The organism is Legionella moravica DSM 19234 (assembly GCF_000423305.1).
Lineage (GTDB): Bacteria > Pseudomonadota > Gammaproteobacteria > Legionellales > Legionellaceae > Legionella > Legionella moravica.
Genome location: NZ_KE384003.1, coordinates 1 through 101751 on the forward strand (window position 1 = coordinate 1; position 101751 = coordinate 101751).

Consider the following 101751-nt stretch of genomic DNA (forward strand, 5'->3'; position numbering starts at 1 on the left):
GGACGAAGATGGATCCCAACATGAAGATGGATCAAGGGACGAAGATGGATCGCTCTATGACCATGCCAACTGAACCATCTATCATAGGCGATAAGATAGAGTCACTTGATTCGGCAAAGGCCACCACCATAGGAACCAAATATCAAGAGTTAAAAGCCGCAGTAAAAACCAACAATCCTAATAAACCAGTCGATGGGATTATTAAAATGGAATTGTTTGGTTACATGGACCGTTATATTTGGTTTATTAATGGCCTACCTGAATACAAGGCCAAACCGATTCTGATTGAGCCAGGAAAGCGTTATCGGATTATTTTTACCAACAATTCGATGATGCGTCATCCCATGCATATTCATGGTCATTGGTTTATTTTACGCAATGGTCATGGATCTTACGATCCGTTATTGCATACCATTGAGGTGGCTCCAGGTGCTACTGCCGTTGCCGATTTTGATACCGAGGCCAGCGGCCAATGGTTTTTTCATTGCCACCATCTTCTGCACATGACGGCGGGCATGGCGCGCGTATTTCAATACACTACCATCATCGAGATTGCCAACGGCACTCGAAAGCCAGAGAATTACGCTGTTCAGCAAGCCTACATCAATCGACCTATCGTAAGAGAAGACGAAGTCATGCCATTGGATGCTTCACTCATCAAACACCCCGCAGGGCATCATCAAGGCTTTTATCGCTCAAGCTATATCGAGCTGGGTGAAGATCCTTTTCATAATGCTCAGGAAATGTCTTTTAGAGGCCTCTATGGCCCAGATTACAATAAGCTCCAGCTGTATACTGAGGATGCGGAAATTTATAAAGGATCCGTTGAAAATGCGGACATCGATGTGTTCTATTGGCATTTGATTAGTCAATTTTGGGCCATTAAAGGTGGGGTCAATTATTTTTATCGCCCGGGAGGACCTTATTGGCAACCCGGTATTGGGATTGAAGGAGTGATGCCTTATTACATTGATACCAACATTAGAACGTATTACCGGGATGGCAGTGTGAAATTTGACATTCAGTTAGCGCGGGCTACTCAGCTGACCAATAACTTCTTCTTCCTAACAGGACTTCGCAGCATTCTGGCCACTCATACCGTGGTCAAGAATGAGATTGGCAATGGCTTAAACCAAATGCGTTATATCCTTAGACCTTATTATCGTCTTAAGCCAGGGCTTAGTATTTTTACAGAGTACGAACATGATGAAGAGTATGGTGCTCTTAAGCGGATTCTTCGAAGCCAGGGAGAGGCTACCACTCAAAATACACTAACTTTTGGGGTCGCTGTACTTTTTTAAGCAGGCGCTTTCTTGCTTATTGGGTTGAAATTATTTTTGAGTTCAGGCTTGGGATAATGAATGGTTTTTTCTGAAGAAACCTCGTGAATGCACTAATTGGAGGAATGTATGTACTTAGATGCTCTTTCACGGCTTGATAAAGCCGCTTCATTTTGTCGTATTGACCCAGAAGCTTTGGAGAAACTTAAACACCCTAAATCCTGTCTGGAAGTATCTCTCCCGGTTCGGATGGATAATGGTGAATTAAAAATTTTTCCAGCTTATCGAGTCCATCATAATAACAGCCGCGGCCCTATGAAAGGCGGCATACGTTTTCATCCGAAATTGGATTTAGACGAGATGAAAACTCTTGCATTATGGATGACAATAAAATGCGCTGTCGTTGACATCCCCTTTGGTGGCGCAAAAGGCGGGGTAATTGTTGATCCAAAACAGTTATCCCGCATGGAGTTGGAGCGGTTAAGCCGAAGCTACATTGAGTTAATAGCGGATTTTATTGGGCCAGACAAAGACATTCCTGCTCCTGATATGTATACCAATGAGATGATCATGGGCTGGATGATGGATGAGTATGCCACCATTGTTCGGAAAAATAGTCCAGCGGTAATCACAGGCAAGCCTATTCCTTTGGGAGGGAGCTTTGGGCGTGAGGGTGCGACCGGTCTAGGTGCCTACTATTGCATTAAAATTCTTGAAAAAAAGAAAAAATGGCAGTCTTCTAAGCTACGAGTTGCTGTTCAAGGATTTGGTAATGCTGGACAAAGTATCGCTAAGCTGCTTTACGACAATGGCTATAAAATTGTTGCGATAAGTGATTCGAAAGGAGGCATTTATAATACCAAAGGCATCGATATACCTCGCATGATTGAAATAAAAAACAACTCTAAAGAACTGCAGTCTATCTATTGCAAAAAGTCTATTTGTGATCTTGCGAATGAAGCTATAATTACGAATGAAGAATTATTGGAACTCGAGGTCGACTTACTTATCCCAGCTGCTGCACAAAATCAAATTACCCAAGAAAATGCAGCCAGAATTAAGGCTCCTATAGTCATTGAAATTGCAAATGGTCCAATAACCTTAGAGGCCGATGCACTATTGCAGAAAAAGGGACTATTAATTGTACCCGATATATTAGCCAATACAGGTGGGGTAATCGTAAGCTATTTTGAGTGGGTGCAAAATAAATCAGGTTATTATTGGACTATGGAAAAAGTTGAAGAAGAATTACAGACTATCATATCCCGTGAATTCAAGAATATTTGGCAGCTGATGGAACAATATCAAACAGATATGCGGCAAGCGGCTTACATTCATGCCCTGAGTCGATACGACAAAGCAGTTACGGCCCAAGGAACTCGCGGATATTTTTCAAATTTAAGTCCGAGTCTATAAGGAGATTATCCTGTTTGAATTTCATGTTTCTTCTCACTGGGACTCAGTATCTTATTATTAGTAGCTAAAGGCGAATAGCTTATATAATAATAGTGATTACTATACCCGTGATGAAGATCATTATCATATCATTGAGCTGGCTTGTTAATTGGGATATTAGGCTTACTCTTCCCAAAGAATAGAATGGTATTCCTCACGTCTTTATGACGGCGGCTTATTTATCTTGCGGGTTCTATTTGGCACAAAAAAACTGCTTAACAAAATGTTAATATTCTTACACACACATCAAGATTTGGGGATGAATTCCCACTCTTAATGTCCGCCGCCATGTCCACCTTGTCCGCCGTGACCACCTTGCCAGCCGTGACCACCGTGATGCCAATTTTGATGCCAATTTTGGTGATATTGAATCCAATGCCATTTATGTCCATTCCAATGCCACTGGCCATGTCCACCATGAGGTATCCAATGAGGTGCATGAGGTACATTAGTAGCCAATATCATAGAACCTAATGGTGACTCATTTTTGATTGAGGTATCAAAGGCAGCAGCTACAGCAGTTGAACCTATCAAAGCGGCTACAGCAACAAATAGCTTCAACGTTTTTAAAGTCCACATAGTGCCACTCCTTGTAAAGGAAGTGATTGCGTGATTCCAAACTGCTATAAATCCAGTACTTATCGTGTTAAGTATAGACAAGACATGATATTAGATCAATTTTTAAATAGGCATAAGATTCATACTTTACTGGCGCAATCCTTTATAAAGATGGACTATACTAATAAAAATGAATGAGCAAAGGAGTGAACATCGTGTCGTCTGAACCTAAGCATCATCCACAGCCACCAACGCCACAAAAACAGAAGGGCTTTTGGAGTTCTCCTTCTGGCATGGTTGCCATCATCATTATTGGGATTATTGGCTATTTCTTGATTGTAGAGCATGGTGCTCACATTGCTAGTTTTCTTGGGGCTTCGCCTTTTTTGCTGTTAGTCTTACTCTGTCCACTAATGCATCTGTTTATGCATAGAGGACATGGAGGTCACGAAAAAGAGCATCATCATAAGTCTGATAGCGAAGACAGTGACTCGTCTGAGAATAAGGATTAATCGAAAATGGAACATACCTCTTATGCCTATGGGTTTTGGCTGTTGGTCATTGTCAATTCGGCGATCTTCATTTTGTTTGCCTATAGCTTTACCACAACGTTTAAAACAGGGCGAGACTGGCGTGCCTTTGGGGGTTTCTCTGCTTTCGTGGTTGCTTATTTTACCGAAATGTATGGTTTCCCTTTAACCATTTACTTACTGTCAGGATGGCTTTCTAGATATTATCCTGGAATGGATTTATACGGTCATGACAGCGGCCATTTACTCCATACCCTATTTGGGTTGAAAGGAGATCCCCATTTTGATGTATTTCATATCTTAAGTTTTGTCTTCATTATCGGCGGTCTTTGGACGATTGCATCAGCCTGGGGTACGCTTTATCGTGCTCAAAAGAACCATCAACTCGCAACAACAGGACTGTATGCCAAAATTCGTCACCCGCAATATGATGGGTTTATTCTCGTAATGATTGGATTTTTATTGCAATGGCCAACCATTCTGACCTTAATTATGTTTCCTATCCTTGTTACTATGTATGTGAAACTTGCTCGTAAAGAAGAACAGGAAACTTCTAAGGAGTTTGGAGAAGAATACCAACGCTATGCAGAGAAAACACCGGCCTTTATCCCCCAATTTTTTAAATAACGTAAGTATAAGGAGATTTTTATGTTTCAATTTCACACTGCATTTTCACTGGGGTTAATTGCTTTGTCTGCGGGAACCGCGTTATGGGTTTGGTCAAAGCAGCAAAAGGGAGCGGGTCTTGCAACAATTCTTGGTTTGCTTATTATCCTATTCTCAATGACTTCCACGCTTTGTACCGTTTATTATGGAATAAAGTATTGGCAACAAGGTTATTTTCAAAGTCCAATGAATATGCAACCGACCATCTCAATGCAAAATAAATCGTAGATGAAGGAGATGGGTATACAACTAGAAAAAGGATTTTTTGAAATCTAAGGAAAATAGAATAAAAGCATCAATGGAGAAGTCTAAATCTTCCCTCAATGATGCTTATAAAATCCAACGCCCTTAATATCAGTCCACAAAGTGGTTTGATGACAAAGGAAACATTGGTCAACACGAGCATGTTCCTCACGAGCAACCACTTTTGAGATCATATTAAAATGTTCCATATAATGGCTTGGTGGTGCTTTATGGCATTGGGCACAATCCATTGAGCGAGCGGATGGGTGTCTAAATTCAGGGATGTTCCAATGAGCTGTTTCATGGCAAGCAGAACAATCGTCACCAAATAATTTAAAATGCTTGTCTTTGTTTTGGTGGCATGATGCGCACCGTAAAGTAAGCTCTTTATTTGATAAATGGGGGTTTACCAGTAACGTTGGCCTGGTGGATTCATTCTGCTCTAGAAAGTAGTTAACTTGCTCAATAAGCAACCGTTCTTCTTCATCATTCGCATTTGAAAATAGATTGATCTGCTGAAACCCTAACGAAACCAGCGCATTATGATCCATATGAGTTATACGTGCCTCTCTACCCAGGTGCTCAGAATGGCACTCGACACAACTGCCAATGTTGGCATGAAATGAGGTGGGTTGGCGTTTTAAAAGAGACTCGTTGTTGGCATGGCATGCAATACAGCTCACTGCCTCAACACCTTTTACTGGGGTATGACACGCAGTACAGTTGTGACTAAGAAAAGAGTGGCTCTTGGATAGCTCTCCAGGGCTTGCCATTCTTTGCCATTCTGCCACGTTAGTCAAGCCGCTGACCTCATCCCCATGATAAGACGTATAATAGGCGGCAAACGACAGCGTTGCTAAAACAATAAGGACAACCAGTGTGGCCCAGCTCAGCTTCATTGAAACCACCTTAATCCAAAATAAATTCCAGACCACACATGCAAACCCAGCAGAACATACAATGCCAGTGCCGTAATAATGTGACATGCTAACCATTTTTGAAATACGCGTTTGAAGTACTCATGAAATCGGATGGCGTATTCAAGCTCAGAGATGGTTTCCGCTAAAGACAAAGCACGTATCTCTGCAGATTTTATTAAATGATTCTCAAATGCGGTATCTTCAAGCAACCATAGAAGGAAGCGCGCTCTCATAAGACTTATTTTCCCTATGTTCTGATTGGAGTAGGTACTCGATTGTAATTCTTGGGCAACGATTTGATATTGCCTTTGCAATCCCACCAGTATGGCCTTTTTTTCATCTATTTCATGAGTCATAAAGCCCATGAGATAACGACCAATAAAACCACTGATGGTGACAATGAGTGTCGTTGCAGTAAGAGCGATACCCAGAGCGCTATTGAATTTATGCCCTGTATGAATCAAGACTAAAATAGAACCAATAATGCCTGTGTAAATATGCCAGGACAACAGGGTATTCATGGAGACATACTGTGTTACCCAATTCTTCAAAAAGGAAATGCGCTTAATAAAGAGATAGAATAGGGGAATCAGCATCAATATCGAGCCACTAACCCCAAAAACTCCACCCCAAAAACTCCCAGCAAATCGAGGAGACACATGGACGCTAAAGCCTAGCCACGTGATAAGCATTAACAGTACCAAGCCCAAAACCATCATACGTCCTGGCGCATTCATTAAACATCCACCTCAATATTTTTGGTGGCTTTTGCCTGACAGGCTAAAATAAGCCCGTGTTGCTTGTCTTCCTTTGAAAGGGCATCGTCACAAGCCATGGTTACCTCCCCTGACAGCAATTGTACTTTACATAACCCGCATTGACCGGTTCTGCACGCATTATCAATAGCAATACTGTTTGCTTCGGCTATTTCAAGTAGTGTGTGATCTGGCAAAATCGGAACTGTTTTGTTGGATTTTCTAAAAGAAACCATCGCATGAGCATCTGTTTTGATGAAGTCCATGTCTGCCTGCGTTATTTCAGGTTTTCTTTCCACACCAAACGCTTCCGTTAAAATCAAGTCGGTTGGTACGTTAAGCTCTTTCAAGATATCCAGTACCGCATCCATCATTGCTGGAGGACCACAAACATGGATACGACGAGAGGCAATGTCGGGGACAAGATGGCCAATAATATTCTTGGTAAACATGCCTTCTAAACCCATCCAAATGGTTCCCTGTGAACGCAGCATCGTCGCATACACATGGAGATTAGAGTATCGTTCCTGAAGGTGTTCTAATTCCTCGCGAAAAATAAAATCAACGGTCGTGCGACAGCAATAAAGCAAATAAATATCATTATGCCACCCAATATCAGTGAGATAGCGGATGATACCCATCATTGGAGTAATCCCCACCCCTCCACAAATCAGCACAATGCTCTTTGCCTCTTCACCCGTAAAAGTAAATTTACCATTAGGCCCCATCACATCCAGTAAATCCCCTTCCTTAATTTGGTCATGCAAATAACGAGAAAACAAGCCTTGTTCTTCTCGCTTTACCGTAATGGCACAATAATGTAGTTGGGTCGGTGTCGAGGCCATGGTATAACTGCGCTTTATCGTTTTCCCCTCAATCACCGCAGTGAGCGTAATGAACTGGCCAGGATAATAGGTAAATGGCAAAGCCACCTGATGCTGGGATGCCAAATGAAATGTTTTTATTCCTGGAGCCTCTTGAAAAATACGACAAACGCGGAGTTTTCCTTCCCACTTCTCTTCCGGTTCGGTGAGCGACCTCATGACTGGAAACTGTGGAATTGGGCATTTATGAACGGGACAGGGAGTTGGAGCAGTGGCTGTGATTTCTGATGGTGCTTCAGAAACTTTAGAGGACGTAATGGGCTCTACTGATGTTAAGGATGGTGTTGGTTCGGGTGCTTTTGAAGATTGGGGTGATGCTTCCGAAGAAGCAGCCTTATTTTGTTTTACTAAACGGTCAAGCAATGCAGTGGCTCGTCTCATTTTGAAAAAATACATCCAAATCATGATCAAAAAAAACAGACTAAACAGGCCTATAATCGTTAAATGAAAAAAAGGCCCTCCTAAGATATTATTGGCTTCTGGAGCACTTGGAAGGAGATTCATTTCACGTTTAAACCACTGTAATGCGATGTAGCGCGGATTTTTTCCCTCAGCAAGCGCACGAAGCGCTGCCAGCGCACTCTCATATTGGGCAATCCCTTCCCGTACTTTCTCTAAGGCTTCCTGCATTTTAGCGTAATCGTTATTTTTTGATGCAGACAAAAGCTCACCCAGTCCACCCTTCATGAGCGCAATACCCGATGCCATGCGTTTGTGGGCCATTTGTTGTATTTCAATGCGTTGTTTTGGGGATAATGCCTGAAAATTCATTAAAGAGGGGTAAGGCTCCTGAGAAGGGGAACCTATGTTTTTCATCATGCCACCCATTCCCTCGCCTTCTTTCTCACTTCCTCCTGGATGATGTGCGGAATGCTCGTCTGCTGAGGGTTGGGCAAAAGCGGTGGAGGCCACCAGTAACATGAAATAAACGAGCAATTGTTGCAACAATCGAAGCGGAGCAAACTTTTTTTTAATGTATTGAAACGGCATCCTGTCCCTCCAAAGCCCGCTTTGTATTTTTAGCTGAGATTATTTGTTTTCCTGGTTAATATTAGTTTATCCCATATTCCGTAACAAATTTCCAATAACTTAGAATGAATCTGACTTAACTCTTTAAAAATAAACTTAATAGTTGCTCCTCACTTTGATAGCCTTTTTAGTTTTGGGGTTGAAGTCCCGTAGTTTACTTTGTACTTGGTATTTCTAAGTGAGATCGCGACCAATGATTGCTTCTGCGCTGAGCAGAATATTCTGAATTTCTTCGGTAATTTCTTCCTGACGGAGTAACGTGAGACGATCGTTTAATCTATTTTTTTTCCTTTCTAAATGATCCAATGCATTATTCAAGTGAAGGAGTCTTTGATGATTTTCAGCAAAAAATGATTTATAAAAAATGGAATACAACATTGAAAATAAGTAGTGTTCAACCAATTCAGCCCAAAACTGGTCATTGGATGCATTTAAAACCGGTGGAATGGAATAATGAGTAACATTACTTGCATAAAATTCTTTAAAGGGTTGCACTGTTTTTGTTTGAACTTGATTGTTATCCTCTTCATTGAAGAGGATAGTCCACTGCCAGGAGTGTAACTTTATATGTTTTTGTGACGAAACGTCTTCCAAAGCCTGTAGCAATTTTAAAATGACAGCCGGAATTTCTTCAATGGCATTAGGTCCCTGGATCGTTGCCGTGACACGAGAATCATGACGCATGTTTAATGCTAATTTATGCCCTATAACAATGAATGCCAGGTTCAATTCAGCATGGTTCTCCTTAATGGTGTTTAACTGACTCATTACCTGATCATTAAAACTGCCACAAAATCCTCTTTCTGAGCCGATAAGAATATAAATTACCGGATGAGCCCCTTGTTCATTCATGGAGAACATGGGGTAGAAACTTAAAAAATCACTACTCACCTCTTGAATGGTTTGCATTGTTTTTTCCTGCATCGAAAGACATTTAGTCGTTTTACTTAGTTCAAGGGAACAGAGATTTTTCATGGCTGTCATGATATTGCCAATATCTTCTAAGGCATGAAGATGCTCTTTCAATTTGCTTCGCTTGGTCATAAAATCGTCCGTAGGTTACAGATACTCATTACATTGGAAGGAATAACGGGTTTACTCATTTAACCAAGTGCTCACTGCATTGAGCCACTTTTTTCGAGGACTTTCCAATGACAAAGTATCCTTTTTTATTGCACGCTCTATTTTTTTGAGAGCAGGCGTGATGGTTTCTAAATTCATTTCATCAAATAAACCCTCGTTGTAGGCAATAAGCCACGCCAGTTGGAATTCAATAGGCAAAGGAGAAAGCCTGTCTTGTTTCAATATTTCTCTTAAAATACGCCCCTTGTGAATCTGATGTTGCATTCTGGCATCAAGCCTGGCACCAAAGCGTGTAAAAATTTCCAAATCAAGGAATTGCATGTAGTCTAGTTTCATTCTACCTGCTTCTTTTTTAATTTGTGGATGCTGGGCTTTACCGCCTACTCGCGAGACCGACTTTGTGATATCAATGGCTGGAAGAAATCCGGAAGAGAACAATTGTTCATCAAAAAATAGTTGTCCATCAGTGATTGAGATGAGATTCGTAGGGATATAAGTCGCAATTTCCCCTTCTTTGGTTTCAATAATGGGCAACGCGGTCATGCTGCCACCGCCCATTTGAGGAGAAAGACAGGTTGAGCGCTCTAATAAACGGGAATGCAGATAAAATATGTCAGCAGGAAACGCTTCGCGACCGGGTGGTCTACGCAGTAACAGGGACAGTTCACGATAACTGTTGGCATGAGCACTCAAATCATCATACACCACCAAGGTATCAAACCCTTTGTTCATCCAGTGTTCGGCAATGGCACATCCTGCAAAGGGCGCGAGATAAAGTAATCCAGGTAATGCCGTAGCTTGTGCCACAACAAGGGTTGTGTAGTCTAAAGCCTTCGTTTCTCTTAATAATTGAATGGTATTGCTCACCGTGGAGCGTTTTTGACCAATTAACACATAGACACAGCGAACATTTTTATCCTTTTGATTCATCACAATATCAATAGCTAGAGAACTTTTGCCAAGCCCATTATCACCGATAATTAACTCCCGCTGCCCTTTTCCAATGGGAATTAAATTATCAATCATTTTATTTCCTGTATACAATGGGCGATTGATAAAATCCCGGTTAATAATCGGTGGCGATAGGATATCCAGTAATCCTTGCTCATCACATTGAGGCAGCCCACCCTCATCTAATGGATTTCCTAAAGGATCAATCACTCGTCCAAGAAGCTTATCACCCACTGGAATGCTTAATGCCCGCTTCAGATGAAAAATGGGCGTGCCTGCTTTTAATTTTTGGGTTTGGACGAGCATGATCGCACCAACAAGGCGTTCAGCAAGATGAAAAACCATGGCGATACAACAACCATCTGACGAAATTAGAATTTCATCAATAGCAGCAGAAGGTAAGCCCTTGATCCAGATAATGCCATCTCCCACAGAGACGACTTGTCCCTGCTCGGATAATCTGATTTGAAATTCATAGTTTTCGATCCGTTGCCGTTGCTTATCAAGGAAAGAAGGAGGGTTAGACCAGTTCATTGTATATCTCTGTAAAGAATTTTAATTCATCGCGAAGGTTGGCTTGTAGGAATACACAATCCATTTGAACAGTCAAACCGGCCAGAAGCTCTTGGTGTTCAACAAATTCCACTGGACATTTCGTCTTCAATAGCTGTTCAATGGCTTGCACGAGATGCTCTCGTTGAGGCTCATTGATGGGATAGGCACTTTGTATCATCACCGCGTTCTCAAGAGAAGCATCAGCACCCATTTGCAATTGTTCCACTGGTACCGTATTGATATTCATGATGAATTGTTCAATTATTTTTTCTTCAAGATGCTGGTCAGCCAATTGTTTTAGCAATTGTTTTGCGAATTTCCCAGCCAGCATAAACGCTTCTTTCGAATTTGTTTCAATCATTGCGACGAGTTGTTGTCTTTCTTGTGACACGATTCTTTCTTTTTCATTCTTTAAATTGTTTTTAAAATGAATTCTTTCTTCGGCTTTCCATTGATCCATTGCTTGCTGGAATTCATTTTGCAAGTGTTCCTTCTCCTGCTGCCAATCAGTAAGGCGATGTTCATAGGTTATTTGTAGCTGTTTGGCTTCCTTGTGAAGTAACTCTGCGTTTTCTAATTGTTTTTGTACCTTTTTTTTTCGATTCAAAATGGTTTTTTGTATTGGCACATAAAGAAAATGCTTTAAAATCCAAATGAGGACAAGAAAATTAATGAGCTCTAATAAAAAGGTTGACCAGGATAAATCCATTTAGTTTAATCCTTATTGATTAACAAGATAAGACAGTAATGGGTTTCTGAATAAAATAATCAAGACAATCACCAAACAATAAATCGCTAAGGATTCGATCATGGCCAAACCAATGAATAAGGTTCTGGTGATGGATTTTTCAGCTTCCGGCTGCCTTGCTAAAGCATCTAATGCGTGACTGATCGCACGCCCCATCGCCAGAGCAGGCCCTATGGTTCCTATTGCAATGGCAAGCGCCGCAACCACTGTTGAGACTAAACTAAACCAACTGATGCTATTCATAACGACTCTCCTTGTTTCCTCAATTCCTGTGATTGAATTCCCCCGGCAATGTAGATTAAAGCCAGCATCCCAAAGATGTAAGCTTGAATCGTTGCTTCAATAATATGTAACATCAAGATGGGTATAGGGGCTAAAAACCCAGCAATCATGAGCACAATCAGTGCTGTTAACTGCAAACTCATGACGTTACCAAACAACCGAATTGCTAAGGCTACTGTTCTGGATAGTTCACTGATTAAATGAAACGGCAATAAAAAAGGCGTGGGTGTCATATAATGGTTCAAATAGCCTCGCAACCCTTCGGCACGTATTCCAAACCAATGCACGGACAAAAAAGTCATGATTGCTAAGGCGGTTGTCACGGATAAGTCAGCCGTAGGTGAATAAAATCCAGGAATGACGCCAATCAAATTAGCCATGAGAATAAAAACCCATAAAGTAGCAACAAATGGAAATACCAGCTCAACGTGTTCAGGAAGCACTTCTTCAATGGCTTCATACATCGTGCTAAAAATCCCCTCTAAAATCACTTGGCCATTACCCGGTTGTAGGGATAATGTTCGTGTAGAGAGCCATCCACAAAGGAATAATAGCATCATAATAAACCATGTGGTCAAGACACTTTGGGTGATGTGCACCCAGCCTATTGAAAATGCAAAATGCGCTAAAAATCCTTCTGAGCCCACGGCTATTCCTTAATCAAGAGATACACATTCACTGCACCAATAATCACGCCGACAAGGATTAAATTGATTGTCCAGCTAATAGAATACCCCTTTAGTCGTTCATCTAACCAGACCCCCAGGTACGCTCCTGCAATGATGGGGAGAATAAAAACGAAACCCAGTGTACCCAGATAAGCAGTTTGCGCCAATAAAGTGGACTTCGCCTTTTTGGCCTTATCCATTTTTTTGACGTTCAATGCCACCTGTTGTTTCAGTTCCTTGTTTGACTTTTTAAGTTCCATAGGTATTCTGCCGTTTTAATTCCCATAGACGTTTTACCATTTCTTCATCCAAACGCTGCAAGCTTTCTTTGATGCCCAGAAGGTTTTTTTCTTCCATCTGTAATTCGTTCTCTATGGTCATTTGTATTGCTTGATAATCTCTATTGCGAAAATACTGTCTTGTAGCGATGTATAATTGATTTTCATTGAAATAAAGGACGGCCTTTGGTAGTGCTAAATATTCAGTATCATTATTTTCATAACGAAACCACGCCAAACCAAACTTCAAGCAAGTCATCATCCGGGCATGGTGAGCCAAGAGACCAAATTGTCCAGAAGCATCCTCACCAACAAAACTGACCACATGAGGAATTGTTTCATAGTGTGTCGAACTCTGCAGATGCAGATCAAAACTCGCCATGGCAGTATTTATCTCCTCTTTTTCATAGTACCTATCATATAGCATTGATCTTCCGTCAATTCATCGTAATCGCCTTTGATGAGCGATTCACAATCTGCTAATGTGTCCTCTAAGGAAACGGACTCTCCTTCAATACCTGTTTGTTGTTTGGTCACATGAAAGGGCTGCGAAAGATAGCGTTGCAATTTGCGAGCTCTTAATACCATATCACGGTCTTTAGGAGAAAGCTCTTCAATCCCCATCATGGAAATGATGTCTTCTAATTCTTGATAACGCTCTAGGTGTTCTCGTACGGCTTGCGCAATCGAATAATGTCGTTCTCCCAGCACGATTTTATCCATAAATTTACTCTTGGAAGCTAATGGATCCACTGCAGGATAAATGCCTTTGCTGGCCTGTGATCGGGAGAGCACGATGATGGAATCCAAATGAGTAATGATTCCAGTAACGGCAGGATCGCTCATATCATCTGCTGGAACGTAAACCGCTTGTACGGAAGTAATCGCTCCTTTGGCGGTAGACGTAATGCGCTCTTCAAGTTCTGCTATCTCGGTCATTAATGTGGGTTGATAACCGACACTGGCAGGCATTCTGCCTAGAAGTCCTGAAATTTCACTGCCTGCTTGTACAAAACGATAAATATTATCAACAAGAAAAAGAACCTCATGTCCCAATGTATCACGCAAATATTCAGCATATGTTAATGCCGATAATCCGGTGCGAAAACGCACTCCGGGTGATTCATCCATTTGACCAAATACCATTAGGGTTTTATCCATCACCCCAGCTGATTTCATCTCATGCCACAATTCGTGTCCTTCGCGAATACGTTCACCAATGCCTGCAAAAACGGAGGTGCCTTGATGTAATTGAATAATGGCATGCATCAATTCCATCAGCAGTATCGTTTTTCCGACTCCTGCGCCGCCAAACAAACCCGTTTTACACCCTTTGACGAAGGGACACAGTAAATCGATCACTTTAATTCCTGTCTCAAGAACGTTTTCTTGAGTGGTCATCATTTCAATGGCTGCAGGATTTGCTAGAATATCGCGATATTCATGGGTTTCTAATGGTGAGCCACCATCTAAAGGCTCACCAAAAATAGTTAAAAGTCGCCCCAAGCACTCTGGAGAAACTGGAATTTGCAATGGGGTGCCTTGATCATAGACGGTTAATCCCCGTTGTAATCCAGTAGCGCGGTGGAGAGTTATGGCTCTCACATGATGTTGATCAAGATGCTGACACACTTCTAAAACATATTCATCGCTATCGATATAGGTTTTAAGAGACTGATGCAAAGGAGGTAAACTATCACAGTATATTTTTACAACAGGACCATTGATTTCGACTATCCTGCCAATTGGTTTTTCACTACGGTGAGTAACTGCTGCATTTTTATCCATAATTTCCCAGGGTCATCCGAGACTCATGTTAGGTGTTCTCTATATTGTCCACTTCAGTGTACGAAGTACAAAACTTTTGTAGAACAGAATTTAAAAAATAGACATCAAAATGCTAATCACATTCAACAAGGGTTGCCTCTAAAAAGCAAAGCCAGATTGAAGTCTAATGGATTGAAACTACCATCCCCGTGTCATTAGATATTAATAATATACGAAATCGCTCTTTTAAAAGACTCGATGAAACAGGTCTTTTCTGAATAATTAGAGTTAAATGTAACTACTGATAATCCAAGTGTAACAAGATGACTCTCTAGAAAACCAGGTTAATGAGAGCCACCTGTGATTAGATTATATTGCACTATAGTGCTTTAAAAAGAGAATTTATTCCATTTTCATCATTGGGCATTCCATCATTTTGCGATCCATCATCGTTTGCATCATGTCCATCATCATTTGCATCATCTTCATGCGTTGTTCCATCATTTCTGGATTTTTTGCTGCATCATCACCCATATGTTGCATCATCTTCATGTCTTTTTGCATCATTGGCATTTGAGTTTGCATTAATGATTTCTTTTCTTCTGTTGTTTTAGCGTTCATGAGCTTATTATGCATGTCTTGCATTTGTTTTAGTGCTTCTTGCATTTGCTTCATTTCTTCTTGTGTTGGGGCTGACTGCTGAGTATTGCTTTGCATTCCCATACCATTCATATCATCGGCAAAGAGTGGTGTGGCAATCAAACTGCATGCTGCAAATAGAATTAACGCATTCCGTTTAAACATAATGAAATCTCCTTATTGTTTTTTCAATGTATTATCCTAACGTAACATTCTAGCATAACGGTATCCAACCGACCATAAAGAGCAAAAGACAGACCAGATAATGAGTATTAATGCCAACCTTTTCCTCCACTGTTATGTCCTTCATAAGTTCGAGAAACACTGGGTGAATTATTGGTCGTTGTGGATGTGGCACAAGAGGTAAACAGAAGTATTGAGCTAACTAAGGTCACTAACCCAATAACTGCTTTAAAGAGTCTGGCCGTTTGCATATCAATGCTCCTTGCAATGAAATAAAGTGATTGTTGAGACAATACTAAAACAAACTGTATCATTATCTAACTCATTATTGTAATAGCACTATTTATAAACACATGGTGCTAGTTATTGGCAACTTTATTTACCACACTTTATTTCAATCGTGCTTGTTTTGGGTGTTGATACACCCCAGCATCTTATTCTCTTGCCATCATTATTGATGGATAGAATGTGAATAATTAAATTTTCCCCATAGATGTTATCAATTTGTATGTCCTGAGTGTCATTGGTTTTTGGCGTGAGTCTTCCTATTGAATTTCCACCGCGATGGAGCTCGATTAATAGTTCGATATTGGCTAATGACGGGGTTTTAATTTTGGAATCTTTATGATATTGAATATGATAGGATTCCGTGCCTGCATAGGCATTTATTCCTAGAAAGAATAAAATAACAATAAAAATAACTTTAAAAAGGTTTACAGTGTTTATTTTAAACAGCCAAGAATCCCTCATATAGGTCATATGTTCCCTCATTATTCTTTATTATTTTGTCATCGCACTTTGAAGTGCAGAGGTATTCTACACGTTTTATCTGCTCCGACCCTAATGTGGCGATAAAGATACAATTTCATTCAAAGTCAGCCGCTACATGTATTGGCCGCCATTGATATCAAAATTAGCTCCCGTAATAAATCCACTTTGTTCATCTGCAAGGAAAGTGACTAATCGAGCAATTTCTTGTGGCTGTCCCAAGCGTCCAACCGGAATTTGGGCAACGATGGTATCTAAGATGTCTTCTCGCATGGATGAGAGCATTTCGGTTTTAATATAACCTGGGGAGATGGTATTCACCGTGATGCCTTTTTTTGCTACCTCCTGAGCTAGACTCATCGTGAATCCGTAAAGAGCTGATTTACTTGCCGAATAATTGCATTGGCCAAACTGCCCTTTGCGGCCATTAACGGAAGAAATGGTGATGATGCGCCCATAAGCATTATCCAGCATGCTGGATAATACCGTTTTAGACATATTAAAAACACTGTTTAAATTGGCATTAATGACGTTTTGCCATTGCATTTCAGTCATTTTTTTCAATGTGGCATCCTGAGTAACGCCTGCATTGTTGACGAGCACATCGACTTTCCCATATTGTTCAATAACCAAATCCGTTAATTGTTCACAATCTTTGAATGACGAAATGTCTGCATAGGCAATGTCGATATCAAATCCCTGATGGAATTGTTTTTGTTGCCAATCTCTTGCCAAATCATGATTGCCGCCTTTGAAATAGCAGGCAACCACTTGATAATTCATATGGTGCATTTCTTGGCAAATCGCTGTTCCAATACCCCCCATACCCCCAGTTACCAACGCAATCCGTTTATACATCGCTATCCCTCTTTGATGTTGACTGGCTCACAATGCAAAACCAGTTGATTTACTACAGTACATATTGTTCTTGTCCAGTACCCTCTTTCACTGAAGGTAATAGGAGAAATCAAAATAATAGGTTATTTAATGAGTTCAACGTCTTCTGCTTGCGGTCCTTTTGGTCCTTTGCCCGCTTTAAACAGTACTTTCGCCCCTTCGGGAAGGGTTTTAAATCCACTGTTTTGAATTGCGCTAAAGTGAACAAAGTAATCTTTACCACTGCTTTCGATAAAGCCAAAGCCTTTGCTTTCATTAAACCATTTTACTTTACCACGAATTTTGTCTGACATTTTTTCAATCCTTAAATTTTAGGGGTTTGGTTTAATATCTGCAATATGTCAACACTATTTATTTGCATCAGATGATAAAAATTGAACCAGCACTATCAAGAACATCGATTAATAATATTGCCACCTTAAGACAGCAATTTAGAATAGCTTGAACTTTCTATTGATGAGCATGCTAGATCGTATTCAGGCAATTTGTTCTTCAATAAAGTCACATTAGTGACCTCCTCCACCCATGCCACCATGTCCTCCTCCATGTCCACCAGCTCCGCCGTAACCATCTTGAGTTGCCTCAGAATTGTGTGTCGATGTATGACAGGCACCTAACATGGAAGAGAGACTGATTAGGGTTAATGAAGCAAAAATAAGTGCGACTATCCTTGTATTTTTCATGCTGATAACTCCATGTTATAGTGTGTATAGCGGGTGTATTTGGGCACTATTGTACACTCAATCATAGGGTTAAGGCCAGGATTACATTATTAACCGTAAGGAGTATCCTGATGGATCGAGCAAACCTATCCTATGCGATAGGTCATTGTGTTTTTTTGGAAAAAATTAATCCAATAATGAAATCAATCGAATTATTAAGTCGACCAATTAAAGCAAATCGCTGAAGAATAGCAGGTGGCAGCGATCTTAAAAACAGATCAGATGATAAGGGATGTGTATGAGTCAGTCAGAACAACTCATAATGATTTTATGACCAATTTATTTGAAGCGTTCTTTGAGGAACCAGATTAAAATGCAGGTATTGATCACATACCATGATGCTCGTTGTTTAGTTCGATAAATACCAGAGTTCAGATAACTTCAATTTATTCTAATTAGACGAGACATAAGTTCTCGCTTATTATTAATTAGAACAGGAGGTTATCTGTCTTTGCAGATAATTATGTGATAAATATCGTCTACGCATAGGATGAAATAGGCGCAATTGTTTGTTGCCGATGTCTCTTTATATTTTGCTAGCTAAAAATGGATAAATTGAATGCAAAGGATAGATGCAATGACACAAATATGGCATGAAAGAACATCCCAGGATATCGCTGCTGGTTTCAAAATGGATTTGTCCCAAGGATTAACTCAAATTGAAGCTGAGCGGCGATTAATGGAATCAGGCCCTAATTTATTGACCAAACAAAAAAAAACGTCTCCCCTAATAATTTTTATACGACAATTAAATAGTTTAGTTATTTGGGTACTTCTAGGATCAGCCATTATTTCATTATTACTCGGGGAGAAGGTAAATGCGATTGCTATTTTTGCCATCGTTGCACTAAATGCTGTCATTGGCTTTGTTTTAGAATATCGAGCAGATCGCGCTATTTTAGCATTACAACAAATGGCCGCTCCAAAAGCCACTGTATTACGTGATGGGCATGCGAAGATGGTTCCTACTCCTGATATTGTGCCTGGGGACCTTATCCTTTTTGAAAGTGGTGATTTAATTGCAGCAGATGCACGTCTTATCGACTTGTCATCATTAAAAATAAACGAAGCATCATTGACCGGGGAATCATTACCTATAGCGAAAAATATTAATTCCTGTCCTGCAGAAACGCCATTGGCTGATCGAAAAAACATGGTATTTATGGGAACTGCGGTTGCAAATGGCACTGGGCGCGCCATTGTGGTAGCTACCGGAATGCAGACTGAAATGGGGCATATTGCTTTGATGCTAGGCGAAGCTTCACGCGATGAGACACCCTTACAAAAGAGATTAAATCAAGTTAGCTCTTATTTATTATCTATTTGTTTTTCGATTGTCATTTTAATTTTTATATTAGGGTTATTTCGCAATATTCCAGTTTTTAAATTATTTATGAGTTCAATCAGCTTGGCAGTTGCAGCCATCCCTGAAGGATTAACTGCTGTGGTGACTGTTGCTTTGGCATTAAGTGTGCAACGTATGGTACGACGTGCTGTATTAGTAAGGCGAATATCTGCAGTTGAAACAATGGGCTGTCTACAAATTATATGTACTGATAAAACCGGAACGTTAACGGTTGGGGAAATGACAGCACGAAAACTTATTACCGCTGAGGGTATTTATAATATTGTTGGCGAAGGTTATAACTTGACAGGTCATTTTACCCGTCAAAGTCAACCAATTAAAATCTCAGAAGATAATTTATTAAAGACCGCCCTGCGCGCAGCCGTTGCCTGCAATAACGCTGAGCTGACTTTGGAAAACAATCAATTGTCTGCTGTGGGCGATCCGACCGAAATTGCACTATTGATTGCAGCTGCTAAAGTTGGATTTTGGCGTGATGAACTAACATCCACTTTTACTCGTGTCAGAGAACTGCCTTTTAATTCCGAACGTAAACGCATGACAGTTTTATGTCGAGAGGCTGATCAATTATTTGCTTTTGTAAAAGGGGCTCCGGAAATTCTTTTGGAGCGCTGCACCCATCTATTGACGCACGATGGAATAAAAGAAATGACATCTAATGATCGAGCTCGTATGCAACAATCCTGTCAATTAATGGCAAGTGAAGCATTACGACTTTTGGCTTTTGCAGAGCGTCGATTAGAGTTCTCATCTAGTAAAATAGCCGACGAGGACATCGAAAATAATCTGGTTTTTTTAGGACTTGTCGGATTACAAGATCCACCCCATGCAGATGTAAAAGACTCGGTTAGTCGGTGCAAACAAGCTGGGATAAAACCCGTGATGATCACAGGCGATCACCCGAATACGGCAAAAGCAATTGCTGAAGAGCTTGGTATTTTAAATGCTGGAGATCGATTAATAACAGGTGTCGAGCTTGATAAAATGTCCGATGATGAGTTTCTGAAATGCGTCACAGAAATTGCAGTCTATGCCAGGGTGTCTGCTGAGCATAAATTAAAAATCATTCGTGCCTGGAAAAAAAATCAAAAGATTGTTGCAATGACTGGTGATGGGGTCAATGACGCGCCTGCATTAAAAGAATCATCAATTGGCCTTGCGATGGGAAAAACAGGTACTGCAGTGACCAAGGAAGCAGCAGATGTGATTATAATGGATAATAGTTTTACTTCCATCGTAGCGGGCATTGAGGAAGGTCGTACAATTTATGACAATATATCAAAAACACTTGCTTATTTATTAGCAGGGAATGCCAGTGAATTACTGATAGTATTTGTGGCCTTGTTAATAGGATGGCCCTTGCCTTTATTACCTGTTCAATTACTTTGGATTAACTTAGTCACGGATGGACTACCTGGAATTGCTCTGGCCACTGAAATGACAGAGCCGGGAACACTTAATCGTCCTCCAAGAGATCCTGAAAAGCCATTTATGGATGCATTTTTTCTAGGTCGTGTGGCTTTTATTGGATTTCTAACCTCCTTAGTCGTACTAAGCATTTTTGGCTATGAGTACTTAGTAAATGGTGATTTGATACAGGCGCAAGATGCCGCATTTTCAGTATTAGTGATTGCGAATCTTTTGCGCGCGTTTGGTGCCCGCAGTCGGACAAAAACAATTTGGCAACTCGGTTTTTTTTCAAATATACGATTGTTTTTTGTTGTGGGTATCAGTTTTTCACTGCAGTTATTGATCCATCATATTCCAATGTTACAAGCTATTTTTGGGATTAGCGCTGTCTCATTAACGCAGTGCCTACTTTGGGTGGTTTTAGGGATGATTCCTTTATTAGTATTGGAAACTCAAAAATTGTTAAGGAAGAAATCCAATGAGGCGTTTTAATTTTAAAAAAATCGTTTGGTGCTACATCGCTATTGTATTAGTCAATATTTCTATTGGTTCTTTAGTAGTCCATGCGAAGCCTTCACACATGTTATCTGCGCTCATCCAGGAAGCCATGAGATGTAATCCCCAAATTAAGGCTGCGCGTGATCGTTGGTTGGCAGCTAACCATGCTATTCCACAAGCGCGTGCGCTGCCTGACCCCATGCTTAATGCTGGTTACATTAACATGTCTGGTAATATTCCTGGAGACGTAGATCCGAGAAAAGAGCAAATGCTTGGCGGTAGTCAAGAAATTCCTTTCCCTGGGAAGTTGGTGGTCCGAGGACGGATAGCAACGCTTGAGGCAAAACGAGCTGCGGCAGATTATCAAGCAACCAGCTTAGCCGTTATTGCACAACTAAAACGAATTTATTATGACCTTTATTTTGCTAATAAATCGATTGATATATTGCAAAAAAATCAACTCCTTCTTGAAGATATGGAACAAAGTGCACGTACCAATTACAGCGTTGGCAAGACACCGCAGCAAGATGTTTTTCGAGCACAAACCGAAATTTCACGCCTTCTCATGCGCTTGGTGATATTAAGGCAAGAAAGAGCTTCACTAGAGGCCGACATTAATCGTCTTTTAAACCGTTCCCTGGATATTTCCATTAACACCCCTTCATCTTTGTCCGTAACGTCCATGCGATACGATATAAAACATTTTGATGCACTGCTTAAACGCCGCTCGCCACAGTTAAAAATGCAACAAAGAAATGTAGAAAAAGGTCGTCAGGGTGTTCAATTAAGTAAAATGGATTATTTTCCTGATGTTGAAATCGAAGGAGGGCGGTTGCATGATACGGCAATGCACACCAAAGGCTATCAAGTCTTGCTGAAAGCAACGGTCCCCCTTTATTTTATGCAAAAACAAAATAACGAAGTAAGGGAATCACTTGCTCGCTACAATGCCGATATAGAAGATCTCCATACTACCTACCAAATGCTTTCATTTCAGGTGAAAAATGCCTATCTATTGGCTCAACGCTCTGGGCAATTAATTCAATTGATTCAATACACCATTATTCCTCAAGCCACATTAACCTTTACTTCTTCGCAAGCGACTTATGGTGTTGGAAAAGTGGACTTTCTAACCTTACTCAATAATTTATTAACCTTGCAAGAGAATGAATTGGAATTACAAAGTGAAATTGTTCAACATGAAAAGGCAATTACTCAGATAGAAGAAACCACAGGGACTTTCTTATGAATTTTATAGTGATTAAACAGTTCGCTCTCATTCCTATTTTCTTGGTTATTTTGCAAGTAACTCATGCCCAAGGAACAAACGATGAACATGGCACGATGGATATGAATCAGTCCACGTCGAAGAATGAGATTGTTATCGATCCTGTGCGTTTGCAATCCATTGGCATAACATCTGAGTCTGCATCTTCTCAAATGGTCAATAAATCGATTCGCACTGTAGGACGTATTGAAGCTGATGAGCGACTTGTAGCACATGTTCATGTGCGCTTTGATGGCTGGATAGAACAATTATTCGTCAATTTTACTGGCGAACAGGTGAAGCAAGGGCAAGCGCTTTTTACTGTGTATAGCCCCGATTTAGTTTCAACTCAACAAGAATACTTACTTGCCCTGCATGCTCAAAAAATCTTAGGTAAAAATGCAACGTCAAAAGCTGCAACAGGTGCCCAGGGTGCTTTTCAAGCTGCTTATCAAAGGCTTTTGTTATGGGGAATTTCTGAAAAAGAAATTGAGCAACTTAAACGCACGGGCAAAGTGACAAGAACGATGACCATTGATTCACCAATCCAAGGTACGGTGATTAAGAAAATGGCGCTTGCAGGAATGCGCATTGAGCCTGGGGATGAGCTGTATACGATTGCTGATTTGTCCCACTTATGGATTTTAGGGGATATTTATGAATATGAATTGCCTTATATTCAGGTTGGACAAACGGCTGATGTGACACTGACCTATTTGCCAAATAAGTTATTTAAGGCCAAGCTTAAATTTATTTATCCCACGGTGGATATGAAAACACGTACCGCTAAAGTTCGGTTTGAGGTTGACAATCAAGGTGAACAATTAAAGCCAGGTATGTATGTCAATTTGGAATTAAAAATCCCGTTAGGCAAGCTTCTCGTTGTAAATAAAAATGCAGTGTTACTCACTGGTGAGCGAGCGGTAATTTTTATCTATCATGGTAATGGTAAAATTGAATGGAGAAATGTAACGTTGGGCGTTCGAGCAGGGGATTTGATTGAAATAAAGCAAGGAATCAAGGAAGGAGAAAAGGTTATTACTTCAGCAAACTTCCTGATTGACTCTGAAAGCCAGTTAAAAGCAGCAATGGGTGGTATGCAACATTAATAAAAAGGGATTTTATGGTTGAGCGAATCATTGAGTTTTGTGCACGCAATCGATTTATTGTGTTGCTCTTCGTGCTGGGATTTTCCTTAATGGGCTGGTTGGCTTTAAAAAATACCCGCATGGATGCTCTGCCTGATATTTCGGACACCCAAGTCATCGTGTATACCACCTGGATGGGTCGCTCTCCCGATCTCATGGAAGATCAAGTGACTTACCCCATTGTGACCGCTCTTTTATCGGCACCCAATGTGGTTGCGGTGCGTGGTTTTTCTGATTTTGGATTTTCTTACGTTTACATCATTTTTAAAGACGGAACAGATATTTATTGGGCGCGTTCTCGTGTCTTGGAGTACATGAGTCAACTGGCAGGAAAATTGCCTGAAGGGGTGACCCCTCAATTAGGACCTGATGCGACACCTGTAGGCTGGATATATCAATATGCCTTGGTCGATGAATCAGGAAAGCACAATTTAGCGGAATTACGTACTTTTCAAGATTGGTATTTACGCTATTGGTTAAGAAGCGTTCCTGGTGTATCTGAAGTGGCCAGTGTGGGTGGCTTTGTCAAGCAATATCAAATCAATTTAGATCCGGTTAAAGTACTCGCCTATAACCTGTCAATCCCCGAAATAATTGAAAAAATTCGCATGAGCAATAATGACACTGGGGGACGCGTTATTGAGTTCTCAGGTGTGGAATACATGATTCGTGGACGAGGTTACATTAAATCAACGAATGATATTGAAAAAATTGCGGTGGGTATCAATGCGAATGGAACACCCATTTTGTTACGTGATGTGGCGACCGTTCAGCTTGGTTCGGACATGCGACGTGGGGTAGTTGATTTAAACGGCCAAGGGGAAACAGTCGGCGGTATTGTCATTATGCGCTTTGGCGAAGATGTGTTGGAGGTATTGCATCGGATAAAGACAAAACTGAAAGAATTGGCCTCTGCAATTCCTGAGGGTATTAAGATAGTCCCTGTTTATGACCGCAGTAACCTCATACGTGAGGCAATCTCAACAGCCAATTGGAATCTGATTGAAGAGCTTATTGTAGTTGGCCTATTAATCATTGTGTTTTTGGGACATTTCCGTTCTGCTTTAATTCCGATTATTACCTTGCCACTTGCGATTTTAATTTCGTTTATTCCCATTTATTTTTTCAATATTGGTCTTAACATCATGTCGATTGGCGGTATTATCGTGGCCATTGGGGATATGGTGGATGCTGCCATTATCATGGTCGATAATGCTCATAAACGATTAGCAGATTGGGAGGCATCAGGGAGTCAGGGTGATCGTACCCGGGTTTTAATTAATTCTGCTAAGGAAGTAGGGCCGGCTATTTTTTCATCGCTGCTGGTTATAGCGATTTCCTTCATGCCTGTTTTTACCTTGGAAGCACAAGAAGGTCGGTTATTTTCCCCCTTAGCTTATACTAAAAATTTAGCTATTTTCATGAGTGCGTTGTTAGCCATTACCTTAATCCCGATGTTATTACCCATTTTGGTGCGTGGACGAATTATCCCCGAACAAAAACATCCGATTACTCGTTTCTTGCAAAAAATCTATGCTCCCGTTTTAAAATTAGCCTTAAAACATCGTAATTTTGTCATGGTGATTGCGGTGCTGGTTGGATTATCTACTATCCCTCTCTATAAAATGATTGGCACTGAGTTCATGCCACCTCTTTATGAAGGTACTATTTTATACATGCCAGTCACTTTACCCGGGATTTCTGTGACGCAAGCCTCAGCCTTGCTTCAAGAAATGGATAAAAAATTAAAGGCATTTCCCGAGGTCGACAATGTTTTTGGAAAAACGGGACGCGCTGAAACATCCACCGATCCATCACCATTTAATATGATGGAAGTGATTGTGGAGTTAAAGCCTAAGGGGTCTTGGCGTAAAGGGGTGACTTATGAAAGTTTGATCGCCGAAATGGACAAATCATTGCAATTTCCGGGTGTAAGCAACGCGTGGACAATGCCTATTAAAGCACGCAATGACATGCTCACTACAGGAATTCGCACCGCCCTAGGGATTAAAATTTTTGGTCCAGACATAAAGAAAATTGAAACCATTGGTAAAGAAATTGAAATGCTTGCCAAAGAAGTGCCTGGAACACGAACGACTTACGCAGAACGAGTTGCAGGAGGTTATTTTCTTGATTTTGAAATCAATCGCGATCAACTGGCTCGTTATGGTTTGACCATTATGGATGTTAATCGCATTATTGAATCGGCAGTCGGCGGTGAGAATATTGCGACCACCATTGAAGGTCGCGAGCGCTATCCAATTAATGTACGTTATTTACGAGAGCTACGTGATGATCCTGATAAATTAAATCGTATTTTGGTTAAAACACCCAGTGGTGCTGAAGTGCCTATTGCCCAATTAGTCACGTTAACTTTTCGTTCAGGCCCTGCCATGATTCGTGATGAGAATGGGATGTTGGCGGGTTATGTCTTTATAGATATCAGTGACCGAGATATTGGTAGTTATGTTGAAGACTTAAAACAACAAGTGAAAACAAAAATTAAATTGCCTCCAGGTTATACCCTTGCCTGGTCCGGCCAATATGAATTTATGCAACGAGTTTATGAACGTTTAAAAATTTTTGTACCGCTCACTTTAGCGATTATTTTCATTTTATTCTATTTTACCTTCCGCAGTGTTGCAGAGACTTTGATGGTGATGCTCGGTGTTCCTTTTGCACTATTTGGCGGATTCTTGTTGCTTCTTCTATTAGGGTATAACATGAGTATCGCAGTATGGGTTGGGATGATTGCTTTAGCCGGTGTTGCTGCTGAAACCAGTGCAGTCATGCTGGCTTATCTTGATTCAGATTACAATGAAAAGAAGGCAAAAGGGTTACTAAACACATTGCCTGATTTAATTCAAACAGTACAGCTTTGTGCGGTATCGCGTATTCGTCCTATGGCTATGGCCGGATTAGCCAACATATTGGGTTTATTACCGGTTATGTGGGCTACAGGCATTGGGGCTGATGTAATGAAAAGACTGGCTGCACCTATGGTGGGTGGCGTATTCTCGGCTTTATTACTGACCTTAATCGTTATTCCCGTGATTTATGTGATGTGGCGCTGGCAAGTCGATATGAAGGGGCAAGATAAGATGCCATAGTTTAACTTTCTTAAAAAGTGTGAAAATAATGAGCAATATAATATGTCATATCACTAAGAAACCACTCAAGCCTGATGAAGGTCATCGTGGCGATTTTATACGAAAAGAATTATTTAAACTGATTAAAAAGGATCATCCTGATTTCAATTATGACTCCTATATTTCGGTTGAAGAGCTTAATCACTATCGAAAAATCTATTTGGCACGTTTGATCAAGAAAGAAACGGGGGAATTAAACACACTTGAAAGCGAGGTTGTAGACGCAATTTTCAAAAATAAATTTCTTTCAAAAAATATCGAATATCTCGAAAAGAAATTAACTTTTGGACAAAAGCTTGCTGATCTTTTTGCTAAATTTGCAGGCAGTTGGACATTTATTATCTTGTTTTTTTTAATTATAACGCTATGGGTAGGGATAAATGTTTGGTTGTTAACAATCAATCCATTTGATCCTTATCCTTTTATTCTACTTAACCTAATATTATCCTGTTTAGCAGCCATCCAGGCACCTATTATTATAATGAGCCAAAATAGATTAGAAGAAAAAGATAGAAAAAGAGGAGAATACGATTATAAAGTGAATCTAAAAGCGGAGCTTGAGATTCGATTATTGGATGAGAAGATGGATCATATGATGATGCATCAATATAAAAGAATGCTTGAAATACAAGAATTACAGATGGATTACCTTGAGGACATACTAAAACAAATCGAAAAACACGCGTTCAAGAATAAGTAGCAGTTATAGATATACTATACTTTTAGGCAGATTCATTAAATTTGGGGGCACGAATTTTCTGCCTCAGGCGAGATTATAGGGATGGAATTTAGTAAAACACTGATGTAATCATTCAGTCAAAAAAAGCCTACAATCCTGCCTCATCACTACACCAAGGATAGTGACCATGAATGTACCAGGGAAAAAATGCAACTCCAATGTTATGACATCAACATCCAAGGGAAAATCTAAAGCAATAAATATCCCTATGCCCTGTTGTTCGCTTACTGATTTAGAGGAGCCAGATAACTTTTTTAACTTACTTAATCAAATTTTTCAGGCAAATCTAGCCAAGACGACCGGAGGCATGAGTCCCTCGGCTCTAAGAATTGCCTTCTTTTCTTGGCTTGTTCAATTGGAACAGTCGCCTGGACTCCTCTTGGAGTTAGCAGCTTATCCTGCAGTACATGCGAATGATTGCATTAATAATGTTTTATGTGTTGAACGTGCTGCAGGGGGAAAGGATGTTCGATTTCATAAAGATAGCTGGCAATACATGCCCTGGCGTTTGTGGGCTGAGGGTTTCCTCCAAGTTGAAGATTGGTGGCGACGTGCCACGACTAAGGTTCCAGGTCTACCTCCTCAAGTAGAGCGTACTGTTTCATTTTGCGTACGACAGATTCTGGATGCACTATCACCTTCTAATTTTGTTCTCACTAATCCCGATCTGTTTTATGAAACGATTCATTCAGGAGGCATAAATCTTGTGCAAGGTACGGAGATCGCTGTTGGTGAACTGATTGAAAAGATATTTGGCAGACCACCTGTTGGTGCTGAACAGTTTATCCCGGGTAAGAAAGTAGCCATTACTCCAGGAAGGGTTGTGTTTAAGAATCATTTGATTGAATTAATTCAGTATGAACCGCAGACTAAGACGGTGTTTAAAGAACCTATATTAATAATACCTGCCTGGATTATGAAATATTATATTCTTGATTTATCTCCTCATAATTCGCTGGTGAATTGGTTCGTTAGTCAAGGACACACAGTGTTTATTATTTCTTGGCGTAATCCGGACAGTAGAGATCGTGATTTAGGAATGGACGATTATTATCGACAAGGTGCCATGGCAGCAATTGATGAGGTATCTACTCTTATGCCTGAGGCAAAAATTAATTTGATGGGCTATTGCTTAGGTGGCACATTAGCCATGATTACAGCAGCCGCAATGGCACGAGACGGTGATGAACGTTTAAATAGCCTCACATTACTTGCGGCACAAGGGGATTTCACGGAAGCGGGAGAATTGATGTTATTTGCTACGGAAAGTGAAATATCCTTTCTTAAAAATATGATGTGGGAGCAGGGATACCTGGATACAAAACAAATGGCAGGATCATTCCAGATGCTTCGCACTTACGATCTTATTTGGTCTAAAATGATTCAAGACTACATGCATGGCATGACTCGCGGTATGATTGATTTGACTGCATGGAATGCGGATGCCACGAGGATGCCATACAAAATGCATAGTGAATATCTTGAACAATTATTTTTAAATAATGATTTTGCTGAAGGACGTTTTACTGTAGAAGGTATGCCAGTAGCACCAGAAAATATTCAGTTGCCGATTTTTGCTGTGAGTACGGAAAAAGACCACGTGGCTCCTTGGCAATCGGTATATAAAGTTCACCTGATGACCAAAGGCGATATCACATTCGTATTGACAGGCGGAGGTCATAATGCAGGTATAGTGAGCGAACCAGGGCACCCAGGACATTCTTATCGTATTCATGAACATAAGAATGATGAGCCCTATCTTAATGCGCCTGCTTGGTTAAATCTGGCAGAAAAACAGGATGGTTCATGGTGGTGTGGCTGGCATGATTGGTTGATGCAACATGGTACTCCAAAGCGCATTCCTTCACCTGTAATCAATGAATCAAAGCCTTCTGCTCCAGGAACTTATGTGCTGCAGAAATAAAGGGAGCGTGCCTAATGTCATTTGAACACCAGAATCACCCAGGACAACAAAAGACACAGGATGAAAAATGCTTTTTGGTATTCTCCATCTGGCAGCAACCGCCAATTTCAATGCAAGATAAATCGTAGATGAAGTAAATGAGTATACGATTAGAATGAGCGGAGTCCATTTAGGGGTTGGATGAATAGACCCGTTTATTCCAAGCTGAATTCTTTTTATCTCAGCAACCAGCTATTTTTTTAGAGTATGATTGGACTTATTATCATTGGTTTGACGGGGTGCTTTCACAGTAGAGGTATAACTAAATTCTGGCCTAGATCCACAAAATCTAATTTGAGTTTTCTGCGTCACTGCAATTTATGTGCAGTGACGCAGAACACAACCATTGGTTTTACCTAGTAAAATCAACACATTCAACAATTTTGTCCTGTCGGGTAGTATCCGACAGGACAAAATATTCTTATTAAACCGCTTGCCTGGCAAGCACCATTTTGATAGTTTTTAATCAAGCGTAACTGATGAGCCTGGGAAGTTCAGGCGAAACCTTAATGGTCTTACGCTAAGCCATCTTGTTCCCTAACCCTGTGGCTGGACGTTCAAGTCGGGAAACCCTTCACGGATAATCTGCTTTTCAGCAGGGTAAGCTACTTAAACACTTACTGTCATCATCACTTATGTAATGACTAGGAATCAGGGCAAAGCCTTGCTTTGTCAATTCATTAATCTGTTAAAACTTAAAAGGAGAAAAACACCAACAAAAACCTGTTTTAAACCGGCAATATCGTTTGCCTTATAACGATTGATTTGCCCCCAACTAGAGCCTAGTGGCACAAGCCTGGTATCGCTTTTGAGTGAGCCGCTCGATCAACACTAAACCAAAATCAGGGCAAGTACCTTTTAGAGTAGAAAAAATGCGTAAACAGTCTTTGAGACAGACTGCCAACCGATATTTACAAACGGACAATCGGGGCAGCTTCAAGGATAAAAAACATTTTACGTTCGTCATTCATAAAATGATTGATGATTTGTTTTTAATTGGTAATGTTCCACCATCATGGCATGTTCTAAAAAATCACCATATAGAAAAGCTGATTGAATTCTGGCAGAAAAATAAAGTTAAGCCGGCAACAATAATGGACTATATGACCACAATCAGAAGATTTTTACAGGGCATGGATTGCCTTTTATCTGATATAGACAATAAAAGCCTTGGATTATCCCGGCAACGTAATACTCGAAAAGTAAAAAAAATACTCCCTGAGATCTGGGCTGAAATTACCTGGCCAATTGCAAAAATTATTATGGGGATGCAGACACAGTTTGGTTTAACCTTTAGCGAAGCAATTCAAGTGATTCCTGGCGTTCATACGAAAGATGATATGCTCTGGATTACTCGGGAAATAGCTTTTAATTCCGAAGACAGAACAATCCCTTTCCGTACTAAAAATCAAACTCTTATTCTTTCTGAGTTAAGTAATTACGCTCAGGGTGACCAATGCTTGCTTCAATTACATGATTATGACGATATCCTCTCGCAATGGCGTATGGCATTAAGCGCTATGAATTTATCAACAAACAAAACCTACCGGTATCTTTATGCAAAACAATTAAAAAAAGAGCTTCTACCTATCCTTGGTAACTACCAAACCGATTGGCTTATCCGGGATGAAATGGGGATTAAATCACGCAATACTTTATGGGCATACCTCCATGAGTAAATCAAAATTGAAAAGCGCCCACTACTCAATAAATGAATGCGTTAAAAATATTAAAGGATATTCTTTTGCCAGCAAAGCCGATATGCGCCATATGCTAAACCGATGTATCAAGGATTTACATGAGCAGGGATATAAATTGGGACATCTTAATGGTCTCAAGCCAAAACATATTTATATTCTGGTTGATCTATGGAAAGCTCAAGGCAAAAGTACCGCCACTATCAAAAATTACATGGCAAAATTACGCAAAGTAGGTGTTTTACTGGATAAACCTCAGCTCGTTAAACCTGGAAATGATACCTATCAAATAAGCCGACGTAGTTATGCGCCAACTTATAACAAAGCTATTCATCAAACCGATTTTAGTAAATGTTCCGATCCTTTGATTCGCCTGTCACTTGAAGCACAATCGTTATTTGGCTTACGTCGTGAAGAATCCATTAAATTGATAGTTAGCGAAGCATGGCAAGGTAATTGTCTGAGAATCCAACCAAGCTGGACTAAAGGAGGAATTGGAAGAACACTAAATATTACGAATGAAGAACAACGCCAATGGCTGTCAAAAGCAATGCAACAAATACCTGCCGGTCAATCATTAATACCTAAAGACAAAACCTATAAACAACATCTTAGTCATTATCAAAAGCAGATAAAACTGATGGGATTAAGTAAATGCCATGGCCTGCGACATGCCTATGCGCAAAGAAGATATTGTGAATTAACGCAACAATTTGATACTAAAAACAATAAAGGACTTATTTGTCCAATAGATGGAGGTCTAACTTCAAGGCAACTCAAAGGAATAGAGCGAAAATGGGATCGCAGAGCTAGAGAAATAATAAGCCGTGAACTTGGTCATTCTCGTATAGCTATAACAAAAATTTATTGTGGTTAGTAGAATATTATGTGCAGTACCACTAATTTTTCTTTATTTTTCAATGTCTGTTTTCGAAATCACTACACATAATATTTTAATAATGGATGAGCTCTACTACGAAAGTGTACATCTTGCCTAGACTTATAATGATTGTAGCCATTTGAGCAACGATTTATTTTCCTTCCATGATGGTAATTTGGGTATCGGTCCTGGTGTGACTTTCTCAAGGGCAGCACGTTTCATTTCAAGATTAGCTCTGGCATAGATTTCCGTGGTTTTAATATCAACGTGGCCTAAGAAATCACGAATAATATCTAATGAAACACCACCCTGTAGTAAATGCATGCCTTTAGTATGTCGCAAACTATGTGGACTGATTGACTGATTAAACTCAGTATGTTGTTGGCGCATCTGCTGTACATATTTCTGGAAAATATAGCGCACCCCTGATCGTGATAAACGCTTTCCATGGTGACTTGTAAATAAAGGATGTGTAAATTTATCAGGTGTGTTTAGCTGACGCTCCTGTAAATAACCTTGCAAAAGCTCAACTGTGTTTTGCATCAATGGCACGATACGTACTTTTCTTCCTTTACCAAAAATGCGAATTTGAGCAGGATTTGTTAGTCGCAAATCACCGACTGAAATGTCAATTAATTCTTGCACGCGAGCACCTGTATCATAAAGTACACTTAATATCACAGCATCACGTCGACCTTCTTGTGTACTTAAATCAGGTTGAGCCAGTAGCGCTGTCAGGTGATCTTTAGACAGATACCCAACTGTTTCGCGTACAAATCGTCGTAATGGTATCGATATAATTTTTTGGCATTGAAATAAATGCTCAGGTGACTCCCCTTGAAGATAACGGAAGAATGCATGTAGCGTCGCCAAACGATGATTTAGTGTGTAAATTTTGCAATGGCGTTCTTTCTCAATATAATCCAGAAATGATTCAACTAAACCAACGTCAATATGTTCAAGCCTCAGTTTTTCTAATGGAATCCCTTTAATATCTCGGCAAAACTTTAAGAGTATAATAAATACATCCCGATAGGCTTTAACCGTATTAGGACTTAAATTACGTTTGCCAATAATATAGTCAGTTAAAAAATGAGTTAAGTGAATGGATAAGTCAGTGGGTTTCATGATTACCTCCAGCGCGGTAAAACACCGCCAAATTGTTTGTTCATACGTTCAGTCAAATTGGGGAATAACTCTGCTGTTAAATGCAGATATTTTTGTGTTCCTGTAAAATCTTGATGACCAAGATAAGTAACTAATAAAGGCAATTTTGCATTTAAATCAGCTCCTTCTTCATACCATTGAATAAGCCGGTGCACTGCAAATGCATGACGAAGATCGTGGACTCTGGGTCCCTTGCCGCGACCAGCGTGCGGTATCTTGCATTGATACAGGAGCTTGCGGAATTGAAAATAAATTCCTGATTCACTTAAAGCTGTTTGTCCTGATGAAGGAAAAAAGAAAGCCTCATTTGTTTGTTTTTCTAATAAAATGTTAGCTATTTGTTCAGAATAAACTCTCAGTCGTTCAACCATATCCAGTGCTGGTGGCACCAACCGATCTTTATCATGCTTCGCTTTGCGAACCGTGATAACGCCTTGAGTTAAATCCACGTCACCTACACGCAAATTCAATACTTCATTCACGCGAAAGCCACAGCTATATAGCAAACGAAAAATTTCTGGCATAACAAGATGTCGCCATGGCGTTTTTGCAGTTGGTTTAATTTGGTCTGCTGCATGAATCAGCTTACCGATTTCTTCTCGTGTAAAAATATAAGGCAAGAAGGTATAATCTCTTGGTGTGCCAAATTGAACAGGTACAATATAAGCTGGATAGCCTAGTCTCACCATCATGCTGGCCAGTTGGCGAATTAAGCTAATGCGGCGCTGATGGGTTGAGGCTTGCTCCTTTGGAAATTTCTCCAACCAATGCAACACCAGATCTTCAGGCAAAGTCATTTCTCTGAGGGTTGTTTGACAGAGAAACTGATCAAAGTGATTTAATATTCTTGGTGCTTCATTGTATTGAAGACCACAAGCCCGTTTTTCCTGGATAAACTGTTTAATCAGTGGTGCAAGAGGACTATAAAATTCAACATCATTAGATGTGTTGGACATGGCTTACCCCCTCTAAGGATATGGCAACTTCGCGTAACATTTCGATACTGGACTTGGCGTAAATCATCGTACTAATCGCTGAGGAATGACCTAAGATATTAGAAATGACAGGGAACGGAGTGCCTTCTTCCAAGAGATAGGTTGCTAAACTATGTCGCAATGAATGTAACCCTTGATGTTGTTTTGTTCTAAATTTAATGCCTGCTAAATCGCGCCAATATTTGACGACTTGATACAAACGAGCTCCTTTGCTAAAAGGCACAGACTTTGGCGCCATTCGCAGAAATACTTGTCGGTAGTGCGTTTTAGGTCTGCCAAGTTGAATGTAATCAATCAACGCATTACCTACCTCCTCAGTTAAAGGTAAGATTAACGGTTGTTGTGTTTTTGATTGTATAAGAGACAACGTCTCAGCTTCCCAATCAATTTGATCCAGTGTTAAATCACGAATGTCACCAGTTCTCAATCCCAATCGGCAAGCTAATAAAAGAATCGCATAATCTCGTTTGCCTTTAGGTGAGCTGCGATCAACCGCTGATAACAATTTAACTATCAAGTCTCTATCCCAGGTAGAAGGAATCTTGGCATCGCGTGGAACATGAACGGCCGGAAGTGCCTTGCTAATATCCCGTGTAATAAAATCACGCAAAAATAAGTACTTTAAGAACTGTCTAATATCAGACACAATCCTGGAAACAGTTCTATTACTAAATCGCCATAGTGAACAAATAAAGAGAGATAAATGTTGTGGTTGGATTTGTTCGAACGTTTGGATACCTTGTTTTGCAACAAAATCCAGCAGAATCCCAACTTGCCTTATTCGCTCGTTGATACAATATTCGCCAATGTATCTTTTTTCTTCGCAGTATTTTACATACTCATTCAGTACCTTCTTCATGTCTTGTGGGATATTGAGCTTTAGTATTAACGTATGAATTCGTTCAAAATAGCCATAACGTGCAAATTGCCAAAGAATCTTTAAATTATATTCAGCATGTTTGCGCCAACCTGATTTTTTACGAGTTAATTCTTCTGAATTAATACCATAATGATCCAGAAATTTGATGATCAATTTCTGTGTCAGCTTATCTTCATAATCGTGCTGTTTGGCAAATTTGATTAAGCGATTCCAAGTTGATTGATAGCGACGTATCGAGCGCCCATTATAATGTAGTGATTGGAGCTGGCTTAATGCACCAAAAACGAGCTCATCCAGGGATGGTTTCTTTGGTGTGGAATTATTTTGTTTCATGACTATCTCCGCAGTTTACAGCAGCCACTTTGGCTGCCTAACAGAAATAGTATGGGATATTATGTGCAGTAACTTTTGGTTACTTCCATGTTAAATAAGGTTTTTATTTGGCTACTGCACATAATCACCTACTAACCACAATAGGTCTTATGTGTTGCAACACATAAAAGTTATCTCGCTTAATTTTAGGTTAAAAATTCAATACAAAATAGTTAATAATTCTTACAAAGGGTAGTTGATTTTTCCTATATAGAGATTAGAATCAAGATACACAACTGATGAGTCTGCGAAATTCAGACGAAACCAACAGGTCTTGTGAATACGCCATCTTCTTCCCTAATTCAATGGCGGAACGTTTAGTCGGGAAATTATGAACCTGAAGTATTAGGGTTCATTTCACGGATTAAGTTCATGGCTTTAGCCCAGGAATGCTTCACGGCATAACTTCATTAAAAATCAGGCAAATCAACCTATGTGTTGACTTTTTGCGACCCCACAGGGATTTTTTATCTCTTAGGGGATAGATATTCCTTGTCAATTCATGGAGGTATCTATGCAAGAGAGTAATTCTGTTTCAATAAAGGTTGAGTATATTTTGATTGAGTTATCACGTTGTGTTAACGACCTTCAAAGTTTGCGATCAACTTTATCAAAGGATGATACCAGAAACATTAAACTGAATATGAGTCAGTTAGAGTCTTTAATTTCTTTCACTAAAGAGTCTTAAATCATTTCAATTTTTAGTTCAGTTTTTGAGTATTCAAAGCAAGTAAAAAAGAAGTTTTTTAACCTAATGCGGGAGCATGCTCCCGCTGGGGCTGCTCCATACAATAATGGAGTTAACTTTATGGAAAAACCTCAAATTTATGTAGCCTGTTTAGCTTCTTACAATAACGGCATTTTATATGGCAAATGGATTGATGCTACACAAAGCGAAAGTGATGTGATAGATGAAATCCAAGAGATGCTGGCCAATAGCCCTATTGAAGGAGCAGAGGAATTTGCGATTCATGATTTTGACGGATTTGGTGATGTTAGGCTTGAGGAATATGACTCAATTTCAACAGTAGTAGCTTATGCTGACTTTATTATGGAACACGAGGAATTAGGAGCAGCATTATTAGCTGAGTACGATTTAGAAGAGGCAGAAACCATGATAAGAGATCGATATCATGGTAGCTATGACTCAGAAGTTGATTTTGCCTGGAATTTGTTTGAGGAATGCTATAGCAATGCAATACCTGATAATTTGATGTATTACTTTGATTGTGAGGCATTTGCTCGCGATCTTTTTATCTCTGATTATTGCTCGGTAGAAGCAAATGGCATGGTTCATGTGTTTTCAAACTACTGACCCCTCTATGGAGGGGTTTTTTTATTTATATGCTTTATTGCAATAAAATACTCGTTATGATGTAATAATCGCACGAAACGAGCATTTATTTGGATAGGGATATGTTTATGAATGAAGAATCAGCAATATTTTCTCAAACTCCTACGACGACTTTAAATATACTTGAAGCTGCTAAGTTATTAGGCGCTCATAAAGAAACTATAAGAAGAATGGCCGCTGGTGGGAAAATACCTGGAGTCAAAATAGGTAGGGGTTGGATTTTTATTGAACAAGATCTTGTGATGTATATGCGATCTAAGTATTCTAAGGGTGTTACATCGCAAGGCGCTGTTCATAGGAGTAATAATCAATGGCGCTTTACAAAAGGAACTCAACTTGGTGGGTTAGTTTCACCCATCAAGGAAAAAGAATACAAAGAAGCACTGGGACTAGCGATAAAATAAGCGCTCAGGAGTATCACGATAGGTTCAAAGCAGAGTTATGGTCTGTTACCAAACTTGAAAATAAACCAGTCTATTCTTGGCGCGATGCTGTTTATCGTTGGTTACGGGAAAATGGTAGTAAGCGAAGTATTGAGACCGATAAAGTACATTTCCGGTGGCTTGATCCTTATTTAAGTGGATATCAGCTTCATGAAATAAATCATGAAATTCTCGAAGATGTAGCACTTAAGAAAGAGTCAGAAGACGTTACACAGACAACGGTTAACCGCGTAATGGAAGTTGTAAGAGCATTGTTAACTAAGGCGCATAAGGAATGGGAGTGGATTGATAAAGTTCCTGTTATTCGAATGCGTCAGATAGAAAACAATAGAATTCGATGGCTTACTATTGATGAAGCAAATCGATTGCTAAAGGAGTTACCGCAACACTTGAGAGACATGGCGGCATTTACTTTGGCAACTGGTTTACGTGCATCAAACGTTACAGGACTTGAATGGCAAAATGTTGATATGGTTAGGTGTCACGCTTGGATACATCCTGACCAGGCAAAAACTAATAAAGCTATTCCTGTTCCTTTAAACGATAATGCAGTTGAAATTCTACAGTCCAGATATGGTGAACACCCTAAATTTGTCTTTACCTATAAAGATAATAAAATTGGAAGATGTAATACTCGTGCGTGGTCGAATGCTTTAAAACGTGCAGGCATTGAAAATTTTAGGTGGCATGATCTAAGACATACTTGGGCTAGTTGGCATGTTCAAAATGGAACGAGTTTGCAGGAGTTGCAACAATTAGGTGGATGGTCAAGTTTTGACATGGTTTTGAGATATGCTCATTTGTCAGGTGATCTTCTAAGAAGTGCAGCTAATCGAATTAACTCGTTAGGTGTAACAAGGCAGGTTCATAATTCTGTTAGTTTTTAAAAAAGTGTTACAAATTTGCTACACCTACTTTTTTGAAATTTGAAAAATGAACGTAAGTGCTTGATTAAATGGTGCGCTCGGAGGGACTCGAACCCCCGACACCTTGGTTCGAAGCCAAGTACTCTATCCAGCTGAGCTACGAGCGCAATGGGTGATTTTTTATAAATCGTTGTGCTATTTTGGTCTATATCAGGAGGGTTGACCAAAATGGTGGGCCGTATAGGATTTGAACCTATGACACAGAGGTTAAAAGCCTCCTGCTCTACCAACTGAGCTAACGGCCCTCTACAGGGTATTCTTTATTTAAACTACTTTGTTGGTATCAGTTTATTAAACTGGTGGGCCGTATAGGATTTGAACCTATGACACAGAGGTTAAAAGCCTCCTGCTCTACCAACTGAGCTAACGGCCCTAAAGAGGCTGAAATCATACCGGATTAGCGAATAATTTCAAGTGTTTTATTGATTATTTTTGAATTAAATTTAATCTTTATGAAAATTTTACATGTAAGATGCTTTAAATGATTTAAAATTGACTGGATTTCGATTTAAAGAAAAAACCAACATCTTGCATCATCGTCTTTTTTATTGCTGCAGCAATAAACAATCTGCTTTATATGATGCAAGATGACTTTAAAATTGAAAATGCTCCACATGATAAGAGCTTAAGATATTTGGAAGTTGCTGTTGTCTTCATGACTTAATGCATTGTCATCCTGATCCTCATTACAATGAAAAGCGGCTCTTTGTTCTTGCATTGCTCGTCGTGCATCCTTGGTCTTATTACTTAATTTCTCTATTTCGTTTGAAGTTCCATTAAGACCATTTTGACTGTCGCTTTTTACTGAATGTATCCTCTCAATTGTAATATTTAGAGTAGCTTTGTTCATTGCGTCTCTAATTCCATTTAACCCACTAATGATAAACTCAGTTAGAGGCTTTAAGCCCAAACTGTTTTTAACTGCAAATCCTATTCCTTCCATTGTATAGGCTGTAGCAGAAACCACTGCTTTTAGCGGGTTATAGCCAATAGGGCCTAGCATGTCATTGATTCTTCTGCCAATTTCCTGTGTGGCATGCCCAACAGCAAACAATGCGCCACCGCCAATATACCCCAGGTTGCCAACGAAGCTGATTAATTCTTTTAGTAAGCTTAGTGCTGTATGAAGTACACTGGATAACAGAGCCTGGACTTCACCGGGATCCTGGATTTTGTATTGACGTCCGTAATTGTTTAATAATTTTTTCAGCATGAATGATAATTCTGAGGTGCTTGCTTGTTGTTCCATCTCTTTGTAATGGCTCTCAACGAGATCCAATATACCGTGATATTTTTCATCATTTGATAGGTTCTTATTATTAACCAATACATTAATTTCTTTAATAATTTTTTGTGCGCGTGCATCCTCTGTTCTTTCTCTAGAGAAATGCAAGAGCGATTTTTCTCTTTGATATTTAAAAATAAGACGATAAACATTCATTTCCAGTAGGGCTAATTTGTCTGGTGTTTTTTGATGTATCAAGTCATTGTTGATTAGATTCGGAAATAATTGAACTACAGTGGAACAGGGCTCTAAATGATAGAGTCCTCCTGGTGAACCAACGGTGATAATGCCATTAATTTCCTTTACCCCTCGGGATTGTAATCGTTCAAATAATTTAGGGTTTCTCTGTTTTAAGGAATTCAATTCATATTGAACTTGTTCCTGGGTTACATGACTGTCTTCAGGAAAGCGGATATCGAATTGATTTTGTTCAAATAAATAATTAAAGGTTTTAGGATAAGATATTTTAAAAAGCTCACGCTCTAATTGATTGATAAAAAAATCTGCATTTTTAACATAAAAATCCAAGTGGTTATTCAGAGATCTTTGTACTCTGGGAACGGGTATGCCATCAGTTAAATTTGTTTTCATCCCTGATTTCAGATAGGCATCTCGTTCTTCATGATACTTGCTGAATAGTTCGAGCAACTCCCGGGCAGTTGGATTTTGCGGTAAATCAGCTGGACTATTATAATTATTGCTGAAAACGATTTGTGGTATTTGGTCATTTTTAAATCGAGTTCCATGTTGGGTTAAAAATTGATGCATGGAATACCAGGCAATTTGAGGCCCGGAAGTCATTTGATCATTTTTAATTTTGGTGGTATCTGAATGATTACCATACATAGGCAACATGGATACTTTTGTAGTTTGTGGGGACTGAATAATGATACGGGTTAAATCCTGGGGTTTAAAATCGCGACGCATTTCATCCATTTGCAATACAGCAACATAATTTTTGACATTATCCGGGACTACACGCCCATCCATTACACTTTTATCGCTTAGTCCAGCTACTGGATCCATGAGAAACAGATTTAAATTAATGTTTTGCAATTGGGTTAATAGTTTTTTCTCTGAACTGTTTAAAGCTTTTCCTGCTCGCAGCAAACGCTGTTCTCTTGCCGCCAATGCCTCTTCTTGCCGTTTTAAAAGATTAGCAATATGAATTGAGGTTACTGAGCCACGACTAAATCCTGCCAGATTAATATTATTAGAATCATCTGTTTGGCTTTTTAACCAGCTAATAATGTGATTTGCTGCTCTGCGGGCATTTGCCTTAACTTCAGTACCTAATAAACTCGGACCATCTACATGAATGGAATGTTCCTGGTCGCAGGCTTTGGAAAATTGGGAAATGATATTATTTGTCTCTTGGTGATTCTCACCAGTCCCATAACAAAATACAGTAAATATACCCATGTTTTGCCCATACTGTCGCTATACTTGTAGTATAGATGTTATTTATAAAAGTTTGGTACAGAGATGTTGTTAGGGGTGCTGTTTATGGTTTAACTGGTGAGATCTTCTTCTGATGCTACAATTTTCCACCCTTCATATTCCATTTTTTTTCTCAGGGTTTGCAGATTCTGGCGTTTGGTTAGAATCAGCAGGGTATCTGAGCCTAATGCCCCGCAACCTTTTATTGCGATTATTTCAGAATTTGCTTTCAGGGCATTGATCATGTCCATGCTGTGTTCTGCAACCAAATTCAAACTTGATAGAATTTGGTGATAATGATTTATAGCATTGACTAATTGTTCACTATCCTGGTGTTCAAATGCCAGTTTTGCTTCATCAACCACAAGGGACATGTCATTTATTTGAGTTGGAAGGGCGGTATGCAAGAGATGTTGATGAGTTGCAAGCTTAACTCCGGTATGAAGGATCAGAAATGAAATATCCTTAAAAGGCCAATGGTAGGATTGCACGGTATTATTGAGCTTATTAATGTAGACACATCCTTTTCGAGCTTGAGCTATTACATCGTAGCCACTTGGTCTCAACCCTTCACCTGACCAGGAGCTTTGATAATATGCTTCCAACATCGATTGTTCATCAGGCATTTTCTGATGCACATGACATGTAGCCCAATAACTTCCAAGAAACTGGGCACTGGAGGCTCCAAGCCCACCGCGTTCTTGATAAGGGTCGTGCCACCTCAAGAATGTGTTTTTGCATTGAGCTTTACTCCACCATTTTCCTGCTGGCGACTCAGGGTGAATGGAGGATTGTTCTTCTCGGTCCGTTAATGAGAGTTCAAAACAGGGCGCAGTGGTGAGTATGATTGCAGAGCCTCCTGTTATTGCAACGTACTCGCCTAGTAAGAATGTTTTAGCCGGAATGAACCATTTCATAGAGCCACAGGAGCCTGTCTGATGGCTGCTAACAGGTCATGTGCATTATTAAGGCTGACTCTTTTGTTAGTATCCAGCCATTCCTGTAAACGCTCTTTGAGTATGGGCATTTCATCTTCCTCGGCACCAGCAACCAACAGCAGATTATCAATATGTAACTTCATATGGCCCTGAATGATGCCATCGGTGCATAATGCTTTAATTGCACCAAGGTTCTGAACAAGACCCACGGCTGCAATAACCTGAGACAGTTGGTTTGCAGAGCTAATATCCATCATTCTCAAGCACATTTTGGCTGTTGGATGCAGGGAAGTAACCCCACCAACAGTGCCTACTATGATTGGTGCGGTGAGTTCACCGGTCAGTACATCATCCTGATAACGCCATTTGGTAATTGCCTGATATCGTCCGGAGCGGGCTGCGTAAGCGTGTATGCCAGCTTCGACCGCTCGCCAATCATTACCGGTAGCAATTAAAACCGGATCAATACCATTCATTACGCCTTTGTTGTGAGTCGCTGCTCGATAGGGATCCATTTCCGCAAAAAGGGATGCCTCTTGCAGTTTGTGTCCTAAAACAGGATCAACATGGCGCAGGATTACTTGTGCAGTTGTTAATTTTTGGTCATTTAAATTAGATAGAATGCACATGGTGACTTCTTCACCAGTTAATTGTTCTATGGGAGACTTTAGGTATTCTAAAACCTGATTAACGATGTTTGCCCCCATGGCATCGCAACTATTCATGGTTAAATGAATAACAGCCATATCCAGGCCATCTTCTCTTTTTAAATGGCGTAATTGTAAATCAATAACTCCGCCACCTCGTTTTACCATATTCGCAGCAACATCTTCATTTGCTTTTTTTATAAGATTAAGGCGATTATCTTCAAAAATACGGGAAAATCGTTGAAGATCGTGAATTTTGGCTAACTGAATTTGTCCAATAATACAATCACCCTGTATTTTGGTATTGATTTCACCGTGTTGCCGAATCCATTTGGCTGATTTGGATAAAGCAGCAATAATCGATGTTTCTTCTACCGCTAAAGGGATTACGTAATCACGGCCATTGATATTAAAATTTGTGGCAACGCCCAAGGGCAGTTGAAAATATCCGATTACATTTTCAATCAATTTGTCTGCGAGATTCAGGTCTTTTATACCGCCTTGTTGAAGAAAGTCGATGTCCTCTGGAGTCATAGCTCCCAATTCTAATAACCTGTTAAAACGTTCTTGTCTGGATAGTTTTGAGAATCCACGAAATAATTCATTGGCATTGGAGACTAAAGACATACTTTCTCCTTTAAATCGCTAAGTATTTGACTACCCGTACAGAACATGGCGGTTTTTAACTCATATTCTATTGTAGCCATTTTGGTAAGCACGTGCTCTGTTGAGCTCAGCGCCGCTTCTAACATGGGTTTGGCAAATCCGACAGATATTGCACCGAGTGCGATTAACTTGGCTGCATCCAGACCATGGCGCACTCCTCCTGACCCCCAGATTTCAAAACGAGGATTTATTTGCATTGCATATTTAACACTTTGTAGTGTATCGATGCCCCAGTTCCTGAAGGTATTTGCCGTGTGGTGGCGAATTGAATTTTTATCCGCACGATGGCCTTCTATACGTCCCCAATGAGTACCGCCAACTCCGCTGACATCAACAGCTGCGACACCGGTTTCATTAAGGCGAGCAAGAGTATTTTGGGAAAAGCCACATCCAGTTTCTTTAATGATTACAGGGACTTCCAGACTTTTAACTAATTCGGTTAGAGCCTTCCAACATCCTTTAAACTCAGTCGTTCCTTCGGGTTGAATGGATTCTTGAAGTGGATTGCAATGAATAATTAATGCTTCTGCCTGCAGTGAGTCAATCAATCGCTGAATGGATGATAGGGGCGTATTGATTATTTGTGCAATTCCGAGGTTGCTGAATAATGTTGCCTCGGGAAAATCACGACGCAACGGTTTCCACTCAAAAGCGGCCTGGTTATCCGTCAGTTCTCTCCGTTGCGAGCCCACGCCCATTGCCCATTTCGATTCAGTGCAGGCTTCAATGAGTCTTCTGTTGATGTCTATGGCATTCGAATGACCTGCTGTCATGGAGCTGATAAAAAAAGGAGTTTCCACAAATTGATTAAATCGTTTGCTTTGAATGGAAATATCCTGAAAATTAATATCGGGCAGTGCTTCATGAATTAAAGAAAACTGATCGAATGGGTTTAATTCACTGCTTTGATTCGCAGGCATCAGGGCAAGTTCAATATGATCTCGTTTACGTTGTTCAAACTGGCTGTAGTCGTTTTGCATGCCTGAATTTAGTTTTGTGAAAAATAGGGTTGATTTTATCATAAAGAAAGAAACCAAACTACCTGATTTAAAATGTATCACCAGTCGTATGCGTCTATTGATGCTAAAAATACCGGAATGTAATGTGATTACGCTCCGGTATTTTGGTGATGTACTGCTTATCCAAATGTGCTGTTATCTATTACCAACGGTAATAGTATCGGTAGGGTCGATAATAACGATAGGGATAGTAGTAGCGATATGGGTGATAATATCGATAGGGGTAATAATATCGGTAAGGCCTATACCCATAATAAACATACCAGGAAACCTGAGTAGGGATGACTTTGGAAATGGGGGCATTTAATTCCCTTGAATCTGCTCTTGCCGGTGTTACTAAAACCAACGCACCAATGAGTAGCGATAAGAGTGCAAAGAGTCTGATTATCGAGGTGCTTTTAGGCGTGTAGTTATCCATGTTTAACTCCCAAACGCGTATACCTTTATTATTATAGTTCAATTTTTAGTCATGTGGCATGATATTGATAAATTGACGAAAGCTTATTTTGCTCTATGGATATACGTTTTACCGAGCATGATCAATCAACAGTGAGGATCATACAGGGACAAACCTTATCACATAAGGGTATAGCAAAATGGTTAATAGACCCTGATGATCGCCGATTTTATGTTTATTTAGAACGGATTAGTTGATAAAGGTATGAATACACAATTACGCTCATCCAGAGTATCCTTGCCTATAGCCTAAGTTTGTTATCTTGAGTCGAATGTTTTTCACTAGTAATAAAACATACAAATTCCTGATTTTAGGCCATTATGACGTACTTGTTACAAAAGTGACCAAAATTTTTACTTAATTTTTACTAAATGTCTGTTCTTTTTATGAAAAGTGGCGTACAATGTGAGCATTATTTGTTCATTGACTTTGAGGTAAAAAAATGGCCAGAAAAGATAAACGTGAAGCAGCCGCTTTTAAAAAAGCTCACGATGCACTTGAGAGAACGATTACAAGCTTGAGGGCGTGCAATTCATACGATCGATTACAAGCGATTTTACATTCAATCGATAAAGCGAAAAAAAGCACTCAAAGTCCTTATTCTCCACTAAAATTAACTCCACATCATCAATCCGATATAAATAGATTGAAAGCGACTATTGATTCTTTGATAAAAGAAAAGATTTTAGCATTTCCAGCGCCAGTTGTTCCTGTTGTGCAAGACGTTCCTGTTGAGGAAGCTCATGAATCGTCTGAGCAGTCACAACATGAAAACAACAATGTAGTGTTTGATGAAACCAGATTAAAAGATTTAAAAAATGTTTTTGATCAGATGTATATATTAAGACAGAAAATAGAGGAATTGCATACAAAAACTGAATATTATGTAGCTGAAAACAAAACGGTTAAAGTAGCTTCTTATCGCAAAGCCGTTGAGGCAGGTAGAGCACTTTATGATCAAATTCAATCATTGTGCACGCAGTATGCCAGGAAGGAAATTGATCTGGATGCATTTAAGCAGCAATCAACCGGTTTATTGAAGAATGATAATCCAAACGTCGCTGAGTTGAAAACTCATCGTGAGTATAAGGACGTGTTGGTCAATCTGTTAATCGCGCTTACTGGAGTGGGGCTTTTAGCTATTGCCGCAATGTCTGTTTATAACGGTCGTTTAACAATGTTCAAAACCAATACAGATTCTGGAAGCAAAATAGATGCGTTAAAAGACACTCTTGAACACGTTCAAACAACTGTAAATCCTAAGTAATTCCTCTGTGGTGAACTGCTCTGGTCGATCAAATTCGCAGAGCAGTTTGTTTTTGTCATGTTCACCTTCAGATTCATTTTGATGATGTAAAACAATCAGCACCTAATGATTAAAGAAATGACCTAATCGTTTTGCAGATGCGCGTAGTTCAAGTTGTTCTGTTTGATTATTTTCAATGACCGGTTTGAACCATCGTTGTTGCGCGGGATTGTAGTTAAAAATTTTCAGATTTTGATCTGCTGATTGCACCGTATCATTCAGTTGAAATGCCGCATTTAATGTATTTTGTGGTTTTGTGTCGAGGCTTTGGATTAATACCAATCCATTTTGCAGGGCTTGATAAAAGCGTGATACAGGACCTTGCAGGGCAGCAATGTGATCATAAATGACACCCGGTTGTGGTGCACCTCCAATGTCCTCAAGAGCCAGTTTTAATTCATTCATGTTCGTTACAAAAGATTTTTGTTTTTCGATTACTTTGAGCATGATATCAATTAATTTTATATTTTTTGTTCGCTCTAATGCTTTTTTCTTATCAAGAACCTGGTTGAGTTGATTGTGGGCAATCATTCGGAGTAATGAGTCAACAAGCTGGTTCAGCATGGTTAATACATACTGCAAATCATCGCTTCCTAAAGCAAAAGCCAATCGCTCCCTGTTTATCAAATCAGAATGTTGCGGTTCAATCCCAAGTAATTGCAGGAGATATTGTTGCAAACCGGATAGTTGATATAAGGCATTTTGAGTATCCAGCCTGTATTGTAATACCAGTTGCATGGTGCGTATAACGTCAGGATCATTCAGGGGTTGTGCATTGGTTTGATCCCATCCACGCATAAATCCTTCCAGAAGTTGGTTGGATTCATTTAAATTCTGTTCTGCTTGATCAATCAGCTTCTGTTGGTCGTTTATAAGCATTTTAATTAATCTGAAGAATGAATAATATTATGGTACCATGATTTATTAGTTTTGCGGATTCTGGGTTTTATGTATGATGTTAGCACTATTTAATTTTAAATATAGACTATGGAACAAATAAGCGCTCAAATTGTATTTGATAAGGATGAAGCCAAGTTTCAATGCTCGGGTGCATGGTCTGTTTTGGCACTTGATGGTTTGACAAAAAAATTCAAAGCAAGTGAGCTGCCAAAATCACAAAAAGTGGTTATAAACGGTGATTCCATAAGCCATTTTGATAGTGCAGGTGCCTTGGCCTTGATGAAATGCGTTGATGAGCTTAAAGAAAGGGATAATCAGATTGAATTGACCCATTTCTCTGAAGCCCAAAATCAACTCCTGCAATTGGTCGAATCAAAACGTGACAGCCTGACTTATCAGATCCCGCCCCAACCTCAAGAGGGTATGCTGTATCAAATAGGTAAAGAAGCTGAAAATAAATTATTTCAGGTCGATGGTCTGATTATTTTAATTGGTGATTTGAGCACCAAAATTTTTCAAGCCTTGGGGAATTGGCGGCGGTTTCAATTACCCAGTATTGTATCGAATATCGATTCAGCGGGCCTTAAAGCATTGCCCATCGTGGCATTACTTTCATTTCTGATTGGTGTGGTTCTGGCGTATCAAATGGGCTTGCAGTTAGCCACTTATGGGGCAAATATATTTATTGCCTACTTATCGGGAATGGCTATTTTTCGGGAGTTTGCTTCGTTAATTACCGCGATTATTGTTGCCGGAAGAACCAGTTCGGCATTTACTGCCCAGATAGGCAGTATGAAAATTAATGAAGAAGTTGATGCCTTGTTGACTATGGGACTTTCTCCAACTGAATTACTTGTAGTTCCCAAGGTTATTGGGTTGCTTATCGTGTTCCCATTATTAATATTTTGGTCTGATATCTTTAGCATCTTTGGGGCAATGATTATGTCCAAACATATGTTGGGGATTGGGTTTGACGACTTTTTGGTTCGTTTAAAAAATGATGTTGGACTTTCTCAGTTGATGCTCGGGTTGTATAAAGCACCTGTCTTTGCTTTGTTGATTGCTTTAGTCGGTTGTTTTCAAGGGTTTAAGGTAGAAGCAACTGCTGACAGTATAGGCAGTCAAACTACCAAGAGCGTAGTTCAGGCATTATTCCTGATTATCATCGCAGATGCAGCTTTTTCGGTCATATACAGCTGGATGGGACTCTAGATGGGTGAACCGGTTATCGAAATCAAAGGATTGAAAAATTATCTTGGTGGTCAATGGGTGCATACTGATGTGAACCTGACTGTGGAACAAGGTGAAATACTGGCGATAATTGGCGGTTCCGGAAGCGGCAAGACAACCATATTGCGAAGTTTGTTGATGTTATTGAAACCTACTGCTGGTAGTATTAAAGTATTCGGTGAGGATGTCTTGAATCTTGATCCGGAAAAGGCATTTTTGCTTCGTCGGCGATGGGGCATGCTGTTCCAGCATAGCGCTTTATTTTCAGCCATGACCGTTTTGGAAAATGTGATGTTTCCGATGAGGGAGTTTACCAATCTGGATCGGGAATTTATTGAACAACTGGCTCGGTTGAAAATATCCTTGGTTGGATTGCCTAATGAAGCAGCTGGCAAATTGCCTTCGGAGTTGAGTGGTGGAATGCAAAGAAGAGCCGCAGCAGCACGAGCGATTGCCATGGATCCTGAATTATTGTTTCTGGATGAACCGACCACCGGATTAGATCCACGAGGCGCCAGGTTATTTGATGACCTGGTGGTTTTTTTAAGGGATTCTTTAAATCTGACTATTGTCATGATCAGTCATGATATAGAATCGTTAAAAAGAACTACTGACAGAGTAGCATTTGTTGGTGATGGGAAAATTCTCAGTGTGGAACCTATTAACGAATTAATGAAGAATAAAAACCCGTTGATTGCTGATTATTTCAGCAAATTTTAAGATACATACTGGATACAGTATCAACATAGAGGACAGGTTACTTGGAATCAAAAACCAATTACACCATAGTCGGTCTCACCGTACTTATTTTGATGGCGGCACTTTTGTCCACAGCATTGTGGTTGTCTGTTGGCTTTAATCAGAAAGTATATTCTTTTTATACGGTCTATCTTCGTGAATCGGTTTCAGGACTAAGCGAGGAATCACCTGTAAAATATAACGGGGTACAGGTTGGTTTTGTTAAAAAAATTAAATTGAACATAGACGATCCTCGTCAAGTTGAATTAACCTTGAGTATCGAAAAAGGCATCCCCATAACGACCAGCACTTCCGCTACTTTAATTTCACAAGGGATAACCGGTGTGACCTTTATTGGATTATCTGCAGGTTCTTCTGATTTGACCCCTCTCCAAAAAATGCCGGGAGAACCCTATCCAGTTATTCCTGCAAAACCATCATTATTCAATCAATTGGATACTATATTGAAGGAAGTCTCTGAAAACGTGAGCAAGGTTAGCGACCAGGCGCAGCGTATTTTTAATGAGGAAAATGCAGCCTATGTTCGTAATACTTTATCGAATATCGACAAGTTTTCAGAAGTGATGGCATCCAACAGTAAAAATATTGACAACAGCCTTAAAAGTGCAGATGTATTTTTGGCCAACATGGCTAAAGTCAGCAAAGACTTTCCAAACATACTCAATGAGTTAAAGATTGGCGTTAAAAAGTTTAATGCAATGGCGGACGACATCAGTGTTGCCGGCAAGAGCGTATCTAAAACCATGAATGCAGGAAAAGTTGCGGTGGATAAAATTTCGCAACAGACACTTCCGCCCGCAGTTCTGTTGTTACGCCGATTGAATACTATATCAGCTAATCTTGAAAAGGTTAGTAATGAAATGCGCCAAAATCCATCGGTAGTGATCCGTGGAACCAAACCACCTGAACCTGGCCCTGGAGAATAGCCATGAGAATACTCAGTATTTTTATTTTGAGTCTGGGACTTATCAGTTGCTCTCCAGTTAAAACGCCCGTGACCAGCGAGTACCAGTTGAGTTCGTTCAGTGCTAAACAATGGGTTGCAAAACCGCGACATGTTTCTATTTTAGTGACTGCACCAGAAGCTGTTGCCGGATTTCAGACTGAACAAATGATGTATATTAAAAAGCCTTATCAATTAGAGGCGTTTGTAAAAAATGCCTGGACGTCACCTCCAGCAGACATGCTGTTTCCTTTGTTGGTACAAAGCCTGCAAAGAACGGGTTATTTTTATGCAGTAACTTCAAGTCCTTATAGCGAAGAAGCGGATTATCGTCTGGATACTCAATTATTAACCTTGCATCAGAATTTTTTGAAAAAACCCAGCGTGCTTGAATTCGATGTAAAAGTAGTTTTGACACGAACTTCAGACAATAAAGTAATAGGCTCACGTATTATTAGTCAACAAATCCCCTGTTTGGCAGATACTCCCTATGCAGGTGTGGTAGCCGCAAACAAAGCCTCTTTACAGTTCACTGTAAAAGCAGTCGATTTTGTTATTTCGCATATAAAAACTGACTCAGTAATAGCCAAAAAATAAAAAGAATTGTACAATGGCCCTCCATAAACATTATGTGTGATTTTTAATAATAAAAAGAACTAAAGGAGATTGAGGATGAAAGCCGGATCATTATATAAACTGGGACTGCTTATAGCGAGTGTACTGTTAGTTGCTTCTTGTTCCAAAACACCAGGCAGTGCTGATGGTGCCGCATTGAGTGATGGTGATGCTTCTGCTCAGGGCTTAGGTCAAATGACCCATTTCGCTGGACAGGAACCAGGTGAATCCTATACTACCCAGGCTCCACATAATCAGTTGTATCTGTTCTCTTACGATGACAGTACTTTAGCATCCAAATATTTGCCTTCTGTTAATGCGCAGGCTGAATATTTGAAAACCCATTCAGGTGCTCGTGTTTTACTGGCTGGTCATACTGATGAACGCGGTAGCCGTGAATACAACGTTGCTTTAGGTGAGCATCGTGCAAATACTGTTGCTGACATTTTATTTATGGCTGGAGTCAGCAGACAACAAGTTCGTGTAGTGAGCTACGGTAAGGAGCGACCTGCAAATTACGGCCATGATGAAGCATCACACGCTCAAAACCGACGTGTTGAGTTTACCTACGAGGCAACAAGATGATTCAATGCAAAAAAACCATTATCGCTGCTTGTTTTACAGTTATGCTCCCTCTGACCTCTTGGTCAGAGGCACCTGTGGTAGATGATAGTGACAATTTTGCAATTATTGATGGACAACAGATGGCTGATGACTCTTCTGTTGTCAATCCAAAGTACGATGATCCCCAAATTGAAAATGCTGAACTGGATGGACCTCGGAACCAGAGATATTCAATGGATGATTCATCCTCTGATGACGGTCCGGCATTGGTTAAAGACGATCAATCCAGTGATACAAACAATATAAATAACAATGCCAAATTAATAGAAAAGATATTGAGCCTTCAGCAGGAAGTTCAGGAGTTGCGTGGTCAACTTGAAGTTCAGGCACATGATTTAAAATTATTGCAACAACAACAGATTGCATTTTATAAAGATTTGGATGCTCGATTAGGTAATGCTGCGGGTAAATCGGTTCAGAATAAACCAATAACTGATCTCAGCGCAGGCTCCAATCCATCTTCCGTACAAACGAACTCATCAAACAGCGCTCAAAATAAACCAGTGGCAACTCCAATCAAAAACAAACCTGTGGTCGCTGTCTCACGAGCTAACCCGGCAGACGAACAAATCAGCTATTTAGCTGCATACGAATTAGTAAAAAATAAGCGTTATGATGATGCCATAGGCGCCATGCAAACCTTTGCCCAAAAATACCCGAATGGTGGTTACACTGCAAACGCAGAATACTGGCTTGGTGAATTGTATCTGGTAAAAAGAGAATATCCTAAAGCGATAGAACATTTTGAAACAGTACTACAACGTTTCCCATCATCCAGCAAATCAGCAGCAAGTTTGTTAAAATCGGGATATGCATTCGCTGCAAAAGGGGATACTCAGGAAGCAAAACGAAGATTTCAACAAGTGGTAAAGACGTATCCTGGAACTCCAACTGCTCAATTAGCTCAATCCAAACTGGACGCACTATAATTTTTATGAAACGCCTTAATAATCAATTGAGAATAACGGAAATATTCCATTCATTACAAGGAGAGTCAGTTACTGTGGGTTTACCCACGGTGTTTGTCCGCTTAACAGGTTGCCCATTACGATGCCAATATTGCGATACCGCCTATGCGTTTAACGGTGGATCGGTTCAAGAAATGGATGATATTCTGGAAACTATCGCCTCCTACAAATGCAATCGAGTGTGCGTTACTGGTGGCGAACCACTGGCTCAACCGGGTTGTCTCTCACTAATAGAACGCTTATGTGAGAAGGATTATCAGGTCTCCATAGAAACGAGTGGTGCCCGCGATATTTCAGAAGTAGACTCTCGTGTGATGATCGTGATGGATTTAAAAACTCCTGATTCGTTGGAAGTGGATAAAAATCTGTTTGCTAATCTGGATTATTTAAAACCTACCGATCAAATCAAATTTGTTTTGTGCAGCCGTAAAGATTATGAATGGGCCTGTGATTTGATAAAAGAACATCGTTTGGCAGAACGTGTTCAATTGCTGTTTTCGCCCAGCTGGAATCAACTGAACCCTACCGATCTCGCTAACTGGATCGTGGAAGATAATCTCCCCGTTCGTTTTCAGCTACAATTACATAAGATTTTATGGAATGATGCACCCGGTCATTGACCGCAAGGAGAACTTCTATGCATTGGCTTGCTCAGGCACCTTCTAATATTGCTTTGATTAAATACATGGGTAAAAAGGATGGAAATTCAAACCTGCCTGATAATTCTTCATTGTCCTATACCTTAAATCATCTGTTAACTACAGTTAAACTGGAACAAATCCCAACTAAAAAAGACATGTGGGAGCCGCTCAATATACCTGGTGCACCAGAGTTTAAATTGTCTGCAGCCAGTCAGAAAAGATATACAGAGCATCTCGGCAGGATAAAAGATTATTTCGGTTATACGGGAGGTTTTTTAATCCAATCCAGTAACAACTTTCCACACAGCAGCGGATTGGCCAGTTCAGCATCCAGTTTTGCAGCATTAACAAAGTGCGCTGCCAATGCACTCAGCGAATTAACCAATAAACCTTTGCCCTCTATTGATGAGCAAGCTCAACTCAGTCGGTTAGGATCGGGTTCTTCATGCCGTTCTTTTTATTCCCCATGGGCACTTTGGAAAGAGAATGAGGTTAAAGCCATTGATCTGCCTTATAACAATCTGATTCATCAGGTTATCGTGGTCAGTAGCGAGGAAAAAAAGGTATCTTCCAGCGAGGCACATCAACGAGTGAAATCAAGTCCTTTTTATGCGGATAGACATGTAAGAGCGGAAGAAAATCTGAGATTATTGCTTGACGCATTTATGGTTAAAGATTGGCAAAGTATTTATTCTATTTGTTGGCGTGAATTTCAGGACATGCATAACTTATTTAGTTCATGTGAACAACCATTTTCCTATATGTCTCCGCATTGTTTGGAAATTTTAAAAATCCTTGAGGCCAACTGGAAAAAAGAAGGGGATGGGCCAATTGTGACAATGGATGCAGGCCCTAACATTCATTTACTGTATCGTCCTGAGCAAGAAGACCAGGCACGTCAATTTAAATCACAATATTTGTTGGGTAACTACGATGTTTTATGATTTTGAAACAACGACCTATGGTAAATGGATTCTCGCTGGAGAGCATGCGGTAGTTAGAGGGCACGAGGCTTTGGTTTTTCCTATTAAGGAACGGCAGTTAAAACTGTACTACAGTGCTCAATCACCTTCATTGAGTGCTGATTACACAGGAACGAGTGGCCAGGACATGCATTTATTGTTTTGGAGTGTCCTGGAACAAGGCATGAAGTTATTAGGCCGTTCTTTGAATCAAATAGGCGGCCACTTTGAATTGGTGAGTAATATTCCTGTTGGTGTCGGAATGGGGGCTTCTGCTTCTCTTTGTGTTGCAATGAGCCGATGGTTTTGCGCACAAAATTTGGTTGAAGAAAGCCAAATCAATCAATTTGCCAAAGAATTGGAACATCTCTTTCATGGAAAAAGCAGTGGACTTGATATTGCAGGAGTTTCTGCTGAAGAAGGAGTTCATTTTAAAGGAGGGGAATGCAGCCCATTAAAACAAAAAATAAAGCCACAGTGGTATTTGTCCTCGTGCGGTCAAATTGGAATTACCTCTCATTGCATTCAGCAGGTTCAAAACCTTTGGAATACAAATCCTGTATTAGCTCAAAAAATTGATCGGGAAATGGTTGATGCTGTTCAACAATCCCGAATTGCGCTTGAATCCGGTGGTGACGATTCAATTACTCTTTTGGCTAAGGCAATGAATAAAGCGGCGAACTGCTTTTTTCAATGGGGTCTGGTTAGTGAAAGTTTGCAACAGCATATGAATACTTTGTTTGATGATGGTGCAATCGCGGTGAAGCCAACGGGCTCAGGCGGCGGGGGATTTGTTTTAAGTCTCTGGGACAAACAACCCTCTGGATTTCAGGAATTTATTGCAGTTTAATCGATGTACAGACTACAGTGCTCTGGAAATTTTGATACTGTGAAGTATTAGAGGGGTACCTTGAGTGCTACTCGAAATCAAAGCGCTTCGAAGCATCAGGTTTTGCTAATCAACAAATTGATAATAAACCTCATACTCTTTAATCATCCCTAACTCGGATCGAGCTTGTTCTTCAAGAGCTTGATCACCGCGTTTTAATTCTTTAATGTCCGCTTCCAGCGCTCTGTTGCGAGCAGCCAATTTTTTATTTTCACGCTGATGATCTTCCAGTTTCTTTTCGAGATTAATCCATTGAATAACATTTCCATCACCCAGCCAAAGCTTATGTTGTAAAACAACCAAAGCAATTATCAGGATGATGAATATAGGGCGCATGGTATTTGCCTATTAATGTATCTATTAATATTGTATTCCCTTATGACCGGATGGGGCAATATCTGGTAGAAGTAATTATGTATTTAATTTGTTTATAATTGATAAATGAAATAGTTCATGACGTTAAATTAGCGAGAGGAGGGTTCTTCATTAGCAAAATGATAGTGCCAGATTGTTTTTGTTTTTTTCAATAAATGCTCATCATAAAGCTTTGATAGAGTTTCAAAATCAGTGTTCAGGATAACGAAAAAAAAACCGTCATTCTGAGTGATATGCTGAATCGTTAGCACCTCTTCAATTTGCAGTCTTGTTCTAAGGAAATTCCGCGGTCAAAGCCGCGGAAATTCGAAGCATGGTCATGCGAATTCCCGCCGCTTTGACCTCGGGATCCACTGGGTTAAGCCAATACTCTGATCAAGAGACAGAGTGAGATGAACGATCTCTTGAGGGTATTGCATGACCACATGTTAAAAAATCTCAATGTTATCGTAAAAATATCGATTTTCCAGCATAAGGTAGATCAGCCGTTTCATTAATACGCAGTAATTGATTGTATTTGGCTGTTCGGTCGGTACGGCATAAGGAGCCGGTTTTAATTTGTCCACATCCTGTAGCTACAGCGAGATCCGCTATAAAGGTATCCTCAGTTTCACCAGAACGATGTGACATAACACAAGTATAGCCGTTTTGCTGTGCTAATTTAATGGCTTGTCGTGTTTCACTTAACGTACCGATTTGATTGACTTTAATCAAAATGGAATTAGCGATCTGCTGAGCAATTCCTTCTTGTAGAATTTTGGGATTCGTTACAAAGAGATCGTCTCCAACCAGCTGTATTTTTGAACCAAGTCGTTCCGTTAAATGCTTCCATCCTGCCCAATCCTTTTCATCCAGGCCGTCTTCTATGCTGACTATCGGGTAACTTGCCACCAGATCAGCATAATAATCAATCAATTGAATTGAATTAAATTTCTGACGTTCTGAAGCCATATGATAATTGCCTTCATCATATAATTCTGATGCAGCGACATCTAAAGAAAATACAATATCCTCACCCAGTCGGTAACCTGCTTTTTCAACAGCCTCACTAAGCATATCCAATGCCTGTCGATTGGATTTTATATCCGGAGCAAAACCACCTTCATCTCCCACCGATGTATTTAACCCCTGTTTTTTAAGCACGGATTTAAGAATATGAAAAATTTCGGCACCCATACGAATCGCTGTTGGAAAATCAGGCGCACCCACAGGCATAATCATAAACTCTTGAATATCTACATTGTTATCCGCGTGTGCTCCGCCATTTAATATATTCATCATTGGCACTGGCATGGACATTGTTTCGCCATGATTCAAAAGGGTATATAGGGCTTTATTTTGATAGATTGCATTAGCTCTGGCGCTTGCCAGGGATACGGCAAGGATCGCGTTTGCACCCAGACGGGATTTATTTTCTGTCCCATCCAGATCACACAGGACACGGTCCAGTTGTTCCTGATCATCAACACAAGCTCCCTTTAGCACCTGATTTATTTCAGTATTAACATGCGAAACGGCTTTAAGTACTCCTTTCCCGTTATAACGTTTTAAATCATTATCTCTCAACTCACAGGCTTCTCGAGTTCCAGTAGAAGCTCCGGATGGAACGCTTGCTCTTCCTATCATTCCATTGCTTAAAATCACATCTGCTTCAACCGTAGGATTTCCACGGGAGTCTAAAAGTTCACGTGCTTGGATTTTGGCTATTTGCATATTCATTCCTGATTGTGATTAAAATAATTAAATCGAAACAGCACCAAGGTCAAGTAAGGCATTCGCCAGAGGAACCAAAGGTAAACCAAGAATCGTGTCTTCATTTCCTTGTACTTCCTTAAATAACCATTTACCTTGGCTTTCATATTGGTAAGCACCACAGCTATGGTACGGATGTTCATTGTGTAAATAAGCTTCGATGTTCCTTTCGCTTAGGCAGTGGAGCGTTAGATAAGCTATTTCATGATGTTGCCATAATACGTGATTGTCTTTTGCGATACAAAGACAGGAAATTTGTTGGTGTTTTTTTCCGCTTAACAAACGCAGATGCTCAATTGCTCTTTGATGATTCAGTGGTTTATCCAATATCCTTTTATCTATAACGCACAATTGATCCGCTGCAATAACGTAATGATCCGGGTATTGTTTACTTACTGCTAGTGCTTTAGTGATTGCCAGGGTAATTCCTAAATCAGGCAGGTTGCTGGATTGATGGCTCTTTTTAATCGCTTCTTCATCGCAATGGGAAGGTATAATTAAAAATTCCAGTCCAAGGGAGTGGAGTAATTTTTGCCTGATAGAAGATCCTGATGCCAGAATCAAAGGTTCTTGTTGCAAAAATCTAGACATAAATAGCTACCGATGCCATCAGGAGAAAGCCTATAATAACGAAGCTGAAATCAGTAAGATTACAGCAACGCTCTACCATGACGCAACGCTCCAATCCATGCAACGTTCCCAAGTAGAGAAAGGTTCCCGCTGAGGCGGCTATTAATATAGGATCGAAGAGAGAGCGGGTTTCCATTCCATGGCCGAAAAACCAGCCAAGATAGATTCCTAACGGCGTCATGAAGCTGAACAAAATAAAAAAGATCATGCTTTTATTGGTAGTCATGGAACTTTTGTTTAATTGAACTGCAATGGCAAAACTCTCTGCCCATTTATGCGTGATTATAGCTAAAAAGAGCATGATTATCATGGAGTTATAATGAGCTAGTCCTAGCGCAGCCCCCAACATTACAGAGTGTACTGAAAGCATGGCCCAGGCCAAAATAGCAAAAGCAGGATGTTCGGAGCTGTGATGGTGATACAGTTCCTTTCCTAAATGTTCAAACCATAAAAAAATCAGGAATACAGCGCCTGTAATAATAAAGGCAAATGGATAGTCATAGCCCATGCTTTTAAATAAAGAGTTTGACTCGGGTAGCATATGAAGCAACGCAGCTCCCAAAAACACCCCTGTAGCCAAAGTTTCACCGATAGGGAAATCGATATGTTTATCGTCTTTAATTCGCTTTCTAAATGGGTACCAGCCTGCAATAAGTATGACAATAAAAATGGATATGGCGAAAATAATTTTTAAACCCGTAGCCGAAAACATGAAGTATTCCTACTTTATTATGAGTTATATCTCTGTATGCCATCCTATACCGAAAAAGAGGGTACAGTCAGGGATGTTACAAAAGGAGTATGATATCCCAATTGCTGATTAATTTACCAGATCCTATTTGCTGTGATGCATTATTTCATGCAAGCTTAATAATCGTACCTCTTCAATATCTGCTTGCAGTTTTAACGCAAGAATAATTCGATCATGTAATTCCTGCCATTGAGCAAAGTCTTCCGTACACGCAATATCAATACTGATTTTTCCATCTAAATAATGCAAGTTCCAAAACAGGATTTGTGGAAAATCAATATGCACTTCATTCAATAACTGTTCTTGAATGACTGACCGGCTGGGCAAATGCAATGAAGGACTGCACACTTCATCGTCTTCCGGATCGACATGAACAATGACGTCCTGAACGCTGGCAATTTGCTCGACTAGAGCCCGATGTACGTGTTGCGCTATATAATGACCTTCTGAAACGGATATTTTAGGTGAGACCAGTATATGGACGTCAATCAAAACATCATTACCCATGAAACGGCTACGTAATTGATGTATTTTTTGTACGCCGTCAATACTTTGAATGACCTGTTCAATTTGGGATAACAATTCAGAGTCTACAGCCGTATCAACCAGTTCCTTTACGCTATTCCAACCATAATCCCATCCCATTTTAACAATCATCAAACCTACGATAATTGCAGCTACCGCATCCAGATAAACAAATCCAGCCAAGCTACCAATAAGGCCGATCAATACAACTATTGATGATGCAGCATCAGAACGATGATGCCAGGCATTTGCAGTAATTAATGGTGAGTTGATGCGCTTCCCAATGAGTTTTGTATAATGAAAAAGCAGTTCGTTGGCTATGATGGAGCAGCATATTATAGGTAAAGACAGCCAATTGGGCATGGTATGTGTCGAGTTAATTAGCTCATCCAGGGCATCCCATGCAATTCCAAATCCTGCGAGTATGAGTAATTGTGCTAATAGCAGAGTGGCGGCAGTTTCAATGCGTTGATGACCGTAGGGATGTGTGTCGTCAGCATCAAGGCTTCCATATTTTGAAGCAAACAGCACCATGACATCAGTGATTAAATCCGAAAAAGAATGCACACCATCAGCTACCAGAGCATGAGAATGGTAGACGATACCGCCAATTAATTTAATGAACCCGAGTAGTGCGTTTACTAATGCTCCAATCAAGGTCACTTTTTTGGCCTGCCAATACCTATCGTTTTGTATCATTATTAATCCTTCTCAGGTCAACATTAAAATGACATTGGATTCTTTATAAAAGCGCATCATATCATGATATCAGCTGGGGAGGAGAATTTTGACTTTTAGACCTCGCTACGTGTTTCTGGGCGCTCGTATTGTTCATCTGTCATCCCTGAGTTCGCTCACTTGTGTCCGGGGATATTGAGCTTCTTTCGATCCCATCTCGAGACGTTCACCTGAATGAGCGCACTTTTGCGCGCAAGTATTGACCCCCCCTCACCCTAAACCTTCTCCCCAGAGCACATTGGTAAGTTCTGATGCATGTGAAAAATGAACTGATTTTACAGGGTATTCTAAGTACTACTCACAGGGTTATCCACAGATTTTGTGGATAAATGAGTTGCGTAATTACTGTTCAAAAAAATACAAAAGTCCTTATCCAAGGAGGATAATATGAAACACCTAAGCGTTATTTTGGTTAGAGTGAAAATTGAGGGAGGATTTTTTATCCACAGGAAATTGGTGGATATGTATAAAATAAACTTGTGTATCTTAGCAAAGAAATAATTAAAAAACAGTCTTGACATTCATATTATTGAAACTATTTTTTATCCTTGTAAAAACTGTTCAAAATGACCTAACCACCGCTGAGTAATGGCTCGGGCGATTTCAGGTCTTTCAGCCAGTAATTGTTTCGCTATGGGTGGCAAAAGTGCAATTAGTGATTTATCTCGTTGTAAATTAGCTAATTTAAATTGCCTGTAACCGGTTTGCTTCGTTCCTAATAATTCCCCCGCGCCTCTGAGCTCCAGGTCTTTTTCTGAAATGATAAACCCATCATGAGTGGAACGCATGACTTTTAGGCGCTCTGAACCGTTTTGCGATAAAGGGCTTTGATAGAGAAGAAGGCAATGCGATTGAGCATTACCTCGACCCACTCGACCTCGTAATTGATGCAATTGTGATAATCCTAGCCTTTCTGCATTTTCTATAATCATTAGACTGGCATTAGGAACGTCTACCCCAACTTCAATAACTGTAGTCGCGACCAGTAAATCAATTTCTCCTGATTTAAATGCAGCCATAGTCGCTTCTTTTTCCAAAGATTTCATTTGCCCATGAACTAATCCTACCCGTACAGATGTTAATTGTTCTTGTAATTTTTGGGCTGTTTCTGTTGCTGCCATGCATTGTAATTTTTCTGATTCTTCAATTAATGTGCACACCCAATATGCTTGCCGGCCGCTGGCTATTCCAGCCCGCAATCGTTCAATAATTGCCTCTCTTTTTTCCTGATTTAGTACAGCTGTACTCACTGGAGTTCTTCCGGGGGGAAGTTCATCAATAATCGAGATATCCAAATGGGCAAAATGGGTCATGGATAAGGTTCTGGGAATAGGGGTCGCAGTCATAAGCAGTTGATGTGGAATTAATTGATCCTTTTGTCCTTTTTGCTGCAATAGCAAACGTTGCTCTACTCCGAATCGATGTTGCTCATCAATGATCACAAGACCCAATTGTGAAAATTCGACGTCCTCCTGGAATAAGGCATGTGTTCCAATAATCAGTTGGCATGTGTTATCTCCAAGAGCAGTTAATGCTTTTCTTCGCTCGGCAGCCTTCATTTTACCGCTTAGACGCAATACGGAACAATTTAAGGGCTCTAGCCAGCTGCGCAAGGTATTAAAATGTTGCTCACTTAAGAGATCTGTAGGGGCCATCAGAGCTACTTGAAACCCTTGGGCTATTGCCTGAAGCGCAGCCAGGGCCGCGATCACGGTTTTACCTGATCCTACATCCCCCTGAACGAGGCGCAGCATGGGTTTGGTTTGACTTAAATCCAGAGCTATTTCTTTAGAAACCCGTTGTTGTGCCTGGGTCAGGCCAAAGGGAAGGGCGCTTAAAAAATGAGTTGTTAATTCGTTATTGACTGGTATGCATGGAGCACGCAGCTGACTGCGGGATAACCTCGCGAATTGCATGCTTAATCGTTGCGCCAGTAACTCATCGAATACTAATCGTTTTAGCGCAGGATGTTCTCCAATTTCCAAAGCGTGTAATGAAGTTTCTGGAGGGGGATTATGTAATAATTTGATGGCAAAACCCAGATTGGGGAAATGATGTTCCTGAAGTTGATGTTCGCTCATCCATTCCAGCTTATGAAGCTCCTCTTCGCAACGCGCCAAGGCAATCTGTACCAATTGCCGTAATCGGGTTTGGGTTAAGCCCTGCGTGGTCGGGTAAATAGGCGTTAATGTTTCATTGACCCGAAACTCAGCATCTTGATCAAGTAGTTGGTATTCTGGATGGATCATTTCCAAATGATTATTGAATTCGCGAACTTCACCGAAAGCATGAATTGTTCCGCTGTTATTCAAAGCAGCGACTTGTTGTTTGTTAAAATGAAAAAATCGTAGTTTTACTACTCCTGTTTTATCTTCTACGAAGCAATTCAGCATCATTCTCTTGCCGTATTTGATCTCTGTCTTGCATACATGGCCTGAAATGACGCACCAGTCATTGGAGCGTAAATCCTGAATTGGTGTTATTCTGGTTCTGTCCTGGTAGCGATAGGGTAAGTGAAACAGCAGATCGTGCACTGTAAAAATGCCGCATTTGGCGAGTTTTGCCGCAAGGGTTGGGCCTACGCCAGCTAAGTATTCACAAGAGTTGAACAGCACGGTATTATTATTCTGTAAAAAAATGAATGATAACAGGAAAATACATGCTTTGCGACTGAGCCAGAACTTATGAACATTTCGAGGTCCGGGTAGAAGGAATTTTTAATGAGGGCGTTTTAGATACGTCTTGTGAGCATCAATCAAGAATGGGAGTTCAACAGAATGAGCCGCATCATACATTTTACGGCAGCACTAATTTTAGTCTGGATATGTGGCTATTTATTAATCGCAGGTCGTGGGTTATTGATACCTATAGTGATTTCAATATTTATCTGGCATTTATTGAATACCATAAACAGCGGGATGCAGAGGATCCCTTTTGTAGGATTTCGATTTCCAAACTGGATCAGTATGATTTTGTCCCTTATTGTTGTTGCAGTTATGGTGAAAATATTACTTAACATCATCAGCAATAACGTGAATGATGTGATCGAGGCAGCACCTCGCTATCAGGACAATTTAATCGCGATTTTTAATAATCTGGAAAAGCGATTCCACATTAAAGCCTTTGCTGACTTTGATAGCATCATTAAGAATTTAAGCATTCAATCTATGGTTCTTAATATTTATAGTGTGTTTACAACGTTAACCAGTTCGGCTGTTTTAATTTCCTTGTATGTTGTTTTTCTTTTTGTAGAACAACATTATTTCAGTCAAAAAATGGATGCATTTTTCCCTCAGAAAGAGCACAGAAAACTCGTAAAAAATATTGTTTCTCATATTACAAAAGACACACAAACCTACCTTGGTATTAAAACTTTATTAAGTTTTATTACGGCAACTGCCAGTTGGCTCATTATGAAATGGGTGCATTTGGACTTTGCTGAATTTTGGGCTTTATTAATTTTCTTTTTAAACTACATTCCCAATATAGGCGCAATTGTGGCTACTGCATTTCCTGCGGCTTTGGCTTTGATTCAATTTGAAAGTTGGTGGCCGTTTGTAGAAGTTACCTCAGGAATCGTGACGATCCAGTTTATTGTAGGAAATTTTCTCGAACCCAGATTGTTGGGAAAATCACTGAATTTAAGCCCTTTGATCATCTTGTTTGCTTTAGGTTTGTGGGGAGCCATCTGGGGGATTCTGGGGATGTTTTTATCAGTGCCTATAACCGTCATGATGATGATAGTATTTGCTCATTTTGATTCGACCAGGCCAATAGCTATTTTATTATCTCAGGATGGCCATATTAATAAGTCTTATGAGGCGATTGATTAATTTAACTTTATGGATAACCTTTCCATCTGGCATGAAAAAGAGCATAATAACAGTATTTTTGACGGAAATATGAGTCGTATGAAACATACAGTGGAGCATCTTTTAAAACACTCTTTGACTGCATTACAACAATCAGGTGCAATTCCCTCTGATCTTGATATTGAGATCAAAGTGGATAATGCAAAAGACCCTGTTCATGGTGATTATGCCAGTAATCTGGCATTAATCCTGGCAAAGCCATGTCGTCAGGCACCCAGGAAAATAGCAGAGCTTTTAGTACAGTCTATGCCTGAGGATCCTTCTGTAGAAAAAATTGAAATTGCTGGCGCCGGTTTTATAAATTTTTTTATGCGCAGCAGTGCCCGATCTATGATTGTCGGTGAAATACTGAAGCTTGGTAAGGAGTTTGGACGCAGTAATTTAGGTAAAAATCAAAAAGTTTTGATTGAGTTTGTATCTGCCAACCCAACAGGACCCTTGCATGTAGGTCATGGACGAGGAGCGGCATTTGGCGCTACTCTCGGGAATGTACTAAGTGCTGCCGGTTATGATGTAACTTTAGAATATTATGTCAATGATGCCGGGCGGCAAATGAATATATTGGCGGCCAGTGTCTGGTTGCGCTATCTGGAATTATCTGGTGAGCCAGTCGTATTTCCTGCAAATGCTTATAAAGGTGAATATGTTTATGAGATAGCAAAAACAGTACACACAGAGCACAGCACCATTTATGTGCGTCCCTGGCAAGATGTTATCGCCGATCTGCCTGCTGATGAACCTCAGGGTGGGGATAAAGAACTGTTTATTGATGCTGTTATTGAGCGCGCACAAACATTATTAGGAACAACGGGTTTTGCATTGTTTCACTCCTACGCCTTGAATACTGTCCTGGATGATATCAAGGATGATTTATCGGGATTTGGCGTTGAATATAAAAGTTGGTTCTCAGAGCAATCTTTATTTGAAGACGGCTCAATTGAAAAAGGAATTCAGGCGCTGAAAGATGGCGGGCACACCTTTGAAAAAGAAGGGGCGCTTTGGTTTAAAGCCACAGATTTTGGTGATGAAAAGGATAGAGTGCTTGTTCGTGCCAATGGACAAACCACTTATTTTGCTTCTGACGTCGCCTACCACTGGAATAAATACGACCGAGGTTATGATCGTGTGATTGATATTTTTGGTGCTGATCATCACGGTTATATAACCCGAATCCGATCTGCGGTTAAAGCTTTGGGTCATGATGAGAGTGCATTAACGGTACTGTTAGTGCAATTTGCCATATTGTATCGAAGTGGCGATAGAGTGCAGATGTCTACTCGTAGCGGATCTTTTGTCACTTTAAGAGAACTGCGGGATGAAGTCGGTAATGATGCGGCTCGCTTTTTCTATGTAGCACGTAAACCAGAACAGCACATGGATTTTGATTTGGATTTAGCAAAATCTGAGTCAACAGACAATCCGGTTTATTACATTCAATACGCTCATGCACGAATTTGCAGCGTACTGAAACAATTAAACGAACGGGGGATGAACTGGGATCGATCTTTGGGGCTGGAGCACATCAACCTGTTAGATAAGTCTCATGAAACTGCTTTAATTACCTTGGTATGCCGATATCCTGAGATTATTGAAACATCTGCGGCAACATGTGAACCTCATCAACTGGCATACTATCTCAGAGAGCTGGCTAACGGATTGCACAGTTACTATAACGCAGTTCAGCTTTTATGCGAGGATGAGCAATTACGTTGCGCGCGTCTTTGTTTACTTGAAGCTGTGCGTCAGGTTTTAAATAATGGCCTGGATTTATTGGGCGTTTCGGCTCCAGAGAGTATGTAATGGCAAGAGATTATGGAACCAAGCGCTCCACTCATCATAGAAGAAGCGCTCCTCATCAATTATTGGTAATTGCAGTTACTTTCCTGTTGGGCTATCTGACTGCTACCTTTTGGGATCCACAAACGATAAGCACCTGGATGAACACTCAGGTGCTTGCTAATCATGAGAAACCCCAGGTAGCCGCTAAATCTGAACCCCAGCGAGCACAGGTACCGCCAAAACCCAAATTTGAGTTTTATACTTTATTGGCTAATGAAAAAGGTGCATCCCAGCCTGCAGCCTCTAATTCAAATGCGGCTCGTCCGACGACTGCAACCGTCACATCAACTCCAGCCAAGCCAACCCCTGTCTCTAATGGGACTGCAGCGATAACAGCAGCCGCTAATACTTCAGTAAAACCCAAAACACCAGGAACCGCTCAAACTGCTTCAGTAAAAGTTGCTGATGGAAAGCCATTAACAGCTGCTCAAAGTGGAAAGGGGGCTTTTTTAGTTCAAGTGGCGGCATTTAAAGCCAGGCAAGATGCTGAACATTTGAAGGGTTTGCTCATTCTCAAGGGGTTCGATGTTCGCGTTGTACCTGTAACCAATGCTCAGGGAAATTGGTTCCGCGTAGTAGTTGGTCCTTATGCAAATCGGGTTTTAGCACAAAAGGCGCAAATTACTTTAGCCAAAAATGAACGACTTCGTGGAATGGTTACACCCGCTGGTGGATAGACTTTATCTATTCACCGTCACCTGGATATTGCCCGCATTTTTTATAGCATGTGGTTTACTCACTGATATTGTTATTTCTCTCAGTTTAAATTCTTTTTTAATTAATTCAGATACTTTATTGGCTACAGTTTCAATGAGTTGAAATGAATTGGATTCAACGAATTGAGTGACTAATTGGCATAGAGCATCATAATCCAGAGTATCCTCCAGATTGTCTTTACAGCCAGTAAAGTCGGATGGGATGGTGATGTCGATGAGTAATTGTTGCTTAATCCGTTGTTCCCAAGCATGCACACCAATCTGGGTAGCCACGTTTAGGGCTGATATTTTTAAGTAATCCATCTGCTTGTCCAAGGATAATAAACAATAAACTGAATTTGATTTTACACCAGCGCCATGAATGTATTCAAGAACAGATACCACTGCATTGAACGCTCTATCGTGTTACCATAAGGTTAATTTTATAACGTAATTGAGAATTCATGATGTACGATATCAACCAATCTCTGTTTCTTCGAGCTTTAAGGCGTCAACCAGTTGAACGGACTCCGGTATGGATAATGCGTCAGGCTGGACGATATTTGCCTGAATACAGAAAAACAAGAGAACAGGCAGGTGATTTTTTAAGTTTGTGCAAAAATCCGGAGCTGGCTTGTGAGGTTACCCTGCAACCTTTGCGTCGATTTCCTTTGGATGCTGCCATACTGTTTTCTGATATATTGACTATACCTGATGCAATGGGTTTGGGGTTGTATTTTGCAGAGGGTGAAGGGCCGTGTTTTACTCATCCTGTTCGAGATCCAGAGTCAATTGAATCTTTGGTCGTTCCGGATATGGCTGAATCATTAGGTTATGTAATGGATGCTGCGCGTTTGATTCGTCGCGAAATGCCTGAGAATCTGCCTTTAATTGGTTTTTCTGGCAGTCCATGGACTTTGGCCTGTTATATGGTTGAAGGTGGCAGTAGCAGAGATTTTAAACGCATTCTCAAACTGGTCTATACTGAAGATAGAGCCGCTCATATCTTATTGAATAAATTGGCTAACTCGGTGAGTCAATATTTAATTGAGCAAATAAAGGCAGGGGTAAATGCCGTGATGATTTTCGATACCTGGGGTGGGATTTTAACCCCGAAAAATTATCAGGATTTTTCTTTGCATTATATGCGGCAGATTGTCCATGAGGTTAAAGCTTATAGTCCGGAAATACCCATTATTCTCTTTACCAAAGGTGGCGGACAATGGCTGGAACTGATGGCCGATACAGGTTGTGATGCGCTTGGGATTGATTGGACTTGCGATTTGAAATTAGCACGTCAACGAGTAGGCGAGAAAGTAGCGTTACAAGGGAATCTGGATCCAACTGTTTTGTTAAGCACGGACCAGTGTATTCGCAAACAAGTGGGAAATGTACTGGAATCTTTTGGGCATGGAGCCGGACATGTGTTTAACCTTGGGCATGGTATTACACCCGATGTGCGTCCAGAGCAACTTGCTGTGATGATTGAATCCGTACATGATCTGAGCCCGCAATATCACTCGAGGTAATTATGATTATTGAAAGTCAATTCAAACCTGCGTGGTGGCTTTCAAATGCTCATGCTCAAACTATTTATGCTTCCTTGAGACATCCTTTGCCAGCACCAGTGGATAAAGTGGAAAAACTTGATTTACCTGATGGTGATTTTTTGAATTTGGCCTGGAGTACGGCCAATCTGCCGGATAGTTCTCCCTTGATTGTCATTTTGCATGGATTGGGTGGGTGTGTGAATTCCAGTTATGTTGCTCGATTTATGAATGCTTTTAATCAGCAGGGCTGGCGTGCAGTATTAATGCATTTTCGTGGTGCAGGTCAAGAAATCAATAGATTGCCGCGAGCGTACCATTCTGGTGATACTGGCGATTTGGATTTTTTGATGAACACGTTAACCACTCGAGAACCGAATACAAAAAAAGCAGCTGTAGGCGTGTCTTTGGGGGGAAATGTGTTACTTAAATGGCTGGGCGAGCAACGAGTTCAATCGAAAATTGAAACAGCGGTTGCGGTATCCGTTCCCTTTCAATTGAATAAAGTCGCCGATAAAATGAATACCGGATTTTCTCGTGTGTACCAAACACATCTACTCAATCAGTTTAAATCCGTTTTTGCACGCAAAGTAAATTATTTAAAAAATCCCCCTGAAGTTTTGAAAAGGGCTGCGGATTGTACTTGCTTCTGGACTTTTGATGATAAAGTCACCGCGCCGTTATATGGATTTAATAATGCCCATGCTTATTATCGGGAATCAAGCTCCAGACAGTATTTACGTTATATTGATATCCCGACACTTGTGATACACGCAGAGGATGATCCTTTTATGACAACTGATGTGCTCCCTGCAGAGCATGAATTATCCGAATCCATTACTCTAGAGGTTAGTAAAAAAGGGGGGCACGTAGGCTTTATTGCCGGAAATAAAATATGGGAGCCAGTATATTGGCTGGATCAACGTATTCCAGAGTATATTGCCCAACACTTCAATACCTAGAGCTCAGTAATTGTTTTCGAACAGACTACAGGCTTTGAGAAATAACCCCCCAACCTGCAATCTGATACTGGATTACTCTTACGCGTTTCTAAATTGCCTGCTTAATTGAATGGCCATCTCTATCGATTGCTCGTAATTTAATCTGGGATCAACCAGGCTATGGTACGCTTTTTTAAGATCATCAGCTGCTAAACCTCGAGCGCCTCCAATACATTCCGTTACATTGTCTCCAGTCAGTTCAAAGTGGACTCCGCCCAGATAACTTCCCATGGAATTGTGGATTTCCAACGCTTGTTCCAATTCTGAAAGTATGTTGTCAAAATGGCGCGTCTTAGTGCCGTCTGCAGTAGTTTCTGTATTACCATGCATGGGATCACAAGACCATGTAACAGGTATTTGAGTTTTTTGTACTGCTTCAATAAGTGGAGGTAATAATCGGTCGATATGTTTGGCTCCCAAGCGCGTAAAGATCAGAACTCGGCCTTCTTCACGATGAGGATTGGCTATTTGAAGCACTTCAGCCAGCCATTCTGCGGTTGCTCCTGGGCCTACCTTAATACCAATTGGATTTTCAACGCCACGCAAAAATTCGAGATGCGCGCTATCAACCTGGGCTGTTCTCATGCCAATCCAGGGGAGATGCGTTGACAGATTGTACCAGCGGCCATCTTTTAACTGACGTGTTAAAGCCTGCTCATAATGTAAATGCAAGGCTTCATGAGAGGTATAGAAATCTACTTTGCTCAAATTACTGGAACGGATTCCATCAATTGATTTTAAAAAATCCAAAGCATCGGCGATTGAGTCGACAATGTGCTGGTATTCATCTTTTTGTGTTGAGTGTTCAACAAATCCCAAATCCCAACGGTCAGGATGATGCAGATCAGCAAAACCTCCATCGAGCAAGGCACGAATGAAGTTGAGGGTCATGGCGGAACAACTGTAGGCCTGCAACAATAATTTGGAGTTCGGCTCCCTGGCTGATTGGCTAAATTCAGGGGAGTTGACTATATCCCCTCTATAGCTGGGCAAGGTAATGCCATCAATGGTTTCAAAGTCAGAAGAACGGGGTTTTGCATATTGGCCAGCAATTCGTCCAACTCGAATGATAGGCTTACGTAAGCCGTACAATAAAATCAAACTCATCTGCAAAATGATTTTCAATTTATTACTAATGACTTCAGAGCGGCAATCATTAAAGGATTCAGCACAGTCACCGCCCTGAAGTATAAATGCTTCTCCTCGTCCGGCTCGTGCTATTTCACTTTTTAAGTTCTTGACTTCACCACTGGTTACGAGTGGAGGTAATACACTTAACTGTTCAACTACTTTATTTAATAATTCCTGATCTACGTAAGTTGCCGCTTGCAAATACGAATACCGTTGCCAGGACACTGGCGACCATTCTTGCATAATACACTCATCTGTTTTTTTTGATACCTAAGTATGGAATAAATGAACATTTACTGCAAGTAAGGAAAAAATCTGGTCTATATTTAATTCTTGAACAAGGACTTGAAAAACAAATGAATCGCCCCCATGTGTAACGGTCAGGTTTGTCAGGAGCATATTGATGAGTAAACATGATAAAAAAGATTGGAATAAATTTAAGGAAGAACACACGAACCATGACGAGGATTTCGCTGAAGAAATTCCTGAGGAAGAGGTTCATTCTGAGCCAGCGCTTAGTCATCCAAGTTATTTAGCATTAGAGGAGCAATTGACTCTGGCGGAGCAAAAAGCTCATGAAAACTGGGAAAAATCGGTACGTGCACTCGCCGAGTTGGATAATGTGCGTCGACGTATGGAGCGCGAGGTAGCAAACGCACACAAATACGGTATGGAAAAATTGATTTCCGCTTTGTTGCCTGTTGTGGACAGTCTTGAGCAGGCATTGCAGCTTGCTGATAAAAATACAGATGCTGCCATGCATGAAGGACTGGAATTAACCATGAAGCTCTTTACTGATGTATTACAAAAATTTGATACAACCCCAATCGATCCTATGGGTGAAGCTTTTGATCCTCAAAAACATGAAGCAATGTCCATTCAGGATGTTCCTGGAACTCCTCCGAATTCAGTTATCGCTGTGGTTCAGAAGGGGTATCTGTTGAACGAACGAGTAATTCGACCTGCTCGCGTTATTGTATCCAAAAAATTATCTGCTGAATGAGGCAATGAATCGTGATGATTTTTGCTGTAAAAAAACAGATTTTTTATAAAAAAGCTTGAAATTGGCGTGTTACGCCCCATATGACAATTATCGCATTAGAAACTACTTATTTGGAGCAAGAAAGAATGGCTAAAATTATAGGAATAGACTTGGGTACCACCAACTCTTGTGTTGCTGTAATGGAAGGTGACAAACCCAAAGTTATTGAAAACAGTGAAGGTCATCGAACCACACCCTCTATTGTTGCGTTCACCGATGACAATGAAGTATTGGTTGGTCAGTCTGCAAAACGCCAATCAGTAACCAACCCGGAAAAAACCTTATTTGCGATTAAGCGTTTGATTGGTCGTAAATTTGATGATGCCGTTGTTCAAAAAGACATTAAAATGGTTCCCTATAAAATTGTTAAAGCAGACAATGGGGATGCCTGGGTTCGTGTAAAAGATCAAGATAAGGCTCCACCACAAATCTCTGCTGAAGTATTACGTAAAATGAAAAAAACAGCCGAAGATTATCTGGGTGAAGAAGTTAAAGAAGCAGTAATCACCGTACCTGCTTATTTCAACGACTCTCAAAGACAGGCTACCAAAGATGCTGGTCGTATTGCTGGTCTTGAAGTAAAACGTATCATTAACGAACCAACTGCCGCAGCTCTTGCCTACGGTATGGATAAAAAACGTGGTGATTCCATTATTGCGGTATATGACCTTGGTGGTGGTACTTTTGATATTTCTATTATTGAAATTGCAGAAGTAGACGGCGAACATCAATTTGAAGTATTGGCTACGAATGGTGATACCTTCCTGGGTGGTGAAGATTTTGACCTGGCTTTGATTGATTACCTGGCAGCAGAATTCAAAAAGGATTCAGGTATTGATTTACACAACGATCCTTTAGCATTACAACGTCTGAAAGAAGCAGCAGAAAAGGCTAAAATTGAACTGTCATCTGCTCAACAAACTGACGTTAATTTGCCATATATTACTGCTGATGCATCTGGACCAAAACATTTAAACATCAAACTGACTCGTGCTAAACTCGAATCATTAGTTGAAAAACTGGTTGAGAGAACCGTAGCTCCCTGCAAAACAGCATTGAAGGATGCGGGTCTTACTGTGTCACAAATTAATGAAGTGATTCTGGTTGGCGGTCAAACCCGTATGCCTTTGGTTCAAAAGACTGTTGAAGAGTTTTTTGGCAAAGAACCAAGAAGAGACGTGAATCCTGATGAAGCAGTAGCAGTTGGTGCTGCAATCCAGGCGGCAGTATTGTCTGGTGAAGTGAAAGATATTTTATTACTCGACGTAACACCTCTGTCTTTAGGTATTGAAACAATGGGCGGTATTATGACCAAGCTTATTGATAAAAATACTACTATCCCGACTAAAGCCAATCAGGTCTTTTCAACTGCCGATGATAACCAGACTGCAGTGACTGTTCATGTGCTTCAGGGTGAGAGAGAGCAAGCGTCAGCAAATAAATCTCTTGGCCGTTTTGATTTGGGTGATATTCCTCCTGCACCACGAGGTGTTCCGCAAATTGAAGTGACTTTTGATATCGATGCCAACGGTATCCTGAATGTATCTGCCAAGGATAAAGCTACTGGAAAAGCGCAGTCTATTGTTATTAAAGCGTCCAGTGGTTTGAGTGATGAAGAAGTTGAGGCAATGGTAAAAGACGCACAATCTCATGCTGAAGAAGATAAGAAATTTAAAGAAATGGCAGAGCTTCGTAATCAGGCAGACACCATGATTCACAGTTGTGAAAAATCCATGAAGGATTTAGGTGCTGAATTGGCTGAAGATGAGAAAAAAGGAATTGAAACCGCAATTTCTGAATTAAAAGAAGCCATTCAGGGAGCCGATAAAGCTCATATCGAAGAGAAACTGAAGGTGTTGACTGAAGCTTCTGGTAAAATGGCAGAGCGTGTTTATGCTAAAAAATCAACAGAAGGTCAGGCTTCATCTGCAGACGCAACACAACATCAGGAATCTTCAAAACCTGCTGATGAAGGGGTTGTGGATGCTGAGTTTGAAGAAGTTAAAGACGATAAGCAATAAAATTGCTTCTGTATTATTGATTCGATTCTAGTCAATAATTAATTGGGTCGGGGCGATTTTATCGTCCCGTTTGTTTTTGACCGCTACTGGTAGTTAACCTTTTGAACAGCGTACTGGTAACGGTCATTGATTTATAAAAAATGTGAGCAGTTATGGAACAGCGGGATTATTATGAACTCTTAGAAGTTAGTCGAGGTGCTAGTGATGCGGAAATTAAAAAAGCCTATCGCAAACTGGCGATGAAGTATCACCCTGATCGTAATCCCGATGATGCCTCTGCAGAAGAAAAATTTAAAGAAATTCAAAAAGCGTATGCTATTCTCTCCGATCCTCAAAAACGAGCTGCTTATGATCAGTTTGGACACGCTGGTGTTGATGCATCCGCTGGCGGTCATGGTGGTTTCGGTGGATTTGGCGGCTTCGGTGATGTATTTGAGGATATATTTGAAAACATATTTTCGGGAGGACGGGGTCAAGGCCGTCAATCACGAGGACAAAGAGGTTCCGATCTGCAATTCAACGTGCAACTGACACTTGAAGAAGCGGCAACAGGCAAAGAAGTGGAAATTACTGTTCCACGTCATGGCTCCTGTACGGTCTGCTCCGGGTCTGGAGCCAAAAAAGGCACCAGTCCGAAAACATGCGAAACATGTAATGGAATAGGTCAGGTCAGAATTCAGCAAGGATTTTTCTCCATTCAACAAACCTGCCCGAGTTGCCATGGTGAAGGGAAAACCATTTCAGATCCCTGCACCAATTGCCACGGCCAGGGGCGAATCCGTGAGAGCAAGAAATTAACAGTCAAGATTCCTGCTGGTGTTGATAATGGCGATCGCGTTCGGTTAAGTGGCGAAGGCGAGGCAGGGATACATGGTGGAGGTCCTGGAGATCTGTATGTCCAAATAAACGTTAAAAACCATTCGATATTTGAACGCCATGAAAATGATTTGCATTGCGAGGTACCCATTAGTTTTGTTACTGCTGCACTAGGCGGCTCAATAGAAGTACCTACTCTTGAAGGCCGAGTCACTTTGAAAATTCCAGAGGAAACACAAACTGGCAAAGTATTTCGCTTAAGAGGGAAGGGAATGAAGTCCGTTCGTGGTCATGGACAAGGTGATTTGCTGTGTAAAGTAGTTGTGGAAACTCCAGTTAATTTATCGCGAGAACAAAAGGAATTACTGACCCAACTTCAAGAGTCTTTGGAAAGTGCCAAATCGAATCATTCTCCGCGATCCAGCTCCTGGTTTGCCGGTGTGAAAAAATTTTTTGAAGACATGAAATTTTGAAATAACTAAGTTACAATTGCTGAATTTGTCAAAATGTGCATGGAATGCACTGCATAATTTGTCCTATATGAAGCAATGAGTGACTTATATTGAACATAAAAGAGCATATACATGATTAATAAACCAGCAATTCTAGTGTTAGCTGATGGCACAATGTACGAAGGGGTATCAGCAGGCGCTGATGGTGATTGTGTTGGAGAGTTGGTTTTTAATACCTCAATGACGGGCTACCAGGAAATGCTAACCGATCCCTCTTACGCCAGACAAATTATTACTTTAACTGCGGCACATGTTGGTAACACTGGATGTAATGACGAGGATCTGGAGTCGAATAAAATCTGGGCTGCTGGTTTGGTGATGCGAGACTGTGCCATTTTACACAGTAACTATCGGGCTCAGCAATCACTTCCTGACTGGCTTAAGAAGCACGGAATAGTGGCTATTTCTGGTATTGATACTCGTGATTTAACTATAAGATTACGTGAACATGGTGCGATTGGCTCATGCATCACAACAGAAGTGAATGATCCAGAAAAGGCTCTTGCCAAGGCCAAAGCCTTTTCAGGACTGGAAGGAATGGATCTAGCTCTGGAAGTTTCAAGACAAACCATTGAGCGATGGCATGAAGGCCTGGGCCATTGGGGATCTGGATCCCAACCCAATCACTTTCATGTAGTGGCTTATGATTTTGGTGTAAAAAATAATATCCTGCGCATATTACATGATAAGGGATGTCATTTAACGGTAGTTCCAGCTAAAACTACTGCAGCAGAAGTGTTGGCAATGAATCCAGACGGTATCTTTCTGTCTAATGGACCTGGTGATCCAGAGGCTTGCGATTATGCGATCAAAGCAACTCGAGAAATTTTAGAGAGTTCAATTCCTGTTTTTGGAATTTGTCTGGGATTCCAGATATTGGCTCTTGCTTGTGGTGGAACAACTCAAAAAATGAAATTTGGCCATCATGGGGCAAATCACCCGGTCGTTGCAACTCAAGGTGATAGAAAAGTGTACATTACCAGCCAGAATCATGGATTTGCCGTGGATGAAGAAAGTCTTCCTGACTGTTTGGAAGTAACCTACCGCTCATTATTTGATAATACCTTGCAGGGCATCAAACATAAAAGTAAACCCGCTTTTGGGTTTCAGGGGCATCCAGAAGCAAGTCCAGGACCACATGATATCGAAATACTGTTCGATGATTTTATCCAATTAATGAAAGAAAATCAGGCTAACCGCTAGACTTGTCTGAATACTGTAAATGAACGTTATAATGTAGAGGATTTTCAATGAGTGAATGTTATGTTTTTACCTCCGAATCTGTATCCGAAGGGCATCCGGATAAAATAGCCGATCAAATTTCAGATGCTATTTTAGATGCTATTTTAAAGCAGGATCCTGCAGCACGAGTTGCCTGTGAAGTTTTTGTAAAAACAGGAATGGTTTTAGTCGGGGGTGAAATAACAACCAAAGCTTGGGTTGATGTTGATGAAATTACCCGTAATGTAATAAAAGAAATCGGCTATAACAGTTCACAAATGGGATTTGATTGGGAGTCGTGTGCGGTACTTTCAGCAATTGGTAAACAATCACCTGATATTGCTCAGGGCGTTGATAATAAAACAACCCAAATTATGGGAGCAGGGGATCAGGGGCTCATGTTTGGCTATGCCAGTCGTGAAACCGACGTGTACATGCCTGCACCTATAGCCTATGCACACCGATTAATGGAAAAGCAGGCCAGTTTGCGTAAATCCGGCAAACTACCCTGGTTAAGGCCTGATGCCAAGAGTCAGTTGACTTTAAAATATGAAAATGGAGTTCCTGTAGAAGTCGATACTGTAGTGCTCTCTACCCAGCATGCCCCAGAGATCAGCCACAGCGAATTAACAGAAGCTGTTCGTGAAGAAATAATTAAAACGGTTATTCCTGCTGAATGGTTATCCAGTAAAACACGTTATTTTATTAATCCAACTGGACGATTTGTTATAGGCGGCCCTCTGGGCGACTGTGGTTTAACTGGTCGAAAAATTATTGTAGATACTTATGGTGGTATGGCCAGACATGGTGGTGGATGTTTTTCTGGTAAGGATCCATCAAAAGTAGACCGATCCGCGGCCTATGCAGCGCGCCATGTTGCTAAAAATATTGTTGCGGCAGGATTAGCAGATAAATGTGAAATTCAGGTTTCTTATGCTATCGGAATTGCTGAACCTACATCAATTTCCGTTGAGACTTTTGGAACCGGTCGTTTAAAAAATAGCGAAATCATTGATTTGATTCATACTCATTTTAATTTAACTCCCCAGGGCATTATTGATCACCACGATTTACTTCGCCCGATATATCAAAAAACAGCTACTTATGGCCATTATGGAAGAGAACAATTTCCATGGGAACGTTTGGATAAAGTGGATGAGCTGAAGAAAGCATTATAATTAAGGAAAATCATATGAACTCAGTAACGGATGCAGCAGTAAAAGTAACTAAAACCCAGGATTTTAAAGTAGCGGACATGTCTCTTGCTGCATGGGGGCGAAAGGAAATAGCGATAGCAGAGACTGAAATGCCAGGTTTAATGGCGTTGCGACATGAGTTTGGTCCATCTCGTCCTTTAAAAGGAGCTCGAATCGCTGGTTGTTTGCATATGACCATCCAAACCGCTGTACTTATAGAAACACTTATTGCTTTAGGGGCTGAGGTTCGTTGGTCTTCTTGTAATATTTTTTCAACTCAGGATCATGCGGCATCAGCTATTGCTGATGCCGGTATTCCCGTTTTTGCCTGGAAAGGGGAAACCGAGGAAGAATACTGGTGGTGTGTAGAACAAACACTTACTGGTCCTAATGGATGGACTCCCAATTTATTATTGGATGATGGTGGGGATTTGACTCAGATTATTCATCAAAAATACCCTCATCTTTTAGCTGGGCTAAAGGGAGTTTCAGAGGAAACCACTACCGGGGTTGCCAGACTGTATGAAATGGCACGACATGGCCATTTAAAGATCCCGGCAATTAATGTGAATGATGCGGTTACCAAATCCAAATTTGATAATCTTTATGGTTGTCGGGAGTCGTTATTGGATGGCTTAAAACGAGCTACTGATGTGATGATTGCTGGTAAAGTGGCATTGATTCTGGGTTATGGTGATGTGGGCAAAGGATGTGCGCAGGCTTTGCGGGGTCAAGGAGCTTCTGTTCTTATTGCAGAAATCGATCCTATTTGTGCCTTGCAGGCAGCGATGGAAGGTTATCGGGTCGTAACTCTTGATGATGTCGCAGAACAAGTCGATATTTTGGTTACTGCAACAGGTAACTATCACGTAGTAACTCATGATCACATGAGACGCATGAGGAATCAGGCTATATTGTGTAATATTGGCCATTTTGATTCTGAAATCGACATTCACAGCCTGAAACAATATCAATGGGAAAACATTAAACCTCAAGTGGATCATGTTATATTCCCTGATGGCAAAAGGCTTATTATTTTAGCTGAAGGTCGTCTGGTTAATTTAGGTTGTGCAACAGGGCACCCCAGTTTTGTAATGTCAGCATCTTTTACAAATCAGGTTTTGGCTCAAATTGAATTATTTATCAACTCCACTCAATACCAAAATCAGGTGTATGTACTTCCCAAATTATTAGATGAAAAGGTCGCTCGCTTGCACTTGGGACGAATTGGCGCCAAATTAACAGAATTAACGGCTGAACAAGCGCAGTACATAGGGGTTAACAAAAATGGCCCTTATAAACCGGAACAATATCGGTATTAAGAATAGCAGGGTCTGTTGTCAGCTCCTTCGAGCCTTGTTTTATGCCCGAGAATTCCTCATTTATTAAAAAGGCACATTCTGCATTGTGACCTATAGATATCGGTGGGGATAGATGAGTTCGCGGGCATTACATGTTTTTTTGTTGGATGCAGAAGCATTATTAAATCAACTTTAAAATGAGGCACCCCTTTGTGGAACGGGTTATTGCTGCTAATTATCTTGTCAGTTTAGAAAAATGCCTTGAGCAATTTGGGGTCTTTCAATTTTTATCCCAAATTGGCATCGATCCCGTCAGAGTTCATGATCCATCCCTATATTTATCTATGGCTGAATTTAAACGGGTAATCGAAGCGGCTTATAAGCTCAGCAATTGTCCTCATTTGGGTTTGGCCTTTGGCCAAAGCTTATCCATAGTAAATCATGGCTTTCTTGGATATGCTGCTATGAGCAGTCCAACATTAGAAACAGCGATTCAGACCATGCTCAGTTATCTTAATACTCGAACCAGTCTGTTAAGCCTTGAATTGCACCAGGAAGCTCATCTAAAAAGTGCGTACATACAAATTATTTCTTTAACAGAAGATCCCTTAATCTCTCGTTTTATGACGGAATTGGTATTGATTCACTTCATCAACATGAGAGCTTTTTTGATTAACAGTTCTGTACCTTGTCCTAGAATCGACGTTGATTACGCTAAACCCGAATATGCTGAGTATTATGAACAGATATTTCAAATCCGGGTGGTCTTTGCTGCTCCATGCAGCCGAGTGTGGCTTGAAGCAGGGGAGTTAAATGCTCCAATTCATTTTGCTGATGATGTAAGTTATCAGTTAGCCAAAAATCAATTACAGGAAATTGCAAAAAACTTGAGTTCAAACGAGGATTTAATTAGTAAAATAAAAGCAGTTATACTGCACAGTAATTTAAATCATCTCAGTATGGATGAAATTGCCAGTACATTATGCATGACCTCACGTACATTAAGACGTCATTTACAAAAATTAGAGGTAACTTATCAAGAACTATTAGATGAGGTTCGGGAGCAAAAGGCTAAAACTTTTTTACTAAATAACGGTATTTCGATAACGGAAGTAAGCTTTTTGTTAGGATTTAATGATACCTCCAGTTTTACAAAAGCATTTAAACGATGGACAGGATTAACTCCCTCTGAATATAAAGATCAACAGGGAATCAGCTGAACAGGGCTGGTGTTACCAATCAATTTGTAACTACTCACGTCATCCCGAACGCCGTGCATTAGTGTCCAGGGATATTCATCTTCTTGCGATTAAATCCCCTCTCCACCTTCCAATCAGCCCTAAGTATTTCTTGATGAAATGCAAAATCTTTAATTCCCAATGTTATCGAAATCTCGCTAAATGTCCTTCTCCCTCAGGGAGAAGGTGCCGACGGCGGATGAGGGGATCACACATCATTCATTAAATAATTATAGATAACATCCATTACTAAATTAAATTGTTGCTGTACTTCATTATTCCAAAGCCTTAAAATTTCACAGCCTGAATTATTAAGATAGTTAGTCTTTCTATTATCGTATTCATTTTGCCAGCACTCATTCTGCTGACCACCACCTATCCCAATAATTAATTTTTTTTCGATACAAACGAAATCTATAATATAGGTACCAATAGTGCATTGTCTTCTGAATTTAAATCCTTGAAATCGTTGCGATCCAGGTGAGTTCCATCTCTTAATTTCCATGCAGGTGCTGTTTTTGCGTAGGCTTTTTGCATTATCAATTAATCCCATGCATTTAATTCTTTTTGGGTTGGACTAAGTATTTTAATAGATAATTTTAATCGTTTTAAGATCCCCTCATCCGCCGTTGGCACCTTCTCCCTGAGGGAGAAGGACATTTTTGCGAGATTTCGATAACATTGGGAATTATCAATTTAGCATTTCGTCAAGAAAAACTTAAGGCTAATTGGAAGCTCTCCCCCACGCTACGCGCGGTAGATAGGGGATTTGATCGAAAGAAGATCAATTTCCCTGGATACTAAAGCATTGCGATCGGGATGATATGGATAGTTACATCAATTTTTAAATTCAGTTTTTTAGAGCATAAGAATGAATTGCCAAATCAGGCAGATCACAACAGCCAGTAGCTCTCTCATTTTATTCGGGTTAGGTTATCCTTGGTTATTGAGAAGTTAATTCTGATCCTTGTGTTGCAATTTGTTCTCCTGCATACTGAGTCCTGCTGTTATTTTTTAGATTTTGATAAGGAGTATCACACATGGGTTTAAAATCAAGCATTCTGGGATTGAGTCTTTTATCCGTTGCGCATGGTATTACAGCTGCCCCTGCCAATGACACTGTACGAGTGATTATTAAATACAAACAACAACCTGCTGCATTGTCTTCCTTGAAATCACAAGTATTTAAGTCACTCCAGTTGCCAGTTAAAGAAATGAAGCCAATGGCCAATGGAGCGTATTCACTCATATTGGATGCCTCGAATGTACCTTCTATTAAAGATCATGATGGAGACAATACAGATCTGGTTTTGGAGAAACTACGCAAGAACCCTAATGTATTGTATGCAGTTAAAGATCGAATTGGATATTTTAAACCCGTCCCCGATCCTGTGGTCAGTTCGGAATTAAGCCAACTATTATCCCATGAAAGCCAGTGGGATGAGTTTCAGCGTCCTGCAGGAATCATGCTGGAATCAAAAGCGGGATTAAGAGATGGTGCGTGGGCATATACTACAGGTAATGGGAAAAAGCCTGTAGTGGTAGCTGTATTGGATACCGGAATTGCATTGAACGACAGTCTGGTGAATAACCTGGTCAAAGACACTGAAGGGAATGTCTGGGGCTGGAACTTCGCAGGTAACAATAATGATTTAAGTGATGAAACCAAGTCGTACCACGGAACTCACGTTTCCGGAACAATCGCTGGATATGGTCAGGTCATGACTGGAGTTGGCGAGGATCTAAAGATTCTGACCGTCAAAATTCCTGCTGCATCCGGAATGTTTTATGAAAGTGCTGTGGTGAATGGAATTTATTGGGCTGTCGGAGGCGAAGTACCCGGAGTTCCAACGAATATGCATCCAGCGAAAGTTTTGAATATGAGTTTTGGGGTAGATGAAAAACCGGGTAAAGAAATTGATTATTGTGATGAAGCACTCCAGGAAGCAGTCTTTTTTGCCCGAAAAAAAGGAGCAGTGCTTGTAGCCGCTGCCGGGAATGATAATCTATGGGAGCATTTTAATGCCCCGGGTGTCTGTAATGGAACTATAAAGGTTGCTTCTACTGGCCCTGAAGGTTTGCGTTCCTACTTTTCTAATTACGGTCCCAGTGTAACTTTGGCAGCTCCTGGTGGTGATAAACGTTATGGTACCGCTGGCGGTATTTTATCAACGGTAAATCCCGGTGGAGGATATAATTCGTCTGGCTTTGATTTTTATCAAGGAACGAGTATGGCATCTCCGCATGTTGCTGGTGTGGCGGGATTGGTTTACGCAGTCAGTGAAAAAACATTGAAAGCAGAGCAGGTGGAGCAAATTTTATACATTACCACTCATGATTTCGGCAAAAGTAATGACGCAAATAAATCCTGTGTTGGCAAAAAACCCTGCGGTCATGGAATCCTGGACGCAGAAAATGCAGTAAAAACAGCTTTAACAGGGTATGATATTTTATTTTCTGCACCATCAGTGCCTGAATTATCCGTTTCAGCCTGTGGTACTCATTCATTAAAGCCAGAACAGTCTACCGTCAATGTGAATGGAGTTGTCTGGAATCTCAATAAATCAGCTTGTGAACCTGAAACACAGTATCAAAAGCCTCATGTTGCGCTTGGCAAGGATGGACGAATCTATGCTGAGTATGGCGCTGTGCGTTATATGCTGGATCAGTCTTCTTATAAAGAATGTCATGTCATAGGCTTTGATGGGGTTGGATGCTTTAAGTAGGAGTTACAGGATTTGTTGTAACTAATAAACAGGCGGTTATCTTGAACGTAGTGATAGGCTGAACGCGGCTGAAGAATCAGCATCGTGCCAGCTCGAGGAGATTGTTCGCTACGTTCAGGATGACGCACTTTAGATGAGCGTGAAAAAACGCCATCCCAAGTGAAACAAGTGAACTCTTGAATGTGGTTGTATAATAAATATTACCCTATTTTGAGGAGATCGCCCACTCGGGGAAATTTGACGTGGTTTCAGTTTGTATGTTTATTTTAACCAGTTATTCAGGATATCAATGATTTTTTGTGCTTGATCTGCACTGGAAATATTAAATTTAGATTTTTGCCAATATTGATTATTTCGTTTTTGGTAACGACGAATGGAAAACTTTACCGGACCATAATCATTTTTTGCATTATCCCATTCCTGATACTTGAACATGATTGTGGTCCAAGCACCTTTTGATAATATTTGTTTGTCCAACTCTTTTGTTGTTTCGGTACCATTTTCAGAATAGGCTATGGTGATATCATCTACAGTTTCAGTCATCTGGATTGTTTCCTTAATTAATTGTTGATGGATTGTAGTTTGCCATCTACAAAAGTCAAGGATACTGAAGGTTGATATTGTCCGGGCTGGTAAATCCATATTTGAGGTTTGGTGGCGGTTGGCACAGGCATATTAACATAAGTGTTGTTGATGACATCCGGGCTGCCACATGCACCATAGACCTTATTGACAGGATCATTCATCTGTATGCTGGTGCCGCTACAAAGGCTGGTTGCATTACTGTTACCGCCATTAATCTTGATTCCCTTTACTTGATTATTAACTACATCGATTTCCATTTGAGCACCGCCACTTCCTGTTTGAACATTCCAAACACCATAAAAGGCAGTACTTGTACCTTGATTGTTATAGATGAGTTGCTGTACCGGTATTTTTTGGGTGAGCGGTTGATCCGAGTCTTGTTTACTTATCGGTTGCCCGCAGGCTGCTATAACCTCATTAGTACTCATACCCAGATTAATGTAGGCATGGTTTTGAGGACAATAGTATGATTGAGCAGCCAAGAGATTTAATGGCAGCATCAACAATGTGGCACTGGCACAATATATAAAGTTCATATGTTCAATCCGGCTATCCTTTCAAAAATAAGTATAGTTCATTTAGCCAATTATTCCTCAATTATATTAACCGCCAAGGTAAGGATGCACTGATAAATAAAGTAATTACTTTTAAAATGATCATAATTATAAAAGGCGAAAAATCAAAGCCTGATATATCCGGAACTATTTTTCTTCCCAGAATTAATAATGGTTCTGTTAATAAGCGTAGAAAATCAGCAACAGGATGCTGCCAGCCTGGTTTTACATAACTCATAATCACTCGGATAAGTATCGCATAAAAAAGTAAATCACAGGGTTGGATGATTAAATCTGCAGCGATGTAGAGAAGCAGATATCCAATAGGGATGAGTGTGTGGAAAGCAAGCAGGCTCAGGATGGTTATTTTTAGAAATTCAACAATGATTAGAATAACAAAAGCCATCCAGTCGTATTTTTGCCCTGGCTGGTATGTTAATTTAAAAAGGGTTTGTATTGGCCTGATCACGGGATCAGTAACGGATAAGACTACTTGACTTAATGGGCTTAGCGCGCTGACTTTAAAGTAGCGAAGAGCGATACGTAACCATAAAGTCAAGATGACCAAGCCAAAAAATAAAGATGTTAAAAAAATTCCTACAGCAGTAAATCCAGACATTTTTTCCCCTATTGATGCTACTGACCTAAGTTACAGATTGGGTAATTCACGGTGAATTACCAAGGTTTTCATTTTATATTTCAAGAGCCTCTGGAATGGTAAGGTCTCTTTACACCCCTCCCAATTCATGTGCACGTTGTTTTGCAGCGCTCATTGCCTTAAAAACCAGGGTATGTAATTGCTCCTGCAGTATGTTTACAGCAGCTGCTGTTGTTCCTCCCGGTGATGTTACCTTTGTTCTTAACTGGGATAAACTTAAATCGCTATTATGAGCTAAATTAACCGCGCCCGTAAATGTTTGCAGGGCAAATGTTTTGGCACTTTGCGGATCCAATCCCAGGTTTACAGCTGCATCTATCATTGCTTCCATAAAGAGGAACACATATGCAGGGCCACTTCCGGACAAAGCCGTGTAGGTATCCATTTCATCTTCGTTGATCGCCCAGGTGGTTAGGCCAATTTTAGAAAAAATCAGCTCTGCCCATTGTTTCTGTTCATTTGTAGTTGCTTCATTAGCGATCATTGGCGTTGCCGCAAGGCCAATTGAAGCTGGGGTATTGGGCATGGTACGTATTAAAGCCTGGCTACTCGCACAGTATTGAGCAAACCAGGAAAGGCTTAATCCAGCTGCTACAGAAATCAAAAGGCAATTTTGCGGTATATGAGGAGTAATTTCTTTAAGAACGGTGCTCATTTGTGTGGGTTTGACAGCCAAAATGATAACGTCTGCATTTTTTACCACTTCTTTATTATCATGGTAGGTCTTAATACCTTCTTGGTTCTTTCCTGTAGTTAATGAAGGGGATGCAGCGGATAATGACCATGACTCCTGTTGACTTAAACCTCGGGCAATAGCTTTTGCCATATTGCCGAATCCGATAAAACTGATCTTCATGCTGATGCTCCTCGTCGTTCACCAAAAATTGCTCTGCCAATACGAACTATGGTTGCTCCTGCCTTGATAGCCGGAACCAAATCATCGCTCATTCCCATGGATAGTGTATCCATTTTTAGATCGAACTCTTTGTTTATGGACTGCATCAGTAGATTTAGTTCACGAAACAGCTGGTATTGTTCCTGAGGATTCCTTATGGGAGGTGGAATGGTCATTAAACCTCTCAGGTTTAGATGAGGTAATTGACTTACAGCAAAAGCCAGATCTGGGGCTTCTTCACGAGTTACTCCTGACTTGGTTTGTTCCCCCGCCAGATTAATTTGCAGACATACTTTTAGCTGTGGTTGTTCTGGGGGTCTGAACTCATTGAGCAGTTTGGCTACTTTAATGCGATCGACACTGTGAACCCAATCAAATAATGACGCAATGCCTTTGGTTTTATTACTTTGAATAGGACCAATGAAATGCCAACAGATGGGCAGTTGTTTTAATTGGGTTATTTTTGCTTCAGCCTCCTGAAAATAATTTTCACCAAAATCCTTGACTCCATTGTTAAACGCTTCCCTTATTGACTCGATACCCTGTTGTTTGCTGACTGCCAGTAACGATACAGAACCTGGAGTTCTGTTTTCAGAAATTTCAGTTTGGCAGATCTCTTTATTAATTGCTTTAATACGTTCACTCAGATTCATAGTGTCATCACAACGAGTATAAAAGTGTAACCATATCAAAAGAGCAGGTACTCCTACAATGTTTGCCGTGTAACCATTACTGAGCTAATCTACTAATTAAGAGTCGATTGATTGATTAGGGATAATTGAGTATGGATATTGCGGAACTACTGGCTTTCTCGGTTAAAAATAAATCATCAGATTTACATATATCCGCAGGATTACCACCAATGATTCGTGTAGATGGTGATCTGCGTAAAATTAATTTGCCAGCGTTGGATCATAAAGACGTTATTAAAATAATTTACGACATTATGAATGACAGGCAAAGAAAAGAATATGAGGAGTTTTTGGAAACGGATTTTTCTTTTGAAATTAATAATCTGGCACGTTTCAGGGTTAATGCATTCAATCAGTCACGAGGTGCTGCGGCAGTATTTCGTACAATTCCTTCGAAAATATTGACTATGGAAGATTTGAATTTACCGCCAATTTTTAAAGATATGGCGGGATTTTCCAGGGGGTTGGTTTTAGTTACCGGACCAACGGGGTCTGGTAAGAGTACTACTCTGGCTGCAATGATTGACTACATTAATGCCTCACGCTACGAGCACATCCTGACTGTGGAGGATCCTATTGAATTCGTACATCAGAGTAAAAAATGTCTGGTGAACCAAAGGGAAGTTCACAAGGATACCTTGAGTTTTAATGCCGCATTACGCTCTGCCTTGCGTGAAGACCCGGATATTATTCTGGTCGGTGAGTTACGTGATTTGGAAACCATTCGCCTGGCAATGACGGCAGCAGAAACAGGGCATTTGGTCTTTGGAACCTTGCACACCAATTCGGCAACCAAAACCATCAACAGGATTATTGATGTCTTTCCTGCAGAAGAAAAATCCATGGTTCGCTCCATGTTATCAGAATCGCTACAGGCTGTAGTTGCCCAAAGTTTATTGAAAAAAAATAATGGGGGCAGGGTCGCAGCCCTGGAGATTATGATGTGCACAGGTGCTATTCGTAATTTGATAAGAGAAGATAAAGTCGCACAAATGTATTCTTCAATCCAAACCGGTCAAGCCAAAGGGATGCAAACGCTGGATCAGCATTTGACTGAATTGGTAAATAATAACATCATTTCTCGGCATACTGCCCAGGAAGCGGCTATTAACAAAACATTGTTTTAAACGAGTGCAATTTTTCGAATCATTTTAGTTTGCCCTGTATTCCGTGACGAATAGTTATTTTTCGACATGAATTTTACGTTGATGCTGCTACTCATTCATATGAAACATTGAGTCAATAAATATATCATTGTGACTGCATTATTCACATGATGTTCTATAATGATGAATTATACTCTCTGGTTATATTATGAATTTAAACGAGATACTGGAACGCCTTTTAGCTATAAGAAAACTTACTTCACGCACTGATACAAGCAGATTGAACGAGGTGCGAGAAGCAGCTCAGCTAACTGAGGCCAGACGGCAATTGAATGATTTATTGCAGCGAGTTAATAATGATTCAGGATCGGTTGCAGCAGGCTATATTAGCGAGATTTGTTCTGATTTGAATATCAGCAATTTACGGCAAGAGAGTTCGGCATCAAGCAGCCGCGATGTACCTGATTTTCATCCTCAGGCATCTCAATATAGGGGGTACTACAACAATGATTTATATCAAAAGATACTTCCCTTGTGCCGCCTGGCCCGTTTGAACGAAAGGAACGGTATTCCTGAAAGCCATGCTTTAAAGTTATCCTTGATTTTTGAAGACGAACAATCGGTATATCATTACCTGATTAATTTTCCTAAAGGCAACAGGGTAGACAATTTGGTGCATGACGCCTGTTTGTTTGATTTGCCGGATTTTGATTTGCCGGATTCTGAGTTGTGTGATTTTTCACAATGGAAAAAGATAGCGGCCAAGCGCGATAACATGCTTAACCCACGGTTTAGAAAATTATTACCACATGCAGGCGCAATAGAGCGATTGAATCGATCTATTGTGCCTGTGAGCGTAACCGCTGGCAAGGTTAAAGCTGAAGAAATTAAAGCCAAAGAAAAGGAGTTGGCAAATGCAATGAAGCAACACAGAGTGTTGGTGGAAAGGCCTTTAGATGACCCAACTGAAGCAGGAAGGGTTGAGCGACAAAAAAATCTTTCCCTATGGAGCCAAGAGAAATCACGAATTAGTATGGAGCTGACCGATTTGGCTGCTGGTATTCCTTTAGCTGATGCGTCATGTCTTGTGTTGCAGGCTTTTTATGAGCGATATAAGGCAACCAGCAATCCCGAGCATCGAATACTAATACAGTATGGTTTAGGGGAAAAAAGTATTGCCACATTTTATTCCTTACAACGAAACAATGACGATGAAGCCATCCCGGCAATAACCATCAAAGGATCGGATCTTGGCTATGACCATTGCTATCTGACCAAGCTTGATATTCAAAGTGACAAAGGAGCGACTCTTGCTGCTTGTCTTGGAAAGATTACCCGTTGCTGTCAGTACTTGGGAGGAGCAGGGGATGCGTGTGCGCGTCATGGCATTGAGTCACCCAATGGTGGTTTTTATGTGCTCTTTCAAGGGGATGAGACCAATCCCAGCCTCAATGACAAAATATTAGCTCAGGGATGGGTTTGGAGAAGTCTTGAGGGTAATCTGTGCATTGATTCTGTAGAAACAGCATATTCGAATATAACCCAACAAATTGTAGACATGTACCGTTATTTGGGAATGTTGTTGTGCGAGTACAAGGACATTCAAAGAGTGCACATCGGAGCATTTAGTGGTGTGTCACATTATGTAGGACACGGTGACTATTCGGTGGGAGCTTTAACTGCTCTTGATCACCCGGGTTATAACGATTCAATGGCGCAGTTGTTTTTAGCTGATGCCTTTATGCCTTATATTTTTTATGGAAGAAAAGATGCGGCTCGACTTGGGGAACTCATTAAGGAGAAAACCCGATCCTTATTTGCGAATTTTTTTGCCCAGCCTGATGCCCTCAAACAGAATGAGCAATTGAAACAGGCTACTGCTTATTTGATCGCTTCAAATCACAATAAAGTTGATAGCCCCATCTTTAAGGTAATCCTTGATGCCGCAGGTGAGCGAGTTGATGAATTTCTAGAGTTAGTCGAAGTCAACCGCCATTATGCCAGGATTTTGGAATTTCCCTTTACCCAATCGCATTTTGAGGATTTGTGTCTCATGCTTCATCAAGGAGCGTGTATTAATGTGACTAATGAATCGCGCAAAACGGCACTTCATTGGGCTGCAGGAAACTTCGAATCGTTGACGGTTTTGCTCGAATTGATTCCAGAAAAACAAAAGCTTGATGTAGTGAAAGCTGTTGATGCATTTGGTAAAACTGTATTGCATTATACTGTAAAAAATTCTGAATTTTTGACAACCATACTTCAGATTTATCCCGAAAGTCAAAGGCTTGATGCTGTTAAGGTGATTGATTATAGTGGAAAAAATCTGCTGCATCTTGCGGCAATGAATATCAACTCCTTGATGATTCTGTTGGAACTTTATCCGGAAGATCAAAGGCTGAGTGCCGCAATGATGAAAGACAACAATAGGAAAACAGTGTTGCATTTTGCTGCAAGTAATTCAGAGTCTTTGAAAGTTATACTCTCGTTGTATCCTGAAGCAAAGCGGTTTGATGCTGTAAGAGAAGGGGATCGATTTCACCTGAATCCACTTTATTATGCATCAAAAAATACTAAGTCGTTTATCATCCTGCTTGAGTGCTTATTAGAGGATGACAGGCTTGAAGTAATTAATGAGCTTAAAAGACACGATGAACAACTCTTGCATGACTTAGTCAAAATCCCTGAAACGCTTAGAGCCATGCTGGATCTTCTGCCTCAAGAACACAAGCTCCTTGCGATGAAACCTGTTGGCAGGCATGGCAGAAGAGTGCTAGGTTGTGCATCATCTAACCCAGAGTGTTTGAATATACTTCATCAACTTGTGCCTGAGCTGTTCAGGGCAGGAGAGGCCAGGAAAAGCAGCTCATCAAGAGCGGCATCCTCCTCCGAAAGTCGAAATGTATTTTTCGGTAGTGGTGTGCCTACTGAAGAAGAGAGAGTGACTTCCGATATAAAAAAAGATACTGGTCTGGATTTAAAAGGTACCGGTATATAAGGGGTAACCAGGGGTGTTGTTCTATTTTAGTTTTTGCAACCGTTTATGTTCCCCTGGTACTTTTTGTTCAGCGCTATTCCTTCCCCAGCTTATTTTTTATATATGCCCAGGAGACATCGATTCAATATGAGAGTCTATATCATTTGCCAATTCATTTAATTCTTCAGCTGTTTTAGTCTTCGGTGGTTGAAACATTCCGTAATAAGCCAGCCTGGATCCCTTATCTTTGGGGGTATTAACAAGAAAAATAATGATGTTGCTCAGGATATTGGAAAGAGCATCCAAACACATTAAAATTTCTCGGACTAAAGGAGTATTGCGTAAAGTACCTCTATGGGAGTTTATTAATTCCTGATGCTGATTTTGGAACCGTTTAAAATCATTTTGGCACTCAAGAAGCGTGTTTAGCAGGATTGAAGATTCAACACCAGAATATCGTTTATCATAGACATTAAATTGCTCCGATTGAAATTGTAAACTTCGGATTTTTCTACTGATGCCATCATACAGTTCTTGCATTTCGATTGCTAAAGTTTGGTACTTGGGATTTATATCAGCTTTGTCTCGAAGGTCATAAATTAATTGTTCAAAGTCCTCAAGGGAGCGAAATAAAGAGTCGAGGGCAATTAATTGTTTTGGTTGTTCTTCTAGCGGATTGTCTTCTTCATCAAATGATTTGAGAACATAACTGTAGGTAACCAGTTTGCGGCGTTTTTCGAATTTATAGGAACCTGAATAGCTTAGTTCCCATTTTTCTGAATCTTTATATGATTTTGATTCATTTTGATGCAACAACTCATCATAAATAGCTCGCTTAAGCGGATCGATTAGAGTTGTATACGCTTGTTCAAGTATGCTGATGTACTCTTTGTTTTTTTTCTTATCTTCCTTGGTTTCCTGCGTTTTTATAGGGTGGAAAAATTGTGATTTAGTATGGTAAGCATTTGTTATTTCTTCATCATTTGCATTTAGAGAAATACCTAAAACATCATAAAACGTCGTCATTTTTTTCCCAATTCACTATTGAATTCAGCTATCAATTGATGTTAATGACAGCGATCCAGTTTAATTAAAAATTCATAACCAACAATAGACAAGGCTAGAAAAGCTCATTTATTGTACATTAGTGATTTAAAAAGACAAGGGGCTGTTTACATTTCATTATATTCAAGCCTACTTTTCGCGACTTGTTCGCAGAATCGATAGATCGTGCGCTAAACAAGAATATATTGCACCTATAAAGAGTGAATTGGTTCCCGCGAACAAGTCGCGGGACGTCGAAACTTGAATTGTCAACAGATCTTAATCAACTCATTACCTGGAACTACATCAAGAAAAATTGCCCGTTTGCACGGGCACGATCGATAGTTATGAGTGGTTGTATTGATAAATATCTGTCTGGAGGTGTCAGGCGTTCTTTTGTAATTCGATTAATTGCGGTATTCCACTTTCTGCAAGTGCAAGCATGCTATTGAGCTGATCACGATTAAAAAAACGATCTTCTGCGGTTCCCTGAACTTCAATAAAATGTCCGTCTTCATTCATGACCACGTTCATATCGGTTTCAGCGAGTACATCCTCAGCATAATCCAAATCCAGCACGGGTTGACCTCTGTAGATTCCCACGGATACAGCAGCAACGTAGTTAAAGGTTGGCATTTTGCGTAATTTTTCACGCTGTACCATCCATTGAATCGCATCTCTCATTGCCACACAAGCGCCAGTAATTGCCGCAGTTCGGGTTCCACCATCAGCTTGAATTACATCACAATCCAGTGTAATTGTATTTTCACCTATGACTTTTAAATCCATGCAAGCTCTCAGTGATCGGCCGATCAAACGTTGAATCTCAAGTGTTCTTCCCCCTTGCTTGCCTTTGCTGGCTTCACGCTCTGTTCTGCTGTGAGTTGCTCTGGGAAGCATTCCGTATTCAGCAGTCACCCATCCCTGGTTTTTACCTTTAAGAAAACGAGGAACTCCTTCAATTACTGAGGCATTACACAGGACTCTGGTTTGTCCGAACTCAACAAAAACGGAGCCTTCAGCGTGATTTGTATAGTTGCGAGTGATTTTAATAGGGCGAAGTTGGTTCGGTTCTCGATTGCTAGGGCGCATGATTTAATCCTCAAAAAATTGGGAAGTATAGCTCTTAAATGGCCGTGATGCACTCATGAACACAGAATGGTTGGTCATAATTTATCTATTAAGAATAAAATTAAATTAATCGACTTAAATTGCCTCATATTGACATGTTTGTGAGCATGTGTATTATAGGTACTTTATTTATCATTTTGTAATTTTTTTAAAATATGAATGAGGTTAAGTTCTCATTTGAATTCGTTATGCGGAGTTAAATCTATATGCCTCTACCAGCGCACACTCAATTATTGGCTGAAGTGAATAAACTATTGAAACAAGGCCAGATAATAAAAAAAAATCAAATATTATCTGAGATAAAGAAAGGAAAATACAATCGCGCGTTGCAAATCGCCTGTCAATATTGCAAACCTGAAAATAATACCCAATTGCAATTGATTTCATTGCTACTTGGTTACTCCAAGAGGCTACCTATCGACCTGAATAAAAAACATCTGGGAGATGGCATGACTCCAATAGCGTATGCAATTTTTAATGATCATTTCGATTTGTATTATTTACTTAAGGAAGCCGGGGCTAATCCTGATATTCCAGTTGCAGGGAATCAAATTCCAAGACAAATCTTTGAAGACAAACTGCAAAAATCTACAAAGAAATTGGACGCTGCTCTGCATAAGGATGTATTGAATGAAATAATTAAACTCTATCAGGACAGTACACGACTCCCCACAAAAGAGAGTCAAGCTCATGGCGGGGAAAATGCTAAGTATGACGCCTTTCGTTTGGAGTTTATGATATTTGCAATTACTCATTTGATTAATCTGTATCGAAATGAATCTGTTTTGGAACAATTGTCGCCAGGTGTTACCTATTTTGATAGAGAAATATTTAAATTGCAGTGTATCTATCAAGCTCGACAGGTTTTAGAAATGGTCTGTGCAACGATTCATAATTTGTCAGGTGCATTTCGTAACGAATACAGTAAACACTTGTTATCTGCTTCATTGACTTGGGTTACTCTTGAGCAATTTGGTGGGTTGATCAAATATGATCTAAGAAAAAAGGCATATTATTTTCCAGTCGCCTTGGTGAGCGACATGGATCAATTAAAAAATTTATCCCAGCATTTTGAACACATCCATCGATTCATTCAAGAAAATGCTGATTTTGAATTGATAGTCGAAGAGGCAATTCCTCATGTCGTTAGAAATGATCTGCCTTCTTTAAAGCGGCTTTTTGAACATCTTGCTGCTCTTATGAAAACTTCATTTCCTGATGAGCTGGCTCCATTACAGTTGAAGAATATTAAAGCACTGACCAGTCATTTACGCGATAATTTTACTTTAATCAGTTTAATCAATCTGATGAATTATTCTGAAAATGAACCGGTGTCTATAAGTCACCTGCGTGAACGAAGCTATAATTTGACTCTATCGTCTGCTGATGAATATCTGGCAGATCGTTATCAAAAAAGATTTGATTTAACAACACTTGCGGGGCAACATGCCGCGCTTCGTAGGCTTCAGTTGATCGGAGAGCAGTTTACAGGTAAAAATTTCTCCAGTTTTTTGTGTAAGCTGGATAATACCGTTGATTGGCAAGCATTTATTACCATAAGGGATATTATTACTCATCAGGAGGAAGAGGATAATAAATATAAAGTAGACATGCTTTTGAAGGATATTCCTCGATTAAAAAAAATTGTTGGTGATGAGTTGAGTTATTTTTGGTCCAGATTAGTCCGTTTAATTGATTTACGCGAAAAAAAAATGGGGCAGTACAAAGGCATACCAGAACTTCATTGGCAAAAAATAATTGATGTTTATGAAAAAAGTCATCAGCCACTGCCTGTATTGGTTGCACCGGCACCTGTTCGACGAGTTTCTCCGGAAGAAGAACAGATCTTTATCAACGCACTAAATAGCCAAAAAGCACCGGATAATATACTTGCTTTATGCAGGGGGGTATTTGCTGGAACGGATGCCGTACCCAATGGAAAGGTACAAGGAACCATCTGTTCTTTTTTACCTTCAGTTAAAGAAAATAAAGAACTGAATAAAAATTTGAAGAAAATTCTCAAGAAAGCAGTGAATGCCGGTGCTTTATCTAAAAAAGAACGCCTGAACCAACGCGATGTGCAAACAAAAGCAAAATTAGCCCAAAAAAATCAGTTTATTGGTTTGGAGGAAATTCGAAAACTCGCTGATCAATTAACCAAAATTCGTTGCGAGCAGCATGTTTTGACACCGCTAAAACGAGTGAATGCAGCAATTGAAGCTTTATTAAACATTAGACGATTTTTAGTGGAAATTCAGTATCTTGATCTTCAATTGCAATGGACCACACTGGAGGAATGGGATCACCACCACAAGAACAAAGGCCAGTTAAGTTATGTGGCGCTTATGGCGAAAAATCATCAATATAAAGATGCAATTGAATATAATGTGGGGCAATTATTACAGCATATGGATCGTGTAAGAGAATTACAGGTTGTGATCGGAAATCAGTACATTCTTGAACGCTATCCTGTTTTGAGGGTATTAAGAAATTACATCGAACATGGAAATCCACTGAAGGATAATAATGGGTTTTTAGTTGAAAATACGGAACAGGTGGTTCAAAGGCAAGCTTTTATTGCTCCATTTGTTATTGAACTGATTTATAAGCTGCTTCCCGAACTGATTCGCATTAAAGAAAACATCTTATCCTATGAAGCGCATCAAAGCCCACTTGCATCTGATGAAGAAAATGCAATTTGGACAGAGTGTTTGTCCCGATACAGTTTATTTGGCAATGAACAATCAAAAATAGAAGCTAAAACAGCGGTTATTGAGGTGTGGGAACCTGGCTTGAAATAACTCCATGATGCGTTCTCTCTGTCCAATTATCTTGTTTTGAGGTATATTCGCGCAAGGTTTATTCTAAGGTAGTTTTATGATTCATAGTATGACCGCTTTTGCGCGAGGCCAAAAACAGACTGATTCAGGTACGCTGTGTTGGGAAATCAGATCGGTTAATCACCGTTATCTGGATGTTTCATTTCGCTTGCCCGAAGCATTTCGATACATGGAAACCAGTTTAAGAGCATCGCTTCGAGATAAAGTCAATCGAGGTAAACTCGAGTGCCAGCTTAAGTATCAAGATACAAGTTCTGATAATCAGTCTATGCTTATAAATACAGGAATGGTCAATGCTTTAGTCGAATTAAGCAGTACATTATCTGCTTCGCATCAGCTGGCTAATGATATGACTGTAAGCCATATACTGTCCTGGCCAGGTGTCGTTCAGGTTGGTCAAATGGATATAGAAGTATTGGGACAACAGGCGCTTCTTGTATTTCAGGATGCTCTTGAAGACTTACTCCAAGTTCGTGCAACTGAAGGCAAGGCATTAAAATTGCATGTTGAAGAGCGGTTGGATGCTATGGAACAAGAGATTAATCGAGCGCGGAACATAGTAAGCGATTTGGCAAGTCTGACTAAAGACAGATTGTTGACTCGATTACAGGCAATACAACTTGAAGTTGCTGAATCGCGAGTGGAACAGGAAATCGCTATGATTTTAGCACGAATGGATGTCAGCGAAGAACTAGACCGGTTGCAAACCCATGTAGCAGAGGTCCGTCGTACCCTGAATACTGACAAAGTGGCAGGCAGAAGACTTGATTTTTTAATGCAGGAACTGAACCGGGAGGCGAACACTTTGAGTTCAAAATCAGATTCAGTGGATTTAACACAAAGCGCAGTAGAAATGAAAGTATTAATTGAGCAAATGCGTGAACAAATACAAAACATTGAGTGAGTACTATGGCAGGTAATTATTTCGGAAATTTATATATAGTCGCGGCACCCTCAGGTGGGGGTAAAACCAGTTTGGTTCGAAATTTAATCACGACACTTGATGATATCGAGGTATCCATCTCCCACACCACACGACCCATGAGGCCAGGGGAACAAAACGGAGTTGATTACTTTTTTGTTAGTGAACATGAATTTATTCAAATGGTTAATGACAATGCTTTTATAGAACATGCTCAGGTTTTTAATCATTTATACGGCACTTCTGTTGAACAAATCAAGCGACGATTGCAGCAAGGGATTGATATTGTTTTGGATATTGATTGGCAAGGAGCAGAACAAATCAGACATTCATTTCCTGATGCAGTGAGCATCTTTATAGTTCCACCTTCATTAGATGAGTTAAAACAAAGATTATTGAACAGGCGTCAGGATAAAGATGAAGTCATTAGTGACAGAATGAAAAAAGCCCAAGACGAATTGAGTCATTATCCTGAATTTGATTACTTGATAGTGAACGATACTTTTGAACATGCAGCCATGGATTTAAGAGCAATAGTGACTGCAGATCGGTTGCGAATTGACCGTCAGGTAAATAAACAATCAAAATTGCTTTCATTCCTGATGTCATAGCAGTAAAATGAGGGGTTTGAGACAGAAACAAGTATTGTGGATGTCTGCACATGACGTTGTGTTAAGCCTGGGTTCCTGTCTCTGCAATTCAGTTGGTTGTGTGAGTTACAGATTAGACCTAAACTTAGATGAAATGGGCTAACGGTCAACTTGTTCTTTAACTTAAGGGTGGATTTTATGGCACGAGTAACAGTAGAAGATTGTTTGGAGCACGTTGCAAACCGATTTGAATTGGTTATGGTTGCTACCAAGCGCGCACGACAAATTGCAGTTCGTGGCGATCAACCAATGGTTGAATGGGAAAATGATAAACCGACAGTAGTCGCTTTACGGGAAATTGCAGAAGGGTATATAACTGCAGATATTTTGGACAAAGAGTAAACGTATTTGTTGACTTTGCAGTAAGACGATTTGTCCTTTAAATACATACTACTTGAAGAACAAGTTATGGTATTGATGCAAAGCACAGGAAACACTAGCGAAGCATAAGAACGTAACTTGGGCAACGAGAGGTATTAATGGCCATGTTGGACATTAGGGAGTGCTGCGTGAGCTACTTTAAGGAGCTCGATGAAGAGCTTAAATGCTATCTTGAGCAGGCGCAAATTGAAAAATGTTACCAAGCCTATGTGGTTGCTGAAAGAGCCCATCATGGCCAAATGCGCCGTTCTGGCGAGCCCTACATTACTCATCCCGTAGCCGCGGCCTTAATTCTTGCCAGAATGCGTTTGGATTATCAAACCATTATGGCTACTTTACTGCATGACGTTGTGGAAGACACGTCAATTAGTAAAGAAGATTTAACGAAGCAGTTTGGAGAAGACGTCACCGCCTTGGTCGATGGTGTAACCAAACTGACCAAAATCAAATTTGAATCCAAAGCAGAGGCCCAGGCTGAAAACTTTCGCAAGATGGTTCTTGCCATGGTTAAAGACATTCGCGTGATTATCGTGAAGCTTGCCGATCGCCTACACAACATGCGTACTTTGGGAGCCATGCCGTATGCCAAGCGCAGACGGATTGCTATAGAAACACTTGAAATTTATGCCCCTATAGCCAATCGATTGGGGATGCATTCGATTTATGTAGGCCTTGAGGATCTGGGTTTTCAGGCTTTATATCCCATGCGATACAGGGCTATCAAATCAGCAGTTGAAAAATCCCGCGGTAATCGAAAAGAGTTAACCCAGACTATTGAAAAAGATTTGCAGCACGCATTAGCTCAGCTCAAAATTCCCTACGAACAAGTGTTTGGCCGACAAAAGCATTTATACAGCATTTACAGAAAAATGCGGCAAAAAAAGGCGTCTTTTACAGAAATTACGGATGTTTTTGCATTTAGGGTAATCACAGAGGATATTGATTCCTGTTATCGAATTTTAGGCGCTTTGCATTGCACTTATAAACCAGTTCCCCAGCGATTTAAAGACTATATCGGCATACCTAAAGCCAATGGATACCAGTCATTGCACACCACTTTATTTGGTCCATTTGGCGTTCCGCTTGAAGTACAAATACGTACTCGGGAAATGGATAAAGTTGCAGATAATGGAGTTGCGGCTCACTGGATTTATAAATCATCCGGCCTTGAAGTAAATGAAGCGCAGTTAAGAGCCAGAGAATGGGTTCAGAGTTTGCTGGAGATGCAGCGCAGCACAGGAAATTCGCTTGAGTTTATTGAAAACGTTAAAATTGATTTGTTCCCGGATGAGGTCTATGTGTTCACACCCAAAGGCCATATCATGGAATTACCTAAAGGTGCCACGCCAGTTGATTTTGCTTATACGGTGCATTCGGGAGTGGGTAACAGCTGCGTCGCTGCCAAAGTAAACAGAAGGCTTGTTCCTTTAAGCATCCCTTTGTCTAATGGCCAGACTGTTGAAATCATTACAGCACCTGGTGCTCATCCTAACCCGGCCTGGTTAAATTTTGTCGTGACGGGTAAAGCCCGATCGAATATTCGTCATTTCCTGAAAAGTCAGCAACATGCTGAATCTATTGTTCTGGGTAAACGTTTGTTAGAACAGTCGCTAATAGAACTTTCAAGTGACTATGCCAAAATACCACCAGAATCCTTACAGGCGTTATTGAGTGATTTGCACTACAAGACAGTAGATGATCTCTTGTATGCCATCGGAATTGGGAATCAAATGGCCATGGTTATTGCCAAACGCCTGGTGGTTACCCAGGATACTAATGAACTGGATAAAGTGAGTAAAACACGTCCCTTGGCTATTAAAGGTACTGAGGGTATGGTGGTTCACTTTGGTGAATGTTGTCAGCCTATCCCTGGGGATAATATTGTCGGAAAATTCCAGCAGGGTAGAGGAATTATTGTGCATGCCAGTGACTGCGCGTCATTAAACAGTTCACGCAGCCATCCTGAGCAATTTATTGCTCTGCGCTGGGACGATCAGGTTCAAGGCGAATACTGGGTTGATATTACAGTTGATGTTGCAAACGAACGTGGTGTTTTGGCGGCTTTGGCAACTGCAATTTCAGAAGCCGATTCTAATATTGGCAATATTAATGTAGATCCAAGAGACGGCCGCCATAATGCCGTTACTTTCTCTATCAGCGTAACTGACCGAACTCATTTGGCACGAGTGATGCGACGGTTAAGAGCAAATAAGGTCGTCATGCGTCTTTATAGAAAAAAACAGGGGGATAATTGATGCAAGCAATTCACACCAAATTAGCACCAGAAGCTATTGGCACTTACAGTCAGGCAATACGTTGTGGGCAAACGGTTTATCTTTCTGGGCAAATTCCGTTAGATCCCGAAACGATGCAGTTATGCAGCGATGACATTAAATTACAGATCACACAGGTTTTGGAAAATTTAGCTGCGGTATGTGAAGCTGCAGGAGGCAGCTTGGCGAACATTGTCAAACTGAATGTGTATCTAACGGATTTAAGTCATTTTCCATTAATTAATGATGCAATGAGTCGATATTTTATTGCGCCGTATCCTGCAAGGGCTGCGATTGGGGTTTCAGCCTTACCACGTGGTTCCAAGGTTGAAATGGATGGTGTGATGGTTCTATCTTCTTCAAACAGTTAGCAGTATGAGCGACGATCAATACGCCCGTGCCGGGCGTGTGATGTTTTTATTAGTCTGGATCATTTTATTTACAGGCTTGTTTTTGTTTTTTTATTATTACGATAAGTCTGATAGCACTGTATTTGTTGCAAATCGCAGTGAATTTATATTGAGCGCAGATAAAGAAGGTCATTATCGGATTAATGGCAGGATCAATGAATATCCCGTAGAGTTTTTGGTGGATACTGGCGCAACCTTAGTTGCCATACCTCAAACGATTGCAACACAATTACACATCACTGGACGATATCCGGTTACCATCTCAACCGCAAATGGCGAAATAACTGGTTCCTTAACCCGACTGCAGCAACTGTCTTTTGGCGAGTTTGAGCTTAAAGACATTAAAGCGGTGATTATTCCAGGCGCTGCTGATGATACTGTTTTACTGGGAATGAATGTATTATCACAATTTAATATGGTACAGGAAGAAAATCGGCTGGTGTTAAAGAAACGAGTAAAATAAACGGCCTTCGTAATTTATTGAGTCACGAATGGGGTTTAGGAGATTGCGTGTAGCGTCCGAGATGACGACTGTCGGATTTAATGAAAAGAAACAAAATGTGTTATAAACCCATTAATTTATAGCTCCGGTAGTTCATACACTCACTCGGACTAAATACACTATACAATACAGAGTTTATTTATGAGTATTATTTCGCTTCATGGGGCCACACTGATTGTTGCTGGCAATAGAATATTGGATCAGGCTGATTTACAAATTCAGCCCCAGGACAGGATTGCCCTGGTTGGACGTAATGGTGCTGGAAAGTCGACCTTGTTAAAATTATTACAAGGAGATTTGGTTCTTGACAGTGGCCAGATGCAACAGCTTTCAGGGGTGCGAATAGCCGGTTTAATTCAGGAGGTTCCTGTTACTGGGGACGAATCTGTTTATCATTTTCTTGTAAAAAGCCTGGGAGAAGTGGGGGAGGTCTTAACCCGTTTTCATGAGCTTTCTCAGCAAAACGATATGGATAAACTGGCGGCAATTCAGCAACAAATGGATAATTTAAATGCCTGGGATTTGCTGCCTAAGATTGAAACCATGGCTACCCGTTTGGGGATTGCGATTAATGAGCAGATGGTCAGTCTGTCTGGTGGTATGAAACGTCGGGTTTTATTGGGGGCTGCGCTTTTAGCCACCCCAGATGTCCTTTTGCTGGATGAGCCAACAAACCATTTGGATATTGAAGCAATTGAGTGGCTTGAGTCGTACTTAAAAACATTTAATGGCAGTGTTGTCGTGGTCACTCACGATAGAGAATTTTTGAGTCAGGTAGCGAATCGAATCGTTGAAATTGATAGAGGAAAGCTCTATTTTCATGAGTGCGATTATGAAACCTATCTGGACAGGCGTGAGACAATCAGATTAAGCGAACAAAAGCAAAACGATTTATTTGATAAAAAACTGGCTGAGGAAGAGGCCTGGATACGAACGGGAATTAAAGCCAGGCGAACGCGAAACGAAGGCAGGGTTCGCGCTTTGAAAGCGTTAAGGGATGAGTATAAAGCCCGTCGTAATCAATTAGGCTCAGTTAAATCGCTCACTTTGGACGTAACTCGTTCTGGTTCTGTGGTGATTGAAGCGAATCATGTACAGTATTCTATTGGCAATAAACACTTATTAAAGGATTTTTCCTTATTGCTTACGCGTGGCGATAAACTTGGGATCATTGGTCCCAATGGATGCGGTAAGACAACTTTGGTTCGCTTGTTACTGGGTGAAATTCAACCTGATTCGGGAACCATAAAGCAGGGCACTTCACTGAATGTTGCCTATTTTGATCAGTTGCGCCGTCATCTTTTGGAAGATCAAACCGTGATGTTCAACGTGGGCGATGGCGCTGATTACGTCACAATTAATGGCAAACAAAAACATGTAGCCAGTTATTTAAAGGATTTCCTATTCTCTCCAGAGCGCTTCAATCAACCTGTATCTTCCTTGTCTGGAGGGGAGCGAAACAGATTATTACTCGCTAAATTGTTTGCTAAGCCAGTCAATCTCCTGGTAATGGATGAACCTACTAATGATTTGGATATAGAAACTCTTGAGCTATTGGAACAAATGCTGATGGAATATCCTGGAACATTAATCTTGATCAGTCATGACCGGGCTTTTATTAATCAGGTAGTAACCAGCGTTTTGGTTTATGAAGAAGAGGGTAAGTTTAGTGAGTTTGTAGGTGGATATGATGATTATAAGACGTATAAAAAACAGCAGCGTGACGTTGCAGTAAAAACACCGACTATAAAACGAACGAATGTCACAAATAAATTAAGTTTCAATGAGCAGCGAGAATTGTCAAAATTACCTCAGCAGATAGAAGTTCTGGAGAAAAAAATTGAGGCTTTGCATCAACAGATGGCTACAGCAGATTTTTATCAGCAAGATGCACAAACCATAGCCGACGTTACTAAAAAGCTGGCGAGTGAAGAGGAGTTATTATCAAGGTACTTTGCTCGTTGGGAAGAACTGGAGGCGCGGCAATAAAGAGGGGAACACAGGTTAAACCCTCAGGGAATTTGGCAGGATTTTTGGCTTGATAAGATTATGGCCTGTTGATTGGGTAAGAAGTTCTATCATTCTATTGTTTTTGTTGTTGATGAGACGAAGAATGATTGGTAGCCGGTATTTGGGTGACGCCCTGTAGTTTTGTTGCAATTAGATCTAAATTTGAGGAATAAAAATGTTATTAACTTTAGCTTTGGTTGTTTTTGCTGGTGCCATAATGATTTTATTTTCTCAGGAGTTTATCAGAACGTTTAAAAAAATATTCGCTATTAAGGGAGCTAAATTATTTCTTCCATTGATTATAGGTTCATGGTTGGTTCTCAATTTTGATTATTTGTGCTTATGGGGCATCTATTATTATCGGGAAGTATTAAATTCGATTGTGGATTTTTTAGCGGGATTCATTCCTTTCCCCTCCATCGGGCGCCCTGTCGTTTTAATTATCGTATTGACAGCAATTTCGGTTGTTCCTGTCGTGTTGCTGGATGTTTATCTCGTAAAGAAAACATTTAAGCGCTATGAATATCCTTATTTAACCAGCACATTGATATGGATTGTTACAGCCACTATGTTTCTTGTGGTCAGTTAAAGTCATGCATTAGGCTAAACGTCAAATGATATTCGGTTAAACAGGTTCTCTTGGAATTCTTCAACAAAGCCCTCTGTAAATGACAAAAAAACGGTCTTGCCCGCGCAGGCGGGCAACTATTTGGCCTTTGGCACTGCAGTAAGTTGAGATAGCTCGTTGACATACCCCAAAAATCATATCATCTCGAACGCCAAAAGGA

General features: G+C 40.4%; 93 protein-coding genes and 3 tRNA genes. 50 read left to right on the forward strand and 46 right to left on the reverse strand.

Annotated elements, in window-relative coordinates; genetic code table 11:
• The coding region (locus G543_RS0114800) for a multicopper oxidase domain-containing protein (protein ID WP_028385211.1) at positions 1-1301 on the forward strand (1301 nt) is incomplete at its 5' end.
• A gap of 108 nt (positions 1302-1409) precedes the next feature.
• On the forward strand, positions 1410-2696 hold the full coding sequence (locus G543_RS0114805) for a Glu/Leu/Phe/Val family dehydrogenase (protein WP_035922509.1): 1287 nt from the start codon (positions 1410-1412) through the stop codon (positions 2694-2696).
• Positions 2697-3008: 312 nt separating this feature from the next.
• Here the strand turns inward: G543_RS0114805 and G543_RS0114810 are convergent, their stop codons facing one another.
• Positions 3009-3314: a hypothetical protein gene (locus G543_RS0114810; RefSeq protein ID WP_028385213.1), complete on the reverse strand. Its 306-nt coding sequence runs from the start codon at positions 3312-3314 to the stop codon at positions 3009-3011.
• Positions 3315-3487: 173 nt separating this feature from the next.
• Between G543_RS0114810 and G543_RS0114815 the strand changes: the two genes are divergently transcribed.
• From G543_RS0114815 to G543_RS0114825, 3 genes are read left to right on the forward strand one after another with little or no spacing between them, the layout of a single operon-like run.
• On the forward strand, positions 3488-3805 hold the full coding sequence (locus tag G543_RS0114815; protein WP_051190739.1) for a DUF2933 domain-containing protein: 318 nt from the start codon (positions 3488-3490) through the stop codon (positions 3803-3805).
• A gap of 6 nt (positions 3806-3811) precedes the next feature.
• Positions 3812-4450 carry a methyltransferase family protein gene (locus tag G543_RS0114820; RefSeq protein WP_028385215.1) on the forward strand — a complete coding sequence of 213 codons (639 nt, stop codon included), beginning with the start codon at positions 3812-3814 and terminating at the stop codon, positions 4448-4450.
• Between the two features lie 21 nt (positions 4451-4471).
• Positions 4472-4717 (forward strand): hypothetical protein, encoded by a 246-nt coding sequence (locus G543_RS0114825; protein ID WP_028385216.1) that lies wholly within the window; start codon positions 4472-4474, stop codon positions 4715-4717.
• A 92-nt stretch (positions 4718-4809) separates the two neighbouring features.
• Here G543_RS0114825 and G543_RS0114830 read toward each other — a convergent pair whose 3' ends face one another.
• The 17 genes from G543_RS0114830 to G543_RS19215 all read right to left on the reverse strand — a co-directional run bounded on the left by G543_RS0114830 (position 4810) and on the right by G543_RS19215 (position 17822).
• On the reverse strand, positions 4810-5631 hold the full coding sequence (locus G543_RS0114830) for a cytochrome c3 family protein (protein WP_028385217.1): 822 nt from the start codon (positions 5629-5631) through the stop codon (positions 4810-4812).
• Positions 5628-6389: a hypothetical protein gene (locus G543_RS0114835; protein WP_028385218.1), complete on the reverse strand. Its 762-nt coding sequence runs from the start codon at positions 6387-6389 to the stop codon at positions 5628-5630. The genes G543_RS0114830 and G543_RS0114835 overlap by 4 nt, the downstream gene beginning before the upstream one ends.
• A complete protein-coding gene (locus G543_RS0114840) occupies positions 6389-8281 on the reverse strand; it encodes a 2Fe-2S iron-sulfur cluster-binding protein (protein WP_028385219.1) in 1893 nt (630 codons plus the stop codon). Before G543_RS0114840 ends, G543_RS0114835 begins: the two co-directional genes overlap by 1 nt.
• 213 nt (positions 8282-8494) lie before the next feature.
• Positions 8495-9364: a F0F1 ATP synthase subunit gamma gene (locus G543_RS0114845; protein ID WP_028385220.1), complete on the reverse strand. Its 870-nt coding sequence runs from the start codon at positions 9362-9364 to the stop codon at positions 8495-8497.
• Positions 9365-9415: 51 nt separating this feature from the next.
• Complete coding sequence (locus G543_RS0114850) at positions 9416-10888, reverse strand: F0F1 ATP synthase subunit alpha (protein ID WP_028385221.1); 1473 nt, start codon at positions 10886-10888, stop codon at positions 9416-9418.
• Positions 10875-11618, reverse strand: a complete 744-nt coding sequence (locus G543_RS0114855) for a F0F1 ATP synthase subunit delta (RefSeq protein WP_028385222.1) — start codon at positions 11616-11618, stop codon at positions 10875-10877. Before G543_RS0114855 ends, G543_RS0114850 begins: the two co-directional genes overlap by 14 nt.
• Positions 11619-11630: 12 nt before the next feature.
• Positions 11631-11900, reverse strand: a complete 270-nt coding sequence (locus G543_RS0114860) for a F0F1 ATP synthase subunit C (protein WP_028385223.1) — start codon at positions 11898-11900, stop codon at positions 11631-11633.
• Positions 11897-12586: a F0F1 ATP synthase subunit A gene (locus tag G543_RS0114865; protein WP_028385224.1), complete on the reverse strand. Its 690-nt coding sequence runs from the start codon at positions 12584-12586 to the stop codon at positions 11897-11899. Before G543_RS0114865 ends, G543_RS0114860 begins: the two co-directional genes overlap by 4 nt.
• Positions 12587-12588: 2 nt before the next feature.
• Complete coding sequence (locus G543_RS0114870) at positions 12589-12867, reverse strand: AtpZ/AtpI family protein (RefSeq protein WP_028385225.1); 279 nt, start codon at positions 12865-12867, stop codon at positions 12589-12591.
• A complete protein-coding gene (locus G543_RS0114875; protein WP_028385226.1) occupies positions 12857-13267 on the reverse strand; it encodes a F0F1 ATP synthase subunit delta/epsilon in 411 nt (136 codons plus the stop codon). The genes G543_RS0114870 and G543_RS0114875 overlap by 11 nt, the downstream gene beginning before the upstream one ends.
• 8 nt (positions 13268-13275) lie before the next feature.
• Positions 13276-14673 (reverse strand): F0F1 ATP synthase subunit beta, encoded by a 1398-nt coding sequence (gene atpD, locus G543_RS0114880; protein ID WP_028385227.1) that lies wholly within the window; start codon positions 14671-14673, stop codon positions 13276-13278.
• A gap of 381 nt (positions 14674-15054) precedes the next feature.
• Positions 15055-15456 (reverse strand): hypothetical protein, encoded by a 402-nt coding sequence (locus G543_RS0114885; RefSeq protein WP_028385228.1) that lies wholly within the window; start codon positions 15454-15456, stop codon positions 15055-15057.
• Positions 15457-15563: 107 nt separating this feature from the next.
• Positions 15564-15725, reverse strand: a complete 162-nt coding sequence (locus G543_RS19210; protein WP_165481841.1) for a hypothetical protein — start codon at positions 15723-15725, stop codon at positions 15564-15566.
• Between the two features lie 124 nt (positions 15726-15849).
• On the reverse strand, positions 15850-16224 hold the full coding sequence (locus tag G543_RS18120; protein ID WP_035922545.1) for a hypothetical protein: 375 nt from the start codon (positions 16222-16224) through the stop codon (positions 15850-15852).
• A 132-nt stretch (positions 16225-16356) separates the two neighbouring features.
• A complete protein-coding gene (gene phbB / locus G543_RS0114900) occupies positions 16357-17100 on the reverse strand; it encodes an acetoacetyl-CoA reductase (protein WP_028385229.1) in 744 nt (247 codons plus the stop codon).
• A gap of 122 nt (positions 17101-17222) precedes the next feature.
• Entirely contained in the window at positions 17223-17432 is a 210-nt protein-coding gene (locus G543_RS0114905) for a cold-shock protein (protein ID WP_028385230.1), read from the reverse strand.
• 213 nt (positions 17433-17645) lie between these two features.
• Positions 17646-17822, reverse strand: a complete 177-nt coding sequence (locus tag G543_RS19215; protein ID WP_165481842.1) for a hypothetical protein — start codon at positions 17820-17822, stop codon at positions 17646-17648.
• Positions 17823-18438: 616 nt separating this feature from the next.
• Between G543_RS19215 and G543_RS0114920 the strand changes: the two genes are divergently transcribed.
• The 8 genes from G543_RS0114920 to G543_RS0114960 all read left to right on the forward strand — a co-directional run bounded on the left by G543_RS0114920 (position 18439) and on the right by G543_RS0114960 (position 31975).
• On the forward strand, positions 18439-21129 hold the full coding sequence (locus G543_RS0114920; protein ID WP_028385231.1) for a cation-translocating P-type ATPase: 2691 nt from the start codon (positions 18439-18441) through the stop codon (positions 21127-21129).
• Positions 21116-22384: a TolC family protein gene (locus G543_RS0114925; protein WP_028385232.1), complete on the forward strand. Its 1269-nt coding sequence runs from the start codon at positions 21116-21118 to the stop codon at positions 22382-22384. The genes G543_RS0114920 and G543_RS0114925 overlap by 14 nt, the downstream gene beginning before the upstream one ends.
• On the forward strand, positions 22381-23511 hold the full coding sequence (locus G543_RS0114930) for an efflux RND transporter periplasmic adaptor subunit (RefSeq protein WP_028385233.1): 1131 nt from the start codon (positions 22381-22383) through the stop codon (positions 23509-23511). Before G543_RS0114925 ends, G543_RS0114930 begins: the two co-directional genes overlap by 4 nt.
• Before the next feature lie 14 nt (positions 23512-23525).
• Complete coding sequence (locus G543_RS0114935) at positions 23526-26660, forward strand: efflux RND transporter permease subunit (RefSeq protein WP_028385234.1); 3135 nt, start codon at positions 23526-23528, stop codon at positions 26658-26660.
• 28 nt (positions 26661-26688) lie between these two features.
• Entirely contained in the window at positions 26689-27399 is a 711-nt protein-coding gene (locus G543_RS0114940; protein ID WP_028385235.1) for a DUF1003 domain-containing protein, read from the forward strand.
• Between the two features lie 166 nt (positions 27400-27565).
• Positions 27566-29362 (forward strand): PHA/PHB synthase family protein, encoded by a 1797-nt coding sequence (locus G543_RS0114945; protein ID WP_028385236.1) that lies wholly within the window; start codon positions 27566-27568, stop codon positions 29360-29362.
• 911 nt (positions 29363-30273) lie between these two features.
• Entirely contained in the window at positions 30274-31080 is an 807-nt protein-coding gene (locus G543_RS0114955; protein WP_028385237.1) for a phage integrase N-terminal domain-containing protein, read from the forward strand.
• Complete coding sequence (locus tag G543_RS0114960; RefSeq protein ID WP_028385238.1) at positions 31073-31975, forward strand: integrase domain-containing protein; 903 nt, start codon at positions 31073-31075, stop codon at positions 31973-31975. The genes G543_RS0114955 and G543_RS0114960 overlap by 8 nt, the downstream gene beginning before the upstream one ends.
• 123 nt (positions 31976-32098) lie before the next feature.
• On the opposite strand, the gene G543_RS0114965 is transcribed toward G543_RS0114960, so the two are convergent.
• Genes G543_RS0114965 through G543_RS0114975 form a run of 3 tightly spaced genes read right to left on the reverse strand, consistent with a single transcriptional unit; the run spans position 32099 to position 35353 of the window.
• Complete coding sequence (locus G543_RS0114965; protein WP_028385239.1) at positions 32099-33106, reverse strand: site-specific integrase; 1008 nt, start codon at positions 33104-33106, stop codon at positions 32099-32101.
• A 2-nt stretch (positions 33107-33108) separates the two neighbouring features.
• A complete protein-coding gene (locus G543_RS0114970) occupies positions 33109-34101 on the reverse strand; it encodes a tyrosine-type recombinase/integrase (protein ID WP_028385240.1) in 993 nt (330 codons plus the stop codon).
• On the reverse strand, positions 34085-35353 hold the full coding sequence (locus G543_RS0114975; protein ID WP_035922519.1) for a site-specific integrase: 1269 nt from the start codon (positions 35351-35353) through the stop codon (positions 34085-34087). Before G543_RS0114975 ends, G543_RS0114970 begins: the two co-directional genes overlap by 17 nt.
• 847 nt (positions 35354-36200) lie before the next feature.
• On the opposite strand from G543_RS0114975, the gene G543_RS0114985 reads away from it, so the two are divergent.
• From G543_RS0114985 to G543_RS0114995, 3 genes are all read left to right on the forward strand, one after another.
• A complete protein-coding gene (locus G543_RS0114985) occupies positions 36201-36707 on the forward strand; it encodes an antirestriction protein ArdA (RefSeq protein ID WP_028385242.1) in 507 nt (168 codons plus the stop codon).
• A 107-nt stretch (positions 36708-36814) separates the two neighbouring features.
• Entirely contained in the window at positions 36815-37150 is a 336-nt protein-coding gene (locus tag G543_RS0114990) for a helix-turn-helix domain-containing protein (protein ID WP_051190740.1), read from the forward strand.
• Positions 37057-38076, forward strand: coding sequence for a tyrosine-type recombinase/integrase (locus G543_RS0114995; protein ID WP_028385244.1), 1020 nt, complete (start codon positions 37057-37059; stop codon positions 38074-38076). Before G543_RS0114990 ends, G543_RS0114995 begins: the two co-directional genes overlap by 94 nt.
• Positions 38077-38145: 69 nt before the next feature.
• Here G543_RS0114995 and G543_RS0115000 read toward each other — a convergent pair.
• The 8 genes from G543_RS0115000 to G543_RS18815 all read right to left on the reverse strand — a co-directional run bounded on the left by G543_RS0115000 (position 38146) and on the right by G543_RS18815 (position 44528).
• A tRNA-Arg gene (locus tag G543_RS0115000) sits at positions 38146-38222 on the reverse strand.
• 62 nt (positions 38223-38284) lie between these two features.
• Positions 38285-38360 (reverse strand) — tRNA-Lys (locus tag G543_RS0115005).
• Positions 38361-38412: 52 nt separating this feature from the next.
• A tRNA-Lys gene (locus tag G543_RS0115010) sits at positions 38413-38488 on the reverse strand.
• 252 nt (positions 38489-38740) lie between these two features.
• Complete coding sequence (locus G543_RS0115015; RefSeq protein WP_028385245.1) at positions 38741-40822, reverse strand: DUF5621 domain-containing protein; 2082 nt, start codon at positions 40820-40822, stop codon at positions 38741-38743.
• 89 nt (positions 40823-40911) lie between these two features.
• The gene (locus tag G543_RS0115020) at positions 40912-41757 is read right to left on the reverse strand and encodes a mevalonate kinase family protein (protein ID WP_028385246.1); all 846 of its coding nucleotides are present in this window, start codon (positions 41755-41757) and stop codon (positions 40912-40914) included.
• Positions 41754-43052: a hydroxymethylglutaryl-CoA reductase, degradative gene (locus tag G543_RS0115025; RefSeq protein ID WP_028385247.1), complete on the reverse strand. Its 1299-nt coding sequence runs from the start codon at positions 43050-43052 to the stop codon at positions 41754-41756. The genes G543_RS0115020 and G543_RS0115025 overlap by 4 nt, the downstream gene beginning before the upstream one ends.
• A complete protein-coding gene (gene fni, locus G543_RS0115030) occupies positions 43043-44071 on the reverse strand; it encodes a type 2 isopentenyl-diphosphate Delta-isomerase (RefSeq protein ID WP_028385248.1) in 1029 nt (342 codons plus the stop codon). Before fni ends, G543_RS0115025 begins: the two co-directional genes overlap by 10 nt.
• Positions 44072-44252: 181 nt before the next feature.
• A complete protein-coding gene (locus G543_RS18815) occupies positions 44253-44528 on the reverse strand; it encodes a hypothetical protein (RefSeq protein WP_081675696.1) in 276 nt (91 codons plus the stop codon).
• A 481-nt stretch (positions 44529-45009) separates the two neighbouring features.
• Here G543_RS18815 and G543_RS0115040 point away from each other — a divergent pair, with 481 nt between their 5' ends.
• Positions 45010-45834 carry a hypothetical protein gene (locus G543_RS0115040; RefSeq protein WP_028385249.1) on the forward strand — a complete coding sequence of 275 codons (825 nt, stop codon included), beginning with the start codon at positions 45010-45012 and terminating at the stop codon, positions 45832-45834.
• Positions 45835-45936: 102 nt separating this feature from the next.
• Here G543_RS0115040 and G543_RS0115045 read toward each other — a convergent pair whose 3' ends face one another.
• Positions 45937-46752, reverse strand: a complete 816-nt coding sequence (locus G543_RS0115045) for a hypothetical protein (protein ID WP_035922524.1) — start codon at positions 46750-46752, stop codon at positions 45937-45939.
• A gap of 108 nt (positions 46753-46860) precedes the next feature.
• Here G543_RS0115045 and G543_RS0115050 point away from each other — a divergent pair, with 108 nt between their 5' ends.
• The 9 genes from G543_RS0115050 (at position 46861) to G543_RS0115090 (ending at position 54365) form a co-directional block, all read left to right on the forward strand.
• Positions 46861-47985: an MlaE family ABC transporter permease gene (locus G543_RS0115050; RefSeq protein ID WP_028385251.1), complete on the forward strand. Its 1125-nt coding sequence runs from the start codon at positions 46861-46863 to the stop codon at positions 47983-47985.
• Entirely contained in the window at positions 47986-48723 is a 738-nt protein-coding gene (locus G543_RS0115055) for an ABC transporter ATP-binding protein (RefSeq protein ID WP_028385252.1), read from the forward strand. It abuts the gene before it with no gap.
• A 41-nt stretch (positions 48724-48764) separates the two neighbouring features.
• Positions 48765-49688 carry an MlaD family protein gene (locus tag G543_RS0115060; RefSeq protein ID WP_028385253.1) on the forward strand — a complete coding sequence of 308 codons (924 nt, stop codon included), beginning with the start codon at positions 48765-48767 and terminating at the stop codon, positions 49686-49688.
• A gap of 2 nt (positions 49689-49690) precedes the next feature.
• Positions 49691-50302, forward strand: coding sequence for an ABC-type transport auxiliary lipoprotein family protein (locus G543_RS0115065; RefSeq protein WP_028385254.1), 612 nt, complete (start codon positions 49691-49693; stop codon positions 50300-50302).
• A 75-nt stretch (positions 50303-50377) separates the two neighbouring features.
• Complete coding sequence (gene pal / locus G543_RS0115070) at positions 50378-50905, forward strand: peptidoglycan-associated lipoprotein Pal (protein ID WP_028385255.1); 528 nt, start codon at positions 50378-50380, stop codon at positions 50903-50905.
• Complete coding sequence (ybgF, locus tag G543_RS0115075; RefSeq protein WP_028385256.1) at positions 50902-51873, forward strand: tol-pal system protein YbgF; 972 nt, start codon at positions 50902-50904, stop codon at positions 51871-51873. Before pal ends, ybgF begins: the two co-directional genes overlap by 4 nt.
• A gap of 5 nt (positions 51874-51878) precedes the next feature.
• Positions 51879-52532 carry a 7-carboxy-7-deazaguanine synthase QueE gene (gene queE, locus G543_RS0115080; protein ID WP_028385257.1) on the forward strand — a complete coding sequence of 218 codons (654 nt, stop codon included), beginning with the start codon at positions 51879-51881 and terminating at the stop codon, positions 52530-52532.
• 17 nt (positions 52533-52549) lie between these two features.
• On the forward strand, positions 52550-53497 hold the full coding sequence (locus G543_RS0115085) for a GHMP family kinase ATP-binding protein (protein ID WP_028385258.1): 948 nt from the start codon (positions 52550-52552) through the stop codon (positions 53495-53497).
• Positions 53487-54365 carry a mevalonate kinase family protein gene (locus tag G543_RS0115090; protein ID WP_028385259.1) on the forward strand — a complete coding sequence of 293 codons (879 nt, stop codon included), beginning with the start codon at positions 53487-53489 and terminating at the stop codon, positions 54363-54365. The genes G543_RS0115085 and G543_RS0115090 overlap by 11 nt, the downstream gene beginning before the upstream one ends.
• A gap of 105 nt (positions 54366-54470) precedes the next feature.
• On the opposite strand, the gene ftsB is transcribed toward G543_RS0115090, so the two are convergent.
• The 6 genes from ftsB to recG all read right to left on the reverse strand — a co-directional run bounded on the left by ftsB (position 54471) and on the right by recG (position 61790).
• Positions 54471-54740: a cell division protein FtsB gene (ftsB, locus tag G543_RS0115095; protein WP_028385260.1), complete on the reverse strand. Its 270-nt coding sequence runs from the start codon at positions 54738-54740 to the stop codon at positions 54471-54473.
• Positions 54741-55223: 483 nt separating this feature from the next.
• The gene (eno, locus tag G543_RS0115100) at positions 55224-56498 is read right to left on the reverse strand and encodes a phosphopyruvate hydratase (protein ID WP_238584773.1); all 1275 of its coding nucleotides are present in this window, start codon (positions 56496-56498) and stop codon (positions 55224-55226) included.
• A 21-nt stretch (positions 56499-56519) separates the two neighbouring features.
• Positions 56520-57122, reverse strand: a complete 603-nt coding sequence (locus G543_RS0115105; RefSeq protein WP_028385262.1) for a Maf family protein — start codon at positions 57120-57122, stop codon at positions 56520-56522.
• On the reverse strand, positions 57115-57873 hold the full coding sequence (locus G543_RS0115110) for a ZIP family metal transporter (RefSeq protein WP_028385263.1): 759 nt from the start codon (positions 57871-57873) through the stop codon (positions 57115-57117). Before G543_RS0115110 ends, G543_RS0115105 begins: the two co-directional genes overlap by 8 nt.
• A gap of 123 nt (positions 57874-57996) precedes the next feature.
• Positions 57997-59136 (reverse strand): cation diffusion facilitator family transporter, encoded by a 1140-nt coding sequence (locus G543_RS0115115; protein WP_028385264.1) that lies wholly within the window; start codon positions 59134-59136, stop codon positions 57997-57999.
• A 581-nt stretch (positions 59137-59717) separates the two neighbouring features.
• Positions 59718-61790, reverse strand: coding sequence for an ATP-dependent DNA helicase RecG (gene recG / locus G543_RS0115125; RefSeq protein WP_028385265.1), 2073 nt, complete (start codon positions 61788-61790; stop codon positions 59718-59720).
• Positions 61791-61952: 162 nt separating this feature from the next.
• Between recG and G543_RS0115130 the strand changes: the two genes are divergently transcribed.
• The 3 genes from G543_RS0115130 (at position 61953) to G543_RS0115140 (ending at position 65563) form a co-directional block, all read left to right on the forward strand.
• Positions 61953-63008: an AI-2E family transporter gene (locus tag G543_RS0115130; protein WP_028385266.1), complete on the forward strand. Its 1056-nt coding sequence runs from the start codon at positions 61953-61955 to the stop codon at positions 63006-63008.
• A 78-nt stretch (positions 63009-63086) separates the two neighbouring features.
• On the forward strand, positions 63087-64847 hold the full coding sequence (argS, locus tag G543_RS0115135) for an arginine--tRNA ligase (RefSeq protein ID WP_028385267.1): 1761 nt from the start codon (positions 63087-63089) through the stop codon (positions 64845-64847).
• On the forward strand, positions 64847-65563 hold the full coding sequence (locus G543_RS0115140) for an SPOR domain-containing protein (RefSeq protein WP_028385268.1): 717 nt from the start codon (positions 64847-64849) through the stop codon (positions 65561-65563). The genes argS and G543_RS0115140 overlap by 1 nt, the downstream gene beginning before the upstream one ends.
• Before the next feature lie 3 nt (positions 65564-65566).
• On the opposite strand, the gene folB is transcribed toward G543_RS0115140, so the two are convergent.
• Positions 65567-65905: a dihydroneopterin aldolase gene (gene folB / locus G543_RS0115145; RefSeq protein ID WP_028385269.1), complete on the reverse strand. Its 339-nt coding sequence runs from the start codon at positions 65903-65905 to the stop codon at positions 65567-65569.
• Between the two features lie 143 nt (positions 65906-66048).
• On the opposite strand from folB, the gene hemE reads away from it, so the two are divergent.
• Together hemE and G543_RS0115155 are read left to right on the forward strand one after the other, a co-directional pair.
• Positions 66049-67110 (forward strand): uroporphyrinogen decarboxylase, encoded by a 1062-nt coding sequence (gene hemE, locus G543_RS0115150; protein WP_028385270.1) that lies wholly within the window; start codon positions 66049-66051, stop codon positions 67108-67110.
• 2 nt (positions 67111-67112) lie between these two features.
• Positions 67113-68090, forward strand: coding sequence for a hydrolase (locus G543_RS0115155; protein ID WP_028385271.1), 978 nt, complete (start codon positions 67113-67115; stop codon positions 68088-68090).
• A gap of 78 nt (positions 68091-68168) precedes the next feature.
• Here G543_RS0115155 and G543_RS0115160 read toward each other — a convergent pair whose 3' ends face one another.
• Complete coding sequence (locus G543_RS0115160; protein WP_028385272.1) at positions 68169-69503, reverse strand: 3-deoxy-7-phosphoheptulonate synthase class II; 1335 nt, start codon at positions 69501-69503, stop codon at positions 68169-68171.
• A gap of 160 nt (positions 69504-69663) precedes the next feature.
• On the opposite strand from G543_RS0115160, the gene grpE reads away from it, so the two are divergent.
• From grpE to G543_RS0115195, 7 genes are all read left to right on the forward strand, one after another.
• The gene (grpE, locus tag G543_RS0115165) at positions 69664-70263 is read left to right on the forward strand and encodes a nucleotide exchange factor GrpE (protein ID WP_028385273.1); all 600 of its coding nucleotides are present in this window, start codon (positions 69664-69666) and stop codon (positions 70261-70263) included.
• A gap of 125 nt (positions 70264-70388) precedes the next feature.
• Positions 70389-72323: a molecular chaperone DnaK gene (gene dnaK, locus G543_RS0115170; RefSeq protein WP_028385274.1), complete on the forward strand. Its 1935-nt coding sequence runs from the start codon at positions 70389-70391 to the stop codon at positions 72321-72323.
• A 152-nt stretch (positions 72324-72475) separates the two neighbouring features.
• Positions 72476-73612 carry a molecular chaperone DnaJ gene (dnaJ, locus tag G543_RS0115175; RefSeq protein WP_028385275.1) on the forward strand — a complete coding sequence of 379 codons (1137 nt, stop codon included), beginning with the start codon at positions 72476-72478 and terminating at the stop codon, positions 73610-73612.
• Between the two features lie 111 nt (positions 73613-73723).
• Positions 73724-74854 (forward strand): glutamine-hydrolyzing carbamoyl-phosphate synthase small subunit, encoded by a 1131-nt coding sequence (gene carA, locus G543_RS0115180; protein WP_028385276.1) that lies wholly within the window; start codon positions 73724-73726, stop codon positions 74852-74854.
• Between the two features lie 47 nt (positions 74855-74901).
• On the forward strand, positions 74902-76050 hold the full coding sequence (gene metK, locus G543_RS0115185; RefSeq protein ID WP_028385277.1) for a methionine adenosyltransferase: 1149 nt from the start codon (positions 74902-74904) through the stop codon (positions 76048-76050).
• 14 nt (positions 76051-76064) lie between these two features.
• Positions 76065-77390: an adenosylhomocysteinase gene (ahcY, locus tag G543_RS0115190; RefSeq protein WP_028385278.1), complete on the forward strand. Its 1326-nt coding sequence runs from the start codon at positions 76065-76067 to the stop codon at positions 77388-77390.
• A 191-nt stretch (positions 77391-77581) separates the two neighbouring features.
• Positions 77582-78589, forward strand: coding sequence for an AraC family transcriptional regulator (locus tag G543_RS0115195; protein WP_028385279.1), 1008 nt, complete (start codon positions 77582-77584; stop codon positions 78587-78589).
• A 226-nt stretch (positions 78590-78815) separates the two neighbouring features.
• Here the strand turns inward: G543_RS0115195 and G543_RS0115200 are convergent, their stop codons facing one another.
• Positions 78816-79160: an endonuclease domain-containing protein gene (locus G543_RS0115200; RefSeq protein ID WP_035922531.1), complete on the reverse strand. Its 345-nt coding sequence runs from the start codon at positions 79158-79160 to the stop codon at positions 78816-78818.
• Between the two features lie 487 nt (positions 79161-79647).
• Between G543_RS0115200 and G543_RS0115210 the strand changes: the two genes are divergently transcribed.
• Positions 79648-81333 (forward strand): S8 family serine peptidase, encoded by a 1686-nt coding sequence (locus G543_RS0115210; protein ID WP_028385281.1) that lies wholly within the window; start codon positions 79648-79650, stop codon positions 81331-81333.
• Positions 81334-81594: 261 nt separating this feature from the next.
• On the opposite strand, the gene G543_RS0115215 is transcribed toward G543_RS0115210, so the two are convergent.
• From G543_RS0115215 to G543_RS0115235, 5 genes are all read right to left on the reverse strand, one after another.
• Entirely contained in the window at positions 81595-81876 is a 282-nt protein-coding gene (locus G543_RS0115215; protein WP_028385282.1) for a hypothetical protein, read from the reverse strand.
• 17 nt (positions 81877-81893) lie between these two features.
• A complete protein-coding gene (locus tag G543_RS0115220) occupies positions 81894-82454 on the reverse strand; it encodes a DUF2845 domain-containing protein (protein ID WP_028385283.1) in 561 nt (186 codons plus the stop codon).
• A 61-nt stretch (positions 82455-82515) separates the two neighbouring features.
• Positions 82516-83091, reverse strand: coding sequence for a YggT family protein (locus tag G543_RS0115225; RefSeq protein ID WP_028385284.1), 576 nt, complete (start codon positions 83089-83091; stop codon positions 82516-82518).
• 109 nt (positions 83092-83200) lie between these two features.
• Complete coding sequence (gene proC / locus G543_RS0115230; protein WP_028385285.1) at positions 83201-83986, reverse strand: pyrroline-5-carboxylate reductase; 786 nt, start codon at positions 83984-83986, stop codon at positions 83201-83203.
• Positions 83983-84678 carry a YggS family pyridoxal phosphate-dependent enzyme gene (locus G543_RS0115235; protein WP_028385286.1) on the reverse strand — a complete coding sequence of 232 codons (696 nt, stop codon included), beginning with the start codon at positions 84676-84678 and terminating at the stop codon, positions 83983-83985. Before G543_RS0115235 ends, proC begins: the two co-directional genes overlap by 4 nt.
• A 131-nt stretch (positions 84679-84809) precedes the next feature.
• On the opposite strand from G543_RS0115235, the gene G543_RS0115240 reads away from it, so the two are divergent.
• Entirely contained in the window at positions 84810-85844 is a 1035-nt protein-coding gene (locus tag G543_RS0115240) for a type IV pilus twitching motility protein PilT (protein ID WP_028385287.1), read from the forward strand.
• 187 nt (positions 85845-86031) lie between these two features.
• Entirely contained in the window at positions 86032-88821 is a 2790-nt protein-coding gene (locus G543_RS0115245; protein WP_028385288.1) for an ankyrin repeat domain-containing protein, read from the forward strand.
• Between the two features lie 96 nt (positions 88822-88917).
• Here G543_RS0115245 and G543_RS0115250 read toward each other — a convergent pair whose 3' ends face one another.
• Both G543_RS0115250 and rph read right to left on the reverse strand, forming a co-directional pair.
• Positions 88918-89826 (reverse strand): J domain-containing protein, encoded by a 909-nt coding sequence (locus tag G543_RS0115250; RefSeq protein WP_028385289.1) that lies wholly within the window; start codon positions 89824-89826, stop codon positions 88918-88920.
• Between the two features lie 402 nt (positions 89827-90228).
• Entirely contained in the window at positions 90229-90936 is a 708-nt protein-coding gene (gene rph, locus G543_RS0115255) for a ribonuclease PH (protein ID WP_028385290.1), read from the reverse strand.
• A 245-nt stretch (positions 90937-91181) separates the two neighbouring features.
• Here rph and G543_RS0115260 point away from each other — a divergent pair, with 245 nt between their 5' ends.
• The 9 genes from G543_RS0115260 to G543_RS0115300 all read left to right on the forward strand — a co-directional run bounded on the left by G543_RS0115260 (position 91182) and on the right by G543_RS0115300 (position 101552).
• A complete protein-coding gene (locus tag G543_RS0115260) occupies positions 91182-93776 on the forward strand; it encodes a hypothetical protein (protein ID WP_028385291.1) in 2595 nt (864 codons plus the stop codon).
• A 76-nt stretch (positions 93777-93852) separates the two neighbouring features.
• Positions 93853-94719 carry a YicC/YloC family endoribonuclease gene (locus G543_RS0115265; RefSeq protein WP_028385292.1) on the forward strand — a complete coding sequence of 289 codons (867 nt, stop codon included), beginning with the start codon at positions 93853-93855 and terminating at the stop codon, positions 94717-94719.
• A 5-nt stretch (positions 94720-94724) separates the two neighbouring features.
• Positions 94725-95348 carry a guanylate kinase gene (gene gmk / locus G543_RS0115270; protein ID WP_028385293.1) on the forward strand — a complete coding sequence of 208 codons (624 nt, stop codon included), beginning with the start codon at positions 94725-94727 and terminating at the stop codon, positions 95346-95348.
• Positions 95349-95525: 177 nt separating this feature from the next.
• The gene (gene rpoZ, locus G543_RS0115275; RefSeq protein WP_028385294.1) at positions 95526-95729 is read left to right on the forward strand and encodes a DNA-directed RNA polymerase subunit omega; all 204 of its coding nucleotides are present in this window, start codon (positions 95526-95528) and stop codon (positions 95727-95729) included.
• Positions 95730-95896: 167 nt separating this feature from the next.
• Positions 95897-98023 (forward strand): bifunctional GTP diphosphokinase/guanosine-3',5'-bis pyrophosphate 3'-pyrophosphohydrolase, encoded by a 2127-nt coding sequence (gene spoT / locus G543_RS0115280; RefSeq protein WP_028385295.1) that lies wholly within the window; start codon positions 95897-95899, stop codon positions 98021-98023.
• A complete protein-coding gene (locus G543_RS0115285; RefSeq protein WP_028385296.1) occupies positions 98023-98412 on the forward strand; it encodes a RidA family protein in 390 nt (129 codons plus the stop codon). The genes spoT and G543_RS0115285 overlap by 1 nt, the downstream gene beginning before the upstream one ends.
• A gap of 4 nt (positions 98413-98416) precedes the next feature.
• Positions 98417-98914, forward strand: coding sequence for a retropepsin-like aspartic protease family protein (locus G543_RS0115290; RefSeq protein WP_028385297.1), 498 nt, complete (start codon positions 98417-98419; stop codon positions 98912-98914).
• A gap of 180 nt (positions 98915-99094) precedes the next feature.
• Positions 99095-100942 (forward strand): ATP-binding cassette domain-containing protein, encoded by a 1848-nt coding sequence (locus G543_RS0115295; RefSeq protein WP_028385298.1) that lies wholly within the window; start codon positions 99095-99097, stop codon positions 100940-100942.
• A gap of 196 nt (positions 100943-101138) precedes the next feature.
• Positions 101139-101552, forward strand: coding sequence for a hypothetical protein (locus G543_RS0115300; RefSeq protein WP_028385299.1), 414 nt, complete (start codon positions 101139-101141; stop codon positions 101550-101552).
• Positions 101553-101751: the final 199 nt, after the last annotated feature.

Excerpts from the sequence above, each read along its gene's own strand:
- G543_RS0114960 (WP_028385238.1), top strand. The coding sequence starts at position 31,073 with ATGAGTAAATCAAAATTGAAAAGCGCCCACTACTCAATAAATGAATGC.
- G543_RS0114905 (WP_028385230.1), bottom strand. The coding sequence starts at position 17,432 with ATGTCAGACAAAATTCGTGGTAAAGTAAAATGGTTTAATGAAAGCAAA.
- folB (WP_028385269.1), bottom strand. The coding sequence starts at position 65,905 with ATGGATTACTTAAAAATATCAGCCCTAAACGTGGCTACCCAGATTGGT.
- G543_RS0115245 (WP_028385288.1), top strand. The coding sequence starts at position 86,032 with ATGAATTTAAACGAGATACTGGAACGCCTTTTAGCTATAAGAAAACTT.
- G543_RS0114985 (WP_028385242.1), top strand. The coding sequence starts at position 36,201 with ATGGAAAAACCTCAAATTTATGTAGCCTGTTTAGCTTCTTACAATAAC.
- G543_RS0115285 (WP_028385296.1), top strand. The coding sequence starts at position 98,023 with ATGCAAGCAATTCACACCAAATTAGCACCAGAAGCTATTGGCACTTAC.
- G543_RS0115240 (WP_028385287.1), top strand. The coding sequence starts at position 84,810 with ATGGATATTGCGGAACTACTGGCTTTCTCGGTTAAAAATAAATCATCA.
- G543_RS19215 (WP_165481842.1), bottom strand. The coding sequence starts at position 17,822 with ATGAAAAATACAAGGATAGTCGCACTTATTTTTGCTTCATTAACCCTA.
- grpE (WP_028385273.1), top strand. The coding sequence starts at position 69,664 with ATGAGTAAACATGATAAAAAAGATTGGAATAAATTTAAGGAAGAACAC.
- G543_RS0114955 (WP_028385237.1), top strand. The coding sequence starts at position 30,274 with ATGCGTAAACAGTCTTTGAGACAGACTGCCAACCGATATTTACAAACG.
- G543_RS0114935 (WP_028385234.1), top strand. The coding sequence starts at position 23,526 with ATGGTTGAGCGAATCATTGAGTTTTGTGCACGCAATCGATTTATTGTG.
- G543_RS0114820 (WP_028385215.1), top strand. The coding sequence starts at position 3,812 with ATGGAACATACCTCTTATGCCTATGGGTTTTGGCTGTTGGTCATTGTC.
- G543_RS0115260 (WP_028385291.1), top strand. The coding sequence starts at position 91,182 with ATGCCTCTACCAGCGCACACTCAATTATTGGCTGAAGTGAATAAACTA.
- G543_RS0114970 (WP_028385240.1), bottom strand. The coding sequence starts at position 34,101 with ATGTCCAACACATCTAATGATGTTGAATTTTATAGTCCTCTTGCACCA.
- G543_RS0115200 (WP_035922531.1), bottom strand. The coding sequence starts at position 79,160 with ATGGGATTAATTGATAATGCAAAAAGCCTACGCAAAAACAGCACCTGC.
- G543_RS0115235 (WP_028385286.1), bottom strand. The coding sequence starts at position 84,678 with ATGAATCTGAGTGAACGTATTAAAGCAATTAATAAAGAGATCTGCCAA.
- G543_RS0115220 (WP_028385283.1), bottom strand. The coding sequence starts at position 82,454 with ATGAACTTTATATATTGTGCCAGTGCCACATTGTTGATGCTGCCATTA.
- G543_RS0114930 (WP_028385233.1), top strand. The coding sequence starts at position 22,381 with ATGAATTTTATAGTGATTAAACAGTTCGCTCTCATTCCTATTTTCTTG.
- G543_RS0115025 (WP_028385247.1), bottom strand. The coding sequence starts at position 43,052 with ATGTCTTTAGTCTCCAATGCCAATGAATTATTTCGTGGATTCTCAAAA.
- G543_RS0115115 (WP_028385264.1), bottom strand. The coding sequence starts at position 59,136 with ATGATACAAAACGATAGGTATTGGCAGGCCAAAAAAGTGACCTTGATT.
- G543_RS0114810 (WP_028385213.1), bottom strand. The coding sequence starts at position 3,314 with ATGTGGACTTTAAAAACGTTGAAGCTATTTGTTGCTGTAGCCGCTTTG.
- G543_RS0115055 (WP_028385252.1), top strand. The coding sequence starts at position 47,986 with ATGGGTGAACCGGTTATCGAAATCAAAGGATTGAAAAATTATCTTGGT.
- G543_RS0115265 (WP_028385292.1), top strand. The coding sequence starts at position 93,853 with ATGATTCATAGTATGACCGCTTTTGCGCGAGGCCAAAAACAGACTGAT.
- G543_RS0114805 (WP_035922509.1), top strand. The coding sequence starts at position 1,410 with ATGTACTTAGATGCTCTTTCACGGCTTGATAAAGCCGCTTCATTTTGT.
- G543_RS0115140 (WP_028385268.1), top strand. The coding sequence starts at position 64,847 with ATGGCAAGAGATTATGGAACCAAGCGCTCCACTCATCATAGAAGAAGC.
- G543_RS0114850 (WP_028385221.1), bottom strand. The coding sequence starts at position 10,888 with ATGAACTGGTCTAACCCTCCTTCTTTCCTTGATAAGCAACGGCAACGG.
- G543_RS0115105 (WP_028385262.1), bottom strand. The coding sequence starts at position 57,122 with ATGTCTAGATTTTTGCAACAAGAACCTTTGATTCTGGCATCAGGATCT.
- dnaK (WP_028385274.1), top strand. The coding sequence starts at position 70,389 with ATGGCTAAAATTATAGGAATAGACTTGGGTACCACCAACTCTTGTGTT.
- G543_RS0114925 (WP_028385232.1), top strand. The coding sequence starts at position 21,116 with ATGAGGCGTTTTAATTTTAAAAAAATCGTTTGGTGCTACATCGCTATT.
- G543_RS0115160 (WP_028385272.1), bottom strand. The coding sequence starts at position 69,503 with ATGCAAGAATGGTCGCCAGTGTCCTGGCAACGGTATTCGTATTTGCAA.
- G543_RS0114835 (WP_028385218.1), bottom strand. The coding sequence starts at position 6,389 with ATGAATGCGCCAGGACGTATGATGGTTTTGGGCTTGGTACTGTTAATG.
- fni (WP_028385248.1), bottom strand. The coding sequence starts at position 44,071 with ATGCAAAACGACTACAGCCAGTTTGAACAACGTAAACGAGATCATATT.
- metK (WP_028385277.1), top strand. The coding sequence starts at position 74,902 with ATGAGTGAATGTTATGTTTTTACCTCCGAATCTGTATCCGAAGGGCAT.
- G543_RS0114975 (WP_035922519.1), bottom strand. The coding sequence starts at position 35,353 with ATGAAACAAAATAATTCCACACCAAAGAAACCATCCCTGGATGAGCTC.
- G543_RS0115155 (WP_028385271.1), top strand. The coding sequence starts at position 67,113 with ATGATTATTGAAAGTCAATTCAAACCTGCGTGGTGGCTTTCAAATGCT.
- G543_RS0115020 (WP_028385246.1), bottom strand. The coding sequence starts at position 41,757 with ATGAAATGGTTCATTCCGGCTAAAACATTCTTACTAGGCGAGTACGTT.
- dnaJ (WP_028385275.1), top strand. The coding sequence starts at position 72,476 with ATGGAACAGCGGGATTATTATGAACTCTTAGAAGTTAGTCGAGGTGCT.
- eno (WP_238584773.1), bottom strand. The coding sequence starts at position 56,498 with ATGAATATGCAAATAGCCAAAATCCAAGCACGTGAACTTTTAGACTCC.
- ftsB (WP_028385260.1), bottom strand. The coding sequence starts at position 54,740 with ATGCGCCCTATATTCATCATCCTGATAATTGCTTTGGTTGTTTTACAA.
- pal (WP_028385255.1), top strand. The coding sequence starts at position 50,378 with ATGAAAGCCGGATCATTATATAAACTGGGACTGCTTATAGCGAGTGTA.
- G543_RS0114965 (WP_028385239.1), bottom strand. The coding sequence starts at position 33,106 with ATGAAACCCACTGACTTATCCATTCACTTAACTCATTTTTTAACTGAC.
- rph (WP_028385290.1), bottom strand. The coding sequence starts at position 90,936 with ATGCGCCCTAGCAATCGAGAACCGAACCAACTTCGCCCTATTAAAATC.
- G543_RS0115300 (WP_028385299.1), top strand. The coding sequence starts at position 101,139 with ATGTTATTAACTTTAGCTTTGGTTGTTTTTGCTGGTGCCATAATGATT.
- G543_RS0114855 (WP_028385222.1), bottom strand. The coding sequence starts at position 11,618 with ATGGATTTATCCTGGTCAACCTTTTTATTAGAGCTCATTAATTTTCTT.
- G543_RS0115050 (WP_028385251.1), top strand. The coding sequence starts at position 46,861 with ATGGAACAAATAAGCGCTCAAATTGTATTTGATAAGGATGAAGCCAAG.
- argS (WP_028385267.1), top strand. The coding sequence starts at position 63,087 with ATGAAACATACAGTGGAGCATCTTTTAAAACACTCTTTGACTGCATTA.
- G543_RS0114825 (WP_028385216.1), top strand. The coding sequence starts at position 4,472 with ATGTTTCAATTTCACACTGCATTTTCACTGGGGTTAATTGCTTTGTCT.
- G543_RS0115090 (WP_028385259.1), top strand. The coding sequence starts at position 53,487 with ATGTTTTATGATTTTGAAACAACGACCTATGGTAAATGGATTCTCGCT.
- G543_RS0114875 (WP_028385226.1), bottom strand. The coding sequence starts at position 13,267 with ATGGCGAGTTTTGATCTGCATCTGCAGAGTTCGACACACTATGAAACA.
- G543_RS0114845 (WP_028385220.1), bottom strand. The coding sequence starts at position 9,364 with ATGACCAAGCGAAGCAAATTGAAAGAGCATCTTCATGCCTTAGAAGAT.
- G543_RS0115250 (WP_028385289.1), bottom strand. The coding sequence starts at position 89,826 with ATGACGACGTTTTATGATGTTTTAGGTATTTCTCTAAATGCAAATGAT.
- G543_RS18815 (WP_081675696.1), bottom strand. The coding sequence starts at position 44,528 with ATGGATAACTACACGCCTAAAAGCACCTCGATAATCAGACTCTTTGCA.
- gmk (WP_028385293.1), top strand. The coding sequence starts at position 94,725 with ATGGCAGGTAATTATTTCGGAAATTTATATATAGTCGCGGCACCCTCA.
- G543_RS0114830 (WP_028385217.1), bottom strand. The coding sequence starts at position 5,631 with ATGAAGCTGAGCTGGGCCACACTGGTTGTCCTTATTGTTTTAGCAACG.
- queE (WP_028385257.1), top strand. The coding sequence starts at position 51,879 with ATGAAACGCCTTAATAATCAATTGAGAATAACGGAAATATTCCATTCA.
- G543_RS0114815 (WP_051190739.1), top strand. The coding sequence starts at position 3,488 with ATGAGCAAAGGAGTGAACATCGTGTCGTCTGAACCTAAGCATCATCCA.
- atpD (WP_028385227.1), bottom strand. The coding sequence starts at position 14,673 with ATGGATAAAAATGCAGCAGTTACTCACCGTAGTGAAAAACCAATTGGC.
- G543_RS0114995 (WP_028385244.1), top strand. The coding sequence starts at position 37,057 with ATGGCGCTTTACAAAAGGAACTCAACTTGGTGGGTTAGTTTCACCCAT.
- G543_RS0115065 (WP_028385254.1), top strand. The coding sequence starts at position 49,691 with ATGAGAATACTCAGTATTTTTATTTTGAGTCTGGGACTTATCAGTTGC.
- G543_RS0114920 (WP_028385231.1), top strand. The coding sequence starts at position 18,439 with ATGACACAAATATGGCATGAAAGAACATCCCAGGATATCGCTGCTGGT.
- G543_RS0115130 (WP_028385266.1), top strand. The coding sequence starts at position 61,953 with ATGAGCCGCATCATACATTTTACGGCAGCACTAATTTTAGTCTGGATA.
- G543_RS0115040 (WP_028385249.1), top strand. The coding sequence starts at position 45,010 with ATGGCCAGAAAAGATAAACGTGAAGCAGCCGCTTTTAAAAAAGCTCAC.
- G543_RS19210 (WP_165481841.1), bottom strand. The coding sequence starts at position 15,725 with ATGCAAACGGCCAGACTCTTTAAAGCAGTTATTGGGTTAGTGACCTTA.
- G543_RS0115085 (WP_028385258.1), top strand. The coding sequence starts at position 52,550 with ATGCATTGGCTTGCTCAGGCACCTTCTAATATTGCTTTGATTAAATAC.
- ybgF (WP_028385256.1), top strand. The coding sequence starts at position 50,902 with ATGATTCAATGCAAAAAAACCATTATCGCTGCTTGTTTTACAGTTATG.
- G543_RS0115045 (WP_035922524.1), bottom strand. The coding sequence starts at position 46,752 with ATGCTTATAAACGACCAACAGAAGCTGATTGATCAAGCAGAACAGAAT.
- G543_RS18120 (WP_035922545.1), bottom strand. The coding sequence starts at position 16,224 with ATGAGGGATTCTTGGCTGTTTAAAATAAACACTGTAAACCTTTTTAAA.
- G543_RS0114870 (WP_028385225.1), bottom strand. The coding sequence starts at position 12,867 with ATGGAACTTAAAAAGTCAAACAAGGAACTGAAACAACAGGTGGCATTG.
- G543_RS0115110 (WP_028385263.1), bottom strand. The coding sequence starts at position 57,873 with ATGTTTTCGGCTACGGGTTTAAAAATTATTTTCGCCATATCCATTTTT.
- G543_RS0114945 (WP_028385236.1), top strand. The coding sequence starts at position 27,566 with ATGAATGTACCAGGGAAAAAATGCAACTCCAATGTTATGACATCAACA.
- G543_RS0115210 (WP_028385281.1), top strand. The coding sequence starts at position 79,648 with ATGGGTTTAAAATCAAGCATTCTGGGATTGAGTCTTTTATCCGTTGCG.
- G543_RS0115295 (WP_028385298.1), top strand. The coding sequence starts at position 99,095 with ATGAGTATTATTTCGCTTCATGGGGCCACACTGATTGTTGCTGGCAAT.
- proC (WP_028385285.1), bottom strand. The coding sequence starts at position 83,986 with ATGAAGATCAGTTTTATCGGATTCGGCAATATGGCAAAAGCTATTGCC.
- hemE (WP_028385270.1), top strand. The coding sequence starts at position 66,049 with ATGTACGATATCAACCAATCTCTGTTTCTTCGAGCTTTAAGGCGTCAA.
- ahcY (WP_028385278.1), top strand. The coding sequence starts at position 76,065 with ATGAACTCAGTAACGGATGCAGCAGTAAAAGTAACTAAAACCCAGGAT.
- rpoZ (WP_028385294.1), top strand. The coding sequence starts at position 95,526 with ATGGCACGAGTAACAGTAGAAGATTGTTTGGAGCACGTTGCAAACCGA.
- G543_RS0114990 (WP_051190740.1), top strand. The coding sequence starts at position 36,815 with ATGAATGAAGAATCAGCAATATTTTCTCAAACTCCTACGACGACTTTA.
- phbB (WP_028385229.1), bottom strand. The coding sequence starts at position 17,100 with ATGTATAAACGGATTGCGTTGGTAACTGGGGGTATGGGGGGTATTGGA.
- G543_RS0114860 (WP_028385223.1), bottom strand. The coding sequence starts at position 11,900 with ATGAATAGCATCAGTTGGTTTAGTTTAGTCTCAACAGTGGTTGCGGCG.
- G543_RS0115015 (WP_028385245.1), bottom strand. The coding sequence starts at position 40,822 with ATGGGTATATTTACTGTATTTTGTTATGGGACTGGTGAGAATCACCAA.
- G543_RS0114885 (WP_028385228.1), bottom strand. The coding sequence starts at position 15,456 with ATGTTTAAACGGAATGCGTTAATTCTATTTGCAGCATGCAGTTTGATT.
- G543_RS0114840 (WP_028385219.1), bottom strand. The coding sequence starts at position 8,281 with ATGCCGTTTCAATACATTAAAAAAAAGTTTGCTCCGCTTCGATTGTTG.
- G543_RS0115215 (WP_028385282.1), bottom strand. The coding sequence starts at position 81,876 with ATGACTGAAACTGTAGATGATATCACCATAGCCTATTCTGAAAATGGT.
- G543_RS0115290 (WP_028385297.1), top strand. The coding sequence starts at position 98,417 with ATGAGCGACGATCAATACGCCCGTGCCGGGCGTGTGATGTTTTTATTA.
- carA (WP_028385276.1), top strand. The coding sequence starts at position 73,724 with ATGATTAATAAACCAGCAATTCTAGTGTTAGCTGATGGCACAATGTAC.
- G543_RS0115225 (WP_028385284.1), bottom strand. The coding sequence starts at position 83,091 with ATGTCTGGATTTACTGCTGTAGGAATTTTTTTAACATCTTTATTTTTT.
- G543_RS0114940 (WP_028385235.1), top strand. The coding sequence starts at position 26,689 with ATGAGCAATATAATATGTCATATCACTAAGAAACCACTCAAGCCTGAT.